Here is a 113322-nt window from a genome sequence, read left to right as displayed (position 1 = left end):
ATCGAGTGACCGGCCTGGGGAACTCCCGCATGCGTCCCGGCCGTTCCACACGCGAGCACGAACGCCTGGTTCTCGACCGCCCGCGCCTGAGCCAGCAGCGTCCAGTGCGCGCGCCGCCGCTCGGGCCAGCCCGCCGGGATCACCAGGGTCTCGGCGCCGGCGTCGACGAGTGAGCGGAAGAGTTCGGGGAAACGGAGGTCGTAACAGGTGGCCACGCCGAGCGTGGTCCCGGGCAGCCGGACCGTCACCAGGTCCCGCCCGGCACCCATCAACACGGCCTCGCCCTTGTCGAAACCGAAGCGATGAATCTTGCGGTAGGCGGCGGCCGGTTCACCGGACGGGGAGAAGATGAGAGAGGTGTTGTAGAGCGTCCCGTCGTCCGCGGCGGAGCCGCTGTCGGACGCTGCGCGCTCGGGGATGGAGCCGGCGTGCAGCCACACGCCCGCGTCGCTCGCCGCCTTGGCCATGACCTCGTACGTCGGCCCTTGGAGCGGCTCGGCCGCACGGCTGAACTCCTCGTAGGCGAAGGCACCGGTGGTCCACAGCTCGGGCAGGACCACGAGGTCGGCCCCGGCCTGCTCCCGCACCAGCGCGGCCGCCCGCTGCCGCCGGGAGTCGACCGATTCGTCCTCGTTCACGGCGATCTGGATCAGCGAGGCGCGCACACTACCACCGTCCTGGCATTCGAGTCGTCCACACAGGCCTACGATCGTCACACGAAAGCACTGCCGGGGTGCCTGCAGGCAGCGTAACTTAGCCTCCCAGACGCCCGCCGAAGTGCAGCCGCCGCCCGCTGGCACCGCCGCCGCAACCTGCCCGTGTACCGACCGCCGAGGGGTCCCGTTCCGTGAGTCTGCATCCCACCCTCCAGCCCTACGCCGACGCCTGGACCCACTCCATCGACGCGATATCCGAGATGGTCCAGTCGCTCGTGGAAGGCGAGTGGAACCGGCGGACCCCGTGCCCGGGCTGGTCGGTGCGGGACATCGTGTCCCATGTGATCGGCCTGGACTGCGAGATGCTCGGCGACCCGCGCCCGATCCACTCGCTCCCCCGTGACCTCTTCCACGTCACCACCGAGCACCAGCGGTACATGGAGATGCAGGTCGACGTCCGCCGCCACCACACGGCGCCGGAGATGACGGCCGAGCTGGAGTACACGATCATCCGCCGCAACCGCCAGCTGCGAGGCGAGTCCCGCGACCCCGGCACCAAGGTACGCGGCCCGCTGGGCTCGGAGATCACCCTGGAACAGGCCTACCGCGCCCGCGCATTCGACGTGTGGGTGCACGAGCAGGACCTGCGCACGGCCCTCGGCCGGCCGGGCAACCTGGATTCGCCGGGCGCGTACGTCGTGCGGGACGTGCTGCTGGAGGCGCTGCCCAGGGTCGTCGCGAAGGACGCGGACGCGCCGCGCAGCTCGGCGATCGTGTTCGACGTGCACGGCCCGGTGGAGTTCCTGCGCACGATCCGCGTCGACATCCAGGGCCGCGGCACCCTGGAAACCGCCCCGGCCCTCGGCCCCGCCGCCACTCTCACCCTCGACTGGGAGACCTACGTCCGCCTCGCCTGCGGCCGCGTCACGCCGGAGGCGGTGGCGGACCGGGTGAAGACGGAGGGCGACCAGGACGTGGCAGCGGCAATCCTGCGCAACTTCGCGGTGACGCCGTAGTCCTGCGCAGCCACCGGCACCAGGTGCTCATGCGGGAACGTGGACCGTCTCCACCCGGCTGGCCACCAGCCGCTCCCGCTCCCGCCGGGCCGCCCGCCCCCGCAACCGCAGGATCTGGGACACCCCCAGTGCCTGCAGCACGAACACGGCACTGAACGCCACGGCGTAGTCGTCCCCCGTGGCGTCCAGCAGCACCCCGACCGCGAGCAGCGTCGTCATCGAGGCGACGAATCCGCCCATGTTGGTGATGCCGGACGCCGTGCCCTGTCGCTCGGGCGGGTTGGCGGGCCGCGCGAAGTCGAAGCCGATCATGGAGGCCGGTCCGCAGGCACCCAGCACCGTGCACAGCGTGACCAGCAGCCACATGGGCGCGTGCTCGCCGGGATACAGCAGCGTCGTCGCCCACAGCAGCGCGGTCGTCCCGACCGTGCCCAGCGCCAGCGGCAGCCGCGCCGCGTGGTGCCGGGCGACGATCTGGCCGTAGACGAGGCCGACCGCCATGTTGGACAGCACGATCAGGGTGAGCAGCTCACCGGCCGTGGTGCGGCTGAGCCCCTGTGCCTGGACCAGGAACGGCAGGCCCCACAGCAGCAGGAACACCATCGCCGGGAACTGGGTGGTGAAGTGCACCCACAGCCCGAGGCGCGTGCCGGGCTCCCGCCAGGCCGCGGCGATCTGCCGGCGGACATAGGCCGCGCCCTGGTGCGGCGACGGCTCTGGCTCGTGCCCGTCGGGGTGGTCCTTCAGGAACAGCAGGGTCAGCACGAGGACCACGGCCCCGGCGAACGCGCTGCCCGCGAACGCCGGGGTCCAGCCGATGCCGTGCAGCAGCCGGGCGAGGACCAGGGTGGAGACCAGGTTGCCCGCCATGCCGATCAGCCCGGCGAGCTGCGCGACCAGCGGCCCGCGCCGGGCCGGGAACCAGCGGCTGCCGAGCCGCAGCACGCTGATGAAGGTCATCGCGTCACCGCAGCCCAGCAGGGCGCGGGAGGCGAGGGCGGTGCCGTAGGAGGGCGAGAAGGCGAAGCCCAGCTGCCCGGCGGTGAAGAGGACCGCCCCGATGCTCAGCACCTTCTTGGTGCCGAGCCGGTCGACCAGCAGGCCGACGGGTATCTGCATGCCGGCGTAGACCAGCAGCTGGAGGATGGAGAACGTCGACAGGGCGGAGGCGCTCACCTGGAAGCGGTCGGCCGCGTCGAGGCCGGCCACGCCCAGCGAGGTACGGAAGATGACGGCGACGAAGTAGACAGCCACGCCTATGGACCACATGGTGACGGCGCGCCGGCCACCCGGAGGATCACCCGGAAGAGTGGCGTTCCCGGACGGACTGCTCATCGCACCTCGCCCCGGGCGAGGTGCGAGAACCAGCTCACATGCCGGTGCACGACGTCGACGGCCGCCTCCGCGTCCCCGGCACGCAGCGCGTCCAGGATCTCCTCGTGCTCGGCGAGCGTCTTGGCGATCCGGTCGGGGTGGGAGTGCATGACGGCGACGCCCATCCGCAGCTGCCGGTCGCGCAGCTGGTCGTAGAGCCGGGACAGGATCGCGTTGCCGCCGCTGCGCACGATCTCGGCGTGGAAGCAGCGGTCGGTCACCGCGGCCGCGGCCAGGTCACCGGCGGCGGCCTGCGCCTTCTGCAGCTCCAGCAGCTCGGTCAGCCGCTCCAGCAGACCGGGCGGGGCGGGCACGGCCTTGCGGGCGGCGTGCTCCTCGACCAGCTGGCGGGTCTCCACCACGTCGGCGATCTCCTGCGCCGAGACGGGCAGCACCAGGGCACCCTTCTTCGGGTACAGCCGGATCAGGCCCTCGACCTCCAGCCGCAGCAGCGCCTCCCGCACGGGTGTGCGCGAGACCCCGACGGCCTCGGCCAGCTCACCCTCGGTGAGCAGGGTCCCGCCCTCGTAGCGACGGTCGAGGACGCCCTGTTTGACGTGGGCGTACACACGGTCGGCGGCGGGCGGCGGCTTGTCGTGCCGGCGTGCGGGCTGCTGTACGGCCGTCTTCATGCCCACAGGATAGATACAACACGTACGCATACGGCAGCGGCGTCCAGCATCCGGACGTGACACACATGGCCCTCAGCGACGGCACAACTTTCTGTGCTACTTACGTGTCTCACATGTGCGGCCCCCTTGCCCCCGCACCTCAACTCGGCCGCACTCCAGGGGCATTCACGACAATCGGGGTATTCCACTTTGATTACCGGCATTAAGGGCACACGCCGTACGCGTCTCCACAGAGCCGCCGCCGTCGCCGTCACCTCCGGCGCACTGCTGGCGACCGGTGCCCTCACCGCGGCGCCCGCTCAGGCCGTCACGACGCCCTCGATCGTGGCCAAGGGCGGCTACGTGATGAACGACGCGAACCACTCGACGCTGTTCAACAAGAACATGGACACGCCGCTCTCCACCGGCTCCACGACCAAGATCATGACCGCCAAGGTCGTGCTCGCGCAGCCGAACCTGAACCTCGACAAAAAGGTGGTGATCCAGAAGGCGTACAGCGACTACGTCGTCAAGAACAACGCCTCGCAGGCGCACCTGATCGTCGGCGACAAGGTCACCGTCCGCCAGCTGCTCTACGGCCTGATGCTGCCGTCCGGCTGCGACGCCGCCTACGCGCTCGCCGACACCTACGGCTCGGGCTCCACCCGTACCGCGCGCGTGAACAACTTCATCGGCAAGATGAACGCCGCCGCGAAGAGCCTGAACCTGAAGCACACCCACTTCGATTCCTTCGACGGCATCGGCAACGGCAACAACTACTCCTCGCCGCGCGACCTGACGCTGATCGCCAGCAGCGCGATGAAGAACGCGACGTTCCGCACGGTCGTCAAGACGAAGGCGTACACCGCCAGGACCGTCACCAAGTCGGGCGGCACCCGCACCATGCAGACGTGGACGAACACCAACACGCTGCTCTCCAGCTACAGCGGTGCCATCGGCGTGAAGACCGGCTCCGGCCCGGAGGCCCAGTACTGCCTGGTCTTCGCCGCGACCCGGAACGGCAGGACGCTCATCGGCACGGTCCTGGCCTCCAGCTCCAAGCCGCAGCGCGCGGCGGACGCCACGAAGCTCCTCAACTACGGCTTCGCCAGGCTGGGCTGACACCCACCAGGCACTGACGGGCCCGTCGCGCGAGCGGCGGGCCCGTTGTGCTGCCCGGATGCGCGATGAAACCAATGGTGCTAGTCTCATTGGCACCATGCTGCTGCGTCTGGACAAGACCGACACCCGCCCCCTGCACGAGCAGGTCGCGGCGGCGATCCGGCGGGCCGTCGCCGAGGGCGAGTGCCGCGCCGGCGACCGGCTGCCCTCGGCCCGCGATCTCTCCACGGCACTGGACATCAACGTCAACACCGTCCTGCGCGGCCTGCGCGAACTGCGCGACGAAGGCCTGCTGGAGTTCCGCCGGGGCCGGGGGATCACCGTGGCCGAGGGAGCCGACCGGCGGTCCGGACTGCAGATCAGGGTGCGGGAGCTGGTCGCGGAGGCATCCCGGCTCGGCTACAGCCGCACCGACCTCATCGAGATGATCCGGGGGGCGACGACATGACGGACGGGGACGGCGACATGACGGACGGAGACGGTCCCGAAGGCGGCCGGAGCCGCGCCACCCGCTGGGGGACCGCGGGGTGCGTGGCGGCCGTCGCCGCACTGCTCGCGGGCCTGCCCTGGGCCGCGCACGACCGGCTGCCCGACCGGCTGGCGACCCACTGGAGCGGCGGCAGCGCCCCCGACGGCTCGTCGCCGCTGTGGGCCGTCTCCCTGTTCCCGGCAGGCCTCTGGCTGCTGATCGCCCTGGGGGTGAGCGTGCGCCGGCGCCGCTCCCGGCCGGCCGTACGCCCCTGGCGGGCGATCGCACTGGCGCCCACGGCGACGTCGCTCGTCGGCGCGCAGGCGTCCCTCGTCCGCGCGAACCTCGACCGCGCCGACTGGCACGAGGCCCGGGAGCCGGCCCTGGACATCGTGCTGATCCTCGCGGGGATGGCGGTCGCAGGCGTGCTGGCCTGGCGATGGAGCACCCGGCCGGGCACCGCGTCGGCCCCCGGCACCCCCGGACTGAACCTGCCGGAGGGCGAGCGGCTGGTGTGGTTCTCCCGCGCGGCCAACCACTGGCTGCAACTGCTGGCCGCGCTGGCCGGCCTCGTCGCCGCCGGCGCCCTGGTGGCCCTGGCCGTCGGTCCGGCCGACCTCACCGCACTGTGGCCGGTGTGCGGATGCTGCTGCGTCGCCGCCCTCGCCTGCGCCGCGTTCTCCTCGGTCCAGGCGAAGGTGTCGGAAGCGGGCCTGGAGGTGTCGTTCGGACCGCTCGGCTGGCCCGTCCGCCGCTGGCCCCCGGCCGCCATCGAGTCCGCCCGGTCCGAACACCGGTTGCCGTCCCAGGTCGGCGGCTGGGGCTACCGCCTCAGCGGCCTCGGCACGACGGTGATGCTCCGCGCCGGCGACTGTCTCGTCATACGCCCCCGGGGCCGTCGTACGGACTTCGCGGTGAGCGTGGACGACGCGGAACGCGGCGCGGCCCTGCTGAACGCACTGCGACAGCGGACCTGAGCCGGGCATGGACATCCCGGGGATGCAGGGGAGCCAAGGGAGCGAGGACAGTTCGGGGACTTCGGGGACCGGGAGGACTCCTTCGGGGACTCGGGGGACTCCAGGGAGTCCGGGGGAGGGCGGCCGGGCGGTGCCCTGGGACACGGCGGCGCCGCTGGTCCGGGCCGCGCAGAACGGGGACGCCCTGGCGATGGACGAACTGCTCGCGCTGGTGACGCCGTACGTGACCCGGCTCTGCCGCCCGATCGCCCCGCACGACGTGGCCGACGCCGTACAGGAGTCCCTGCTGGCGGTCTTCAAGGGCCTGCGCACACTCCGCGATCCCCAGGCGTTCTACGGCTGGGTGCGGACGGCCACCGTGCGCGAAGCGGTACGGGTCGCCCGCCGCACCCCGGCCGAGGAACCGGCCGACCCCACCGACCTGGCCCGTCTCGGCGGACTGCGTGCGGACACCGACGGGGAGTTGCCGGCGGACGTGCGGGACGTACTGGCCCGGCTCCCCGTCCGGCACCGCGCGGTCCTGGTGCTGCGCGAACTGGAGGGCCTGGACGAGGCCACCGTCGCCGGTCTGCTCGGCATCCCGCAGGGCACCGTGAAGTCCCGGCTGAGCCGGGCTCGTTCCTCGTTCCGGAAGGCGTGGTCGCGATGAATTCCTCCGATCCGGTGCTGCGACTGCGAGTACTGGCCGCCGGGCTGCACGCCGGCCTGTATGCCGAGGAGCATCTGGCGCTGCCCTACGACCGGGTGTGGACGGTGGTCGCGGACCTGGAGGCGGAACTGCCCCACCTCGTGCCGTTCCTGCGCGAGTTCCGCGTGCCGCCCGGCGACGCCGACCGCAAACGGGCGCTGGCAGTGGGCCGTTCCGGACTGACGGAGTCCTTCGAGGTCCGGCTGTCTCCCGGCTGGTGCCTGATGCAGTCCCGCCTGATCGTCGGCGGCATGGCGGCCGTCCCCGAGGCGGGCGGCACCCGCTTCGCCGTCCTCGGCGCCACCCGCCCCACCGCCCTGCGTCCCGCACAGTGGATCTACGGCCGCCTGCTCGGCGAACGGCGCGGACGGGCGTTCACCCGCCGGGTCGCCGAGCGGGCGGTGCTCCGCTAGATCTCCTGGGCGAAGGGGGTGAATGGCGCGAAGGGGGCGAACATTTCGCGGATGGCCTCCGCGACCTGCTCCGGCCGCTCCTGCGGCAGATGGTGCCCGGCCCCCGGCACCAGCCGTATGCGCATCTCGTCGGCGTACGGTTCGGCACCCGCCAGCATCGACGGCACGACCACGTTGTCCCGCTCCCCGCCGAGCAGGAGCGTCGGCACGGTCAGCCGCTGCCGCCGCGCGGCACCCCGCACCAACGCCGGTATCTCGCGCAGGACGTACTGCCAGAACATCGACTGACCGGCGACGGCGCTCTGCGAGGTCGCAGCGGCGTACTCGGCGAGCTCCGCCTCCGTCCACGCGGTCGCCGGGTCGGCGACCTGGTGACGCAGCAGGAAGCGGGTGAAGCCGGGCCAGTGCCGCAGCACGGCCCGCCCGAGCACCGGGTACTCGACGAACGCGGTGAACCACAGCCGCCACAGGTTGGGCAGGACGGCGCGATGCCGGGGCCAGGGGTGCGACATGTTGAGCGCGACATACCCGGTGAACCGCTCGGGCGCGCGCAGGCACAGCCGGAACCCGAGGTACGCTCCCCAGTCGTGCCCGACCAGCCCGACCCGCTCCAGCCCGAGCACGTCGAGCAGCGCGAGGGCGTCGTCCGCCAGGCCGTCCATGTCGTAACCGCGCCGTGTGCTCTCCGACCAGCCGAAGCCGCGCAGGTCCGGGCAGAGCAGCCGGTACCCGTCGGGCAGGTGTCCGGCGACCTTGTGCCAGGCGTACCAGTGCTGGGGGAAGCCGTGCAGCATCAGCAGCGGGGTGCCGGTGCCGCCGTACTCGGCGAGGTGCAGTCGGGTGCCGCGGACGGTCGGCCAACGGTGCTCGGCACGCTCGTCGTTGGGCAGCGGTCGTTCGGTGTGCGGTGCCATCCGTGACCCCTCTCGGGCCGGTGCGGTCCCCCGTCGGGCCCGCGTCGCCGGGTCAGGAGTCGGCGTCAGCGCGAAAGGTTCCCTCCCTTCTGTTTCTTGTCATCTCTCGGCATCGCCCCGAGCAGCGAGCTGGTCGTAGGTCTTGAAGGTGTACGAGGCGTCGTACGACAGCAGGTTGCCTTCGGTGGCCGGCAGGCCGAGACGTCGGTTGAGGGGGCCGGTGAGGGGTCCGCAGCGTTCGGCCGCCGGGGCGGTGAAGGTGTCGTCGTAGGCCGAGAACTCGATCACCGGAGGGTCCTGGGAAACCCACTTGGAGGGGCCGGAGCGCTTCAGTTGGAAGTCGACGGGCTCGCCCGCGCCGATCGTGCAGCCGTGCGGCACCAGCGGGCCGAGGAGGCGGAAGCGGAGACTGAACTGCCCGGTGTAGAAGTCGGACCGGCCGCCGTACTCCGGCTGTATCGCCAGTGCCAGGACGGCCGCGCGATCGCCCGCCGGCGTGCCGGTCAGTCCCCCCGGTACGGCGGTGGGGGAGCTGTGCATCGCGCCCCACACCTGGCCCTTGCTGCCGTCCGGCATCGGTCCCTCGGCGTGTGTCATGGTGATCGGGGCGAGGCTCACCGTCGTCCTGCCGACCGTCAACCGCGGGGCGGCCGTGTGCACTTCGCATCTCCACCGGCTCGGGTCGACGCCGTCGGGCAGTGCCGGGCAGTCGCTGAAGTCGGTCGCGGAGGCGACGCTGACGCGAGGCGCCGCGTAGGCGACACCCGGTGCGCACACCGCCGCCGTACCGGCGAGGACGGCGGCACCCGCGAGGGCGGCGACACGGCGGGCGGAGGAGGAGGAGGGGGAGCGGGAGGCGACGGAGGAGGAGCGGGCGGAGGAAGGGTAACCAGGGTGGGCGGCAGCGGATTTCGTCATGTCACCAGCGTGCCGCCGTGGCCACTCCCCCACCATCGGTGATGTCCCCGAGACCACCCGGACCCATCCCTGATACGACGTCAGGGCCGGGCCGCCCGGGCCGGCCCGTCAGGAGCGGACCGTCAGGGCGCGCCTGTCCGGGCCGGACAGTCCGGGCCCAGGAGCCCCATCTCAGCGGAACCCAGGAATCCGCCGGAGCTCACCGATCTTCAGCGCTTTGCCCACCACCACATAGAAGAGACCGAGTGCGAGCGAGCCGGCGACGGTCCGCAGAGCGGCCCCCGACGTGCCGTCCCCCAGCACACCGGCGCAGCCCCGCGCCGCCGCCCAGCCCGCCGCCGCGGCAACGCCACCGGCGCACAGCAGCTTGGCGTAGGTGCCGCGCAGGGTGCCGTCGTCGAGCCGGCCGCCGGTGCGGCGGGCCAGCAGACGGGCGGTGAGGAGCAGTCCGGCGACGTAGGAGACGGTGTAGGCACCGGCCATGCCGGTGACCGCCCACCGCACCGGCAGCAGCAGATGGCAGGCGGTGGCGAGCGCGATGTTCACCACCTGGGTCCATACGGCCATGAAGAACGGCGTCCGGGTGTCCTCGAAGGCGTAGAAGCCGCGCAGCAGCAGGTACTGCGCGGAGAACGGGATCAGCCCGAGCCCGAAGGCCTGCAGCATGTGCCCCAGGGGCTGGGCGGTGGCGGCGTCGGCGGCGCCGTGGGCGAAGAGGAGGACGGCGATGTCCGGCCCGAGCGCGGTGAACAGGAAGGCGGCCGGGACGATCACGACCCCGCTGACCCGCAGCGCCCGCGACAGATCGGTACGCAGATCGGCGATCCGCCCCTCGGCGGCCGCCTTGCTCATGCGCGGCAGCAGCGCCGTGACCAGGGAGACGGTGACGATGGACTGGGGCAGCATCCAGATCGTCTGCGCGGTGCTGTACGCCGTGTAGCCGACGCCCGCTTTCGGTAGTTCAGTGTCGGCGGCAGTGGCGTAGTTGGTGACGACGGTGAGCCCGACCAGGTTGGTCAGCACGAACAGCAGCGTCCATTTGGCGGCGTGGACCCCGGAGCCGAGTCCCGCACCGCGCCAGTCGAAGCGCGGCCGGAAGCGGAAGCCCGCGGCGCGGGCGAAGGGGACGAGGGCGAGGGCCTGTACGGCGATTCCGAGGGTCGTACCGATACCGAGCCAACGGACCTGGGCGTCGGTGACGTCGGCGACGGAACGGGGGACGGTCATCATCCCCAGGTAGACCCCGAACATCGTCACGAGCACGACATTGTTGAGCACGGGCGTCCACATCATGGCGCCGAACTTCTCGCGGGCGTTCAGCACCTGGCCGAGGATGGCGAACAGGCCGTAGAAGAAGATCTGCGGAAGCAGGAACCGCGCGAAGACGACGGTCAGCCGGAACGCCTCGTGCTCCTTGGGCGTATCCCTTATGTACAGGCTCACGATCTCCGGTGCCGCCCACACGGCGAGCACCGTCCCGACGGCCAGCACGCTGACGACAAGGGTCACGAGCCGCTGCTCGTACGCCCGCCCGCCATCGGCCTGCGTGGCTCGGGCCCGCACCAGCTGCGGCACCAGCACGGCGTTCAGCGCACCGCCGATCAGCAGGGTGTAGAGGCTGGTCGGCACGGTGTTGGCGGTGTTGTACGTGGTGGCCAGCAGCCCCGTCCCGAGCGCGGCCCCCTGCAACACCTGCCGGATCAGCCCACTGGCCCGCGAGACGACGGTACCGCCGGCCATGAGCACAGAAGCCCGCCCGACGCCCGCTTCCGCCTTGGGCTTGGCATGCCGGGCTGCTGTGGTCTTCTCCCCCGTTACCATGCCGTAAATCTACGGCAGTTGGGATCACCTGCCGCGAGCAGGACGACCAACGAAACGGACCCATGCGGCGGGACTCAAGGCGAGTATCGGCCCGGCGGAGTTCTCGGAGCCACGGACGGCGACGGTGTGGCGGGGAACTGTCGGCCGGTCGTGGTCCAGAGGAGACTCCCGGGCGCATGACTCGAATAAGGTGCTGATGACTTTGCGCCCCCGCCCCGGAGGCCACCCTCCCTTCGTCGTTCCTACCGAGATGCCCAGCGCCACCATCCCACCGGCATAAACAGGAACGCCATGGAAGAGAATCAGCCCGGAGGACTTGTGACGCCGCCTGCCGAATACGGTCCGTCTGCCTGAGGCAGGGCCGACTGCTGGGGGCCGGGAGGAAATGCGCCTGTTGGTCCGGCCTCTCCGCCTGCACCTTCGGCGGGCTGGTCGTCGGCACCGACGGTCACCGCTTCGCCGTGCTCGTCCAGGTCGGTGAGGACAGACGCCCCGTCCCGGTGTCGGAGGTTTTCGGGAAACTTCACCCTCAATCGTGAACATCAACCTTGCAGGTGGCATATTCGAATTCCTCCGCTCTACGTTCCGCAGCGGAGGTGGTTCACATGAGCGAACCCAGCAAGCGACCCGACTCGTCCGAACGGCACGAGGCGATCGACATCAGCGACTTCGTGTACGCGGCGACCGGAGCCCGTGTGCGGAGGCTGACCATGCCGGACGGGAGTCACTGGTTCCCGGCGGTGGATGTGTGCAAGGAGCTCGGGCACACCAACTCTCGGCAAGCTCTCGCCGATCACGTGCCCGAAGGGCACCGAGAGATTCTCGAGACCGTAACTGGAGCTTACGGTCTCAGCATTCCCGCAGGCAGGGAGTGGCGCCGAGACCTGAATGTCATCTCTCTGCAGGGTCTCATCCTCCTCGTCAACGCCTGCACCAAAGCTGCCTGCGCTCCCTTCAAGCAGTGGGCTGCCGAGGTGGTCGAGACCGTGCAGCGAGAGGGTTCCTACTCTCTGCAAGAGGCCGAGGTGCAGCCCACCGAACCAGGTGCTCCGATCGCGTACGCCATGCCCGAGCAGGTCGCCGAGGCCATCGTCCGGCTGGAGGCGCACAATCTTCAGCTGGATGAGGAACTCGCAAACGGGCAACGCAAATCGATCGAGCTGCAGCAGGAGACACTGGCCCTGCAGCACGAATCATTGGTCATGCAGCGGGAAATGCTGGTCATGCAGCGGGAGATGCTGGCCACCCAAAAGGCCACCCTCGCCGTACAGCAGGCCATGGTCCGGGCCATGGAACGGATCGCGGACCGGCTCGATGCCTTGGCGCCGGGCGCCCGGACGACTGGTGAGCACGTCAAGGAGTTGCCCACCACGGCTTCCGTACTGGCCGACTGGCGGCAACGCCTCTCGGTGACGGAGGACGTGTGGACCGTGGCCGTAGTGATCGCACCCGTTCTCGTCGAGAAGGGCGAACTGCGCGAGCCGCTCGATTCGATCGCAGCCCGTACGGGGCTCTCGGTGCCCCGCGTCGACGAATGCCTGCGACTGCTCCGCAAGCACGCCTGCATCCGCTCCCGTGGCGGAGCCGAGGACGGGGCGCCGGTGTACGTGCTCCACCGGGTCTGAGAGCCGAGCGCAGCACAGAGGGGGCGGTCGCAAGACGAAGTTGCGGCCGCCCCCTCAGGGTTTGCAACGCTATCAGCGCCGGACCGTCACGCCCAGGTGATCAACCTCTTCGGCTGCTCCAGAACCGCCGCCACATCCGCCAGCACCTTCGAGCCCAGCTCACCGTCGACCAGGCGGTGGTCGAAGCTCAACGCCAGGGTGGTGACCTGACGCGGCTTGACCTTGCCCTTGTGCACCCACGGCTGGAGCTTGATCGCGCCGACCGCGAGAATCGCCGACTCACCGGGGTTGAGGATCGGCGTGCCGGTGTCGACGCCGAAGACGCCGACGTTGGTGATCGTCACCGTGCCGCCCTGCATGGCCGCGGGGGAGGTCTTGCCCTCCCGCGCCGTCGACACCAGCTCGCCGAGCGCAGCGGCCAGTTGCGGGAGAGTCTTCTCGTGCGCGTCCTTGATGTTCGGCACGATCAGGCCGCGCGGGGTGGCCGCCGCGATGCCCAGGTTGACGTAGTGCTTCTGCACGATCTCCTGGTTCGCCTCGTCCCAGGACGCGTTGATCCCCGGGTTGCGCTTGATGGCGACCAGCAGGGCCTTGGCGATGAGCAGGAGCGGATTGACCCGCAGGCCCTGCATCTCCTTGTCCTGCTTGAGCTCCTCGACCAGCTTCATCGTGCGGGTCACGTCGACCGTCACGAACTCCGTGACGTGCGGCGCCGTGAACGCCGAGCCGACCATCGCCGCCGCCGTGGCCTTGCGGACGCCCTTCACCGGGATGCGGGTCTCGCGCGTGCCGTCGTACGAGGCGACCGGCGCCGGCGTCACGGCGGGGGCCGGAGCGACCGGAGCCGCCACCGGCTCAGCCGCCTTCGGCGTGGCCGCCGCATGGACGTCCTCGCGCGTGATGACGCCGTCCGGGCCGGACGGGATGACCGTGTGCAGGTCGACGCCGAGGTCCTTGGCCAGCTTGCGCACCGGCGGCTTGGCCAGCGGGCGGGGCTTGTCGGTGACCGGCGCGTGGCCGTTCAGCTCGGACTGGATCGCCTGGGCCGGGGCCGGGACGGTGACCTCCGGGCCCTTGCGCGGGCGGCGCTTGGTGGAGGAGGTCGCCACGCCGTAGCCGACGAGGACCGGCTGGCGGCCCTCCGGCTTCGGCTCGTCCTCGGCCGGCGGGGCGGACTCGGCCGGCTGAGCGGGCTCGGCCTTGGGCTGTTCCGCCTGAGGTGCCGCCGCGCCACCCGCCACGTCCACCGCGATGATGGCCGTACCCACGTCCACCGTGGTGCCCTCGGGGAAGTGCAGGGAGCGGACCACGCCGTCGTAGGGGATGGGGAGTTCGACGGCCGCCTTGGCGGTCTCGACCTCGCACACCACCTGGCCGTCGGTGACCGTGTCACCCGGCTGGACGTACCACTTGAGGATCTCGGCCTCGGTGAGTCCCTCGCCGACGTCCGGCATCTTGAACTCGCGTACGGACGCTTCCGTCATCGTCGTCACGACCCTCTCCTCAGTACGCCAGCGAGCGGTCGACGGCGTCGAGCACGCGGTCCAGGTCCGGCAGGTACTCCTCCTCCAGGCGCGCCGGCGGGTACGGGGCGTGGTAGCCGCCGACCCGGAGCACGGGGGCTTCGAGGTGGTAGAAGCAGCGCTCGGTGATCCGGGCGGCGATCTCCGCGCCGGAGCCGAAGAACACCGGGGCCTCGTGGACCACGACCAGGCGACGGGTCTTCTCCACCGAGGCCTGGATGGCGTCGAAGTCGAGGGGGGAGACCGAGCGCAGGTCCAGGACCTCCAGGGACTTGCCCTCCTCGGCCGCCGCGGCGGCGACCTCCTGGCAGAGCTTCACCATCGGGCCGTAGGCGGCCAGGGTCAGATCGGTGCCCTCGCGGACGACCTGCGCCTTGTGCAGGGGCGCCGGGATCGCCTCGACGTCCACTTCTCCCTTGTCCCAGTAGCGGCGCTTGGGCTCGAAGTAGATCACCGGGTCGTCGCTCTGGATGGCCTGCTGCATCATCCAGTACGCGTCCGACGCGTTCGACGGAGACACGATCTTCAGGCCCGCCACGTGTGCGAACAGGGCCTCGGGGGACTCCGAGTGGTGCTCGACCGCGCCGATGCCGCCGCCGTAGGGGATGCGGACGACGACCGGCATCTTGACCTTGCCCAGCGAGCGCGCGTGCATCTTCGCGAGCTGGGTGACGATCTGGTCGTAGGCCGGGAAGACGAAGCCGTCGAACTGGATCTCCACCACCGGGCGGTAGCCGCGCAGGGCGAGGCCGATCGCGGTGCCGACGATGCCGGACTCGGCGAGGGGGGTGTCGATGACGCGGCTCTCGCCGAAGTCCTTCTGCAGTCCGTCCGTCACCCGGAACACGCCGCCGAGCTTGCCGACGTCCTCGCCCATGACCAGGACCTTGGGGTCGGTGTCCAGGGCGCGGCGCAGCGACTCGTTAATGGCCTTGGCCATCGCCATCTTCTCGGCCATCTCAGTGACCCCCTTCTGCGTCCGCGAACGACGCCTGGTAGGCGGCGAACTGGGCTCGCTCCTCGTCGACGAGCGCGTGCCCGTCCGCGTACACGTTCTCGAAGATGGCGAAGTGGTCCGGGTCGGGCATGGCGCGGACCGCTTCGCGCACTCGTTTGCCCAACGCCTCGGACTCGGCCTCCAGTTCCGCGAAGAATCCCTCGTCCGCGTGGTTTGCGGCTTCCAGGTACCGGCGAAGGCGCAGGATCGGGTCCTTCGCCTCCCAGGCCAGCCGCTCCTCGTCGCCCCGGTAACGGCTGGGGTCGTCGGAGGTGGTGTGGGCGCCCATGCGGTACGTGTACGCCTCGACCAGGGTGGGGCCCTCGCCCTCGCGGGCGCGCTCCAGCGCCCACTTGGTGACCGCCAGGCAGGCCAGCACGTCGTTGCCGTCCACGCGCACGCCCGGGAAACCGAAGCCCTGCGCCCGCTGGTACAGCGGCACGCGGCTCTGCTTCTCGGTCGGCTCGGAGATCGCCCACTGGTTGTTCTGGCAGAAGAACACCACGGGCGCGTTGTAGACCGCGGAGAAGGTGAACGATTCGGCGACGTCGCCCTGGCTGCTCGCGCCGTCGCCGAAGTAGGCGATCACCGCGCTGTCCGCGCCGTCCTTGGCGATGCCCATCGCGTAGCCGGTGGCGTGCAGCGTCTGGGAGCCGATGACGATCGTGTACAGGTGGAAGTTGTTGCCGTTGGGGTCCCAGCCGCCGTTGTTCACGCCGCGGAACATGCCGAGCAGGTTGGTCGGGTCGACGCCGCGGCACCAGGCGACGCCGTGCTCCCGGTAGGTCGGGAAGACATAGTCGTCGTCGCGCAGCGCCCGGCCGGAGCCGATCTGGGCGGCCTCCTGGCCCAGCAGCGAGGCCCACAGGCCGAGCTCGCCCTGGCGCTGCAGGGCGGTGGCCTCGGCGTCGAAGCGGCGGGTGAGCACCATGTCGCGGTACAGGCCGCGCAGGTCTTCGGGGGTGATGCCGGCGACGTAGGCGTCGTACTCGGCGTTCTTGACCCGCTTGCCCTCGGGCGTCAGCAGCTGTACGAGCTCCGGCTCGGTGTTCTTCGCGCGCGTGGCGCGCCCGGCGGTGCTGCGGGTGCCGGTCTTGGTGCCGGTGGTGCCGGCCTTGCCTGCGGCGCTGCGTCGCGGCTTGCGCGCGGCACTGCTGTCCACGGTCACGTGTGCTCCTCCGTCGTTCCGGCCCCCGGGGTTGCCGGTAGGCCAGTGCGGCTCACCTGTTTCGACCACCGGGCACGGGGTGGGTGCCACTCGGCCGGGAACAGGCGTGACAGGTGCCCCGGCGAGCGCCCTGCAACCATCACGTTACCCAGTGCTCCACATTTCTGTGAAACCCCACCTGACCTGCGATTTTGCTTGGATTTCCAAGTAAATCGGAGAAGCCTGGAAGCGCGCTGGTCACAGCCTTGCGAAAGGCCGGAGCAACGGCACGTTATCCCGCTGACCCAGCTCACGGGAAGAGTTTGCGTGTGAGACTGATTCTGCGAACGAACAGGGCGAAATCAGGGCATTTCTCCTCTACGACCATGAGGTCGGCCGGCGTGGCGTCCACGAGATGCTCTCCGGCGAGCCGGACATCGGGGGGTCCGCGAGCCCGGCACGGCGGCCCCGCGCCGGTGCGCATTCCGGCCATCCGGCCCGGCGCGGCGGTGCCGGAGGGGCGGCTGCCGGACGGCAGCGAAATCCTCGAACTGATCGGCGAAGCACTCGCCGGCTGCCGGATCGGCGAGCGTTTGCGTCTGACCGAGAAAACGATCAAGAATTAGTTTCCGGTCTGCTTTCCAAACTCAGGCGGAAGCGACGGAACTCTCTGATAGAGCCTGCTGCGTGACCGAAAGAGATCAACAGCGACTGCCTGTGACAAGCCCCAGCTCACGGCGGCTTTTCGTGCCCTAGCATCTGCGGCGTGCCGCGCTCTTGTGTACCACCCCCCGTACCCCACGCGCCCCCTCTCAGCGCTCTGCTCCGCCTGTACGCCGCCGGTACCGCCGTCACGTGTGAGCCCGTCGACCAGGGCCTGCTGAACCGCGGTTACCGGCTGTGCACCACCCGCGGCCGCTACTTCCTCAAGCACCACTTCGACCCCGACACCGCCGACCCGGCCGCCATCGAGCGCCGCAACCGCGCCACCCAGCGCCTCGCCGACCTCGGCGTCCCGGTCTCCGTGCCGCTCGCGCACCGCGAGGGCCGTACGGTCGCCGTCGTCGGCGGCCATGCCTACGCCCTGCACCCCTGGATCGACGGCAGGCACCGCCACGGCGGCCAGCTCACGCGCGGGGAGAGCGCCCGGCTCGGGGCGCTCCTGGGCGCCGTGCACGCCTGTCTGGAGCGTGTGATGCCACCCAAGGGGCGCACGCGTCCGGCCACGAGCCCCCACCCCGTGGAGAGCGCCGACCCGGACGACACCTTCGCCCTCATCGACGACCTGCTCGCCCAGGTGCACCGCCACCGCCCCGCCGACGCCTTCGACGAACTCGCCCGGCACCGCCTGCTGGAACGCCGTGCGCTGCTGGAGCAGCACGCGGACCGGCGCCCGCCGCCCGGCGGCTCGGTGGGCTGGGTGCACGGCGACTTCCACCCGTTCAACCTGCTCTACAAGGACGACGCCCCGGCGGCCATCGTCGACTGGGACCGGCTCGGCGTGCAGCCCCGCGCCGAGGAGGCCGTACGCGCCGCAGCGATCTTCTTCGTACGGCCCGCGGGCGCCCTGGACCTGCCCAAAGTGCGCGCCTACGCGCGCGCGTACCGGCGCGCGGCCGGCGCCACGCCCTCGGAGCTGGCGGCGGCCGTGCACCGGGTGTGGTGGGAGCGGCTGAACGACTTCTGGATGCTGCGCTGGCACTACGAACGCGGTGACACGCGCGCGGACTGCCAGTTCCCGGCCGTGTCGGCGCTCGCGGTGTGGTGGACCCGCGAGTACGACGCGGTGTGCGACGCGTTCGTGCGGTGACCGCCTGCGGCCACCGGCCGGGTCGTCCCGGCCCGACCGCACCCGTGGCCGGGTCGGCTCACGGTGACGCCGTCACGGGCGCGGTGGGTGTCCTTCAACCGGTGGGGTCGCCCGCGCCGCCGTCCGCGGTGTTCCCGGTGGAGGTGCCGCCGTCGGTGGTACCCGCGTCCGTGCCGCCGTCCGCGGTGTTCCCGGTGGTGGTGCCGCCGTCGGTGGTACCCGCGTCCGTGCCGCCGGTGTCGGTGCCCCCGATCGTGCCGCCGGTCGTGGGGTCGGTGGACTGCGACGGGGAGGTCTGCGGGTCCGACGGCTCGTCGGTGGGGTCCGTGGACTGCGACTGCGAAGGCTGCGGGTCCGACGGCGTGTAGCCGGAGCCGCCCGAGTCCGTGTCCGAGCCGTTGTCGGTGGTGGTGTCCGTGGGCTGGTCGGTGCTGTCGTCCGACGGGGTCGGGGAGTCCGAGTGCGTCTTCGCGGGCTTCGAGTGCGTCGTCGTCGGCTTGGTGTCCGTGCCGGTGTGGGTTCCGTGGCCCGCGCTCTTGAGCGCGATCGCGACGCCCGCCGCGATCGCGACGACCGCGAGGACGGCGAGGATCCACAGCTTGCCGCGGCCGCTGCCCTTGTTGCCGTGCCCCTCGAAGCCGCCGTCGTCGCCGCTGCCGTAGCCCTGGGGCAGGATCGGCTGCGGGATCTGCGCGGTCCCGGCACCGAACTCGCCCGGGTGCTGCATCGCGGTGGTGCCCGTGAAGCCGCCCGCCGGGGTGTGCCGGCCGTCGTGCGCCTCCACCGGGCCGGTGTTCCAGGTACCGGTGTGGCCGCCCGCCTCGTAGAGCATCTGCAGGCCGTACTGGACCAGGCCGCGCATCTCCTCGGCCGTCTGGAACCGGTCGTCCGGCTCCTTGGCGAGCGAGCGCATGACCAGGCCGTCCAGCTCCGGCGGGCAGCCGTCGGAGACCTCCGAGGGCGGGGTCGGGATGTCCTGGACGTGCTGGTAGACCACCGAGAGGGGGGTCTCGCCGGTGAACGGGGGCCGCAGCGCGAGGAGTTCGTACAGCAGGCAGCCGGTCGCGTACAGGTCGGAGCGGTGGTCCACGGCCTTGCCGAGCGCCTGCTCCGGGGAGAGGTACTGCGGCGTGCCCATGACCATGCCGGTCTGCGTCATCGTTGTCGAGGCGCCGTGCAGGGCGCGCGCGATGCCGAAGTCCATCACCTTGACGGCACCGCTGTTGGTGATGATCACGTTGGCGGGCTTGATGTCGCGGTGCACGATGCCGTGCTGGTGCGAGTAGGCAAGCGCTTCCAGCACCCCGGACACGATGATCAGGGCCTGCTCGGGGCCCGGCGCCTCGGCGTTCAGCAGCAGATCGCGGATGGTGCGGCCCTCGACCAGCTCCATGACGATGTACGGCACCGACTGGCCGCCGACCACGTCCTCGCCGGAGTCGTACACGGCGACGATCGCATGGTGGTTGAGACCGGCGACGGACTGCGCCTCACGCGTGAAACGGGCCTTGGAGACCGGGTCCTCGGCGAGATCGGCACGCAGCAGCTTGACCGCGACCGTACGGCCCAGACGGACGTCCTCGGCCGCGAACACCTCGGCCATGCCGCCCCGGCCGAGCCGGTGCGTCAGCCGGTACCGGCCGTCGCCGACGAGCCCGCCGTTGCCCCACATCTCCGGCGCGTCCGACATACCGCCGCCACTCGCCTCGGGGTCGGACGGGCCCTGGGCGCGCTGCGTCTGTGCCATCAGTCCTCGCCGTCGTTTCTGCCCGCGGTGCGCGCGGTGTTGTTACGGTCTCCGTCGGCCACGCTACAGCCTCCGCGCGAGCCGCCGGTTCGGAACCGGAACCCGGACCGGCCGGAGCCAGACCGGCCATGAAACCCGTAGCACGCGCTGTCGTGCAAATTCTGTGCACCCGTCGTACGCCCCCTGTAACGCTTGCGCGACGCTTCTTGCGCGTACGGTCACGGAACGGGCACCGCGCTTGACGTGTCAGTGCCCTGGGGCAGACTTGGCCGGGAATGACACATTCGATCAAGGCCCGTGCGATGAGCGAACGCGCCGGACGGCCAGTGGGGGACGCGGAGAGATGAGCCAGGACGGCGCACACGGGCGGTACGCGGGGCAGGCGCTGGCCGGCGGCCGCTACCAGCTGCGCGACTTGCTCGGCGAGGGCGGCATGGCCTCGGTGCACCTGGCGTACGACGCCGTACTCGACCGCCAGGTCGCGATCAAGACCCTTCACACGGAACTCGGCCGGGAACAGGCCTTCCGCGAGCGCTTCCGCCGCGAGGCCCAGGCCGTGGCCAAGCTCACGCACACCAATATCGTGTCGGTCTTCGACACCGGCGAGGACGATCTGGGTGGTCTGACGACGCCGTACATCGTCATGGAGTACGTCGAGGGCCGCCCGCTGGGCTCGGCCCTCGAGGAGGACATCCGGCAGTACGGCGCGATGCCCGCCGACAAGGCGCTGAAGGTCACCGCGGACGTGCTGGCGGCGCTGGAGATCAGCCACGAGATGGGACTGGTCCACCGCGACATCAAGCCGGGCAACGTGATGGTGACCAAGCGCGGCGTGGTCAAGGTGATGGACTTCGGCATCGCCCGCGCCATGCAGTCCGGTGTGACGTCGATGACGCAGACCGGCATGGTCGTCGGCACCCCGCAGTACCTCTCGCCCGAGCAGGCCCTCGGCCGCGGCGTGGACGCCCGCTCCGACCTGTACTCGGTCGGCATCATGCTGTTCCAGCTGGTCACCGGGCGGCTGCCGTTCGAGGCGGACTCGCCGCTGGCGATCGCCTACGCACATGTCCAGGAGGAGCCGGTGGCTCCTTCGTCGATCAACCGGTCCCTGCCGCCGGCCGTGGACGCCCTGGTCGCCCGCGCGCTGAAGAAGAATCCCAACGAGCGTTTCCCGACCGCCGAGGCCATGCGCGACGAGTGCCTGCGCGTCGCCGCCTCCTTCCAGGCGGCCGCGCCCAGCATCGTGCCGGGGGCCGCGCCGACGCAGAGCGGCGCGGGCGTCGGCTCCGCGGTGTTCCCGCCGGTCGACCAGACCGCCCAGCAGGCCCCCGGCCCGGTCCAGACGCCGTACACGGCAGGCCCGTACGGTGCGCCGCAGACGCCCGCCCCCTCCTACGGCTACCCGCAGCAGGGCGGCTATCAGACGCCGCCTGCGATGGGCTACGGCCCGCAGGCTCCGCAGGCCGCCCCGACCCCGCCGCCGTACACGATCTCCCCGCAGCCGTCCGCTCCGGGCTCCGGCACGGGCAAGAGCAACAAGCCGGTGATCATCGGCTCGGTCGCGGTGTCGCTCGTCGCGGTCATCGCCCTGGTGGTCGCCCTGGCGCTGAGCAACAAGGAAGACAAGACCGCGAAGGGCGGGGCCAGTTCCTCCGCGTCCAGCTCTCACAAGCCGGGCTATCGCGGGCCGGACACAAGCCGGGTGATCGACAAGGAGAAGTGCACGGAGCCCGAGGAGTCCGCCACCGACCCCTCCAAGGTGGAACTGCCCACCTTCCAGTACAAGGACATCGACTCGGTGAAGGCGTGCTTCCAGGCCGCGGGCTGGGTGTACAAGATCGAGCACCAGGACGACAACACATGGGGCGAGGGCACGGTCTTGTCCCAGTTCCCCGCCGAGGGCACGGACATCGACAAGAAGAATCCCGGCACCATCCAGCTGACCGTCTCGACGGGCAATCCCCCGCAGTGACCGGGTAGGTCCCTCGAAGACGCCAACGTCGATACACGCTCCGGCGATTCACCGGACGATCGAGGTGTGACGGGGCAACAGGACATGAAGGGACCGGCGATCGTTCGCCGGCCCCTTCGCGTGTACGGCTTTACAGGTACGGCCCGCCCGAACGGCCGCCGGTGCGGTGGTCGTCGCCGGCCTCGGGGCCGGTCATACCCGGCGGAAGCGCGCGGCGCATCTGTTCCAGCTGGGCCCGCGCGGCCATCTGCTGGGCGAACAGCGTCGTCTGGATCCCGTGGAAAAGGCCTTCCAGCCAGCCCACCAACTGCGCCTGAGCAATCCGCAGTTCCGCGTCGCTCGGGGTGACGTCGTCGGTGAACGGCAGGGAGAGCCGCTCGAGCTCCTCGACCAGCTCCGGCGCGAGGCCGTCCTCCAGCTCCTTCACCGAGCTGGCGTGGATCTCCTTCAGCCGCACCCGGCTCGCCTCGTCCAGAGGAGCCGCGCGCACCTCCTCCAGGAGCTGCTTGATCATGCTGCCGATCCGCATGACCTTGGCAGGCTGCTCGACCTGCTCCGTCAGCGGAGTCTCTCGGGAGTCGTCGTCCCCGTTGCCGCCGCCGAGCGCCATCCCGTCCTGGCCCACGACGAGGATCTGGGGATTCTCCGGCGACCGTTCGTTCCTCGGCATCTCCATGCCGCCATTCTCTCGCACCCGTACACCTCATCACCGTGGTGCCCCCTCATGGGGCTGATCCACCGTTTAGACCCAACGGAGCATTCTGAAATGCCCTGTTTGCCATTGAATGTGAGGCTTATTTCCGTCCGTTATTCATCGATCACGACATCCGGGCTACGGGAGGTCACCGACGTGACTCCATGGCTGCGCATCACCTTCCCCTGCGCACGGCTGCTGCTCGCCCTCGGGGCGGCCCTTCCCGCGTACGGCGCCGTCGCCCTGTACACCACGGCCGCCTACGCCGCCGAGCCCGCTCCCTCGGAGCACTCGGAGCACTCGGAGCGCCCGGGGCCCTCAGAGCCCTCGGTTCCTGGACACTCGGCGGGTACCGGGGCCGGTGCCCAGCGCCCTGACCGTCCGGACGGTCAGGACGGTCAGGACCGCCCGAAGCCGTCCGGTCACGATCACGGCCGCCAGGGCTTGCCCACCACCGGTCCCACCCTCATTCCCATACCCTCCGATTCCGCCTCCGCCTCGTACCGCCCGGCGGCCGTCGAGCCGACCCGTGCGGGCAGCCGCGCCGGGGAGGGCCGGATGCGGCCGGGCCGACCGGACGGGCCCGCGGCCGAGGTGGAGGGCGACGACGACCCCGTGCCCACCCGGACCCCGGACTCCGGCCGGCCGGAGGAGCCGGAGACCGCGGACCTCCCGGTCGCGACGCCGTCGGCCGCCCCTCATGACGCCGGCCTCGACCCCGCCAGGTCCCCGGCCCAGAACGCCGCCCGGCAGAACGAGAACAGCACCGAGCCGGTCCTGCAGATCCTCCCCCTGGGCAGCGGCCTGGTCCTGATCGGCCTCGGCCTGGCCCTGGCGTTCCTGGCCCTCAGACTCCGCAGAGGCTGAGGCAGCACAGGCGCACCGCAGCAGCACCCGGCCGGCGCGGGCAAGCGAAACCCGCCCCTCGCCGACCCGCCCCTCGCCGACCGCAGCACTGGGCTCCGTACCAGCACCCCGGCGTCATGGCGTCACCAGCAGCACCTTGCCGACATGGCCGCTCTCCTCCACCACCCGGTGCCCCTCAGCCGCCTCCGGCATCGCCAGCTCCCGGTCCACAACCGGCCGGACATGCCCCCCGGCAATCAACGGCCACACATGCTCCCGCACCGCAGCCACAATTGCCGCCTTCTCACTCAGCGGCCGCGCACGCAGCGAGGTCGCACTGATCGCGGCCCGCTTGCCGAGGAGCGCGCCGATGTTCAACTCGGCCTTGACCCCGCCCTGCAGACCGATGATCGCGAGGCGTCCGCTGACGGCGAGCGCCTGGACATTGCGGTCCAGGTACTTCGCCCCCATGTTGTCGAGGATCACATCGGCCCCCGCACCCCCGGTGGCCTGCTTGATCTCGGCGACGAAGTCCTGCTCGCGGTAGTTGATGAGGATGTCCGCGCCCAGCTCGGCACAGCGCTCCAGCTTCTCCTTCGTACCGGCCGTCACCGCGACCTTGGCCCCGACGGCCTTGGCGAGCTGGATGGCCATGGTCCCGATGCCGCTGGATCCCCCATGCACGAGCAGCGTCTCGCCGGGCCGCAGATGGGCGATCATGAACACGTTGGACCAGACCGTGCAGACCACCTCGGGCAGCGCGGCCGCCTGCTTGAGGTCGATGCCCTCGGGCACGGGCAGCAGCTGACCGGCCGGTACGACGACCTTCTCGGCGTAACCGCCGCCCGCGAGCAGCGCACACACCTCGTCGCCGACGGCCCAGCCGGACACACCGGGGCCGATCGCGGCGATCCTGCCGGAGCACTCCAGGCCCGGGTAGGGGGAGGCGCCGGGCGGCGGGTCGTAGAAGCCCTTCCGCTGCATGACGTCGGCGCGGTTGACGGCGCTGGCCACCACCTCGACCAGCACCTCGCCCTCGCCGGGCTCCGGGTCGGGGACCTCCGCCCACACCAGCGCCTCGGGACCACCAGGTTCAGGAATCGTGATCGCATGCATGTGCGTGACGCTACTCCCCACCCATGGCGTCCTGGGAGCAGACCCGCTCGCTCCCGGCGCCGGGGGTCGCACGGTTGATCGTGACGAGCCGGTCGATCAGCTGAAGGGGGCCGACGGCCGACTGGTCATAACCGGCTGTTTCACGTGAAACACACCCCGATTCCGGCCGCCGCCCAGGGCAGATCGATCAACTCCGCCTCCTCGCCCTGCCGGGCCCCGCCCGGCGTGACGACGGCCAGCGCGTCCGCCGCGGCGATGCCACGGAGCATCGCCGGACCGTTGTAGTGCAGCGGTACGGCAAGGTCACCACGCAGTACCACGGGGATGAGCCGGGTGTCGTACGGATGCCCCTGGACCGCCTCCCGGAGGGGCAGCGTGTACGGCTCGGGGGCCGGGTGGGCGGCGAGCGTGCGCAGCAGCGGCTCGGCGAGCGTGAGCAGGCCGGAGACGGCCGCGAGGGGGTTGCCGGGCAGACCGACGAGGTGCTGGTTGTCCCTGGTGCGGGCCAGCAGCATGGGGTGGCCGGGCCGCACCTTGACACCGTCGACGAGGAGTTCGGCGCCGATGCGTTCCAGGATGGGATGGACGTGGTCGACCGGGCCGCCCGCTGTTCCACCGGTGGTGACGATGAGGTCGGCGTCGGAGCCAGTGACGGCCCGGTGCAGGGCTTCGGCGTCGTCACCGAGCCGGCGCACCGCGACGACTTCGGCGCCGAGCGCGCGCAGCCAAGGCGGCAGCATGGGGCCGAGTGCGTCCCGGATCAGCCCGTCGTGCGGCAGGCCCTCGGTCAGCAATTCGTCGCCGAGCACAAGGACTTCGGCACGCGGACGCGGTACGGCGGTGACGGTGTCGTATCCGGCCGCCGCGGCCAGGCCCAGGACGGCAGGGGTGACCACGGTGCCGAGGGGCAGCAACTGGTCACCGCTGCGGCACTCCTGGGCACGCGGGCGGATGTCCTGGCCGTGCGCCATCTCCCGGGTCGCATGGAGCCGGCCCTGAGCGTCGATCCGGCCGTGCTCACTGCGCAGGACAGCCGTGGTGTCGGCCGGGATACGGGCACCGGTCGCGATGCGCACCGCGTCGCCGTCGGTGAGCGGCACGGGCTGTGCATGCCCGGCGAGCACTCCCTCGTCCCGTACGTCCCAGGGGCCGGGTCCGGCGACCGCCCAGCCGTCCATCGCGGAGGTGTCGAAGGAGGGCAGGTCGGTCAGCGCGTTGAGAGGGGCGGCCAGGGCGAGGCCGAGGGCGTCGGCGAGTGGCACGGTGACGGGGGCCGGGCGGACGCGGGCGCGGGCGGCGCGAGCGGCGATCTCGCGGGCCTGGGGCCAGGGGGTGGCCCGATGCCGCTCGCCGTGTGCGTCAGGCGCCGGGGCGGGCACCTGGCCCTGGCTCCCGTGGTCGTCCTTGGCTTCCCTCACCAGGGCCAGGGCCTCCTCGACATCGAGGTCGTCGCTGTACTCGGCGGACGCTCCGGCCCGCGTTCCGGGGGCGGTCATCAGGCGTCCGGGGCGCTCGGGCCCCCGCTGTCGCCTTGGTTGTTCTCCTCTTCCCAGCGCAGCGCGAGCGCCGTCGCCTTGCGTGCGGCCTCGGCGACGGCCTCGGGGCCTCCCTTGCCCTGGGCCGCGGCGTAACCGACGAGGAAGGTGGTCAGCGGGGCGGCGGGGCGGGCCACACCGTGCGCGGCGTCCCGGGCCAGGTCGAGCAGGACGCCGGTGTCGACGTCCAGGTCGATACCCAGTTCATCCTTGACTGCGGAAATCCATTCATCCAGCACGTGCCCATGCTCCCTGATGCGTGCTCTGGCGTCGGCGATGTCGTCCCAGGTGTCGCAGTCGAAGGACGCCAGCGGGTCCGGGACGCGGGTGAGGCGGAGGCCGCCGGTCAGCCGGCGCAGGGGCAGGCCGGTCAGGCCGTCCGGGCCGGCCGAGAGGGCGGCCAGCTCGCGGCGGAGCGCGGCGGTGCGGTAGGCGGCCACGAGCGGCTGATCGCGGCCGTCGGCGTCGGTCAGCAGCGCGCCGTCGGTTCCGGTGCCGCACAGGGCGGCCAGCAGGCGCCGCAGCGTGTCCTGCCGGAGAAAGGGCAGGTCGGCGGAGAGGACGACGGTGTGCCCGGCAGTGGTGAGCCGCAGGCCGGCCGCCAGCGCGGCGACCGGTCCGGCGCCGGGCGGCTCCTCGCGCGCCCAGCGCACCGGCCGCGCGGTGGGCCGTCGGTCGGCCACCACGACGGTCGTACGGGCGCCCGCGCAGGCTGTGAGGACGCGGTCGAGCAGCGCCCGGCCGCCGACCCGCAGCCCGGGTTTGTCGGCCCCGCCGAGCCGCCGGGCGGCGCCGCCGGCCAGCACGACGGCGTCGTACGGCACCGGCGTCCCGGGGGCGGCGAGGGCGTTGTCGGTCACCCCCCGAGTATGTCTTGAGGAGACCCTGCTTGTATCTGCCGCCCCCAGCTGCCCTCGTACCTTCCGCGGGGCCTGCCTCACGGGCCCCGCGTGCGTCACAGCGTGCGCAGAAGCACCGCCGGGTGTTCCACACAGTCCGCCACGTACCGCAGGAATCCGCCGGCTGTGCCGCCGTCGCACACCCGGTGGTCGAAGGTGAGCGAAAGCTGGACGACCTGGCGCACGGCCAGCTCCCCGTCGTGGACCCAGGGTTTGGGGACGATCCGGCCGACGCCGAGCATGGCCGCCTCGGGGTGGTTGATGATCGGCGTGGAGCCGTCGACGCCGAAGACCCCGTAGTTGTTCAGCGTGAAGGTGCCGCCGGTGAGTTCCCCGGGGGTCAGCTTTCCGTCGCGGGCCGCCTCGGTGAGCCGGGCGAACTCGGCGGTCAGCGACTCGGCGTCCCGCGCGTGGGCGTCCCGCACGACCGGTACGACGAGCCCGCGCTCGGTCTGTGCGGCGAACCCCAGATGGACATGGTCGAGCTGGACGACCTCGCGGGCCTCGGCGTCGACGTAGGAGTTCAGCTCCGGGAACCGGGCCAGCGCGGCCGTGCAGATGCGGGCGAGCAGCGCGAGCAGGGAGATCTTCGGCCCTCCCGCGGCGTTCATCGCGGCACGGGCACGCATGAGTTCGGTCGCGTCCGCGTCGACCCAGCAGGTGGCGTCCGGGATCTCCCGGCGGCTGCGGGAGAGCTTGTCGGCGACGGCCCCGCGCACGCCCTTGAGGGGGATGCGGATGCCTGCGGCGCGCGCGCCCGAAGCGGCGGCGGGTTCCGGCAGTGCCGCGGCGGGCCTGTGCGCCGTCGTGGTGGGCGCCTCGGCCGTACGGCTGCCCAGGACCGCCCTGGTCCGCAGGGCGTCCTCGACATCCGCGCGCAGGATCAGCCCGTCCGGGCCGGAGCCCGCCAGCTGCCGCAGGTCGACACCGCCCTCGCGGGCCAGCCGGCGCACCAGCGGGGAGATCACGGGCACCGGACCCTCGGCGTGGAGTGCACGCACGCGCACGTGGCCCGTCCCGTCGGGTCCCGTACCCGCGAAGGCCGCGGTTCCGTCCGGTCGCCCCGTCCGCGCGCGGTCCGCGCCGGTGCTGCCGTTCGCGGCGCCCGTCACCGACTGCGCCGGCCGTACCCTCCGGCGCCGGGCCGGTGTCTCCGAGGTGCCGTATCCGACCAGGACGTTGCCGGACCCCTGCGGCTCGGCGTCCGCGGCCGGTTCGCCCACGGCCACCGTCAGCAGCGGTGCGCCGACCGGAAGTTCGGTTCCCTCCTCGCCGAAGCGGGCGGTGACGACACCGCCGTAGGGGCAGGGCACCTCGACCATCGCCTTGGCCGTCTCGACCTCGACGACCGGCTGGTCGACGGCGACGACGTCGCCGACCTGGACCAGCCAGCGGACGATCTCCGCCTCGGTGAGTCCCTCACCGAGGTCGGGAAGCTTGAACTCCAGCACCTGTGCCATCAGCCCTCGGCCTCCCACTGCAGCCGGGCCACGGCGTCCAGGATGCGGTCGACGCCGGGCAGGTGGTGCCGCTCCAGCATGGGCGGCGGGTAGGGGATGTCGAAGCCGGCCACGCGCAGCACCGGCGCCTCCAGGTGGTGGAAGCAGCGCTCGGTGATCCGGGCCGCGATCTCGCCGCCCGGTCCGCCGAACCCGGTGGACTCGTGGACGACGACCGCACGCCCGGTGCGCCGCACGGCCGCGCAGACCGTCTCGTCGTCGAACGGCACCAGCGAGCGCAGGTCGACCACTTCCAGGTCCCAGCCCTCGGCCTGCGCGGCCTCGGCGGCCTCCAGGCAGACCGGCAGGGAGGGGCCGTAGGTGATGAGCGTGGCGCTGCTGCCGGGGCGGCGCACCACCGCGCGGCCGATGGGCTCGACGTCCGTGGGCTGCTCGGGGTTCCAGGTGTCCTTGGACCAGTACAGCCGCTTGGGCTCCAGGAAGACGACCGGGTCGTCGGAGGCGATGGCCTGGCGCAGCAGGCCGTAGGCGTCGGCGACGGTCGCGGGCGTGACCACGTGCAGGCCCGGGGTGGCCATGTAGTAGGCCTCGGAGGAGTCGCTGTGGTGCTCGACGCCGCCGATGCCGCCGCCGTAGGGGACGCGGACGGTGATCGGCAGGGGCATCCTGCCGCGGGTGCGGTTGCGCATCCGGGAGACATGGCTGATGAGCTGCTCGAACGCCGGGTAGGCGAACGCGTCGAACTGCATCTCCACCACCGGGCGCAGGCCGTACATGGCCATGCCGACGGCGGTGCCGAGGATGCCTGCCTCGGCGAGCGGGGTGTCGGTGCAGCGGTCCTCGCCGAACTCCTTGGCGAGGCCGTCGGTGACCCGGAAGACACCGCCGAGGGTGCCGACGTCCTCGCCCATGACGTGCACGGCCGGGTCGGCGGCCATCGCGTCGCGCATGGCGCGCGTGAGGGCCTGCGCCATGGTGGCGGGCTTGACGGCGACGGTCGTCATCGGGCACTGCCTTCCTGTGCGCCGTGCGGCTCCTGCTCGGCCTCCAGCTCGGCCCGGAGCAGGGCGCGCTGTTCGCGCAGCTGGGCGGTGGTCTCGGCGTAGACGTGGTCGAAGAGGTCCATGGGGTTCAGTTCGGGGTCGCGGTTCATGCGTTCGCGCAGGTCGGCGGCCATCGCCTCGGCGTCCTGCCGGGCGGCCTCCCTCCCGGCCTCGTCGAGCAGCCCGCGCGCGGTGAGCTCGGTTTCCAGCAGGTGGATCGGGTCGTGGGCGCGCCAGGCCTCGACCTCGGCGTCGCCGCGGTAGCGGGTGGCGTCGTCCGCGTTGGTGTGCGCGTCGATCCGGTACGTCACCGCCTCCACCAGGGTCGGTCCGCCGCCCGCGCGCGCGTGCCGTACCGCGTCGCTGAGGACCTCGTGCACGGCCACCGCGTCGTTGCCGTCGACCAGCCGGCCCGGCATGCCGTATCCGACGGCCTTGTGGGCCAGCGAAGGCGCGGCGGTCTGCTTGGCGAGCGGGACGGAGATGGCGAAGCCGTTGTTCTGCACGAGGAAGACGACCGGCGCCTGCCAGACGGCCGCGAAGTTCAGCGCCTCGTGGAAGTCGCCCTCGCTGGTGCCGCCGTCGCCGACCAGCGCGAGCGCCACCACGTCGTCGCCCTTGAGGCGGGCGGCGTGCGCAAGGCCGACGGCGTGCGGGAGCTGGGTGGCCAGCGGGGTGGAGAGGGGGGCCACGCGGTGGGTGCGGGGGTCGTAGCCGCTGTGCCAGTCGCCGCGCAGCAGGGTGAGGGCCTCGACGGGGTCCACGCCGCGGGCGACGACGGCGAGGGTGTCCCGGTAGCTGGGGAAGAGCCAGTCGCGCTCTTCGAGCGCCAGCGCGGCGGCGACCTCGCAGGCCTCCTGGCCGGTGCTGGAGGGGTAGACGGCGAGGCGGCCCTGCTTGGTGAGCGCGGTGGCCTGCGTGTTGTAGCGGCGGCCGCGCACCAGCTGGGCGTACAGCCGGCGCAGCAGGTCCGGGTCGGCCTTGGCGGCCGCCTCCGTGCCGAGGACGCGGTAGGGCTCGGCGTCGGGCAGCAGCGGCGCGGGGTCCATACGGGGCTGCCAGGCGGGCGGCGGCGAAGGCCGGTACGCGCCCCGCTGCTCCAGAACCGTCATGACGGCACCTCCTCGTGGGAGCGGCTACGGGAGGCGCGTCGGCTGTGAGGCGCCTCACCAACCGATTGTTCGGTCGTCGGCACATTTTGGCTACAGGCACCTCCAGGCTGTGGACAAACGGTTCTCCACAGCCTGCAATGAACGCAGGACGTCCACGGCGAGGGAGCGGGGGGCAATGGCAGCTGAACAAATGGCCGACGGACCGCAGAACGGCGCCCCGCTGCAGCCGCGGCCGCTGGACGCCATCGACCAGGACATCCTGAAGATCCTCCAGGCGGACGGCCGCGCCTCGATACGGTCCGTCGCCGAACGCGTCCACGTCTCACGCGCCAACGCCTATGCGCGGATCAACCGGCTCGTCGAGGACGGCGTCATCCGCGGGTTCAGCGCGCGTGTGGACCATGAGCGGGCGGGCCACGGAACGTCGGCGTACATCACGCTGAAGATCGTCCAGAACACCTGGCGAACGGTCCGCGAGCAGCTCAGACAGCTGCCCGGCGCCTCCCACATCGCCCTGGTGGGCGGCGACTTCGACGTACTGCTGCTGGTGCACACGCCGGACAACAGGGCGCTGCGCGAGCTGGTCCTCACCCGGCTCCAGGCGATCCCCGAGGTACTGAGCACCCGCACGCTGCTGGTGTTCGAGGAGGAGGACCTGGAGCCGGAGGCGTAAGGAGAAGGGGGCGCCGGAGGCGTGAGGGGAAAGGTGCGCCGGGAGCGTGACAGGAGGTGTGCGGGTCAGCTCTGTTTGAGGCCCGCGAAGACCAGCCGGACCACCGCGTCGGCCACCTCGCGGTCGCCGGCGCCCCGCGGGTCCGGCCGGTACCACTCCACGATCGAGTTGATCATTCCGAAGACCAGCCGGGTGGCCAGGCGGACCTCGATGTCGCCGCGTACGTCCCCGTCGGCCGCCGCGGCCTTCAGCAGTTCCGCGACCCGGTGGTCGAAGTCGCGCCGCCGCTCCAGCGCCCACCGCTCGGTCGCGGTGTTGCCGCGCACGCGCAGCAGCAGTGTCACGTACGGCAGCTCGCCTATGAGCACCTCGACCATGCGGCGCACGACGTGTTCCAGCCGGTCGACGGGCCGCCCCACGCACGCGTGCTCCTCGTCCAGGATGGCGAACAGGCCGTCGAGGGCACGGCTGACCGCCCGGCGCAGCAGCTCTTCCTTGCCGCTGACGTGGTGGTAGATCGACGACTTGGAGATGCCGGCCGCCTTGGACAGGTGCTCCATCGAGGTGCCGTCGTAGCCGCGCTCGTTGAAGACCCGCACGGCCACCGAGAGCAGCGTCTCGGGCGTGTACGTGTCCCGCCTGGCCGTGGTCATGAGGTGCCCTCCCGCTTGTCGTCGATGGCGTACGCGTGACGGTAGAGCGCGAGGGAGGGTGCGTAACGTCCGGAGGGGTCGCGCTCGTGCATCTCGTCCAGGACGTCGAAGGCGAACTCGCGGCCGAGCCTGCGGTCCCACTCGAAGGGGCCGAGCGGGTAGTTCACCCCGAGGCGCATGGCCGTGTCGACGTCCTCCTCGGTGGCCACGCCCTTGGCGACGGCGTCATGGGCGAGGTCGATGATCCGGGCGACCGTGCGCGCGACGATCATGCCGGGGACGTCGCCGATGACGCTGACGTCCTTGCCGAGGGCCTGGAAGAGGCCGGTGGCCTCGGCGAGGGTCCGGGGCGAGGTGTCGTGGCAGGCGGACAGTGCGACGCGGGTGGCCGTGCGGTAGTCCAGGGCGAGGTCGAAGTAGACGACGTCCCGGAACTCCACGCAGGTCTGTCCGTCGGCGAGGACCAGCTGGCCACCGCTCGGCAGCACCAGACGGGTGCCGTTGTCCTCGTCCTCCTCGCGGACCTGGATGCCCGCCTCGCGGATCAGCGCGAGCAGCTCGGCCGCGGGGCCGAGGCCGCCCTCGGCGACGACGTACGCGGGCGGCTGCTCCTTGTCGGCGGTGTGCGGCTCGGGCCGCTCGGCGCCTTCGGCGTGGTCGTACCAGCCGTGCCCGGTCTTGCGGCCGAGGCGGCCGGACTCCACCAGCCGTCGCTGGGCCAGGGACGGGGTGAAGCGCACGTCCTGGAAGAAGGACTGCCACACGGAGTGGGTCACGGATTCATTGACGTCCTGCCCGATCAGGTCGGTCAGCTCGAAGGCGCCCATCCGGAAGCCGCCGGACTCGCGCAGGACCGCGTCGATGGTGGCAGGGTCGGCGGCCTGGGCCTCGTAGACGGCGAAGGCCTCGGCGTAGAACGGCCGGGCGATCCGGTTGACGATGAACCCCGGGGTGTCGGCGCAGGCCACCGGGGTCTTGCCCCAGGCACGGGCGGTCTCGTACGCGCGTGTGGCCGACGTGACGTCGGTGGCGAACCCGGAGACGACCTCGACCAGGGGCATGAGCGGCGCCGGGTTGAAGAAGTGCAGGCCCACGAAGCGGCCGGGATGACGCAGGGCGCCGCCGATGGCCGTCACCGACAGCGAGGAGGTGTTGGTGGCGAGCAGACAGTCCTCGGCGACGATGTTCTCCAGCTCACCGAAGAGCTGCTGTTTGACGTCCAGCCGCTCCAGAACGGCCTCGACGACGAGCCCGCAGTCCGCCAGCTCCGCAAGGCTTTCCGCCGGATCGAGGCGGGCGCGGGCCGCGTCCCGGGCGGCGCCGGTGATTTTTCCCTTTTCCGCGAGCCTGTCGAGGCGGGCGCCGATCGCTGCGGCCGCGTCCCGGGCGCGCCCGGCGACGGCGTCGTACAGCCGCACGGGATGGCCGGCGACCAGCGCGACCTGGGCGATGCCCTGGCCCATGGTGCCGGTGCCGACGACGGCCACGGGGCTGCTGAGGTCGAGTGCTGTCATGTGCGCGATCCTCCCGCACGACGTTTTCCACAGATGCGGCGGACCCCCTTGTCCCGACCGATCGTTCGGTTACTCTAGCTCTGACCGTCCCATCCCGCTGCTCTTTCTGCCAGGCCGATGAACTCGACGAAGAGTTCTCCAGACGAGGAGTTGGTCCCGTATGGCCGCCGAACTGACCGTGCACGAGCTGATCGCCAAGCACCGGCCCACCCTGGACCAGGCGCTGGAAGCGATCCGTACGCGCGCGTACTGGTCCCCGCACCCGGAGCATCCCAAGGCCTACGGCGAGAACGGCAGCCTGGACGCGGCGGCGGGCAAGGCCGCCTTCGACGCCCTGCTGAACACCCGCCTCGACCTCGGCCAGCCCGGCACGGACGACTGGGTGGGCGGTGAGGTCTCGCCGTACGGCATCGAGCTGGGCGTGACCTACCCGCACGCGGACATCGACACTCTGCTGCCGGCGATGCAGGCCGGGCAGCGGGCCTGGCGGGACGCGGGCGCCGAACTGCGGGCCGCGGTCTGCGTGGAGATCCTCAAGCGGATCAGCGACCGGACGCACGAGTTCGCGCACGCGGTCATGCACACCAGCGGCCAGGCGTTCATGATGGCGTTCCAGGCGGGCGGCCCGCACGCCCAGGACCGCGGCCTGGAGGCGGTGGCGTACGCGTACGCGGAGCAGGTCCGCACGCCCGGGACCGCGGAGTGGAACAAGCCGCAGGGCAAGCGCGACCCGCTCGTCCTCAGCAAGCAGTTCACGCCGGTGCCGCGCGGCATCGGCCTGGTCATCGGCTGCAACACCTTCCCGACCTGGAACGGCTATCCGGGCCTGTTCGCCTCCCTGGCGACGGGCAACGCGGTCCTGGTCAAGCCGCACCCGCGCGCGGTGCTGCCGCTCGCGCTGACCGTGCAGGTGGCCCGGGACGTACTCGCCGCGGCCGGTTTCGACCCGAACCTGGTGGCGCTGGCCGCCGAGCGCCCCGGCGAGGGCATCGCCAAGACCCTCGCCACCCGCCCCGAGATCCGGATCATCGACTACACCGGGTCGACGTCCTTCGGCGACTGGCTGGAGGCCAACGCCCGCCAGGCGCAGGTCTACACCGAGAAGGCCGGCGTCAACACGGTGATCGTGCACTCCACGGACGACTACAAGGGCATGCTGTCCAACCTGGCGTTCTCGCTGTCCCTGTACAGCGGCCAGATGTGCACCACCCCGCAGAACCTGCTGATCCCCCGGGACGGCATCCGGACCGAGCAGGGCCCCAAGACCTTCGACGAGGTCAGCGCCGACATCGCCCGCGCGGTCGACGGCCTGCTCGGCGACGACACGCGCGCGAACGCGCTGCTGGGCGCCATCGTCAACCCCGACGTCAAGGCCCGCCTGGAAGCCGCCTCCGGCCTCGGTGAAGTCGCCCTGGCCTCCCGCGAGATCACCAACCCGGAGTTCCCGGACGCGGTGGTCCGCACCCCCGTTCTCGTCAAGCTGGACGGCGCCAAGCCGGACGACGAGGCCGCCTACATGAGCGAGTGCTTCGGCCCGGTCTCCTTCGCCGTCGCCGTCGACTCGGTGACCGATGCGGTGGAGCTGCTGCGCCGCACGGTCCGCGAGAAGGGCGCGATGACGGTCGGCGCCTACACCACCGACCCCGAGGTCGAGCAGGCCGTGGAAGAGGTGTGCCTGGAGGAGGCGGCCCAGCTGTCGCTCAACCTGACCGGCGGGGTGTACGTCAACCAGACGGCGGCGTTCTCCGACTTCCACGGCTCGGGCGGCAACCCGGCGGCGAACGCCGCGCTGTGCGACGGCGCGTTCGTGGCGAACCGGTTCCGGGTGGTCGAGGTGCGCCGGGAGGCCTAGGGAGCCGGGACCGCGCCCCCGGTGGCGCTCCAGTGGTACAGCGTCATCGCCACGCTGGTGGCGAGGTTGTAGCTGGAGACCTGGGGGCGCATCGGCAGCGCCAGCAGATGGTCGGCACGCGCGCGCAGCTCGGCCGACAGTCCGCTGCGCTCCGAGCCGAACGCCAGCACGGCGTCGTCGGGCAGCTTGCTGCCGCGGATGTCCTCGCCCTCCGGGTCGAGCGCGAACAGCGGCCCGGCCGGCAGCTCGTCGACGTCGAGGCGTTCCACGGCGGTCGCGAAGTGCAGGCCGGCGCCGCCGCGGACCACCGTGGGATGCCAGGGGTCGAGCGTGCCCGTGGTGACCACTCCGGTCGCCCCGAAACCTGCGGCCAGCCGGATCACGGCACCGGCGTTGCCCAGATTGCGGGGGTTGTCCAGGACCACGACCGGCGCGGTGCGCGGAGTGCGGGCCAGCGCACGCAGGTTGGCCTCGCGTGACGGCCGTACGGCGAGTGCGGCCACGCCGGTCGGGTGGGGCCGCGGGACAAGGGAGGCGTACGCCTGGGCCGGCACCTCCACGAGGAGCGCGTCCAGCGCGTCCCGCACGTCTTCGGCCAGCTCACCGGCGAGGGCGAGCGCGGCCCGCCGGTCGGTGGTGACCGCCACCGGGACCTGGGCCCCGAAGCGCAGCGCGTGCTTGAGGGCGTGGAAGCCGTCGAGCAGCACGGCGGCACCGGCGTGCTCGCGCCAGCGGATCAGCGGATCGGTCATGCGGTCAACCCTCCCCCACGCTCGGCTGCGGTCGCGCTGGGGGACTCCGATCGGCCTCGCGCGCTCCCCTCGGGCGCCTCTTCGGGTGTCTCCTGGGTCGTCTCTTCGGGCGTCTCTTCGGAGGAGCGGGGCGCGGGCACCGTACGGTCGCCACGCCGGACGATCCGCGCACGCGCGCCTGCCACCAGCGCGCCCAGCCGGCGCAGGAAAGACGTGGGAAGGAAGACCGCGTCGGCGGTGATCATCGCCAGCGAGAAGAACGGCAGCCCGAGGACGACCGCGATCACCGCGTGCTCGAGCATCATCACCACCAGCAGGACGTTCTTGACCCGACGGTTGAACAGGGTGAACGGGAAGGCGACCTGCACCATGACCGTGCCGTAGGCGGCGGCCATCATGATCGTGCCGCTGGAGGACATCAGATCGGCGAGTCGGGGCCAGGGCGAGAAGTAGTCCAGGTGGAGGGGGTAGTAGACGGCGGTGCCGTCCTGCCAGCGCGAGCCCTGGATCTTGTACCAGCCGGCCGTCGCGTAGATCAGACAGGCCTCCGCCATGATCACGAACAGGGCGCCGTTGTGCAGGACGTTGGCGATGACGTCCAGCAGCATCCGCGGCTCGGGGGACTTCGCCCAGCGGCCGACGGCCCACCACAGGCCGAGCACGGCCCAGGCCGTCCACAGCAGCGCCGGGATCAGCCGGCCGTTGTCGAACCGGCCGGTGAACGTCGCCAGGAGCAGCGCCAGGCCGAGCACCGCCCACAGCACCGGCCCCGTCCGGTCGGCGGAAACCCGCTCCCCACGCGCGCGTGCCGCCCCGGCCCGCGCCGCCCGCCGCGCGTCCAGGGACCACACCTGTCCACACCGTGTGAACACGAGATACAAGGCCATCAGGTGCAGCACGTTGTCGCCGCCGTCACCGACGAAGACGCTGCGGTTCTGCAGCGACAGCACACCCACCATGAACAGCACGGATGCCGTCCGGCTACGCCAGCCGAGCACCAGCGCCGCGCTGGCGAGGATCGCCAGCGCGTAGAAGCACTCGAACCACAGTTGCCCGTCGGACCACAGCAGAGCCGTGAAGGCGTGGTTGTCGGCGGTCAGCTCCTTGGCGAGGTTCCAGCCCCACGGCCCGGCCGGGCCGTACAGCTCCTGGCGGTGGGGGAACTCGCGCAGCAGGAACAGCAGCCAGGTCCCGGCGAACCCGATGCGTATCACCGCGCTCTGGTACGGCCCCAGGGCCGCCCCGGTGACGCGGGCGATCCCGCGCGAGAAGCTCAGCGAGAACCGGTTCACCGCACACCTCCGGCGGCCTCGTCGGCGGGCACCGTCCACCAGGGCACTATGCGGTAGACCGGTTTGTCGGACACCCGCTCACGGCTCCAGGCGGGCGGCTGCACGTTCGTGGTGCTGGAACGGACCTGCACCCGCTGGATGACGCCGTCCCGGCTGATCGGATCGGTCCGGTACAGGCGCATCACGACGATCCGGCGCACGTACTGCTCGGAGAGGGAACCGCGCATGCCGACGGGACGGTTGTCTGCGGTGTGCGTGGCGGCGAAGAAGTCCCAGGCACGGCGCAGCTCGTTCTGCTGGGTGTGGCTGGGCACCGGGTTGCCGTCGATGGCGGCGCCGTCCTGCGCGGACAGGTCGCTCCAGCCGGTGGTGCGCAGGCTGCCGTCCTTCATCCGCACCTCCGCCCGCACCTGGACGGCGACGTTCTGCTGCAGCGGGTTCGGAGCGAACAGTTTCCAGTTCTGCTCGAACTCCGGGTACACCCACTGTTCCACCGCCTTGCCGTGCTGCTTGGTGACCGTGTTCGCGGGGGCAAGGCTGAGAAAGACCATCAGCACATGCACACAGGCGGCGACACCGACCACCGCGAGCACCAGCGCCGCGACGACCTGATAGCGGGGGGAGAGGGCGGCCACGCCGGTACGGGAGGCAGGGGGCGGCGGCGTGGCAGCGGACGACTTGGCCGGCAGAACCGTGTGGTTCCCCCGAGAGCTTTGAGACCTTTGAGAAGGCAGGGCGGCTGCGACCTCTCGCCCTCCCCGCGCCGCCCGGGCCGACTGCGCGCTGTCCGCGTCGCGCGAGACGTCGTCCGCCGCCGCGCCCTCACGGGCCGGCGCACCCGCATCGTCCGGGGCACTGACGTCGGCCGGCGAGTCGGCGTCGGCCGGGGATTTCTCCGGGAGACGCGCCCCCGCCGGCCCGCTGGGCCCCGGTCGGGCCCCCGGGTCCTCGTCGTACGCGTCCATTCCGCCCCGTCCCCGTCTCGGATCAGTCGTTCGGCTCAGTGGCCCAGCTCCGTGATGCGGCGCGTGCCATGAACACCCCATGATTCACGTACGCCGCTCTCGGCGTCCACGGAACGGTACTCAGCCCCGGCCACCGGGCGCAGCCCCGGGTACGGGCCACCGGCCGTGGTCCTCGCCACCCGGTACCGCCCCACTGCCGGGCCGTACCCGCCCTGCCACTCCCTTGTCCACAGGCCGCCCTCCGAGTTTTCCACAGCGGTTGACACTCCACGGCGGCCCGGCACACCATTGATTTCGCACGGACCGAACGATCGGTCGGGAAGGTTCACCGTAGAGCCCGAGGTCAAAGGGGGACCGCATGGCCACAGCAGCCGCGCAGCGCACCGCCCGCACGACGGCGGACGGCGCACCGGACACCGTCGACATGGCGGCCTACCAGCACGCCTTCGACGCGGCCGTGGCCGCAGACGAACGCATCGAGCCCCGCGACTGGATGCCCGACGCCTACCGCGCCACGCTGGTCCGCCAGATCGCGCAGCACGCCCACTCCGAGATCATCGGCATGCAGCCGGAAGCCAACTGGATCACTCGCGCCCCCTCCCTGCGGCGCAAGGCGATCCTGATGGCCAAGGTCCAGGACGAAGCCGGCCACGGCCTGTATCTGTACAGCGCGGCCGAGACCCTCGGCACCAGCCGCGACGAGCTGCTCGACAAGCTGCACAACGGCCGCCAGAAGTACTCCTCCATCTTCAACTACCCGACGCTGACCTGGGCCGACGTCGGAGCGATCGGCTGGCTGGTGGACGGCGCCGCGATCACCAACCAGGTGCCGCTGTGCCGCTGCTCCTACGGCCCGTACGCCCGCGCGATGGTGCGGATCTGCAAGGAGGAGTCCTTCCACCAGCGCCAGGGCTACGAACTGCTGCTGGCCCTGAGCAAGGGCACCCCGGAACAGCACGCGATGGCACAGGACGCAGTCGACCGCTGGTGGTGGCCCTCGCTGATGATGTTCGGCCCGCCCGACGACGAGTCCCAGCACTCGGCGCAGTCGATGCAATGGAAGATCAAGCGCCACTCCAACGACGAGCTGCGCCAGCGCTTCGTGGACATCTGCGTCCCCCAGGCCGAGTCCCTGGGCCTCACCCTCCCCGACCCGGACCTGCGGTGGAACGAGGAACGCAGCCACTACGACTTCGGCCCGATCGACTGGACGGAGTTCTGGGAGGTCCTCAAGGGCAACGGTCCGTGCAACGAACAGCGGATCACCCAGCGCCGGCGCGCCCACGCCGAGGGCGCATGGGTGCGCGAAGCGGCCGCCGCCTACGCGGCCAGGCACACCGGCGGCACCAACGGCACCGGTGAGGCAGGACACGAGACAGGAGCGGAGCGAGCATGAGCACCACCGACTGGCCCCTGTGGGAGGTCTTCGTGCGCTCCCGGCGCGGCCTCTCCCACACCCACGCCGGCAGCCTGCACGCCCCCGACGCGGAGCTGGCCCTGCGCAACGCCCGCGATCTGTACACCCGCCGCGGCGAAGGCGTGTCGATCTGGGTCGTCCCGGCCGCCGCGATCACCGCGTCCTCACCGGACGAGAAGGACCCGTTCTTCGAACCGGCCGCCGACAAGCCCTACCGGCACCCCACCTTCTACGAGATCCCGGAAGGGGTGAAGCACCTGTGACCGCCACCGGACCCGCCACCGTCCCGGTGACCGCCGCCCTCGCCCTCGGCGACGACGCCCTCGTGCTCTCCCACCGGCTGGGGGAATGGGCCGGGCACGCCCCCGTCCTGGAGGAGGAGGTCGCCCTCGCCAACATCGCCCTCGACCTGCTCGGGCAGGCCCGAGTACTGCTGTCCCTGGCCGGCGACGAGGACGAACTCGCCTACCTTCGCGAGGAGCGCGCCTTCCGCAACCTCCAGCTGGTCGAGCAGCCGAACGGCGACTTCGCCCACACGATCGCCCGCCAGCTGTACTTCTCCACCTACCAGCAGCTGCTCTACACCGAACTCGCCTCGGCCGACGGCCCCTTCGCACCCCTCGCCGCCAAGGCGGTCAAGGAAGTCGCCTACCACCGCGACCACGCCGAGCAGTGGACGCTCCGCCTCGGTGACGGCACAGAGACCAGCCACGAGCGGATGCGTCGCGCCTGCGAGGCGCTGTGGAGGTTCACCGGTGAGATGTTCCAGCCGGTGGAGGGCCTCGACGCCGACTGGGCCGGCCTGGACGCACGCTGGCAGGAGTCCGTCACGGACGTCCTCACTCGGGCGACCCTCCCCCTCCCCGAGGGCCCGCGCACCGGTGCCTGGTCGGCCGGTGCCGGCCGGCAGGGCCTGCACACCGAGCCGTTCGGACGGATGCTCGCCGAGATGCAGCATCTGCACCGCAGTCACCCGGGGGCGTCATGGTGACCGCCACCCACCTGGAGACAGAGCTGCTGGAGCTGGCCGGCTCGGTGCCCGACCCCGAACTGCCGGTGCTCACACTCCAGGAACTGGGAGTGGTGCGTGCGGTGCGTCTCCACGGCAACGACACGGCCGAGGTCGATCTGACCCCCACCTACACCGGCTGCCCCGCCATCGAGGCGATGAGCGTGGACATCGAACGGGTACTGCGGGCCCACGGCATGCGCGAGGTCACGGTCCGCACGGTGCTCACACCGGCCTGGACGACCGACGACATCAGCCCCGAAGGACGGCGCAAACTCCAGGAGTTCGGCATCGCTCCTCCGCGCGTACGCAGCGACTCCGGCCCGGTTCCGCTGACCCTCGGCCCGACCCGCACGCACGCGGCCGAGGCCGAACCGGTCCGCTGTCCGCACTGCGGATCCGCCGACACCGAGCTGCTGAGCAGATTCTCCTCCACCGCGTGCAAGGCCCTGCGCCGCTGCCTTGCCTGCCGTGAACCGTTCGACCACTTCAAGGAGTTGTGATGGCGCGCTTCCACCCGCTCCCGGTGGCCGCGGTCGACCGGATCACCGACGACTCCGTCGCCCTGACCTTCACCGTCCCACCCGGTCTGCGCGAGGAGTACCGGCACACGGCCGGACAGCACCTGGCGCTGCGCCGACAGGTCGACGGCACCGAGATCCGGCGCACGTACTCGATCTGCTCCCCCGCCCCCGACCCGGCCGGCGCGGGCCCGGACAGCCTGAGAGTGGGCGTGCGGCTGGTGGAAGGAGGGGCGTTCTCCACCTACGCGCTGAAGGAGATCAACGTCGGCGACGAGCTGGAGGTGATGACCCCGGCCGGCCGCTTCACCCTGGACCCGGCGCCGGGGCTGTACGCCGCGGTCGTCGGCGGCAGCGGCATCACCCCGGTGCTGTCCATCGTCGCCACGCTGCTGGCACGCGAGCCGGCGTCCCGGTTCTGCCTGATACGCAGCGACCGCACGGCCGCCTCCACGATGTTCCTGGAGGAGGTCGCCGACCTGAAGGACCGCTACCCCGAGCGGCTTCAGCTGGTGACCGTGCTCTCCCGCGAGGAGCAGCAGGCGGGCCTGCCGTCCGGCAGGCTCGACCGGGAGCGGCTCACCGGGCTGCTGCCCGCGCTGCTGCCGGTCGGGGAGGTCGCGGGCTGGTTCCTGTGCGGGCCGTTCGGGCTGGTGCAGGGAGCGGAGAAGGCGCTGCGCGAGCTGGGCGTGGACCGGTCCCGTATCCACCAGGAGATCTTCCATGTGGACGCGGGCTCGCCGTCGGCCGCCACCGTCCGGACGCCCGCGCACAGCACCGTCACCGCCCGGCTCGACGGACGCGGTGGCACCTGGCCGGTGCAGGAGGGCGAGTCCCTGCTGGAGACGGTCCTGCGCAACCGCGCCGACGCCCCCTACGCCTGTAAGGGTGGGGTGTGCGGGACGTGCCGTGCCTTCCTGGTCTCCGGCGAGGTCCGCATGGACCGCAACTTCGCACTGGAAGCGGAAGAGACGGAAGCCGGATATGTACTGGCCTGCCAGTCGCATCCGCTGACGGAGCAGGTGGAGCTGGACTTCGACCGCTGAGGCCTGCACGGGGGCGGCCATGCGGGGAGCGTGGGGAGGGGTGGGGAGGGGGAGGGAGGGGCCCCAGGAAACACAGCGACTCCGCACCGTTCCCTTCTCCTAGAACCTGTTCTATCTTGACGCCCCGTCAGAAACCGCACCGTCGGAGGGACAGGCCGTGGACTTCACCTTCACCGAGGAGCAGCGGGCGGCGGCCGAGGCGGCGCGCGGGGTGTTCGCCGGCGTGGTGCCGGACGGGGTGCCCAGCCCGGCGCTCACCACGGGGGCCGTGGCCGAGGGCTTCGACCGGAAGCTGTGGTCCCGGCTGGCCGGGGCGGACCTGCTGAGTCTGCTGCTCGACGAGGCACACGGCGGTTCCGGTCTGGACGCGATCGCGCTGTGCCTGGTGCTGCGCGAGTCCGCCAAGGTCCTCGCCCGGGTGCCGCTGCTGGAGCACAGTGCGGCGGCGGCAGCCGTACAGAGCTACGGCACTGCGGAGTTGACGGAGCGCCTGCTGGCCCGGGCCGGGCGGGGCGAGCTGGTGCTGACCGTCGCGGCGAACGGCCGCAGTGGCCATGACTCGGCCGAACTGGCCGTCGGTGCACGGCGGGAGGGCTCGGCCTGGGTGCTGGACGGGGTGCAGACGGCGGTGCCGTGGGCGTACGACGCGGACCTCGTCGTCGTTCCGGCCCACGTGGAGGGCACGGCCGCCGACCGGACGGTCCTCGCGCTGGTACCGCGCGAGCGGGACGGAGTGGTCCTCGCCGAGCAGGTGTCCACCAGCGGGGAGCGGCTGGCCGAACTGCGGCTCGCATCGGTACGGGTCGAGGCGGGCGAGGTCATCGAGGCCGACGGCGCCTGGGAGTGGCTGCATGCGCTGCTCGCCACCGGCACCTGCGCGCTGGCGCTCGGTCTGGGCGAGCGGGTGCTGCGCATGACCGCCGAGTACACCGGCAAGCGGGAGCAGTTCGGGTATCCGATCGCGACCTTCCAGGCGGTGGCCGTGCAGGCCGCGGACCGGTACATCGATCTGCGTGCCATGGAGGCCACGCTCTGGCAGGCCGCCTGGCGGATCGCCTCGGGGGCACCGGGCGCGCTGCCCGCGGCCGGGGATGTCGCGGTGGCGAAGATCTGGGCGGCGGAGGGGGTACGCCGGGTGGTGCAGACGGCGCAGCATCTGCACGGCGGGTTCGGTGCCGACACCGACTGTCCGCTGCACCGCTATCACGCCTGGGCCAAGCACCTGGAGCTGGCGCTCGGCCCGGCGGCGGCGCACGAGGAGAGGCTCGGGGATCTGCTGGCCGCCCACCCGCTGGGCTGACCGCGCGGCCAAGCGCCACCGGGTCGAGCTGCAGCACGTGGCCGGACCGGCCGCAGGGGCGAGCCACAGGACGAAACCAGGCCGGACGCCGAAACACACCCCAGCACGAAGCCGGACAACCCACCACAAAACACGACAGCCCGAAACCGGGCCGGCCACCGGAACGGGACTGCAGCCCCAAACCGGGCCGGCCACCGGGACGAGCTACAGCACGAAGCCGGGCCGGCCGTCGTCGGTGATCACCGGGCGGCCCGCGGCCTGCCAGACCTGCATGCCGCCGTCGACGTTCACCGCGTCGATGCCCTGCTGGACCAGATACATGGTGACCTGGGCCGAGCGGCCGCCGGAGCGGCAGATGACGTGGACGCGGCCGTCCTGGGGGGCGGCGTCGGTCAGCTCGCCGTAGCGGGCGACGAACTCGCTGATGGGGATGTGCAGTGCTCCCTCGGCGTGGCCCGCCTGCCACTCGTCGTCCTCGCGGACGTCCAGCAGGAAGTCGCCGTCCTTGAGGTCCGTGATGTCGACCGTGGGCACACGAGCTGCGAAATTCATGTCTCCGACGCTACCCGAAGGTCCCGGAGGGGGCGGGAACCACGGTGCGGCTCAGCCCTGCTCCTGCAGGGCTGCCAGTTCCGCCTCCCGCTGGGCGATGTCGGCGTGCAGCCTGGCGGCGATCTCGTCGAGCAGTCCGTCGGGGTCGTCCGGGGCGAGCCGGAGCATGCCGGCGATCGCGCCCTCTTCCAGTTCGCGGGCGACGAGGGTGAGCAGCTCCTTGCGCTGGGCGAGCCATTCGAGACGGGCGTACAGCTCCTCGGCGGGGCTCGGGCGTCGCTCGGGCGGTACCGGGCCGGCGGCCCATTCCTCGGCCAGCTCTTTCAGCAGTGCCTCGTCACCTCGGGCGTAGGCGGCGTTGAGGCGGGTGAGGAATTCCTCACGCCGGCGGCGTTCCTCTTCCTCCTGTGCGAGGTCGGGGTGGGACTTGCGGGCCAGCTCGCGGTAGAGCTTGCGGGCCTCTTCGCTGGGCCGCACCCGCTGCGGGGGCCGTACGGCCTGGTCGGTCAGCATGGCGGCGGCTTCCGGGAAGAGGCCTTGGCCGTCCATCCAGCCGTGCAGCAGTTCCTCCACGCCGGGGATCGGCATCACCCGGGCGCGGGCCTCCTCGGCGCGGCGGATGTCCTCCGGGTCGCCGGTGCGGGCGGCCTTGGCCTCGGCGATCTCGGCGTCCAGCTCCTCGATGCGGGCGTAGAGCGGGCCGAGTCTCTGCTCGTGCAGCCGGGAGAAGTTCTCGATCTCGACACGGAACGTCTCGACGGCGATCTCGTACTCGATCAACGCCTGCTCGGCGGCCCGTACGGCCTGCTCGAGCCGTTCCTCGGGCCGCGGGGCCTGATCGGCTTCCGGGGTCGTCACGCGAACAGGGTAGGGGATGCGGAATCTCGCCGTAGGGGGTGCGGTCGGGATGCGGGTGGGTTGTGGGCGTTCGCTCCCTCAGGTTCTCGGGCTTCGCCATGCCCCGGGGAGGCCCCGTCGGGGCGGAGCCGCGTGCCGGCACGGGCCCCGTCCTCCTTCGGGGCGCTGCAGTCCCGCCCCGCCCGCTCCCGGCCAGGGCCCGCACCGGCCTCCCCCGCGCCCCTGGCCCCGCCTAAACGCCCAGCTCCGCCGCGATGCGCCCCTCCCGGATGCCCTTGACGAGTTCGGTGTGGTCCGCCTCCGTGCGGTCGGCGTAGGCGACGGCGAAGGCGGCTGTCGCCTCGTCCAGTTCCTCGTTCTTGCCGCAGTACCCGGCGATCAGCCGCGGGTCGGCGCTGTGGGAGTGGGCGCGGGCCAGCAGTGCGCCGGTCATGCGGCCGTAGTCGTCGATCTGGTCGGCGGCGAGGGCGGCGGGGTCGACGCTGCCCTTGCGGTTGCGGAACTGGCGCACCTGGAAGGGGCGCCCGTCGACGGTGGTCCAGCCGAGCAGGATGTCGCTGACGACCTGCATGCGCTTCTGCCCGAGGACCACCCGGCGGCCCTCGTGCTGCGCCGGCGGCGCCTCGAATCCGGCCGTGGCCAGGTGGGGGAGGAGCGCGGAGGGCCGGGCCTCCTTCACCTGGAGCACCAGCGGCTGCTCACGGTGGTCGAGGAGGAGCACGACGTAGGACCGGGTGCCGACGCTGCCGGTGCCGACGACCCGGAAGGCCACGTCGTGCACCGCGTGCCGGGCGAGCAGGGGGTGGCGGTCCTCGGAGAGGGTCGTCAGGTACTCCTCCAGGGACGCGGCGACGGCGTGGGCCTCGGCGTCGGGGATGCGGCGCAGGACCGGCGGTGCCTCCACGAACCGGCGTCCGCCGTCCGCCGCCGCCTCGGTCGACTTCGCCGCGAACCGGCCGCTGGTGTTGGCGCGGGCCTTCTCCGAGACGCGCTGCAGGGTGCCGAGCAGATCGTGGGCGTCGGTGTGGGAGACCAGTTCCTCGTCGGCGATGGCGTTCCACGCGTCGAGGACGGGCAGCTTGGCCAGCAGCCGCATGGTGCGGCGGTAGGCGCCGGCCGCGTCCCGCGCGGCGGCGTGGCAGGTGTCCTCGTCGGCGCCGGCTTCTCGTCCGGCGAGCACCAGGGAGGCCGCGAGCCGCTTCAGGTCCCATTCCCAGGGGCCGTGCACGGTCTCGTCGAAGTCGTTCAGGTCGATGACGAGGTCGCCGCGGGGGTCGCCGTACAGGCCGAAATTGGCCGCGTGCGCGTCTCCGCATATCTGGGTGCGGATCCTGGTCGTGGGCGTGCGGGCCAGGTCGTAGGCCATGAGTCCGGCCGAGCCGCGCAGGAAGGCGAACGGGGTGGCCGCCATCCGTCCGACGCGGATGGGGGTCAGTTCGGGGATGCGGCCGGCGTTGGACGCGGTGACCGCGCTCACCGCGTCGGGGCGGGAGGCGTCCAGGTCGAGCATGCGGTGCGCGGCGCGCGGCACGCTCGTCCGCAGCGCCTTGCCCTCTTCCTTGGGCGAGCCGTGCCGCGGCCACGGGGCGAATCCGCGTATCTGCGGCAGTCGGCGCATCTGCCCGTCCGCGACCATGTCCCCACCTGTTCCGGTCACTGCGACCGCCTCCCCCGTACGCCCTTCGGCACGAACATCAACTCGTGCAGACCGTACAGCCGGCGTCCGGAACGCGTCAGGCCCTGTGGACAGTGGTCCGCAGTACGGACGGGTGCGCGTCGGGTCGAGGACTGTCCGGCCGTACGTCGAGCCGCTCGGCCTCGTGGATGCTCCCGCGGTCGGGCCCGTTCACTAGTCTTGGTCGGTATCGGCCGACTGCGGGGTGTGTGTTGAGAGACTTGGTCCATGTCACACCGGATGTCAGGGACCGGCTGGTTGTCCGGTTCGGACCTGAGGTGCTCGCCTGGTGTGACGAGTTGCCCGCTCTCGTCGGCGAACTCACCGCTCGCTGGGGGCTGGATGTCGTGACGGCGGGTGGGGGAGGCACCTCACGGGTGTTCCGCTGTGTGAAGCGTGACACCGGTGCCTCCGTGTGGCTGAAACTTACGCCGGATCACACGATTGCGGGCGAGGAGGCCGAAGCCCTGCGGGCTTGGGTGGAAACGCCGTCCGTTGTCACTTTGCTGGCACAAGATCTCAGCCACGGGGCGCTGTTGCTCCAGAACGTGGAGCCGGGAGTGCCTGTGAAGCAGCTCCCCTGGGAGTTGTCCGACGCCGCGGCGTTGCTGAGGGAGCTTCGGGCCGCTGATGTCACGCCAGGAGAGCACTCGGTGCTGAAACCTCTGTCGCACCGGGTCGACTTCCTGTTCGGGCTGGCGGAGAGCATGCTGGCGGCAGCGGACAGGAGCGGTCTGTTCACCTCGGCTGCACTGGTCCGGGCTCGGGAGGCGGCCCTCGAACTTGCCGCCACCGGGCCCGTGGGCCTGGTGCACGGGGATCTGCACCCGGCCAACGCGTTGTCCGGTCCGGGCGCCCGCATGGTGGCGATCGATCCGAGGCCCGCGTGGGGCGACCCGGACTTCGACGCTGTGGACTGGGTACTCGATGGCGTCCTGGATCTCGACGTGCTGGAAGGAAGGATCGAGAAACTGGCGGAGATGGTTCCTGGCCAGTCTCCCGATCGGGTGAGGGGCTGGTGCCGGGCTCTGTCCCCCCTCATTGCGATACCCAGGATCTGCGCGCGACGGGAGGACGCGGAAACCGGGTTCCTCATCGCCCTGGCCGGCAGCTGACCGCCCCGTCGCCCTACTCTCCGAGCATTTCCTCGAGCAGTGCCATCCTGATGTGAACGGCGTTGGCTGCCTCTCTCCAGTAGCCGTTGTGCGGGGTGGTGTCGACGTCGGTCGCCAGTTCGTCCTGGCGGGGCAGGGAGTGCAGGACGAGCAGCTCGGGGCGGGCCGTGCGCTCCAGCAGCTCGCGGGTCACTCGGTAGGTGTCGGGGGTCGTCGGTTTGCCCTCCGTGGCAAGGTGGCGTCCGACCTCGTAGTCGGGCTGTACCACCGGTTCCAGGTAGACGACGTCCGCGCTGGGCAGTGCGGCGGCGAGGGACTCCACGCGCTCCACCGCGCAACCCGACGCCGTCACCTCGTCGATGAGCGCGGGGTCCGGCTGCATGTCGTCCGGGTGCACCAGGAGGATGCGGCACGCGTAGTGGCGCAGTCCCAGCAGCACCGATCGCATGGTGCGCATCCTCAGATCGCCGCTCAGGACCCAGGTGGTGCCGTCCATCCCGCCATGGTGCTCACGGACGGTGTACAGGTCGGCCATGGCCTGGGTGGGATGTTCGCCCCAGCCGTCTCCGGCGTTGATGACCGGGACTCCGGCATGCGCGGCGAACGTCTCGGCGGCTCCTGTCTGCGGGTGCCGGACCACTATGACGTCGCCGTAGCAGGAGAGCATGGTGGCGATGTCGCCCATCGACTCCTGGAAGTAGTCCCCCGCCCTGGTCGATGAGGGGTCGGCGAAGCCGGTCACACGCCCGCCCAGGCGGAGCATCGCGGACTCGTGCGAGAGGCGGGTACGCGTACTGTTCTGGTAGAAGGCGCTGACGAGGACGCGCCCGGGCAGGGAGCGCAGTGACTCCTCGCGGGGCCGTTTGGCGATGAGGCTCGTACGGTCGAACAACGCCTCCAGTTCGACCCTTCCGAACTGGCGCATGGAAAGCAGGTCGCTGCCTGCGCGGAATGGTGTGTGGTCCATGGTGATGCGTACCTTCCGTGGAGTGCCGTCCGCCGGGGGAGATCGTCCGCGGTCTTTGCGGCGGCGGAGCGGACACGCTGTGGTCAGGCCGGTTGGCGGACGAGCCGTAGCTCGACGGCCTCGGCGAAGGCTGCGGCCGCCTCCGGCCGGTGGCAGAAGAAGAGACAAGGGCTGGTCACATCGAGTTCGACGAGCTGGAGCCGCCCGTCGTCGGCTCTGATCAGATCGACCCTGGCGTACAGCTCGTCACGGCAGCCGGCGGCATCCATCACCGCGTCGGCGGCCTCGGCCAGTTCGGCGGTCACCGGGTACGGCTCGTGCGTGCCGCCGTATCCCTCGTGCACACGGATCTCTCCCGCGGGAGGCCGTTTCACCAGCGCGTGGCTCAGCCGGCCGTCGATGTGGACGACGGATATCTCGCCCTCGCCGCGGACATTGCTCAGGAACGGCTGCAGACACCATTCCCCGCTGCCCGGGGCGTCTCCGAACGAGGTGGCGGACACGGCCGACAGGAGGGTGACCCCGCGTCCGCCCAGGGCGGTCGCGGGTTTCACCACGGCGTCGGCCCAGCCGTGACGGCGGGCGACGGCCCGGGCGTGTCCGGGATCGTCGACGATCTCGGTGGGGATCACCGGAGCCCCTGCCGCCGCAAGATCCGCGAGATACCTCTTGTGATGGTTCGCGCGCACGGCGTCCAGGGAGTTCGCGATCGTGGTGACGGAGGCGACCCGCTCGTACCAGGCGAGGAACTCGGCTGATCTGTCCGGGTAGTCCCATGGCGAGACCACGACGACGAGGGGGAAGGCGCTCCAGTCGACCCTGGGGTCGTCCCATGCCACCGGGACCGGTTCGATGCCGCGCGACCGCAGAGCGGACAGGAGCGGCTGATCGTCCTCGCACAGTCCGGGCAGGCGGGTGCAGGTGACGCAGGCGACGGTACGGCTGCTGCGGGCTGTCACGGTGCGGCTCCTCACCAAGTCTCGTCCAGCAGTCGGGACATGCGGTCCAGCCCGTCCCTCAGTTGGTCGGTGGGAACGCCGAATCCGAGCCGGACGTGGCCGGGCATGCCGAAGCAGCGGCCAGGGATCAGCAGCACTCCGTGCTCACGCATCAGGCGGTCGCAGAACTGCTCGTCGTCGACGCCGCGGAGCCGCGGGAAGGCCACGACCCCGCCGTGCGGGCGTACCCAGTCCGCCTTCTCGTCGTGCTCGGCCATCCAGGAGTCGAGGACGGAGAGGTTCCTGCGCGCGAGTTCCATCTTCGGCACCAGCAGGGCGTCCGCGCCGCGCACGGCGTGCAGGGCCACCTGTTCGACCAGCGGTGACAGGGCGAGCGTGGTGTAGTCACGCATCACGACGAGCTCGTCGATGAGCGGTTCGGGGGCGAAGCACCAGCCGACCCTCAGTCCCGGCAGGCCCAGTCCCTTGGAGAAGGTGCCGAAGCTGATGGCGCGGTCGTACTCCATGGCGGGATTGGCCGGCAGGTGTCCGTCGTACCTCATGTCCGCGAAGACGGAGTCCCAGATGAGATGGGCGCCGTGAGCCCGGGCGATGTCGACGATGCGACGCTGGGCCTGCGCGTCGACACTGATCCCGGTCGGGTTGTGCGGAAAGTTGGCGATGACGGCCCGGGTCCTCGGGGTGACCAGGGAGGCCAGTGCGTCGAGGTCGGGGACGAAGCCGTCCTCGAACCGCAGGCGCCACGGTACGACGGTGCAGCCGATGGCCTCGGCGATGCCCACCAGGGTGTGGTAGGCGGGCTCGACGACCACGACCTCGTCGCCGGGCCGCAGCAGGGTGGTCAGCACCATGTACTGGGCCTCGCCGGAGCCGTGGGTCACCATGACCCTGCTCGGGTCACCGTCGCCCCACCGCTGCGCGATCGCGGAACGCAGTTCGGGAGCGCCGCAGGACCGGCTGTCGCGGAACGTCACCTCGGCGAGATGCCGGGACTCCAGGCCGGTCAGCTCGAACAGTTCGGCCATCGAGTAGGGTTCGACGCCGCTGGAGCTGATGTCGATCCTGGCGTCGAAGTAGGAGTCGCGCAACCAGTCCTCTAGTGGAGCGCGTCGGAGCTGCATGGGTGGTCCCTTCGGGTTGCGCGCCGTTCACGGGCGGGGCGTCGGAGTGTCGAGGAGCCCGGCGAAGCGCCCGACCGGACGCCGCGGGACGGGTGGAGGAGGAACGGGCGTGTCCAGGCCCTCGGCGGCCATGGCGCGCAGGACGCCGGTCAGCCGGTCGACGAAGCGGGCTACCTGCACGGCCTCCTGGCCGGAGTCGGGATGGATCACGTGGAGGCGGAGCCGCCCGGGCGAGGTCACGAACTCCACACTGAGTCCGAATTTCACCGTGGTCGGTGCCGGCGCGGGCAAGGGGTCGAGCCGGACCGCCCCGTGCTGGACCGTCACCTCCTCCTCCGAGCAGGTGACGATGACGTCGAAGAGCGGCCCGCGGGTGTCGGCGCCCATGTCCGCGGCTGCTCGCAGGACGTCCACATGGGGTGCGTCGGAGTGTTCGACCAGGTCGAGGAAGTGGTCCCAGACGTCCTGCACCGTCCGCCGCAGCGGAGCGCCGCGATGAACGGCCAGGCGCAGGACGAGGGGGTCCACCAGCATGCCGACGACCGACTCCCCGCCGGGGAACGCCCGCTTGGCGATGTTGGCTCCGACCGTCACCTCGCTTGCGGCGCACCACTCGGCGAGCGCCACGGCACAGGCGGCCAGTCCCAGCCCGTACAGGGTGACGCCCTCCGTGGCGGCGAGCCGGCTCAGGGCCTGGAAGCCGGCGCCGTCGATCACGGCGTGGGCCTCGCCGGCGGCCGTGGCCGAGGGGCCGGGCCCGGGGAGCCGCGGCCAGGGAGTGGTGGGTCGTGTCGCCGTCGCGATCCGCGCCCGCCGGGACACGGCGGAGGCCGCGTCGGGGCCGCGGCGCACGTCCTCCTCCCAGGCCACGAAGTCCTCGTACTGGGCCGGCTGGTCCGGAAGTCCGGTGGCCTCGCCGTCGAGCAGGGTGCAGAGCTCGTCCCTGAGCACTCCGATGGACCAGGCGTCCACGGCGATGTGGTGGCACGTCCACACCACGCTCGTCGTGCCGCCCGGCTCTTCGGCGATCAGACACCTGGCTGATCCCTTGTCCAGGTCGAAGGGGGTGCGATGCATCTCGGTGACGAGTTCCTGGACGGTACGGGCCGCTCGGTCGTCGTCACCGGTCAGCGCCAGGTACCGGACGGGGACCTCGTCGGGGCGCAGCGTCACGCGCTGAGGCGTGCCCTGCTCGTCGCTCCGGTAGGCGCCGCGCAGCACGCGGTGCCGGGTGAGCAGCGTACGGGCTGCCTGTGCGACGGCCGGTGTCTTGCGGCCGGTGACGCGCCAGCCGAAGGTGATGTTGTAGTGGGTCGCCGAGGGATCGAGCTGCCACAGGAACCAGAGCCGTTCCTGCATGGTCGAGAGTTGTTCCGCACGGGTGGTCATGGCGGTCGGCTAGCTCCTGGCTCCGGAGGGCGAGGGACTGGGAAGGCGGTCGCCGATGTACCGGGCGACCTCGTGTGCGGACCCGGAGCGCAGGAACACCGAGAGCGGGACGGGCACGCCGAATCGGGTGCGCAGTCTGGTGATCACGCGCATCGCGGCGAGCGAACTGCCGCCCTGCGCGATGAATCCCCGGCCGGCGTCGAGGTCCGTCGTACCCAGCACTTCCTGCCATGTGTGCAGGACCGCGGCGCACACCGGGTCCTGGGCCACGGCTGCGGCGGGCGGGGTCCGGGGCCCAGCCGTTTCGGCCGTCGTGGCAAGCCCGACGCGGTCGACCTTGCCGTTCACGGTGAGCGGGAAGGTGCCGACGCGCAGGAAACGCGCCGGTACGGCGTGCGCCGGCAGCTCGTTCCGGCAGTGGGCGCGCAGTTCGGCGGTCTGTTCCGGGGTGAGTTCGCCGTCCGGCGGAGCGGCGGGCGGGGTCCCGGTCGTCTTCACGAAGCCCACCAGCTGTGCGGTCTCTCCCCGGGTCGTCTTGACGACGACGGCCCGCTCGACCCAGCCGACCCGTTCCAGGACGACCTCGACGTGTCCCAGTTCGAGCCGGTATCCATGGATCTTGATCTGTGCGTCCTCGCGGCCGAGGAACTCCAGCGCTCCGTCCGGGCGCAGTCGCCCGCGGTCGCCGGTGAGGTACACCCGCAGCGGACCGGCGCCCTCGCCGGGCGAGATCTCCACGAAACGGTCGCGGGTGAGCTCGGGTGCCCCCAGATATCCGCGGGCCAAGGATCCGCTGATCGCGATCTCACCCGTGTCCCCGGCCGCCACGGGCCGCTGCTCCTCGTCGAGGATGTGGACGGCGCAGTGCGCCAGGGCAGTCCCCACCGGTACCGGTCGGTCCGGCGCCGTCACGGCTTCCTCGTCCACGGTGTGGACGGTGTTGGTCACGACGCTCTCGGTGGTGCCGTACACATGAAGCAGGGGAACGCCCCAGCTCAGCCACTGACCGACCAGCTCCCGGTCGAGCCGGTCGCTGCCGACGAGCACCCTGCGCAGGGCTCGCGGGGGCCGTCGTCCCTGCGCGACCAGGTGGCGCACCCATTCGTGCCAGTAGGCCGTCGCCAGTTCGACGGAGGTCACCCCGCGCCGTTCCATCAGTTCGCTCAGTTCTTCCGGGGCGAGGGGGTCGTCCGTCGGCGCGAAGGCGACCGTCGCTCCGGTGGCGAGGGCTGGGAAGATCTCCTCGATGACGACGTCGAATCCCAGGGCGGCCGCCTGGAGGACCACGTCGTCGCAGCGCAGGCCCACCTTGTCGGCGAACGCCGTACTGAAGGAGGAGAGTTCGCGGTAGCCCACGGCGACTCCCTTGGGCCGGCCGGTGGAGCCGGAGGTGTGGAAGACGTAGGCGAGGTCCTCGGGCTCGGGGGCGGGCATCGCGGACGGGTCCGGTGCGGCCGGCGCTTGCGGTCGCTCCCCCAGGAGGGAGAGGACGAGCTTGTGGCAGCCGGCGGGGACGAGTGCCTCCGTCGAGTGATCGCAGACGACCAGCTGCGCTTCCGCGCGTTCGACCACCTCGGCGAGCTGTCCCGGTGGCTGCCTGCGGTCCAGCGGGAGGAAGGCCGCACGGGCCCGCAGGGCGGCCACCGCCGCGGCGGCCAGGGTGAGCCCGGAGCCGAACAGGAACCCCACGCGGTGACCCGGGCGGACGCCGGCGGCCGCGAACCGGTCGGCCAGCTCGCGGGTGACCCGGTCGAGTCCGCCGTACGTCAGACGGACCGGTCCGCCGTCGAGCGCGAGGGCGTCTGGTCGCCGTAGGACCTGTTCGCCGAAGCGAGCGAGGATGTCCGGTGCTTCGTCAGGACGGTGCGCGCCCACAACCATGGTTGCTCCGTCTCCTTTTCTCCGTGCGTCCTCGGGTCAGTGCGTGACGTGGCTCAGCAGACTGCTGCGCGACTCGCGGGACCTGCGCAGGTCCCGGGTGATGCAGATGCGCTTCAGCCAGCGGTCCGTGCCGTCGTAGCGAGCGGTGAACGGTTTGCGTCCGTGCACGACCACGTGGTTGTCGATGAAGCAGTAGTCACCCGGTGTGAGCGTGACGTCCTGGAGCCGGGCGTCCAGCGCCCGGGTGAGGTTCGCGAGGGCTTCGGCGGCCCGGTCGTCCCCGTCGACCGCCGACCAGAAGTACCGGTCCGCGCGGATGTACGGCCGCTCGTGGTCTCCGTACAGCACGGCCACCGGCGTCGGCCGCTGCAGCATGGACTCGATCCGGGCGAAGTCGGCGCTGATCTCGGCGGAGTTGCTCGCGGGCAGATGGGACTCGTCGGGCTGGATGACGAAGCGCTCCTCGAAGAGGATCTTCACGTCCTCGGCGTCCAGGCCGAGGCCCGCCGCGTCCGCGACGGTGGTCGCCGCGCCGACGGGATTGCGCAGACAGGCCAGCATGACGAAGTCCGGGCGCAGCGGGTGGAAGGCGTCCTCGGTGTGCCATTCGATGAGGGCCTCGCTGGCCGAGCCGAGCTGCTTGTGCTCGTTGCCGCGGATGGGCAGCACATCGTGGATGACCCGTCCGTCCTGCTGGGTGGCCCAGCCGAACGCCTCGCCCAGGACGGCGGAGTACAGCACCATGCGGGTCTCGAAGACGGCGGTGCGCTCCGGGTCGCCCGTGCTGTTCCAGTGCTCCGGGGTCGGTCCGATGGCCGCGTCGTCGACGTCGTGGCCGCCGATGACACAGACGCCGTGCTCCTCGCGGCGGTACCGGTTGAGGAAGTGGTGGACGGAGGAGGGCAGTTCGGCGGCGATCGCAGCGGCGTCGACGAGGAACCCGGGGTCGACCGGGGAACCGTACCGGTCCAGTGAGCGACGGGCGAGTGCGTTGACGGCGGCCAGCTCGGCGGAGTCGAGAACGAGCTTGTGCATGAGTCCTCCAAAGCAGGGTGGGACGAACGAAGGAAATGGGTGGTGGGCGGACCGCTGCCCGGCTGTGCTGCGGGAGCCGGGAGGGAGGCGCCCCTAGCGGGCCGCGAGCCGCGGGAACCGGAACAGGGCGGGCAGTTGCAGGAGCGGAAGGGCGGCGAGTGCGATCAGGCACGTGTTCAGGCCCAGGAACTGGCCCAGCGCGCCTCCGGCCAGGGCGCCGAGGGGCGCGGCCCCCCAGGCCACCGTGCGGTAGGCGGCGGTGACGCGTCCCAGGAGGTGGGCGGGGACTTCCTGCTGCCGGTACGTGACGCTGGCCACGTTCCACAGGACGACGGCGGCCCCGTACACGGACAGACCGGCCGTCGCGAACGCGGGCGCACGCCCGGCCACGGGCAGCAGCAGCCCCACCACCACCAGCACACTGCTGAGCACGAGGACGAACCGTGTCGGCACGGCCCGCTGCAGCCGGGGAACGATCAGGGCGGCCCCCAGGCTTCCCACCGCGGAAACGGCGAGTACGACACCGAAGGCCCGGGACGACAGCCCCATCGGCCCGGGGCTGACGGCGTAGAGCGTGAACTGGGCGAACCAGCCGGTGTAGGCCGTCGCGCCGAGCGCTGTGCTCCACGTCAGGGTGCGAAGGGGGCGGTGACTCCACAGGAAGCCGAATCCCTCCCGGATTCCCGCCAGCACCCTGGGGTTCTCCGGCGGGGGGGTGCGCGGGCTCCGCAGCCGGCTCAGCAGCAGCAGAGCGACGGCGTAGACGGCTGCCGTGCCGACCGTCAGCCGGCCGAGGGTCAGCGCCGCCAGCAGGCCCGCCAGGGCCGGTCCCGCCAGGTGACTGCTCAGCGTTTCCACCGCCGAGAGCCGGGCGTTGGCCGAGCCGAGCCGGTCGGCCGGGACCAGGGACGGCAGTACCGTCTGCGCGGCCGTGTCGTAGCCGACTTCGCACACGCCGAGCAGGACGGCCACGACCACGAGTGCGCCGAGTCCCAGGCCGCCGGCCGCCAGTGCGGCCGCGACGGCCAGCAGGAGCAGGCAGCGCAGCGCGCTGGCGGTCACGAGCATCCGCCGACGGTCCCAGTAGTCGGCCAGCACGCCGGCGAACGGGGCGAAGAACGCCCAGGGCACGCTGCGGCAGAAGGCGACCAGCCCCACGGCGAACGGCGCTCTGGACGCCTGGAACGCCAGCAGGGGCAGGGCGACCGTCGACAAGCCGTCGCCGAGGAACGAGACCCCGAACGGCGCGACGATCCGCCATGTGCCCGGCACCGCGGCCTGCGGGTCCCGTACGGTCACTCCCGTGCGGGGCCCCGTCCGGGGCGAGTTGCTCATCCGCCCCAGCCCGTGTGATCGAGGGCGGCCGCCGAGACGCTCCGGTCGGCCGTCGGTCCGGTCGTGGGGTGAGAGCACCCCAGTCCCAGCGCCACGGCGGCCAGCACCGGAACCATCAGCAGCGAACGATACTTATTACGAAAGTTCATGACTTTCCCCGTTAAATTCGATCGGTTCGTGGCCTCGAAGGAACATTGACCGACCGTCTAGTCTCGGAGCCACAGTCTTTGATCTTCATGAAGCTGCACGTCAGGAATGTGAGGGCCACCTATGGGGGGAGCAAACGGGGGAAACGGGGCGTTCCCCTTCGACGGGTGGAGCGACAGCCATGCGGCCGTCTACCGCGCGGTACTGCACCGTGAGCGGTCCGACGTGGCACTGCTGGCGCGCGACACGGGTCTGAGCCGGGAGGAGAGCGACGCCCTTGTCGCGGACCTGCTGGCCATGCGGCTCCTGCGCGCCGACGAGGACGGCGAGGGCACGGTCGTCGCCGCGGACCCCCGGCTCGCGGCCGCACATGTGCTGGCACCGGCCGAGCTGGCGGTCCGGCAGCAGCAGCGCGAGGTCGACTCGTTCCGGGCCGGGCTGGCCGAGCTGACGGCCGCTTTCACGGACAACAGCCGTGACGACCAGGACAGTTGCTCGGTGCAGTGGATCCGGGACCTCGACATCGTGCTGTCGCACATCGCCGTGGCCGCCCGGGACTGCGAGCGGGAGGTACTCGCGGCTCAGCCGGGTGGGGCGCAGTCGGCCAACGTGCTCGACGAGGCCCTGCCCCGGGATCTGGAACTACTGCGCCGTGGCGTCCGGATGCGCATGCTGTACCAGCACACCACTCGCTTCGACCCGCCCACACAGCTGTACGTCGAGCAGGTCACACGCGTCGGCGCGGAGGTGCGCACGCTCTCCGAGTTCTTCGAGCGGATGATCATCTTTGATCGGAAGCTGTGCTTTGTGGCGGTACCCGACCGGCCGACGGAGGCCGTCGTCGTACGGCAGCCCGCGCTGGTCGAGTTCCTGTGCGGTGTCTTCGACCGGGTCTGGAGCGGCGCGGAGTCCTACAGCGGAACCGCGGACGGCTACCTCAATGCCCGCGCCCACTCCGAGGAGATCCACTCCCGGATCGTCGACATCCTCGCCGACGGCGTCAAGGACGAGGTCGCCGCCCGGCGCCTCGGCATGTCCGTCCGCACCCTGCGCAAGCACATCGCCGTGATCATGCAGGAGATGGGCGCGGAGAGCCGCTTCCAGCTGGGCTGGCTGATGGGCAGCCAGCGCCCGGCGGGCAGTGCACCGTCGTCCGGAAAGCCGTAGCGCGCCTCCGCGTGCGCCCGCCTCAGCCCAGCCTGAAGTCCTGATCACCGGCGATGGTCGGCACGTCCATCTGAGCCCGCTGCAGAGTCCCCGAGTAGTCCCAGTTCAGGGCCTGCCAGCGGGTGAACTGGTCGATCACCCACATACCCGACTGCCGAGAGCCGTTGCCGGAGCGGCCGTTCCCGCCGAACGGCAGGTGCGCCTCGGCCCCCGAGGTGGAGTTGTTGACGCTGACCATCCCGGCCCGTACCCCCCGGCGGAACCGGAAGGCGGCTGCCGCGTCGCTCGTGTAGATCGCGGCGGAGAGCCCGTAGCCGGGGGCGTTCGCCAGTTCCACGGCCTCGTCGAGGTGGTCGTACGGCATCACCCCCACCAGAGGACCGAACGTCTCTTCCTGGAAGACACGGTCGCCCGGACGGACGCCCTGAACGATGGTCGGGTGGTAGAAGAGGCCTGCGTCGGCGTCGCCCAGGAAGTTCCTGCGGGGCTGGGACGCCGTGATGCGGCCCAGGGCGGTCGAGCCGCGGGGGGTGTGATGCGGCTGGAGCCAGTCCAGGAATCCCTCGAAGCGCTCCGCGAACCTGGAATCGATCAGCGGGCCGTAGAGAACGTCCTGCGTGGGGTCGCCGATCGGGCAGTTCTCCACGGCCTCGGAGAACCGGCGCAGGAACTCGTCGTACACCGTCCGCTGGACGAGCACCGTACCGAGCGAGGTGCAGCGCTGCCCCGCGGTGCCGAAGCCCGAGAAGAGAGCTCCGCGGACGGCCAGGTCCAGGTCCGCGTCCTCGGCGACCACCAGGGGGTTCTTGCCGCCCAGCTCCAGGCAGGGACTCTGCAGGTACCGGCCGGCCAGCGCGCCGATCCGGCTGCCCACGGCGGTCGACCCGGTGAAGCCGATCTTGTCCAGGTCTCCTGCCTCCAGTGACCGTTCCAGACCGTGCCAGGTCTGCTCGCCGTCGGCGAAGACCAGGTTCAGCACCCCCTGGGGCACCCCCGCGTGTGTCATCAGGTCGAACAGGGCCGCCGAAGTGGCCGCGGCGTACTCCGCGGGCTTCCAGACCACCGTGTTGCCGCACAGCAGGGCGGGCACGATGTACCAGGCGGGCACAGCCACCGGGAAGTTGCCGGCGGTGATCACGGACACCACGCCGACGGGCTCGCGGAAGGTGAAGAGCTGCTTGTCGGCCATCTCGCTCGGGACCGTCTGGCCGTACAGCCGCCTCCCTTCACCGAGGAAGAAGTCGCAGGTGTCGACGATCTCCTGCACCTCGCCCAGGGCTTCCGCGTACGGCTTGCCGATCTCCCGGGTGACCAGGGCGGCGAGCTTCTCCTTGTTGGCCTCCACCAGCCGTCCCATGGCTGCCACCACCCTGCCGCGCACCGGCGACGGCACATCGGCCCACCGGCGCTGGGCGGCGCGGGCGGCCGAGCAGGCTTCGGCGAACGTCCTGGCCTGCGACAGGGCCACCTCGGCCACGGTCTCGTCCAGTCGCGCGGGATTGACCGACCGGTACAGGGTGGCTTCGGCCGTCTCGGGTTCCGCGGACGGCGCCCGCCCTGCGACCACCGACGACACCACCGGCGTCACACGCGTGGTCATGCGGCCGCCTCCTCTCGGTCCATGAGGTGCAGCACCCGGTCGAGCGCTCCGAGCACGAGATCCAGCTCCTCCGCACGGACGGCGAGCGACGGACGGACACGCACGCCCAAGGGGCCGGCGGGCAGCATCAGAACCCGCTCCTCCTCCCGCAGCCGGGTCAGCAGCACGTCACGCTGCTCACTGGTCGGCATGTCGAAGGCGCACAGCAGGCCCCGGCCCCGGGCCGCTGTCACCAGCCGGGGATGGCGGCGGGCGAGGTCTTCCAGCCCCGTGCGGAAGCGGTCGCCGAGCACCTTGGCGCGCGGGATCAGCCCGTCGCGCTCGATGACCTCCAGCAGGCGGCGCGACCTGACCATGTCGACGAGGTTGCCGCCCCAGGTGGAACTGATCCGGCTGCTCACCCGGAAGACGTTGCCGGGGACCTCGTCCACCCGGCGCCCAGCCATGATGCCGCCGACCTGAGCCTTCTTGGAGAAGGCCACGACGTCCGGGGCGAGTCCCAGCTGCTGGTACGCCCAGGGGCTTCCGGTCACACCGACGCCGGTCTGCACCTCGTCGAGGACGAAGAGGGCGTCGTGGTCGTGGCACATGCGTTGCATGGCCTGGAGGAAGGCGGGGCGCATGTGGTTGTCACCGCCCTCGCCCTGGATGGGCTCGGCGATGAAGCAGGCGATGTCGTGCGGATGGGCGCGGAAGGCGGCCTCGGCCTGGTCGAGCGCGCGGCGCTCCGCCTGTTCCAGATCCGCGAGGGACCGCGCGTCCAGGGGGTGGCGGATCGCGGGTACGTCGATCCGCGGCCAGTCGAAGACAGGGAAGCGGTCGGTCTTGTCCGGGTCCGTGTTCGTCAGGGACATGGTGTAGCCGCTGCGGCCGTGGAAGGCCCGGGTGAGGTGCATGGCCCTGGTGCCGAGGCCGGCCGCACGGCCACGCGCCTCGTTGTGCCGGCTCTTCCAGTCGAAGGCGCACTTGAGCGCGTTCTCCACGGCGAGGGCACCGCCCTCGACGAAGAACAGGTGCGGAAGGTCGGGGTCCCCCAGCACCCGCACGAAGGTCTCCACGAACTCCGCCAGGTGCGTGGTGTACATGTCGCAGTTGGCGGGTTTGTTCACCGCGACGGCCGCCAGCTGCGCCATGAAGTCCGCGTCCTCGACGATCTCCGGAGGATTGAGCCCCAGCGGACTGGAAGCGAAGAACGTGTACATGTCGAGGTAGCTCTCCCCCGAGCTCGCGTCGACCAGCCACGACCCACGGCTGCGCTCCAGGTCCAGGGGGAAGGGGAAGCCGTCGGTCAGCAGGTGGCGGCCGAGGGTGCGGTGCACGTTCTCCGGACGGACGGCAGCGCTCATGGGCGCACTGGTCTCCGTCAGCGAGGTGTCCAGCATCGATCGATCCTTTCGAGAAGTCTGGTCAGGGAGCGGGCGGACCGTCCGCGCACGTCCGGGGTCCGGACTGCACGAGCTCCTCCAACAGGCCGGCGAGCGAGGCGGCGTGACGCTGCTCGGTGAGCGAGTGGTGGGTGCCGGGAACCCACCGGGTGCGCACGGGGCGCCCCAGCAGCGCGGACCAGCCGAGGTCCTCGGGCACGTCACCCCACGCGCTCTCCTGCGCCGCGCGCAACAGGGTGACCGGCGCCTGACAGGCAGCCGGCGCGGGGCCGGTCTGCATGGCACGTACGTGCCATGCGTGGACCTCGGCATACGGCCGCAGGTCCGCCGCGGTGTAGGCGATCCCGGACTCCCGCGACAGCAGGCCGGCCACCGCCTCGAGGATCCGCTCCGGGTTGTCCTCCGTCCCGGGGATCCGGAGCGCCTCGGGATCGGCCCCGAAGAGCCCCGCGTACTCCTGGACCGCGGAGCGGGGCCGGGTGGCCAGAACATCCGGCGTCGCGCTGTCGAGCAGCACCACGGATCCGATGCGGTGGCCCGCGCGCTCGGCGATCCGGGCCATCTCCACGGCCACGACGCCCCCGAAGGACCAGCCGACGAGTGCGGCCCCCTCGACGAGCCCCGCCTCGGCCGCTTCTGCCAGGTACGACTCGGCCACCCGGCGCACACTGCACTCGTCCGGCGGTCCCGGTTCCGTCGCCTCGAACGCCGCGACCGGGTATCCGGGAGCAAGGTGCGGCAGCAGTCGGCGGAAGCCGCCGGCGCTGCCGCTCGACGGGTGGACGAAGAGCAGCGGCCGGCCCGTTGTCCCGCGCAGCCGGACCAGGGTGCGCCGGCTCCGCGTGAGCTGTTCAGCCGGCATGGGCGGTACGGATCAGAGCGGCGATGGACGCAACCGTCGGGCTGACGACGACCTGCTGCAGCGAGAGCGTCTCGTGGCCGCCGGCGCGCAGCCGGTTGACCAGTCGGGCCAGCAGCAGTGAGTGCCCGCCGGCGTTGAAGAACTCGTCGTCCGGCCGTGGCCAGCCCTGTCCGACGATCTCCCGCCAGGCCGTGGCGACGATCCGCTCGTACGTGTCGTACTCCTCCGGAACGGCCTCTTCGGACCGTTCGGCGCGCCCGAGCAGAGCCTTCCGGTCGACCTTGCCGTTCACCAGGGTGTCCAGCGCCGGCAGCACGGTGACCGAGGCGGGGATCATCGGGCGCGGCAGATGCCGCTGGAAGGCCGCGAGGACCAGGTGCGAGGAGGTGTTTCCGGTGACGAAAGCCCGCAGACAGGGGTCCCCGCGGTCGTCCAGTACCACTGCCGCCTCCCGTACGCCGTCGGCGGCAAGGGCCACCTGTTCGACCTCACCCAGGTCGATGCGCCAGCCGTTGAGCTTGACCTGGTGGTCCTGGCGGCCCGCCACCCGCAGCGCACCGCCCTCGTCGAGTACGCCCAGGTCACCCGTCCGGTACACCGGGAACGAGCGTTCGCCGAGATCGAGCCGCCCGAACGGGGACTCCCCCGGGGGAGCGGCGCGATAGCCTCCGACCCCGGGACCACCGATGGCCACCTCGCCCAGGATGCCGTGGGGCAGGGGCAGCCCCTGGCTGTCGACGACGGCGAGGCCGGCGCCGGCCACGGCCGTGCCCACGCTGATCGTCCGGCCCTCCGTCACCCGTCCCGCGGTGGCGGTGGCGGTCGTTTCGGTCGGTCCGTAGAGGTTCCAGATCTCCGCCTCGGGGAACAGCGCGCCGATACGGCGTACCAGGGACGGGTCGAGGGGTTCACCCCCGAGGAGGAACCGCCGGACCGACGGCAGGGGCTGAGGCTGTGCCGCCTCGAACGCGGTGAGCAGAGCGGAGGCGTAGCTCGGTACACAGTTCAGGCTGATCGGACGCTGCAGGGCGGCGAGTTCGGCCCGGACCGCCTCCAGGTCGAGTCGGTCGGCCGTCAGCAGGGTGATGCAGCCACCGCCGTACAGCACGCCGAGGGTCTGCTTCAGCGACGCGTCGAAGACGGGGCTGGACAGGACCGGGAGGACCGACTGCCGGGAAAGGAGCTCCTCGGCGCACCAGCGCAGGTAGTTGTCGAGGCTCGCACGGCTGATCTCCACGAGCTTCGGTACGCCGGTGGATCCGGAGGTCCGCAGCAGATAGGCGGGGTCCTGCGGCCGGACGGCGGCCGCCGGGGCGACGGCCTGCGCGGTCTGTGGGATGTCGGCCAGCGCCACGGCACGGCAGCCGTCGGGCCAGGTGATGTCGGGCGTACCACGGCCGGTCAGGACGACCGTGGCTCCGGCGAGCCGGACCGCGTCGGCCAGGCGGGCGGGGGGCTCGTGGGGCGAGAGCGGGAGGAAGACCGCACCCAGCCGGTGCACGGCGAGAAGCGCGGCCGGCAGATCGGGCTCGGCCTCGGCCAGGACGCCCACCACCGTGCCGGGGCGCACCTCGCCCAGGGCCGCCGCCACGGCGGACACCCGGTGTTCCAGCTGCCGGTAGGTGGCCCGCTGCGAGCCCTGGCGGCAGGCAAGGGCGTCGGGAGTGTCCCGCACGTGCCGCATGAACCGTTCGCCGAGCGGCTCGGCCGTGGTGTGCCGGGCCGAGGCCGCCATGCGCTCGGTCAGCTCTTCCCGGGCGCCCGCAGGAAGGAGCGCCAGCTGCGCGACGGGCGTCTGCGGTCTGGCGACCAGATCGGCCAGCAGCCCGCCCCAGGCGTTCAGCAGCGCGTCGAGCCGGCTGCGGGGCGCGGGACCGGTGGCGTCGATGTGCAGGGCGCCCCCGCTGCCGTCGTCCTCGCGCAGGGAACAGGTGAACCGGGCACCGAGCGGGTGCCGCCACGCGACCCGGTACCAGCCGGACGGCAGAGCGGGCTCGCCGGTGGTGTCGAAGACCAGTTCCGGCTGTGCGGTGCCGTGGGGCAGGGCGGGAACGCCGAGCATGGCACGGGCCTCGTCCAGCCGCACCAGCCACCGGCTCAGAGCCTCGGCGCCGCCCTGGCCGAGGTCGATGTCCTCGACGAGGGGGAACACCTGGGTCAGCGGGCCGCAGACCGTGTCCAGCCCCATGAGTTCCCGCGCGTCCGCGGCGACCGCGAACGCATGGCCGAGGGCCAGCCGGCGCAGCACGACGGCGAGCGCGAAACCGGCGAGGTCCGTGACGGAACATCCTGCCTCGGCGGCCGCTTTCGCCATCAGCTCGCCGGTGCGCCGGTCCAGCAGGTGGCGCGCGCCGGCGCCGTCCGCGGGAGCGTCGTCCGCGCTTCCGGGGACCACGTCGCACACCGTGGCACGGCCCGGCCCGTCCGGTTGCCGCAGGGCCCAGTACCGCTCCTCCTCCGCCAGCTCCCCCTTGCGGATCATGGCTCGGTGGGCCGTGGCGACGGCGAGGTAGTCGGGCCGGGCGAGGGCGGCGGCAGGCGCACCCTCAAGGGTGCTGGCAGCATCGGCCAACAGCATGCCGATCGACCGGGTGTCGGCGAAACCCGCGCCGCACGCGATACGGACTTCCGGCCCGTCCCAGCCGCCGGTGACGGTGATCCGCAGGGTCCCGCCGGTCAGTTCCCATCCGGAGCCGTCGGGCAATGCCTGCCGGTGCACCTTCTGACCGCGCTGCAGCGGCTGGGTCGCGCCGTCGACCCACTCGTGGTCTCCGGTCAGCGCCGGATTCGCGGACAGGGCCCGGTACAGGGCGTCGCGCAGGCCGGTCGTGCCGGCACCCGGTACCCGTACGTGGAGAAGCAGCTCCCGGTCCGCGCGGCCGAGGGCGGCCTGCTGAAAGGGACTGAGTTCGTGCAGCCGGGCCGGCTTGTCCTCGCCGGCCGGTGCGTGCGGGTTGCCCGTCTCGTTCGACATCTCAGTCCTTTCGCAGCGAGAGGTAGGATTCGGCGGTCTTGAGCAGGATGCGGCGCGGCCCGCTGAAGGGGCGGCGACCGTGGGCGGCGAGCATGTTGTCGACGACGAGGGTGTCGCCCACCTCCCAGTCGAACTGGACCGAGTTCCGCTCCACGACGTCGTTGACGATCGCTATGACCTCGGCATCGATCTCGGAACCGTCGCCCCAGAAGACGTTGTTGGGCCACAGCTGTTCGTCGGAGTCGTCCGGGGAGGTCGACAGCGCTTCGCGGATACCGCTGTCCATGCGGGAGATGTGGAATCCGTGGGCGTAGTTGAACCACACCTCTTCACCGGTGTACGGGTGGACGGCCGTGGCCGCGCGCTTCTCATAGGTGCGCAGGCGATCTGAGCCGATCCACTCGACACGGCGTCCCTCACGCGCGCACAGATCTTCGACCGCCTTGCGGTCGTCCGTCTCGTACGAGCGCTGCCAGGTCCGGTTGTATCCGTATCCCCGTACATACATCAGCCCGCGCTCGGTGAATTCTTTCCGGATCTCTTCCGGGATTTCCCGGAAGATTTTCCGGTTGTCCGCGATGGGGGTCTGGCCACGGTCCACCGGAGCGATGTCGCACTGAAAGAAGAGCAGCATCGGCCAGTCGTTGGAGTAGCAGAACTCGCTGTGCAGGCGGATATCCAGCTCCTCCGGATACTCGCTTGCCGTGTAGGTGTTCTGGTTCACACGGCTACGGATGGCAGCGCCGCCCTGGTAGTCGACAGGCCGGCCGCCGAACGCGTTCACGAGCGAATCGAAGTCCGGCCGGACCGGGGACCGGAACAACAGAGCGCCGTGTCGGTGCAGTTCGGCCCGGAGGTCCTCCCGGTTCTCCGAGATCCAAGCGATCAGGTCCGTGTCCGGCGCCGCCTCGACGACCAGGGGGAGCGCCTGCTCGTTGTAGGTCGTCCGACGGACCGGGGAAACCTCACCCACCGTGTCGGCCGACTGCGCCACAAGACTGGCGAACTTGTTCAGTGCCATAACTCTTCCTCCTTTCCAAGTGTTTTTTTACGGGCAAACAAAAGCAGTGTTCATCACGCCTCCGCGTGGGGTGTTGATGATCGTGGCTCCGGGGTCGGCGCTCTGCCGCACGAGAATTCCGGATCCCTTTCCGCCCATCACCAGCGGGCTGAACACCCCGGTGGTCGGAACGATGTCCGGCTCCTCCGATCCGGGCTGCCGGACCGGCTGCATGAACGTGTCCGGGCGATGGAATTCCTGTGCGATGTAATGGCCGTCGGCCAGCGCGTCCGCGACCGCGTCGTGCCACTCGGAGTCGGAGGTCTCCCGCCCGGCGACGACGCCGCGGGCACCGAACAGGTCGGCCGGCTTGAGCACGAAGCGAGCCCGTTCCTTCAGCAGAAGGTCCAGCAGACCCGTATGGCCGTCCTGCCATTCCACCCGCGTGTCCGCGACCTCACGGGTCCACGGCACGGTGCGCCGGACGAAGGCACGGTCCCCGCTGGACAGATGGGCCGCGTCCTCGCTGAGCCAGGCGAGCAGCTTCTTGTTCGTGTACACGCCGCCCGCCTCCGGCGCGAGGACGAGCGTGGTGTCACGGTGAACCGCCTCGCGCATCGCGGTGACGTCCAGCGGGTCCTCGTGCGCGTTGACGATGGTGAACATGCGCAGCGCCACATCGAGCGGGATCCCCTGGAACTCCAGCCCCGCCGGGCCGTGTTCCAGCTCGTCCGGTACGGCGAAGACGCACGGCATTCCATGGCGTGCGAAGTCGTTGACGACGTCCTCGAAGTACTCCTCGCCGCCGAACCCCGGGCCGCGCCGGTGGCCGAGAAGGGCCACTGTGGGCCGGGTGGCGCCCCGGGCGCGCGCGGCCGCGGCCACGACGTCCCGGCGGGGGCCGAAGTTGTCCATCGACGACATGCGCAGCGCCCGGGCGACTGGTGCGAACGTCGGCTCGCGCCAGTAGAAGCCGTCGATGGCCGACAGGTGCTCGATGCCCGCCACGGCGCTGTCGAGGTTGCACTCCACGAACCAGGGCCGCCCGCCGCTGACCACGATGTCCGGCCGCGCCATGGCGAAGGCCCAGCGATTCCACGACGGCCGGTCGGTGAGCACGCTGCACGGCGGCACCCGGTAGCCGAGCCGCTCCACGAGAGTGGGGAAGTCCGGCGCCCGCCGGTCGCCCACCGCGGCGATGAGCCGCACCAGGCGTCGCGTCGCGGCGACCATGCCGGCGGCCGCCCGCTGCGTGAGCAGCACGGGACGTAGCGGGACCGGCGCGGCCGGGTGCCGGTACATCCCTTCGGCGCCTTCGTCCGTCGCCCCCATGTGCCGGTCGAGGCGTGCGGCCCGCTCACAACTGTCCCGTCGTGCCGGTGCCGAGCCCAGCAGTGCCTCGTCGACGGTGCGCGCGACGTCTGTCGCGATGAAGTTCATCAAGTCCTCCATGAGTTGCCGTGCACGGCATGCGCGCCGGTCAGCCGGCGGGGTGCATCAAGACGTTGATCGACGCGCCGAGACCGGCGTTGACGACTCCTCCCGCGTCGTCCGGGGCGTGCCGGACCAGACAGCCCGCGGGCTTGCCGTCGAAGACGTTGAATCCGTAGACGGGCCGGACCGACACCTCCCGGCGCCGGGACGCGGAGCGCCGGTAGTGGCTCACGACCACCGAGTCCTGGCGCACGAACTCCTGCACCACGTGGCCGCCGCCCTGGAGCGCCTCGTCCACGCGCTTGCGCCACTCCCCGTCCGTCGCCTCACAGCCGATCACCACCCCGTGGCCGCCGTAGTCGGAGACCGGCTTGAGCACGAAGTCGTCCCGGCGGGACCGCAGCAGCAGGGGCAGCTGCCAAGTGCCGCCCCGGTAGCGGACCTCCTCGTCGGCGACCACCCGGGTCCACGGCAGATGACGGTCGACGAAGGCGCGTTCGTCATCGGTCATCCAGGGCCGCCCCTGTGACATCCATGCCAGAACCGTCTTGTTCTGCAGGAGGAACGCGGATTCGGGGGCGAGCAGCAGGGCACCGCGGCGCACCGCCTCGGCCACCGGGGCCAGATCGACGCCCAGGCGGTCCCAGTCGAGCTGCATGAAGTGACTCAGTACGACCGGGCGGCGTACTCCGCCGTCCGACGTGACCAACTGCTCCGGCTCGAGGAACTCGGCCGGCACGCCGACGGAGCGGAGGTGTTCCACCTCCAGATCGAAGAAGCGGGTGCCGGGGTAGTCGGGATCCCGCATGGTGCCCAGCAGTCCGACACCCCCCGCCTCGTCGCCGGCCTCGGCGAGCGCGCGGGCGAAGAGTTCATGACGCACCGCGAACGGGTCGGGCCCGTCGTACAGGGGTGAGTCGTCCGGGCCGCGGAACGCCGCGCGGTGGCAGTCGGTCATCATGCGGACGTGCGGCGGCCCCCCGATCGCTCCGCCGATGTTGCACTCCAGGATGCGCAGCCGGCCCTCGCTGAGGACGGCGTCCGTGCGGGACATGCAGGCCGCCCAGGCACGCTCGCGCGGGTCTGCGGTGAGCAGCCGGTGCCGTTCGCGTGGGACACCGAGCCGTTCCAACAGGTCGAAGGGGCCTGCCTCGTCCTCCCAGCAGGTGCGCTCCAGGAGCCGGACGAACCGTTGCACGACGGCGTAGTAACCGTCGTGCGCCGCACGGGGGACGACGACCGGGTGCAGAGCGAGATTGTCGTCGCTGACGTACGGAAGACCCCGCAGTGCTGCGGAGAGACGGTCGGCATGGCGTGCGGCGTCGAAGCCGGGGCCGGCCCACGGGGGCGGCGTCGGGTCAGCCATGAACGCTCCCGGCGGGCACGGGGACCTGGCCGTAGACCAGGTCCATGTAGCGTTCACCGCGGTCGGCGAAGAGCGTGAGCACCCGGGTTCCGGGCGGGAGCCCCGGGGCGATCGCACCGATGGCGCTGACCACCGCGCCCGAGGAGGCGCCGGCGAGGATGCCTTCGCTGCGCAGCAGCGCACGGCAGCCGGCCACGGCCTCGTCCTCGCCCACGTACACGACGTCGTCGGGACGGAACCGGGACGCCAGCTCCGGCGCCATGCTCGAACCGTGGCCCGGGAGGCGACGAGGTCCGGGAGCCCCGCCGAAGACGACGGATCCGCGCGCGTCGACCGCGACCGTGCGCAGCGCCGGCCATCGCTCTCGCAGACGACGGGCGAGCCCTTGCAGCGTGGCGGTCGTGCTCACCGCGGCGACCAGTACGTCGACGGTTCCGGTGACCTGTTCGAGGATCTCGTTCGCCGTGTGCCGGTAGTGGGCCTGCCAGCACAGGTCGTTCGCGTACTGATTGACCCAGACGGCCTTCGGGTCGCGTTCGACGATGTCGCGGACACGGGCGATCCGGGTTTCCAGATATCCGCCCATGCGATCCCGCTGCGAGACCATGTCGATCCGCGCACCGAGGTCGGAAAGGATTTTCAGGTTGACCGAGGAGACATTGGGGTCGAGCACACAGGTGACACTCAGGTCATAAAGGGGTGCGAGTGCCGAGAGAGCGATACCGAAGTTCCCGGAGGAGCTTTCCACCAGGTGGCTTCCCGGTTTCAGGGTGCCATCGGCCAGCCAGCTTTCAATGACATGGCGGGCCGCCCGGTCTTTCATGCTGCCCAGCGGATTCAGATATTCCAGCTTGGCGAGAACGTCGAAGGACTCCGCCGAGAAGAGCCGGCCGAGGCGCACCACCGGGGTGTTTCCGACCGCTTCGGCGATTGAGTTGTTGATCACGAGTTTTCCACCATCACCTGGGCAGCCGCATGCCGAGGCCCGACTTTCGCGCGACCGCCACGACCCGGTGAGCCAGGGCGACGTCCTGGACGGACATGCCGAAGGGGTTCACCACGGTCACGCCGTCCGCCGGCGGGATGCCCGGCCCGGTCGCGTCGAGGAGGTAGGAGCCCAGCTCGCCGTCCACCGCGCGCGAGCCGGGGCCGGCGGGCGGCTCCCCGGGACCGTGGAGCAGGCCGTCGCGGTACATGCGCCCCAGCAACCGCCGGGAGTCGGCCCGAACCAGGTTCCAGTCGTCCACCACGACCCGGGAGGCGCGCAGCACGACCTCGGGAAGCAGGTCGTCGAGGGAGACGTGGACCACGACGGCACCCTGGCTGAGCCAGTCGTACCGGATGTAGCCGTCCGTCACCGTCGTCACCGGGATGACCACGTCGGCGCCCTGGACGGCCGCGCGCGGATCGGCCTCGACCGTGATGCGGACCCCGTACCGGTCCGCGGCCTCCCGGTGGCGCTCGGCGAAGGCGGCGGCCGCCGCGGGGTCCCGGTCCTGCACCCGGACGCCTGTCAGGTCGGCGAGCCGGGGAAGCAGCAGCCTGAGGTGGGTGTCGGCCTGCACTCCGCAGCCGACGAGCGCGAGGTGCCGCACCGGGCGGACCGTGAAGGTCTCGATCGCGGCCGCGGAGACCGCCGCCGTACGCGTGGCGCTGATGAGTGCGGCGTCCATCATGGCGTAAGGGTGCGCGGTCTCCGGATCGAAGAGCAGCGTCAGACCGTCGGCGCGCGGAATTCCCCGGCCGGCATTTCCGAGGGACGCGTTGATTATCTTCGTTCCGACCGCTCGCGGGGAACCCTCGACCAGGCCCGGCATGTTCAGGCTGCGGGCACTGTGCCCATCCGATGTGACCCAGCCCAGATAGCCCTCGTCGGGGACGACCGTCTGCCCTCGCGCATGGGCCCGCAAGGTGTCCGCAGCGACCGCGACGGGGTCGATCTCATTCAGCGCCAGTGCCACGTCGGTCCGGGTCAGATAAAGAAGTTCGCCGGAATCCTGGTACGGCTCAGCAGCGCTTGGGCACACGTCCCTTTGCGCGACTTGCTCTGACATCAACTTGCCCCCTGGATTTCGCTCTCCATCTACGGGGACACTCTTTCCGTTGGCCCGGAGAACCGTCCATGCCTTCCAACGGGCACCAACGTGCAAGGCAAGAACATGAGCACCGGCGGGCCGGGGGGCACGCATGAGCCGGACAGGCGGGGCCAGGCTGTGCGATCCCTCACAAACCCGGACACAACGAGAAACGGGCCCCTGCGGTGACTTTCGTCACCAGCAGAGACCCGTTTCGTCGGTTTCTCTCTGTGCGCGAGGGGGGAGTTGAACCCCCACGCCCTTGCGGGCACTGGAACCTGAATCCAGCGCGTCTGCCTATTCCGCCACCCGCGCATTGGGTGTGTCTTCCGGTTCCGGCCCTTTCGGGCTGGCCCCTTCCGACACCCAGAACATTAGCACGTCGTACGGGGTGGGTTCACATCCCTTCCGGCCCACCACCCGGCGGCACCCCGCACCCGCCGCGCACGCCCGCGGCCCCCGCAGCCGCCCCGCGTCCAAGGCCCGCACCGTCCCCCACGTCTCAGGGAGACCTGCTTCACGTATCAACCTCGTACCGGTCCCGGGTATCTCCCCAGGAGGCGGGTCGGGTCCACAGCAGGGTGCGGGACACTGGTCTTCGCCCGCCTCTACGATCCATGGCAGCAGGAGTGCCCGCCGGGAGTTCGAAGGGGAGTCGCTGGGGGAACCGGCTGATTGCCGGACGCGTAGATACGATCAGTAAGCAGTACCGGCACAACCGGGCAAGGCAGCGCACACAGCAGGGCAAGGCAACGGCAGGGACGGAGGAGGTGCCCCATGGGAGTCCTGAAGAAGTTCGAGCAGCGTCTCGAAGGTCTGGTGAACGGCACCTTCGCCAAGGTCTTCAAGTCCGAGGTGCAGCCCGTGGAGATCGCCGGCGCGCTCCAGCGTGAGTGCGACAACAACGCCACGATCTGGAACCGCGACCGGACCGTCGTACCCAACGACTTCATCGTGGAGCTGAGCGCGCCGGACTACGAGCGCCTCAGCCCCTACTCCGGGCAGCTCGGCGACGAGCTGGCCGGCATGGTGCGCGACTACGCAAAGCAGCAGCGTTACACCTTCATGGGCCCCATCAAGGTCAACCTGGAGAAGGCCGACGACCTGGACACCGGCCTGTACCGGGTGCGCTCGCGCACCCTCGCCTCCTCCAGCAGCCAGCAGGCGGCCCCCGCGGCCCCGGCCCCCGGCCGCCCCGCGCAGGGTGCCCCGGGCGGCGGCTACGGCTACCCGCCGAGCGCGCCCGCCGGGGCGCCCCCGATGCCGTCCGCGCCCCCGCCCGGCGCCCGCCCCGGCGGCTACGGCTACCCCCAGCCCGCCACGCAGCGGCCCGCGGCCGCCCCGATGAGCGGCGGGCACACCCGCTACTGGATCGAGATCAACGGCACCCGCCACCAGATCTCCCGCGCGACGCTGGTGCTGGGCCGCAGCACCGACGCCGACGTGCGGATCGACGACCCCGGCGTCTCCCGCCGGCACTGCGAGATCCGGACCGGAACGCCCTCGACGATCCAGGATCTCGGCTCCACCAACGGCATCGTGGTGGACGGGCAGCACACCACCCGCGCTACGCTCCGCGACGGCTCGCGGATCGTCGTGGGCAGTACCACCGTTATCTATAGGCAAGCCGAAGGGTGAAGCGGGGGCAATGTCAGAGCTGACCCTCACGGTCATGCGGCTGGGTTTCCTGGCCGTACTGTGGCTGTTCGTGATCGTGGCCGTGCAGGTCATCCGGAGCGACCTGTTCGGTACGCGCGTCACCCAGCGCGGATCGCGTAGGGAGGCCGGTCGCCAGCAGCAGGCGCCCCGGCAGCAGGCCGCCGCGCCCCCGTCGCAGCGCGGCCAGCAGCGTGGCCAGCAGGGCGGCGGCCGACGCGGTCGCAACGCCCCCACCAAGCTGGTCGTGACGGAAGGCACACTGACCGGCACCACGGTCGCGCTGCAGGGCCAGACGATCACCCTGGGCCGGGCGCACGACTCCACGATCGTGCTGGACGACGACTACGCCTCCAGCCGCCATGCCAGGATCTATCCGGACCGCGACGGTCAGTGGATCGTCGAGGACCTGGGCTCCACCAACGGCACCTACCTGGACCGGTCCCGGCTGACGACTCCCACGCCGATCCCGCTGGGCGCGCCGATCCGCATCGGCAAGACCGTCATCGAGCTGCGGAAGTAGTACGACAATGAGCGAGCGGAGCGAGCACGCAGCGGCAGGCCGCACCCTGGTCTCCGGCGCGCTCCCGACCGGAGGGTGGGCAGTGTGGCTCGACACGACCGGCTGCATTCGGAGCCGACGGGCGAGGTGCGCATGAGTCTGTCACTGCGCTTTGCCGCCGGATCGCACGAAGGCATGATCCGCGGGCACAACGAGGACTCCGGTTACGCCGGTCCGCGGCTCCTCGCGATCGCCGACGGCATGGGCGGCCAGGCCGCCGGCGAGGTCGCCTCCTCCGAGGTGATCTCCACCCTGGTCACGCTCGACGACGACGTGCCCGGCTCCGACATCCTGACCTCCCTCGGCGCGGCCGTTCAGCACGCCAATGACCAGCTGCGCGCCATGGTCGCCGAGGACCCCCAGCTCGAAGGCATGGGGACGACCCTGACCGCGCTGCTGTGGACCGGGCAGCGGCTCGGTCTCGTGCACGTCGGTGACTCGCGGGCCTATCTGCTGCGTGACGGGGTCCTCACCCAGATCACCCAGGACCACACCTGGGTGCAGCGGCTCGTCGACGAGGGCCGGATCACCGAGGAGGAGGCGACCACGCATCCGCAGCGGTCCCTCCTCATGCGCGCCGTGGGCAGCAGCGACCATGTCGAGCCGGACCTGTCGATCCGCGAGGTCCGGGCCGGCGACCGCTATCTGATCTGCTCCGACGGGCTGTCCACCGTCGTCTCCCACCAGACGATCGAGGAGACCCTCGCCAGCTACCAGGGCCCGCAGGAGACCGTGCAGGAGCTGATCCAGCTCGCGCTGCGCGGCGGCGGCCCCGACAACATCACCGTCATCGTCGCCGACGTCCTCGACCTGGACACCGGTGACACCATGGCCGGGCAGCTGTCCGACCAGCCGGTGGTGGTCGGCGCGGTCGCCGAGAACCAGCACCACCTGCACGACAACGGCATCATGCAGACCCCGGCCGGCCGCGCCTCCCATCTGGGCCGGCAGCACCACGGGCACGGCGGCGGCGAGTTCGGCCCGCCCGGTTCCGGCGACACCACCGGGTACATCCCGGCGGGCGGTTTCGGCGACTACGCCGACGGTGACTTCACCAAGCCGCGCGGCGGGCGCAGGTGGCTGAAGAGATCCCTGTACAGCGCCCTGGCCCTCGCTGTCATCGGCGGCGGCCTCTACGGTGGCTACCGCTGGACGCAGACGCAGTACTACGTCGGCGCCAAGGGCGAGCACGTGGCCCTGTACCGGGGGATCAGCCAGGATCTGGCCTGGGTGTCGCTGTCGACGGTGGAGAAGGACCATCCGGAGATCGAACTCAAGTACCTGCCGCCGTACCAGCAGAAGCAGGTGAAGGCCACGATCGCCGCGGGCGGTCTGCAGCAGGCCCAGGCGAAGATCGAGGCACTGTCCGTGCAGGCCTCCGCGTGCAGGAAGAAGGCGGAGCACCAGGCCGCCGAGTCCGAGCGGAACGCGAAGACGGGCCAGGGCGAGGCCGGAGGCACCACGGGAACCACCCGTACCGCTTTCACGTCCAAGGCATCACCGACGCCGAACCCGTCGGCGACGAAGACGACGCCCCCGACCTCGCCGTCGAAGCCCCCGTCCACGTCCCCCACTCCGAATCCCGGCCCGAGCCTCTCCGAGGATGAGCAGAAGGTCGTCGATCAGTGCGGCAAGCAGTAGCCGAGCCGTGAGAGGCCCTGTCACACGATGAGCAGTACCACTAACTCGCCGACGCACCACACGTCCACGATCGGCGCCATCGGCGCTCCGAGCCGCCGCAACACCGAGCTGGCCCTGCTGGTCTTCGCCGTGGCCATCCCGGTGTTCGCCTACGCCAACGTGGGCCTGGCCATCAGCAGCAAGGTGCCCGCCGGGCTGCTGGAGTACGGCCTCGGACTGGGCCTGCTGGCCGGAGTCGCCCATCTCGGCGTCCGGAAGTTCGCGCCGTACGCCGACCCGCTGCTGCTGCCGCTGGCCACTCTGCTCAACGGGCTCGGGCTCGTCGTGATCTGGCGGCTGGACCAGTCGAAGCTGCTGCAGTCGCTGAAGGGCTACGCCCCGGCCGCGCCCCGCCAGCTGCTCTACACCGCGCTGGGCATCGCGCTGTTCACGGTCGTGCTGATCTTCCTCAAGGACCACCGCGTCCTGCAGCGCTACACCTACATCTCCATGGCCGGCGCTCTGGTCCTGCTCCTCCTGCCGCTGGTGCCGGGCCTCGGGGCCGACATCTACGGCGCCAAGATCTGGATCCGGGTCCCCGGCCTGGGCTCCCTCCAGCCCGGCGAGTTCGCGAAGATCGTCCTCGCCGTCTTCTTCGCCGGCTACCTGATGGTGAAGCGCGACGCCCTGGCCCTCGCCAGCCGCCGCTTCATGGGCCTGTACCTGCCGCGTGGCCGTGACCTCGGTCCGATCCTGGTCGTCTGGGCGCTCTCGATCCTGATCCTGGTCTTCGAGACCGACCTCGGCACGTCGCTGCTGTTCTTCGGCATGTTCGTGATCATGCTGTACGTCGCCACGGAGCGGACCAGCTGGATCATCTTCGGTCTGCTGATGTCCGCGGTCGGCGCCGTCGGTGTGGCCAGCTTCGAGACGCACATCCAGACGCGTGTGAACGCCTGGCTCAACCCGATGCGCGAGTTCAAGCTCAGCCGCCAGATCACCCACGACGGCATCCCCCACTCCGACCAGCTGCAGCAGTCCCTGTGGGCGTTCGGCTCCGGCGGCACCCTCGGCACCGGCTGGGGCCAGGGCCACTCGGACCTGATCAAGTTCGCCGCCAATTCCGACTTCGTCTTCGCGACCTTCGGCGAGGAACTGGGCCTGGCGGGCATCATGGCGATGCTGCTGATCTACGGCCTGATCGTGGAGCGCGGCCTGCGCACCGCCCTCGCCGCCCGCGACCCGTTCGGCAAGCTGCTCGCCGTAGGCCTGTCCGGCGCCTTCGCCCTGCAGGTGTTCGTGGTCGCCGGCGGTGTGATGGGCCTCATCCCGCTGACCGGTATGACGATGCCGTTCCTCGCCTACGGCGGTTCCTCCGTGCTGGCCAACTGGGCGCTGATCGGCATCCTGATCCGCATCAGCGACACGGCCCGCCGCCCTGCGCCCACCCCGGCCACGAACCCCGACGCCGAGATGACCCAGGTGGTTCGCCCCGGCGGCGCCGGCCCCGTCGAGTGATCCTGATCACCTACATCAAGATCGTTGCGCTGCGGGTCACCCACTAGAGTGACGGACGACCATCCCCGTCCCGTGACCACGGGACGGGACGACCGACACATTGGGGGATCTCATGCTTCGCATGGGTACGCGCGGCAAGCGCGTCGCGGTGGGCGCGGCCGCCGCACTCGGCGCCGCACTGTTCACGGTGACCAGCGCGACGAGCGCACAGGCCGCCGGGGCGTACGGGGGCAGCTGGACCACGGACAACGTCAAGATCCGCAAGGGACCGAGCACGGACATGCCGGTCGTGGACCACGCCTACAAGGGCGACGGCGCCTTCGTGAAGTGCTGGGTCCGGGGCGAGGGCGTCTACGGCGACAACATCTGGTGGTACGTGAAGGACAACAGCTCCAGCGCGAACGTCTGGGGCTACACCTCCGACTACTACTTCAACGTGGCCAGCGGCAACCCGCCCAAGTGCTGAACGGCCCCTCGGCGCATTCCTGACGGACGGCTTCCGGGACCGGCATCTGCCGGAACCGGAAGCCGTCCGTCGTTTTCCGGAACCCGTCGCGCCCGCGGCGCGTCTACTGATCAGTCGTTGTGGACGGCCCGCCCGGGACACACAGCGGCTGCCTCTAAACTGTGGGCGGCCAAGGATGAGCGCCAGGACCATCGGCACCGAGAGACTGAAGCAACAGGCGCACCTGTTAGCTTGTGGAAAGGCCGGATGTGAACAAGCCACTGCGCCGAATCGCGATCTTCTGCGGACTTCTCGTCCTCGCACTGTTGATCCGTGACAACTGGCTTCAGTACGTCCAGGCCGACAAACTGCGCGCCGATCCGGACAACCGCCGTGTGAACATCGAGCGGTACGCGCACCAGCGGGGCAACATCATCGTCAACGGCGACCCCATAACCGGCTCGGTCGAGACCAAGCACGGTGACTTCAAGTACAAGCGCACCTACAAGAACGGCCCCATGTGGGCCCCGGTCACCGGCTACTCCTCGCAGGCCTTCAACAGCAGCTTCCTGGAGGGTGTCGAGGACGGCATCCTCACCGGCAACGACGACCGGCTCTTCTTCCGCAAGACGCTGGACATGGTCACCGGCAAGCAGCAGCAGGGCGGCAACGTCGTCACCACGCTGAACGCGGCCGCACAGAAGGCGGCGTACGACGGGCTGTCCCGGCAGGGCGGCAAGGGCGCGGTCGTCGCCCTGGAGCCGTCCACCGGCAAGATCCTGGCGCTGGCCTCCTACCCGTCGTACGACCCCTCATCCTTCGCGGGCTACTCCGACAGCGACGCCAAGGCCTGGAACAAGCTCCAGAAGAAGAACAACCCGGCCGACCCGATGCTGAACCGGGCGCTGCGCGAGACCTACCCGCCGGGCTCCACCTTCAAGGTGGTCACCGCGGCGGCGGCGCTGGAGAACGGGCTGTACAAGTCGGACACCGAGCAGACGAAGTCGCCGCTGCCGTGGACCATGCCGGGCACCACGACCCCGCTGAAGAACGAGGGCAACATCCCCTGCAGGAACGCCTCCCTGCGCGAGGCGCTGCGCTGGTCCTGCAACTCGGTCTTCGGCAAGATCGGCTCCGACCTCGGCAACGACAAGATGCTGGAGGAGGCGAAGAAGTTCGGCTTCGACTCCGAGCAGTTCGTCCCGGTCCGCGCCTACGCGTCGGTCTTCTCCGACAACATGAACCCCTCGCAGACCGCGCTGTCCTCCATCGGCCAGTACAACACCGCCGCGACCCCGCTGCAGATGGCCATGGTCGCCTCGGCGGTCGCCAACGACGGCAAGCTGATGAAGCCGTACATGGTCGACACACTGCAGTCCTCCAACCTCGACCCGGTCGAGAAGACCGAGCCGAAGGAGATGAGCCGGCCGCTGTCGCCGGCCAACGCGCAGATCCTGCAGGACATGATGGAGACGGTCGTCAAGCAGGGCACCGGTACGAAGGCGCAGATCGACGGCGTCACCGTGGGCGGCAAGACCGGTACCGCTCAGCACGGTGTGGCGAACAGCGCCAACCCGTACGCGTGGTTCATCTCCTACGCCAAGCTGTCCGACGGCAGCTCGCCGGTCGCCGTGGCCGTGGTGGTCGAGGACGAGAGCGCCAACCGCGACGACATCTCCGGTGGCGGTCTGGCGGCTCCGATCGCGAAGAGCGTCATGCAGGCGGTCATCAGCTCCAAAAAGTGACGGCGCCGGCCCCGGAGAGTGACAACCGTCACGTCTCCTTCACATCGCCGCACGTTGCGATACCGGTCCTGTATCGGGTTGCGGGCTTGGCCAGGTCATACAAAGCGAGCCGGGTACGGTAGGCCCGGACGGCAGCCTCTGGCCGCACACGACACGTGGGCGGCCGAGACCGACGGAGAGGGCTGGTAGGGAACTATGGAAGAGCCGCGTCGCCTCGGCGGCCGGTACGAGCTGGGCCAGGTGCTCGGCCGTGGTGGCATGGCGGAGGTCTACCTCGCGCATGACACCCGGCTCGGTCGCACCGTGGCGGTGAAGACGCTGCGCGCGGACCTCGCGCGTGATCCGTCCTTCCAGGCCCGGTTCCGCCGGGAGGCCCAGTCGGCCGCCTCGCTCAACCATCCCGCGATCGTCGCGGTCTACGACACGGGCGAGGACTACATCGACGGGGTCTCGATCCCGTACATCGTCATGGAGTACGTAGACGGCTCCACGCTCCGTGAGCTGCTCCACTCCGGCCGCAAGCTCCTGCCCGAGCGTGCGATGGAAATGACCATCGGCATCCTCCAGGGCCTGGAGTACGCCCACCGCAACGGCATCGTCCACCGCGACATCAAGCCGGCCAACGTCATGCTGACCCGCAACGGCCAGGTCAAGGTGATGGACTTCGGTATCGCCCGCGCCATGGGCGACGCCGGCATGACCATGACCCAGACGGCGGCGGTCATCGGCACGGCCCAGTACCTGTCGCCGGAGCAGGCGAAGGGTGAGCAGGTCGACGCGAGGTCGGACCTGTACTCGACCGGCTGCCTGCTCTACGAGCTGCTGACGGTACGGCCCCCCTTCGTGGGCGACTCCCCGGTGGCGGTGGCCTACCAGCACGTCCGCGAGGAGCCCCAGCCCCCGTCGGTCTTCGACCCCGAGATCACCCCCGAGATGGACGCGATCGTCCTGAAGGCGCTGGTCAAGGACCCGAACTACCGCTACCAGTCGGCCGACGAGATGCGTGCCGACATCGAGGCCTGTCTGGACGGCCAGCCGGTCGCGGCGACGGCCGCGATGGGCGCGGTGGGCTACAGCGGCTACCCCGACGACCAGCCGACGACGGCCCTGCGCCCCGACGCCGGCGCGGGCGCCACCAGCATGCTCCCGCCGATGAACCCGGACGACGGCGGCTACGGCTACGACGACGGCTCCGGCCGCCGCGGCCGGCAGCAGAAGAAGTCCAACACCTCCACGATCCTCCTGGTGGTCGCGGGCATCCTCGTCCTGGTCGGCGCGATCCTGATCGGCAAGTGGGTGGCGACCAACCACAACACCGACGACGGCAGGGTGCCGGTGCCGGCCTTCATCGGCCAGCCGGAGAAAACGGCCCAGAAGATGGCCGCGAACGTCGACCTGAAGGTGTCGATCAGCAGGAAGCCCTGCGACGACCAGCCGAAGGGCAACGTCTGCGACCAGAACCCGAAGAACGGGAAGGTCGACAAGGGCACCACGATCGACCTCACCGTGTCGACCGGAGCACCCAAGGTGCAGGTACCGGACGTCCGCGGCATCCAGTTCACCGACGCCCAGTCCCAGCTCAAGGCGAAGGGCTTCAACGTCGAGCAGCGGACCCAGGAGTCGGACCGGGCCGCCGGCCTGGTCATCGAGCAGGACCCGCCGGGCGGCACGAGCAAGCAGAAGGGCACCACGATCACCCTCACGGTCGCCAAGCCCGTGGAGAAGGTCACCATTCCCGGCGACCTCGTCGGCAAGTCCTGCGACGACGCGAAGGCCGAGCTGCAGAACCTGGGCCTGACCGCCACCTGCACCGACACCCCCACTCCCAACCAGGACGACGACGGCAAGGTCCTCTCGACCAGCCCGCAGGCGAACCAGCAGGTGCCCAAGAACACGGCCGTCACGCTCAACGTCGGCAAGTTCCAGGGCGGCCAGCAGACACAGGGCCAGGTCCCGAACGTCACCGGCCGGACCCTGAAGGAAGCCCAGCAGATCCTGCAGCAGCAGGGCTACACACAGATCCAGGTCAACGGGTCCAAGGACGACAAGGCACGGGTCATCCAGCAGAACCCGCCGGCCGGAACCCAGGCCGATCCGAGCAACACCCCGATCGTCCTGAACACCCTGGACTTCGGGGGCGGCGGCGACAACGGCAACGGTGGGATCATCGCCGGCCCCAACGGCTGACCCATCCACCGACAGCGGGTCCGCCCGGGAACTCCGGTTCCCGGGCGGACCCGTCCTCGTCTGTCAGCCCCGCAACTCCGCCGGCGGCGTCCGCTTGCCGTCCACCTTCTCCACCCGGACCAGTTCGCCCCACACCACGTACCGGTACTCCGAGGTGTAGACCGGGGTGCAGGTCGTCAGGGTGATGTAGTGGCCCGGCTTCTTCTTGCCGGACTCCTTCGGGACCGGGGAGAGGACCTTGACGTTGTACTTCGAGGTCTCCGACAGGACCGAGTAGACCTTGTAGACGTACCAGTCGTCCCGTGTCTCGAAGACGATCGGGTCGCCCTTCTCGATCTTGTCGATGTTGTGGAACTTCGCGCCGTGGCCGTCGCGGTGGGCGGCGAGGGTGAAGTTGCCGGCCCTGCCGGTCATGGGGAGGGTCGCCTTGACCGGGTCCGTGTAGTAGCCGGCCACACCGTCGTTGAGGACGTCTGTGCCCGTGCCCTTCTCGACCAGGACCTCGCCGTTGTGCATCGACGGCACATGCAGGAAGCCGATGCCGTCCTTGGTGTCCAGCGCTCCCGGAGTGGAGTCCGTCGCGTGGGCCCAGTGTTGACGGACCTGGTCGGCCCGCTTGTCCGCCTTGCGATCCGCTATCACGTTCGTCCACCACAGGGAGTAGACGACGAAGAGAGCCAGCAACAGGCCTGCTGTGATGAGGAGTTCACCGAGGACGCTGACCGCCGTGGCGACACGGCCGGGACGCCGGCCGCGCGGGGCGGGATTCGGATCGGACGCGTCCGTGTGTTCTTCGGTGTCGTCGGCGGTCGCTGCCACAGTTCCTTGCCCTTACTCGCTTCGGCCCTACGATGCCCTACTCGATGAGCGCGTCCGGCTTGCCCTTGCTGCGCGGGCGTTCCTCGACCATCTTGCCCCAGACGATCAGCCGGTACTTGCTCGTGAACTCCGGCGTGCAGGTGGTGAGGGTGATGTAGCGGCCGGGTTCGGTGAAACCCGAGCCCCTCGGGACGGGGCTCAGGACGCTGGTGTTGGCCGGCGAGGTCACCGGCAGCATCGAGGTCACCTTGTACACGAAGTACGTGTCCTGTGTCTCGACAACGACCGCGTCGCCGGCCTTGAGCGTGTTGATGTACCGGAACGGCTCACCGTGCGTGTTGCGATGGGCGGCGAGTCCGAAGTTGCCGGTCCTGTCGCCGGGCATCGCCGTCTTCAGCGGGGGTTCGCCGTAGTGCCCGACCATGCCCTTGTCGAGCACCTTCGCTTTGCTGACGCCCTCCGCTATCGGCGCCACCACGTCCAGCTTGGGGATGTGCAGGATGGCGAAGCCCTGCCCCGGCGCGAAGACACCCGGGCTGCGCTTTCCGCTGGCCCAGTCGTCCTGGAGCTGATGCGCCTCGCTGCCCGCCTGCGCATGGGCGCGGATGTTGGTCCACCACAGCTGGTAGGTGACGAACAGCAGCATCAGCAGGCCGGTGGTGATGAACACCTCGCCGATCACCCGGCTCGCGACGACGGCCGGGCTCGGCTTGCGCAGCCGCGCCTGCCGCCGCGCCTCCACCCGGGACAGCGGCCTGCCGGACTCCCGCGTCTCGGCGGGCGCCGTCTCCCGGCCGCCGCCATGGCGCCCACCGCGGCGCTTGGCGGCCTTTCTGCGGGCCGCTCGCCCGCCGGCCGCGCCTTGAGTGGCGGAGGAGCCGGAAGGGGCGCCAGGGGCCGCAGAGGCGCGTATGGACCCGCTCGACGGGCCCGACGAGGGATCGGTGAGCCGCAGCGCCATCGTCTCGTCGTCCAGGGGCGGCCGGTAAGGCTGCCCCTGCGGTTCCCGCAACCGCTCCCCGTGCCGATCGTCGTACCGATCGCCGTGCTGATCCCCGTACGGCACCCCGTACGACTCCTGGTACGCCGCGCCCGCCGTGTCCCAGTCCCCAAGCGCACCGGAAGCCTCGTACGACTGATCCCCGTACGAGGCATCGGTCTCTGGCTCCGGGCGCAGCGCGGTCACGCCGTGGCCCTGCCCACCACCGGGGCCAGCCCCGTCGACCTCGCCACGGCACCCTGGTCGCCGCACTCCACCAGCCAGTTGGCCAGCATCCGGTGCCCGTGCTCGGTCAGCACCGACTCGGGGTGGAACTGCACGCCCTCGACCCTGAGTTCCCGGTGCCGCAGGCCCATGATGATGCCGTCGTGCGTGCGGGCGGTCACCTCCAGCTCGGCCGGGACCGTCCCCGGCTCGGCGGCCAGGGAGTGGTAGCGGGTCGCCGTGAAGGGGGAGGGCAGGCCCGAAAAGACGCCCTTGCCCTCGTGCTCCACCAGCGAGGTCTTGCCGTGCAGCAGCTCGGGCGCCCGGTCCACCACACCGCCGTACGCCACCTGCATCGACTGCATGCCGAGGCACACCCCGAAGACCGGCACTCCGGTCGAGGCACAGTGGCGGACCATGTCCACGCACACCCCTGCCTCCTCGGGCGTTCCCGGCCCGGGCGAGAGCAGCACCCCGTCGAAGCCGTCCTGGGCGTGCGCCGTCGACACCTCGTCGTTGCGCAGCACCTCGCACTCGGCACCCAGCTGGTACAGGTACTGGACGAGGTTGAAGACGAAGCTGTCGTAGTTGTCGACGACGAGAATCCGCGCACTCACTGGTTGTCCACCGTCACATCGTTGAAGGGCAGCAGCGGTTCGGCCCACGGGAAGACGTACTGGAAGAGGATGTAGATCACGGCCAGGACCAGTACGAGTGAGATCAGCGCCCTCACCCACACGTTCCCCGGCAGATGCCGCCAGATCCAGCCGTACATGCCGTTCCTTCCCTCTCCCCACGGCACCGGACGCACGCCGTACGCCACCAGACTAACGGCGCAGAGCCTTCGGTTCTCCTGCCTCCACGGACTGGGCGGAGTCCAGGTGCGCCCAGACGATCAGCCGGTGACTGTGCCCCCATTCGGGATCGCACGTGGTCAGCGTCAGATAGCGTCCCGGACGCGTGTACCCGGACTTACGTGGCACAGGGTCGATCACCTCAACGTCCGTCGGCACGGTTTTGTAGGGGCCTTTGTCGATCCGATACGTGAACCAGGTCGTCCCGTCGGTGAGCACGACGGCGTCCCCGGGCCGCAGCTTCGGGAAGTCCAGGAACGGGTCGCCGTAGGTCCGCCGGTGCCCGGCCACCGCGAAGTTGCCCACCTGGCCGAGCCGGGCGGTTCCCCGGTAGTGGGCGAGGCCCTTCGCCAGCACGTCCCGGCCGGTGCCCTCCAGGACCGGCTTGTTCCACGTGAAACCAAGCCGCGGGATGTACATGATCGCGAAAGCCTCGCCGTAGCGGTACGGCGCCGGTTTCGTCACGGCGACCGGCTGCCCGCTCCCCCTCGACCACTGCCGGTGCAGCTGATCGATCTGGTCGTTCATGGCGCCCTCGGCGCGCACACCCGTCCAGAACAGCACGTAGGCGACGAAGAGCACGATCAGGGCGCCGACGGTGATGCACAGCTCGCTGACGGTCCGGACGATCACGCGCACCGGCGCCTCCGCGACGGACGGCTGGCTACTGCACGGGCTTCGCGTAGTGCAGATCCACTGTGCCCGAGTAGCCCGGAAGAGTCACCGTTCCGTCGTCGGTGACTTTCCAGCCGAGGCCGTAGACATTGACGTACACCATGTAGGTCTGGATCGCCTTGCTCGCCGCGAGTGCCTGCTGCAGCCTGTCCGGGTCCCCGACCGCCGTGATCTTGTACGGCGGCGAGTAGACACGGCCCTGGAGAATCAGCGTGTTGCCGACGCAGCGCACCGCGCTGGTGGAGATCAGCCGCTGGTCCATGACCTTGATCCCCTGGGCACCGCCCTGCCAGAGCGCGTTCACCACGGCCTGCAGGTCCTGCTGGTGGATGACCAGGTAGTCGGGCTGTGGTTCGGGATAGCCGGGGAGCTTCGCCGTGGCGTTGGGCGGCGCGTCATTGAGCGTGACGGTGACGGCCCGGCCGGTGAGCCTCTGGGTGCCGGTGCTCTTCTCCAGTCCGCTCAGCCTGCGGTCCTGCGCCTTGGTGCTGCCGTCGTCGCTCTCGGCGAGCGACTCCACGCTCCCGCGCAGGGCCGCGTTGGACTCGTCCAGCTCCTTGTTCTTGCGGCTGCGCTGCTGGATGAGGTCCGACAGCTTCAGCAGGGAGCCGTCCTGCCGGATGTCCGTGCCCTTGGCCGTGTTGAAGCTGGTGAAGAAGATGAGCCCCGCGAGGGCGAACACGGCCGCGGTGAGGACCCGCACCGGGCGCAGACGCCGGACGCGGCCGGGGCCGGAGCCCGTTGCCCCCGTCCCGGGGGAGTCGGCAGAATTGCTCAACGTACCCTTATCTCCTTCGGCGCCACGGAAGCACTACGCTAACGGACGCGCCCGACCCAGTTACCTGCGCGGCCACGCAGCGCATCGACAGGAGAGACCCTCGTGCCGAAGTCACGTATCCGCAAGAAGGCCGACTACACGCCGCCGCCGGCGAAGCAGGCACAGGCCATCAAGCTCACCAGCGGCACCTGGGTCGCGCCAGTCATGCTGGCGATGTTCGTCATCGGCCTGGCCTGGATCGTCGTCTTCTACGTGACCGACGGCTCGCTGCCCATCGACTCGTGGGACAACTGGAACATCGTGGTCGGCTTCGGCTTCATCGCCGCCGGCTTCGGCGTCTCCACGCAGTGGAAGTAGTCCACTGAGTTATCCACAGGCTGTTCACCTGGGAAAAGCGCCCTGGGGAAAAAGAACGACCATCTGTGGATAACTCATCGGGCGTTGACGCCGGTGTGACTGGCCCAACGTTCCCGGTACACCTGTTCGCCCCCTGCCTGACCTGCGGAAACACATCCGGGTGACAGGGGGCGCAGTTGTGCCCGCACACCGTGCACAAGATTCGCCACAGCCTGTGGACAACGGTTCGGTATCAGGTGAGCTGTGCGGTCCTGACCAGTGTGAGAACCACCACGACGGCGAGTACGACGGCACACGTGCCGTACTGGACCAGCGTCCGCCTCTCGCGCGGGGCGTGGACCATGGCGTACCCGGTGACGACACCGGCGACCAGGCCGCCGATGTGGGCCTGCCAGGCGATGTTCATTCCCGGACTGAAGGTGATGACCATGTTGATCACCAGCAGGGCGATCAGCGGGCGCAGGTCGTAGTTGAGCCGGCGCATCAGCACGCCGGTCGCGCCGAAGAGGCCGAAGATCGCTCCGGAGGCGCCGAGGGAGGGCTGATTGGGTGCGGCGAGCAGATAGGTGAGGGCGCTGCCCGCGAGGCCCGAGACGAAGTAGAGGGCGAGATAGCGGGCGCGGCCCAGGGCCGCTTCCAGGGGGCCGCCGATCCACCACAGGCTGAGCATGTTGAAGAGGATGTGGGCGTAGCCGCCGTGCAGGAACATCGCGGTCAGCAGGCGGTAGTACTGCCCCTCGGCGATGCCCTGCACCCCGGTGAGCAGGGGGGTGTAGGCCTGCCCGATCAGTTCGAACCGGTCGGTGAAGCGGTCACCGAGGGAGGTCTGCACCAGGAACAGCGCGAGGTTGATCCCGATCAGGACCTTGGTGAGCAGCCGCGGGTCGGAGGTGAGCGTGCCGCCGGCGATCGTGCGCGGCTGGGCGGCGGTCGGCGGGTGTCCGGTGCCGCTGCCGGCGCGCACGCACTCGGGGCACTGGAAGCCGACCGAGGCGCTGATCATGCATTCGGGGCAGATGGGGCGCTCACAGCGGGTGCAGCGCACGCCGGTCTCGCGGTCCGGATGGCGGTAGCACAGGGGCACGCGGTGGGCGCCCTGTGTGCCGGCTGCGGCCTCGTCCATCTGTTCCCCTTGCTCGTCGTGGGACTGCCCCCGGCAATGCCCCGCCCCGCTCATCCTTGGTACGGACGAGCGGGGCGAATGGTTCCCTGCGGGATGTACCGGCCGGTCCCTGCGGGTCATGCCGGCCGAGGAGCCGGTGGGGCGCTCAGCCCTGTCGCTTCTCGACGACGACCGACTCGATGACGACGTCGTTGACCGGGCGGTCGTTGCGGCCGGTGGGCACACCGGCGATGGCGTCGACGACCTTCTGGCTGGCCTCGTCGGTGACCTCGCCGAAGATGGTGTGCTTGCGGTTCAGCCACGTCGTGGGGGAGACGGTGATGAAGAACTGCGAGCCGTTGGTGCCCGGGCCGGCGTTGGCCATGGCGAGCAGGTACGGCTTGTTGAAGGACAGGTCCGGGTGGAACTCGTCCCCGAACTTGTAGCCGGGGCCGCCGATGCCGCTGCCCAGCGGGTCGCCGCCCTGGATCATGAAGCCGCTGATGACGCGGTGGAAGATCGTGCCGTTGTAGAGCGGCTTCTTGCTCTTCTCACCCGTGCCGGGGTGCGTCCACTCGCGCTCGCCCTGGGCCAGCTCGACGAAGTTCTTGACCGTCTCGGGCGCGTGGTTCGGGAAAAGCTCGACCACGATGTCGCCGTGGTTGGTCTTCAGGGTGGCGTAAAGCTGCTCGGCCACGATCTGCCTTCCGTTGTCTTTCTGTGACACCCCGATCCTCGCACGGCCGGGCCCGTACGTCGTCCGAGGCCGCGAGTTCCGCCCGGAAGGCAGCGCCGGGCGGTGATTCGTGGCAGGGTCGAGACAGGCTCGGGTTGCCCGGGTATGGCCCGGATCGATCTGATGGAAGTGATTGGCACCCATATGCCCGCCCTCGCATGCCGCGTGGACCGTGGACAGGCATGATCCGTAAAAGGGTGGAAAGTCGAAATACCGTACGCCACCGAGGAGGAGGAACCCGTGACCCGCATCGACAGCGTGCGCGCCGCGACCGGCTCGGCAAAGGACAGCGTGCTGCACGCCGCGGAAGTGGTGGCGCCCTACGCCGACACGGCCAAGGAGCGTGCCGCGCTCTACGCGCATGAGGCACGCGTACGGCTGGCGCCCGTGGTGTCGCAGGCCGCCGAACAGGCCCGCGAACAGTACGACGCCCGGCTCGCCCCACGTCTGGAACAGGCCCGTGCGCATGTGCCGCCGAAGGTGGACCTGGCGGCGCACGAGGCCGCGCTGCGCGCCCGTAGGGCGGCCCGGCAGGCCGCCGAGTACTCGCGTCCGAAGATCGAGCAGGCCGTGGCCGCGACCGGTCCCGTCCGCGACGAGGCCGCGGCCCGCGGTGCCGCCGCCCTGGCCGCGCTGCGTGGCCAGGTCTCGGCGGAGGAGATCCAGAAGCTGGCCCGCAGGAAGGCTCGCCGGTCCAGGGCCGGCCGGGCCGTGAAGGTGCTGGCGGTGCTGACCACGCTGGCCGGTGGTGCCTTCGCGGCGTGGAAGTGGTGGGACAAGCAGGCCAACCCCGACTGGCTGGTGGAACCGCCCGCCGCGACGGAGGTGCCCGAGTCGGGCGGCCGGCTCAGCTCGGTGGACGGCAGCGGTGCCTCGGGGCTGGACCCGGAGGTGCAGGCGAAGCAGGCGGAGGATGACGCCGCGGACCGGGACGACCAGTAGCGCCCCAGTCCGGTTCAGTCCACCTGGTCCGGCCCGGTCCGGTCCGTGCGTGGTGCTCAGCAGCAGTCCGGGGCCCCTCCGGTCACCTCTCGGTGACCGGAGGGGCCTGGTCGTTTTCGCCGGATAGGCCGGTCACCCGCCTGACCCTCACACGAGGCCAGGACGAAGGGCCCGGCCGGTGTACCGGGTCACGGCGACTGCCGCTCGGGCGGGAGCCGGGCGAAGGCCGGGCGGGGCCCGGGCATGGGGTTCCCCGGGGGGATGCGCACCGGTTCGCTGGAGGGGGACGGCGACACAGGGGGTGGGCGCGATGGACGTCAATGGCGCGGGTGCACCGGTCGTGGCGGTCGTCGGGGTGGTCGGGACCCTGCTGTCGGCACTGCTCACCCAGCGCGCGGCCGAGCGCAGCCGGCAGCGTGAGCGGGAGCGCGCCGAGCGGGCGCGGGCGCGGGCCCGGGAGGACGAGGAGCGGCGCACCTGTTACGTCGCCCTCAACACCGCCTCCCGGCAGTATCTGGCCGCCCTCACCGACCAGCTGCACGCCCTGAGCCGCACGGAGGATCCGCGCGCGGTACGGCAACGCCTGACCGAGGCCCGGGATCTGCACCGGGACGTGTACGCGGAGGCCCAGATGCGGCTGCCCGACCCCGTACTCGTCCTGGCCGGCGAGGTCACCCACGCACTCGGCACGCTCTACGGCCGGCTCCGGCGCCTGGACGACGGCGTCCCCCGCCCGGGCGACTCGCTCGGCGCCGCCCAGGGGGAGATCGACGCGCTGTGGGAACGGCTGCGGGAGCTGCGGCGCGGGATGCGGGCGGATCTGGGGGCGTCGGGAGCGTCCCGGCCGAACCCGTCGCAGTCGGGCCCCTCCCGACTCGATCCGGGCACATCCCGGGCGGTTTCCGGGTGTTGATCGGGCGCCGCACGGAAAAGCTCGGTGATCGGGCGTCGTTGTGACGGAGATCTCGTCATCATGGAGACGGCGGCGGGCCGTTGATGCCCTCGGGACGGGAGGAGAGCCGGTGGGGGAAGAAGGAAGGCCGGTGGGGGAAGCAGAGGAGAGCGGTGGTGTTCAGGCGCTGCGGGCCTGGGCCGGTGAGGCCATCGGACGGGCGAAGGCGTTGCTGCCCGCGCCGGACACGGTCGTCAAGCCCTCCCGCGCCCATGACGACTCGATCGCCGAACTCGACGCGCTCTCCCGTCTGCTGGACCACGATCCACCGCTGCGCAGCTCGGTGAGCTTATGGCTCGGCGGTGCCCTGACCCTGCGGCACGCCGCCGGGGGCGGGACGCCCGAGGACCGGGAGCGGGCGCACGGTCTGCTGCGGGACGTACGGAACCCGGCGACGAGGACCGGAGCCGCGGCCTGTGCCGAGGACCGGCGGTGGGCCGCGCTGTTCCTGCTGACACATGCGATGCCGCTGCAGGAGATGCTGGGCGGGCTCGCGCCGGAGCCGGACGTGACCGCCATGTTCGACATGATCATGCGGGAGGGGCCGGGCTGGATGGCCTCCTTCGCGGCCGAGCTGCAGGAGCTGGTGACCGAGGCGGCCGAACTCCCCCTGCCACCACAGACCCTGAGTGAGCTGAGGCAGGTGCGCGACTTCTATGCCCGTCCCTCGGCCGACGGGATGGCCGGCCTGTTCGACAGCCTCATACCCGACGACGGTCATCCGCTCGCCGATCAGCTGCGGCAGATGATGGGGACCTGGCTGACGACGACCGGCGGCACGGACCCGGAGAGCGGCCCGGGTCCGAACGGCGGCTCGGGCACGGCGCCCGGTACCGGCCCGCGCACGAGTGACACGCACACCGCCCCGGCCCCCTCCGGCAAGGCCCCCGCCGACGACGGCACCCAGGCCGTGCCCCGTACCCCTGAGGACTTCCGTCGGCTCATCGCCGCGTGGCAGGCCGTCAACACCACGTCCGTGGACTTCCTGAAGCACACCGGCGGAGGCGACCCCGCCGCCCTCAACCAGCAGCTCGGGCGGCTGCGCGCCGCGCTGGACGGCCTGCCGGACGGCATGCCGGGCAAGGACGCTCTCGAAGGGCAGATGGCCATGCTGCTCAACCTGAGCGACGGCGCCGGCGGCACCCTTCAGGACCAGGAACTCGGTTTCGCGCACACCCGGACGGTCACGGACTACCTGCGGCGCCAGTCGGATCGTTCGGTCCCCATGGCAGACGGCTTCGCGGTCATGGCGGACGTGCTGAGCCTGATGACCGACGTCCGTACCGCCGGGCAGGCCGAGGACGTCGAGCGGCTCCGCGACCTGCTTCCCCGCGCCGAGGCCCTGGCCGGCACGGTCCCCGAGGACCACGACTTCCACGCCATGGCCCTCACCGCCCGCGCCATGGCCCGCCTGATGCTCGGCCGGTTCACCATGGACCGGGAGCTGCTCCTGAGCGGCGTCACGGACTTCGAGAACGCCGGCGCCGCGGCGAGGAACAGCGGCCTCCCGATCGGGCACGAGGAGCTGGACGCCTGGGTTCCCGACCTCGCGGCCATGCGTTCCTACCTCGCCGGCGACACGGCGAACGTCCCGGACGTGGACCTGCCCCCGCCGGACGCCCCCGCCGACGAGCTGCAGTCCGCCGCGTACCGCCTCGGCATGCGCTACAGCTGCACCGACGACCCGGCGGACCTCGCGGCCGTCATCACCACCCTGGAACGGCTCCGCGAGCACATCCGGCAGGGCCGGGCCCCGCGCGTCGCCGCCCAGTCCCTGTGGACGCTCGCCGAGTCCTACCGTGCCCGCTGGCACCGGGAGCAGAACGAGTCCGACGCGGACGCCGCCACCGACGCGGCGAACGAGGCCCTGGCCACCCTCGCCGCGGACGTCCTCCTCCAGCACGGTGCCGAACACCGCCTGGCGACCGCCCGCAACGGCGCCTCGCTCGGCGTACGGGCCGCCCTGTGGGCCGCCGCCCACGGGAGGGTGGACGACGCGGTGGCCGCCCTGGAGCTGGGCCGGGCGCTGGTGCTGCAGGCGGCGGCCACCTCGCGGGCCGTACCGGACCTGCTGGAGGAGCGCGGGCATCCCGGGCTCGCCGCCGCCTGGCGGGCGTCCGGCGCCTCGGAAACCGACGAGCTGCCCGCCGAGCTGCCCAGCACCCTGCGCCGTGAGGCCCTGGAGGCCCTCGGCTACCGGGAGCGGGGAGGCCTGCTCGGCACCCCCACCCTGCGCGAACTCGCGGACGGCGTCGGCGAGGCGGGCGCGGACGCGCTGATCTATCTGGTCCCCGGCGGTGACGGCGCCCCGGGCATGGTGCTGGCCGTGGGCCCCGAGATCGGCATCGGCGTGGGCGGCCTGCCCATGCTGACCGAAACGGAGAACGGGCCGCTGGAGCGGTACCTGGACGCGGCCCTGGCCCGCTCCCGGGCCCCCGGCGACGCACGGGTGGAAGCGGTCTGGGAGGAGGCCCTGTCCGACCTGTGCGACTGGGCGTACGAGGTGTTCGACCATGTGCTCGCCGGGTTGCGCGCACACCTGCCGGACGAGCCCGGCCGCCGTACGCCCCGGGTCGTCCTGGTCCCCTGCGGCCGGCTCGGGATCGTCCCGTGGCATGCGGCCCGCTTCCCCGCGGACGCGCCGTACGACTACCTCTGCCAGGCCCTGGTGATCAGCTACGCGGCCTCCGGCGGCCAGTTCCTGCGGACGGTCAGGCGGGCGCCGCGCCGCCCGGTCTCCGCCCCCGCCCTGGTGGCCGACCCGACCTTCGACCTGACCTTTGCCGAGCTGGAGGTCCTGGAGCTGCGCAACGCCTTCTATCCGGGGGCGCGGCTGTACGGCGGCTTCGCCTCCTTCCCGGACGGCTCCGTACCGGACGGGACCCCCGACCAGCTGCTGGCCCTGCTCGCCCAGGACCACTCGATGGTCCATCTGGTCACGCACGGCATGGCGGGGCTGCGACCGACGGAGTCGGCCCTGTACCTCGCTCCCCCCGACGGCGGCGAGGGGGACGGCCGGCTGACCGTGACCCGGCTGCTCGACCGGCCGCAGCCCGCTGAACAGGAGGACGGCCCGCTGATCGTCCTGAGCGCCTGCGAGACCGATCTGAGCACCCGCGACCACGACGAGGCCCTGACCCTCACGACGGCGTTCGTCTCGGGCGGCGCACGCGATGTCGTGGGGTCGCGGTGGCTGGCCGCGGACGGCGCGTCGGCGCTGCTGATGGCGGTCTTCCACCACCATCTGCGGGCCGGGCTCAGCCCCGTCGACGCACTGCGGGCCGCACAGCTGTGGATGCTCGACCCGGACCGGAAGGATCCAGGCGGGCTGAGCGACCAGCTGCGGCCGGACATCGGCCGGCCCGACCTCGGGCGGCCCGCGCTCTGGGCCGCGTTCATCCATCAGGGCCACCCCGGCCGGGGAGAGGAGACCGTATGAACCCGGGTGAGGACAGCGGGTCGAGGGTGCTCGGCCTCATCGACGAACACCTCGACAGCATCCGCGCCCAGCTGACCGACGAGCAGTACCAGCTCCTGCTCACCCGTCTGCGCGCGCTCGCCGACACCCTGCCGGAGGACTCCAGGGCCGTACGCCGGGCCTTCCAGGGCGTACGCCTGTGTCTGGTACCGCTGCCGTTCGACCATCCGGTGCGGCAGGCGCTGGACTCCGTCCGGCTGGTCGCCACGGCGGCTGCCGGACCCCCGGTCGTCCTGCGGACGCGGGATCTGCTGGCCCGGCTCACGGCCGTTCCGGCTCCGCCCCCGGACACCGCGGCCGTCGTCGCCGCCGTCGAGCGCAGGCTTCTCCAGGCCCCCGCCTTCTCGGCCGCCGAGCTCCGCGCCCGGTACGGCGCCGCGCCACCACCACCGGAACTGATCCGGCTGGTGGACCCGCAGTTCGGCGACTGCTACCCCGAGTTCCAGTTCCCTCCCGGCGGCGGAACGCCGTACGAGGTCGTGCTGGAGGTCAACCGGGTGCTGCTGGCCGACGCCGACCCCTGGGGCGCCGCGGACTGGTGGCTGAGCGACAACGCCTGGCTGGGCGGGCCGCCGGCCTCCCTGCTCGGTGTCCTGCCCGACCGCGAACTGGTGGATGCGGCCGTCGCGTTGGTGGAGGGGGACTGATGCACGAGGAAACCGTGTCGCCCTCCGTGTACCGCTTCCGGCCGCACTGGGAGGTGCTGCCCGCCGGTACGCAGCTGTGGCGGATGCACTCGTCCCGGTTCGCGGCCGAGGAGTTCAAGCCGTTCAGCCCCGACGACCGCAACCCCGGTCGTTTCCACGCCACGCCGGAGGATCCGTACCCCTGTCTGTACGCGGCGACGGACCCGGAGACCGCGCTCGCCGAGACCCTGCTGCGCTCGGTCCCCTTCCACCGGGAGACCGGTATGCGACTGGTTCCCTGGGCGTCGGTGCGGGGCAAGTCGCTGAACGTGGTGCGGACCCGGTGCGAGCTGAAGCTGGTCTCGCTGTGCTCCGGAGCGGCCCTGGCCGCCGTCTGTCAGGACAACCGCCTGCTGGAGAACGAGGGGGCGAAGCATTACGGCAGCACCCGGAACTGGGCACGGGAGCTCCGGGCCCAGGCGCCCGAAGCCATGGGGATGATCTGGGATTCGAAACGCAACCCGTCACAGCGGGCCCTGGTGCTCTTCGGGGACCGCCTCACGGACCACGCGGACGGACCGCTTGAGGCACTGCCGTACCGCAGCATCCCGGACCTCGGCTCCCCGGACGGCATCGGGGAGGCCAACCAGCTGCTGGCGCCCCTCCGCTCCGCGATCAAGGAGCCGCTGCACCGCTGAGGCCCGGCGTCCCGCCCGCCGCCCGCTTGTTCACGTGTCACACGGGGTGCCATCGTTGACGCCATGGCCCCACCGTCCCTTGACCATGCGTCAATTCTCGTGGAGTTACAGGCGGTTCGGCGGGCGGGACTGCTGAGGCTGCGCGGCCGTGAGCTGCCCGCCCTGGAGTCGGCCGCGGCCTCGCTGGCACCCGCGCGCACCCGCGAGGGTGCCGTGGAGGCGCTGCTCCGCCGCGCGGTGGAGCGGCTCGACGCGGGCACGCTGCGGACCGCCGCCGAGTACACCCTGGGCCTGGCCCAGGGCACCCGGGACTGGCCGGCGTCCTCCCGCCGGGCCCGCGCGGCCGAGGTGTACCGGGTGAGCGAGGAGCGCTTCCGCAAGCACCACGAGGTGATGGTGCTCGGGCAGGTGGCCGAGCACATCGTGGAACTGGTGGAGGGCGGCGGTGAGCCGGGCGAGGGCGACCGGGCGGGCGAGACCCACCGGAGCGTGGACGTCCTGGCGGGCGAGCGGACGGTACGCCTCACCCTGCACATCCACCCCGTCGACCTGCTGCGGGACGTGGACGTGGTGGTCTCCCCGGCCAACACCTACTTCGCGCTGCCCGAGCCGTACAAGTCCTCGGTCTCCGCCTCGCTGCGCCGGGCGGCCTCCGTGCGCGGGGTCACCGGCGACCTGCTGGACGACCCGGTCCACGACGAGCTGCGCACCTGGGCGGCCCGGCACGGCACGTCGGGGCGTCCGGTGGTGCCGGGCACGGTGGCGGCGACCGGTTCGGGTGCCATGGCCGCATACGGCGTACGGCGGATCTACCACGCGGCGGTGGCCGTACCCCGGGCCGGCACCAACGACTACGACGTGCTGCCCGCCGACATCACCCGCGCCACCTCGCGCGCGCTCGCGCTGCTGGCCGAGGAGCGCGACCGGCACACCCCGCCGCTGCGCTCGGTGTGCTTCCCGCTGCTCGGCTCCGGGCGCGGCGGGCTTCCGTACCGGGTGAGCGCGGCCGCGGTGTGGAGCGCCGTCGAGGCGGAGCTGGCGCGCGGGGCGCGCTGGGACGTGCACTTCGTGGTGCGGGACGCGGAGGCGGCGCGCGTCGTGGAGCGGGTCCCGTCCAGGATCCGCCCGGCGCGCGACCGGTCGGCGCCCGGCCGGTCCGTTTGACTGGAGGAGCGGGCCGCTCGGGCGGGGTACCGGGGGAGCCTCCCCCTAGGCGGCTCGCACGCGCCGGCCGGGTTCCGGCGGTGTCGACACCATGTCAATTCATGGAAACGGAAGGCCGGTTGGTGCCGATGTCCCATACCGTGGCCGCATGACCAGGGGGATGGTTGAGTGGGCGCACGGCTGCGCGGGTCGCACGGTGACCTGGCCCGCCCCGGATACGTACGTACTCGTCGACGGCGTCCTGCTGCGCATGGTTCCCGAGCCGCCCGGGCTGCCTCCGGGTACGGCCGTCACCGTGCGCCACGATCCGCAGCGGCGGCGGCTGGTGGCCCACGCCGACGGCACCGGGGCGGTGGCCGAATGAGCGTGCACGGCATCGAGTTCGGGGCCGGCTTCGAGGAACGGCAGCCCGTCGTCCTCCTCCTCGACACCTCCGCGTCCATGGGCCGCCCCGCGGAACACCCGCGGATCGACGAGCTGAACGACGCGTTGGCCCGCTGGTTCGGTGAGGTGCGCACACAGGAACGGCTGCGCACCCGGGTGGAGGTCTGTCTCATCACCTTCGACTCGGTGGTACGGGTCCACGACCCCGTCCAGGGCCGCCTGGTACCGGTCGAGGAAGCCGGCCCCGACCGGCTGTTCGTCCCGGTGCACAGCATGCACCCGCCCACCCTGCGCGCCGAGGGCCTGACCCGGCTGACGGACGCCGTGGAAACGGCTCTCGACCTGGCGCGCAGCCGCTACCGCACGCTGCAGCGGCAGCGGGTGCCGGTCCGGCGCCCCTTCCTGTGGGTGCTGACGGACGGCGCCCCGAGCGACGCCCAGGGCCGCCCCCTGGACGCAACGGCCCTGGCGGGTACGGCGGGGCGGGTGCGCCAGGGCGAGGAGAAGGGGGAGTGGGTCTTCCAGGTGATCGGGGTACGCGGCGCCGACCTGCCGATGCTGCGGGTCCTCGCACCGAAGGCCACGTCCCCGCTGGAGAACCTGGACTTCGGCCGGATCCTCGACCTGCTCTTCCAGAGCACGGACGGCAGCAGCCCGGACCAGGACGCGGACCTCATCCACCAGCAGGTGAACGACCGCGCCGCCCGGCTCGCGCGCATGGACAGGCTGGAGAGGGACCTGCTGTGATCGTCGCCGGCGCCTCCGTCCAGGGCACCGCCCATCTCGCCACCGGGCAGGGCTGCCAGGACGCGTTCAAGGCGGTGGAACTGGGCGACACGGCGGTGCTGGCGGTGTCCGACGGCGCGAGCAGCCGCGACCGCAGCGCACTGGGCGCCCACATAGCGGTCGACGCGGCCTGCCGCCTGCTGACGGAAGACATACCGGACGCGGAGGAAACGCCAAAGGCGTGGACGGCGTGGATCGCCGGGCGGGGGAAGCGGGTGGTCCAGGAGTACCTGAGAGCGGTGACCGGGGTGCTGGGCGCATCGGGTGCCGAGGATCCCGGCGCCCTGGCAGCCACCGTCGCCGCGGCGGCCGTACGTCCCCCCTGGGTGGCCTTCCTCTCGCTGGGCGACTGCTTCGGCACGCTTCTCACCCGCGACGACCGCTGCCACCTGGTCCTTCCCCCGCCCACCGGCCCAGCCCCCTTCCTCTCCTCCCCCGGCGCGGCGCTGCGCTTACGCAGCTTCGTCGTCTGGGAACCGGAACTCAGCGGGGTGGTCCTGGCCACCGACGGCTGCGCCGCGCTCACCCTCGACCATCCCTCCGTCCGCGAACTCCCGCCGCAGGCAGGGCCCTTGCCGGCTGAGCGCTTCTTCCTCGGCCTCGCCGCCACGCTCCGCGAGAACCACGGAGACGCCGAGCCCCTGCGACGCCGGCTCTCCGGACCGCAGGCCGGCCGGACCGGTGACGATCTGACCGTCCTGTGTGCGCTCGTGGAAGGGGGGTGACCGTGGGACTGACCGTGGTGTCCGGCACCGGACACACATGGCGGCTCACCGAGCAGATCGGCAGCGGCTCGGAGGGATTCGTGTACGGCGTCGACGACGCCCGGCCCCTCGTCGCGAAGCTCGTCCCGGACCCGCCCGACCCCGAGGCCTACCGGCGCCGCGTGGCCCGCCTGGTGCGCCAGCGCCGCGAACCGCGCACCGTCGGCCTGCTCTCCGGCACGCCCGTCCGGCTGGCCTGGCCGCTGGTCGCGGTGCACGCGGCCCACCGCACCGGGGCGGACCGCGTCGACGGATATGTGATGACCGACATGCGGCACGCCTACCAGCCGTTCAACCACCTCCTCACCCCCTCCGCCCGGCGGGCGTTCCTGCCCCGGGCGACCTGGGCGACCGCCCTGCGCGCCGCCCTCGCCCTCGCCCGGCTGCTGGGCGAACTGCACGCCGAGGGCTATGTGGTGGGCGACCTGAAGCCCGACAACCTCTGGGTCGACGACACCGGCCGGGTCGGTATGGCGGACGTCGACTCCTGGCAGTTCACGGACGGCCGCGAGGTGTTCCCGGGCCGGATGCGCACCCCCGGCTACACGGCCCCCGAGCGGATCGGCGCCCCCGCCGGCACGCCACCGGACACCGCGTCCGACGATTTCGCCCTGGCCGTGCTGGCCCACCAGCTCCTGATGGCCGGTCTGCACCCCTTCGCCGGCCACCCGGCGGACGGCGCCGACTATCTGTCGTACGACGACAACGTGCTGCACGGCCGCTGCCGGATCGTCGACCGTACGTCGGTGCTGCTGCCCCGCACCGCGCCGCCCGCCGACCTGCTGCCGAGACGGCTCGCGGAGCTGTTCCGCACGGCGTTCGGGAAGGCGCGCCGGCCGACGGCGGCCGAGTGGGCCCAGGCGCTCGCGGCCGAGCTGGCGCCGGGCCGGCTGAAGGTGTGCACGGTGAACGCCCGCCACCTCCACACCGTGGAACGGCCCTGGTGCCCGTGGTGCGACCTGGCCGAACGGGACGCCGAAAGCCACCCCGGCCCGCCGCGGGAGGACGTATGACCAGGGAGGACATGTGACCACCCACCTGTCCGTCGCCCGGACGCTGGACAGCTGCACGGTCCTCGGCCCCGGCACCCGCGCGGTCCTGTGGGTCCAGGGCTGCCCGCTGCGCTGCCGGGGCTGCGTGGCCGCCGAGACCCTGCCCTTCGAGGGCGGCACCAGCCGCACGGTCGCCGATCTCGCCGACTGGCTGTGCCGGCTGGACGGCATCGAGGGCGTCACGTTCTCCGGCGGTGAGCCGTTCAGCCAGGCCGGGGCGCTGGCCGCCCTGCTCGACGCCGTGCGGGAGCGGCGCCCGGACTTCGGCGCGATGGCGTACTCCGGCTTCCGCCACGAGGCACTGCGGCGCGGCGGCCCGGACCGGCTGGCTCTGCTGGAACGGCTGGACCTGCTGGTCGACGGGCCGTACCGCGCGGCACGGCACGGCAGCCTGCGCTGGCGCGGCTCGGACAACCAGCGGCTGATCCCGCTCACCGACCGGTACCTGCGGGCCCTGGCCGAGCCGGACACGACGGCCGGGATCGAACTGTCGGCGGACGCCGACGGATCCCTCTCCTGGGCCGGGGTGCCGCCCACCCCGGGATTCCGGGAGGGACTTGAGGAACGGCTCGCGGCGCGGGGGTTCGTGCTGCACACCGAGGCACGGAGGGGACGATGAGCGGATCACCGAAGTACAGCAGCGTCCGCGTCGGCGCGCTGTACGCCCAGCGGGAGGCGGCGGAGCGCCGGCGCCGGGCCGAGGAGCGCCGGGCCCGGGAGCGCCGGCGGGCCGCCGAGCGGGCCCGGCTGGCCCAGGAGGCGGCCGCCCGGCGGGAGCGCGCCCGCGCCGAGATCGCCCGCAAGGAAGCCGAGGCGGCGGCCCGGCGCACGGCCGAGCGCAGCGCCCGGGTGGCCCGTGCGCAGGCGGACCAGACCCGGGCCGACGAGCGCGGTCTCGAAGAGGTACGGGAGCTGATCGCCGAGGCCCAGCGGTCCGGGGACCGGTCGGGCATCGGGTCCCTGGAGCGGCAGCTGGCCGCGCTGCGGGAACGGGCCGCCCGTGGGGAGCAGCTCGGGAACGCGGTGGAGGAACTGCGCGGCCGGGCCGTGAGCCTGCGCCCGGCGGCCTCCGGGGGCCGTACGGACGACCGCGCCGCCGTCCTGGCCGGCCTGGAGCACCGGCTCGCCGCCGCCGGGCCGGACGGCGCCACCCTCGACGCGGACGGCCACCGCCGCTGCACCGATCTGCTCGGCCGGCTGCGCACGGCCACCGGACCGGGCCAGGAGGTCCGGTTCGAGGCCCTGCTCGGCACGGTCGAACACGCCCTCGCCCGGCATGCGGCGACGATCGCGGAGGCGCGGGAAGCAGCCGGGCGGCAGGCCCTCGCGGAACAGGAACGCGAGTCGGCCGAGGTGGCCGGGCGCGAGCGTGCCGAGGCGGCCGAGGCGGCTGTGGAGCTGGCCCTGGCGGAGGCCGCCGAGCGGCTCGGCGTCGTACGCCCGGCCGCTCAGGACGTGGTGGACACCGCCGTCGATCTCGGCGACCCGGACCTCGCCGGCGAGATCGGGGACGCCCTGCGTGCCGTCACCGACGCGCTGACCGCGCGCTCGGCGGCCGAGGCCCTGGAGGCGGTCGCCGGTCTGGAGGACCGGCTCCCCGACGCCGAGCGCCGGCTGGACGAACTGGAGCTGGCCTACCAGCGGCGCCGGGACCTGGTGGAGGCCCTCCGGGACGCCATGACCGGCGAGGGGTTCGCCTTCGAGGGCGGTGAGGACCGGGGCGGCAGCTTCCGGCTGCACTTCACGCGGCCGACCGGGGCGGCGTACGAGACCACGGTCGCCACCGAGGACGACGGCACGCCCGTCCTCGTCTACCACGTGGAGGGCGAGCCGGACGTGACGCTGCACGCCCCGCAGGACGAGCCGGTGTGCGACACCACCGAGGCGCTGCTGGAGCGCGTGCACGAGGCGCTGGGCGGCGACGACGGCTTCGTGGCGGGCGAGCTCACCTGGGACGGCAAACCGCCGGGCCGGCGTGCCGAGCCGCTGCCCCGCGAGGCCTCCTGGAGGTGGACGACCCCGTGAGCACGGCCGACTTCACCAAGGGGGAGGACGGTACGGGACCCGTCACCGCCGACGGCATGATGCCCCTGTGGGCGGTGTCCCTCGGCTGGGAGCTGCGGCGCGGCCGGCAGGTGATCCTCAACGGGCAGATCCGGGACCGCTGGTGGTTCGAGGACCGGCCCGTCTCCTTCCGGGAGCTGGTCGCCGGGGTGCTGGAAGTGCGCGGCGCCGATGTGGTGGGCTGGTGGGACCCGGTGGCCGGGCTCACCTTCCCGCTGCCGGGGCACGCGGAGCGCTTCGCCCGGCTGGAGGCGAACCGGCCGCGCACGGCCGGCGGAAACGGTGACCGAGGAGAGCCCCGCCCGTGGCAGGACCGGGGCGAGAACCGGCGTCAGAACCGGGGTGAGAACCGCGGTGAGGACCGGAGCGCGGACCGGGGCGCGGGCCCGGGCGAAGACCGGTCCCGCCCGCGCGCCCAGCGCGCCGCCGAACGCGACCGGGACCGGTCGGGCCTGCTCTCCCCCCGCGCGGCCGGCCCCCCGCGCGCCTTCGACGACGTGGTCGCCACCGTGCACCGGATCACCGCCTCCCCCGACACGGCCACGGCCTTCGTCTTCCAGGACGTCGACCACCACCTCCCGCCCGGCCAGCCGGAATCGAACGCCGGCTATCTGCGCCTGCGCGCGGCGATGACGGACGCCGTGACCCCCCGCTCGGCCCTGTCGGGCAGGCCGCCGCACGCCCGCAACGCCGTCCTGTGCGCGGTGGGCGACGTCGGCCGGCTGCCCGGCTGGTTCCACCTGGAGGACCCCCGGATCGCCACCCTGCACATCGGCCCACCGGATCCGAGCGAGCGCCGCCTGTGGCTGACCTGGCTGCGCGGCGACTTCAACGGCGCCCCGGACGCCGCACGCCACGACATCGAGGCCCTGGTCGGCGCGACCGACGGCATGTCCGGCTGGGACATCGACGCGCTCGCCCGGACCTCCTGGCTGCGCGACGCGCCCCTGCAGAAGCCGGACAAGCTCCTGGAACTGCACCGGCTCAACGTGAGCGTCGACCCGTGGACCCAGCTGGACCGGGAGACCGTCGCCCGCGCCGCCGGCGTCCTGGGCGCCCGGGTGGTCGGCCAGTCCAAGGCCGTCGACGCGGTGGCCGCCGCGCTGCAGGCGGCCTTCGTGGGCGTCGACTTCGGCGGCTCCGGTACGGCACGCCCCCGGGGCGCGTTCTTCTTCGTCGGCCCGACAGGCGTCGGCAAGACCGAACTCGCCAAGGCGGTCGCGGAGTTGATGTTCGGCGACCAGAGCGCGTACGCCCGCTTCGACATGAGCGAGTACCAGCAGGAACACGCGGCCGAGCGGCTCGCGGGCGCCCCGCCCGGCTACATCGGCCACGAACAGGGCGGCGAGCTGACCCGCCGGGTCCAGGAGCGGCCGTTCAGCGTGCTCCTCTTCGACGAGATCGAGAAGGCGCACCCGCGGGTACTGGACAAGTTCCTCCAGATCCTGGAGGACGGACGGCTCACCGACGGCCGCGGCCAGACCGCGTACTTCTCCCAGTGCCTGATCATCTTCACCTCCAACACGGGCGCGGAGGCGGTCCAGGGTCTGCTGTCCGAGGGCGGCGAAGAAGTGCCGTACTCCGCCCTGGAGGCGCACTTCACCCGGGCCGTGGAGGAGAAGTTCCGGGCGATCGGCCGCCCGGAGATCTACGGTCGCCTCAAGCCGGGCGTGGTCGTCTTCGACATGCTGCGCCGCGAGCACATCGTGAAGATCGCCGACCGGCTGCTGGGCCAGCTCACCGAGTCCGTCCGCGAACGCCACCAGGTCGAGCTGGTCCCCGACACGGGCAGCCTGCACCCCTGGATCACCGGGCGGATGAGCGACCCGGAACACCAGGCCTACGGCGGCCGCCAGATCCGCAACGAACTGGAGCGGCTGCGGGCGGCCGTGGTCGCACACTTCCTGGCGCACCGCCCCGCCCCGGGCAGCCGGATCCGGCTCGGCACCGCCACCGACGGCACCCCGTGGGTCAGGACCGAGGAAGGGAACGGCTGAACTCATGCTCGGCATCGACATCGGCCACCGCGTCGCCCGCGCCGGCCGGCCCGGCCCGCAGGGCCGCCCCACCGTGACGGTGGCGGACCTGGCCGGAACGGACGGAGTGGCCGACCCCGCCGCCGCACTGGCCGCGCTCCTCGACGGAGCCACGGGTGAGGAGGCGGTCCTCGCCCTGCCCGCAGCCGCCGGCCGCGAGGCCGAGGCCCGGCTCCGCCGCGCCGCCGAGGACGCCGGCCTCCGCGTCCACAGGATCGTCCCGGAACCGGTCGCGGTGGCCCTGCACTACGGCGCGATCGACGAGGGCGTGCACCGCACGGTCCTGGTGGTGAACCAGTCCGGGGCAACGGTGGAGCTGACGGTCCTGGCCGTCACCCCGGACCTGACGGTACGCGTCCTCACCACGCGCACCGAGGAGTTGGCGGACGACCACGCCCGTACGGCGACAGCCCGGGAACTGTCCGAGGCGACCCCGGACGCCGTACTCCTCTCCGGCGACCTGTACGCCACGCCGGCCCGCCGCGAGGACATCGAGAACCTCCCCGGGGCCCAGGGCGTGACGGTCCGCTGCACCACCCCCGAACTGGCCGTCGTGCACGGCCTCCTGCTGTTGGAGGACTTCGGCCTCCTCCGCATAGCCACGGGCCCGGCACCGACGAGGACCGACTTCCCTCCGCCGTTGGAGGACCCGGAACCGCAGTCCTGGCCCGCTCCCGTAGCGGATCCCGAACCAAAAGGCGCCCCGCAGGGGCGCGAGGCCGACACATGTGCGCCTCCGCCGCGTGGCCGCGAGGAGCCCCCACCGCCCCGCCGCGAACCACCCCCCGCAACCACCCCGCCCCTCCCCACACCCGAACCAGAACCAGAACCAGAACCGGAGCCGGAGCCGGAGCCACACCCCGGGACTCACCCGCACCCGGGCCCGTCCCCCACCCTCCGCTCCGTCCCGGTGACCCAGCTCCAGTACATCCGCCGGGACGACCACCTCCTCGTCCTGTGGGCCTGGCCCGACTCCGCCCTCACCGCTCGCGTCCGCTGGCGCCGTGAGGACGCGACCGCGGCCGGCGACGGCCCCCGCGACGGCGACATCCACTGCCGGCGCCGGGTCTACGAACACGACGGCGGCCTGGACCTGCCCGTCGGCCGGGGCGCGGTCACGCTCACCGTCGAGGCGCTGGTCCCCGACCCCGCCGTCGACACCGAGGGCGCGGCCTCGCTCCGTATCCCGGCCGAACCCCCCATCGTCGAGTACGAACCCTCCGTACGCCGCCGCCTCACCGGCGCCCGCGTTGCGACCGTCACCTTCACCGCCCGCACCGGCTGTGACCTGCCCGCCCTGCGGATCGTCCACGGCCTCGGCCGCTACCGGCCCACCAGCACGGCCGAGGGCACCGTCCTGCACGAGGTCCCCGCCCAGCGCCTGCCCGCCGGCACCCCCCTCACCGTGGAGTTCCCGCTCCCCGGCACCAAGGGCCCCTCCTGGCTCGTCTGCTTCCCGGCGGACGGCCCCGACTCCGGCCCCGGCCCCGACCAAGAACGCGACATCGACATCCGCCCCACGGCGCTGCACCGGCTGCGAGTGACCTGAATGGCCAGACGACTCACCTGCCCCTACTGCTACGAGACCTTCGCCCCGCGGGAGATCCGGTTCCGCTGCAACAGCCGGCTCAGCCGCACCCGCAAGCAGTGCCCGCGCCGCCGCGACCCGGTCCTCGACGAACGCTTCGGCAAGCGCCCCAGCCACGACGTGGGTCCGGACTTCGGCGCCGACGGCCGCAGGTCGACGGCGGTGTGCCCCGACTGCGACGGCGAGACGACGTACCGCATCTGCCCGGTCTGTCACGTCGAGCTGCCGGTGCAGTTCGGGATGGTGGAGAACCGGCTGATCGCGATGGTGGGCGCGCGGTCCTCCGGCAAGACGATCTACATGACCGTGCTGCTGCACGAGATGCGCAACCAGGTCGGCGAGGCCTACGGCGCCTCCCTGATGGGCCTGGACGACACCACCATGCGCCGCTACAGCTCGGAGTACGAGGACCGGCTCTACCGCGACCGGCAGATGTTCCCGCCCACGCAGACCGCGACGACCAACGCCAACCGGGTCGAACCGCTGGTGTTCCGGTTCGGGCTGCGCCGCAAGGGACTGTTCGGGGAGCGGCCGCAGCACACCGTGCTGTCGTTCTTCGACACGGCGGGCGAGGACTTCAACAGCCGGGAGAGCGTGGAGCTCAACACCCGTTACCTGACCAACGCGGACGGCATCATCCTGCTGCTCGACCCGCTGCAGATGCCGGGCGCCCGGGACAGCGCGGCACCCGGCACGGCACTGCCCCACGCGGACGGCATCGATCCGCCGATCAACGTGCTGAGCCGGGTGAGCAGCATGCTGCTGGCCGCGCAGGGCGGCAGGGCGGCGAAGGTCCACACCCCGATCGCGGTGGTCTTCTCCAAGATGGACGCGTTCTGGCATCTGATGGAGAACGGCAGCCCGCTGCGGTCGCACGCACCCGCGCGCGGCCGTTTCGACGTCGGCGACAGCCTCAGCGTCCACGAGGAGGTACGCCAGCTGCTCAAGGAGTGGGACGGCGTGCCCATCGACCAGTCCCTGGAGAACACCTTCGCCCGCTACCGCTACTTCGGAGTCTCCGCGCTGGGCAACAGCGCCACGCCCGAGTCCCGGGTCGCCGACACCGGCATCCAGCCCTACCGGGTCGCGGACCCGCTGCTGTGGCTGCTGAGCGAGTTCGGTTCGGTACCGAAGGCGGGCCGCGGATGACGAGGGGGACGAGGAGCTTCCAGCAGCTCTACTACACCTCCTGCGAGCACGGGCTCAGCGGTTCCTCCGGCTTCCAGTTCAACGCGGTGAGCGAGCGGGTCTCGGCGGAGACCCGGCACCGGGTGGAGGGCCTGGCCGGGTACGAACCACCCCGTGCCCTGGCCGAGTCGGACACCCCCGAGCTGCTGGCCCGCTGCCCGGTGAACCTCTGCCACACCCCGGACCGGGCGGGCGGCGCCACGACACTGTGCGTGCGCTACGTCGGCCGGGACTCGGCGCGCCGCTTCGGCAACTACTTCGCCCACGCCCTGTACACCGAGGGCGAGTTCACGCCGGACAGCGGCGGGCTGCTCGCGATCGAGCTGTGGGACTCCCCGCTGTGGACCGCACGGGTCGCCGATACGACCGAGCTTCCCGAGCTGCCCGCACCCCTGCCACGCGGCCCGCTGTCCCCCCGCGCGGCGCGCGCCTTCCTGCGCGCGCACCCGCACGCCGAGCAGCTGCCGGCCCTGCTGGCGGCGGTGTTCGCGGCGCTCGCGGAGGACGGCTCGGTGGTGGTGATCGACGAGACGACGGACCGGATCGCCCACTGGTTCGCGACCGTCTGCTATCTGCTGCCCCCCGCGCTGGCCCGCACCCTGTCCTTCGCCACCTACCTCTTCCGTCCCGCCCGCAGCCGGCTGCACCTGATCGGCACGGTGCCCGGGGCGCACCCCGACTTCGGCCCCGACGACGAGGAGTCGTACACCGTCTTCGACTTCTGCGCCGGCCGCTTCCCCGAGGTGGTGCCCACCCACCATCTGGTACGGCTGCTGACCCGGATCGGGGTCGGGTCCATCCGCTCGGTGTGGTCCTGGACGGCCGAGTACACGCACGGCCAGGAGCGGGCCCTGGGCGACTGGCACGCCCCGGTGGCGGCGGCCGCGGCGGCGGGCGGCATCGAGCTGACCGACGCCGACGTCCGCGCGGTGATCGACTGGCTGCCCGGCGCGGGTCATCTCGGGCCGCGCCGGGCGACGGTGGCGGCGGACATCCACCACAAGCACCGGGACCTGGACGACGAGCAGCTCGCGGCGCTGAGCGCGGCCGCCGAGGCGGGCGGCGACACGGTGCTGCACCAGGAGCTGGAGGGCAAGCTCCACCAGTCCCGGGTCCGCGCGTACATGAACTGCGTGGAGAACGCGCCCGGCCCGGTGCCGATCACGCATCCCGCCGAGCGGGAGCGGGCCACCGCCCTGTGGCAGCGGCTGCTCGGCGAGGCCGCCACCAGCCGTCAGCGGGTACGGCTGCTGCTGTGGGCGGTGGGCGCGCGGCTCGCCCCGCCGCCGGAGCTGCTCGCGGCCCAGAGCCTGGAACTGGGCCGCGCCCTGCTCGGCTCCTCCGGCGCGGGCCCCGGCCTGCGCGAGGATGCCGCCCGTCTCCTCCACACCCTTCCGGAGTTCAGGGCCGCCCTGTCGGCAGCGGTGCAGGAGGTGCTGGACGAGCGGGGCGGCGGTCAGGAGCAGTTGTTCGCCCAGTTCCCGGCCCGGTTGCTGGACGAGCGGGACCTCGACGGTCGGCCCCGCCTCCTGGAGCACTACTGGCGGGCACAGGCCGAGCGGGAGCCCGCCCGCACGGTCGACCTGCTGTTCAGGATCCTTCAGGTGCGCGGCCAGGCCTCGCCGGACGCGGAGCTGCTGCGGGGCCTGTGGCGGCAGCCGTCGCCTGCGTGGACGTACGAGGAGGCGACCGAGATCGCCCGCCGGCTGCCGTCGGACCGGCCGGTGGACGAGGCGGTCGGCGAGTGGTTCGACCGCGCGGTGAAACAGGAGGTCCGGGACGAGCAGGCACTGCGGGCCTGCCTGGTGCTGTGCGACACCCTCACCGCACCCGGCCGCTTCGCCTGGCTGCGGGCGGTCACCCAGGAGTGCGTGCGGACCACCCTCCGGCTGGACGCGGCCCTGCGCGAGGCCACCGAGGCCACCGCGCTCGCCCGCACGTTCAGGATCCCGCAGATCGACGCCTGGGCGGCGCCCCGCGCCCTGAAGCACCACCGGCTGCTCCCCGCCATGCTCCGGCTGCCCGCCGACCCGGGCCGGCTGCGCACGGAGATCGGCGAGTTCGGCTTCTCGCTCGCCGACGGCTATCTGCGCGCCGTACAGCGGGCCGCGGTGACCTCGGGACGTCTGGACGAGGTGCTGTTCAGCCATGTCACCGGGGTGATCGCGGTCAACGCCGAACGGGGCGTGCTGCCACAGGCACACGTGGAGATCGTCGACACGCTGCGCCTGCACACCGCCCACCACTGGCGGTCGGAGGACCTGGACCGCCTGGCCCGCGCGCTCCGCCCCTACGACGTGCGGCTCGCCGACGCCTATCAGGAGTGCGCCGAGAACCGTGTGGGCCGCATGAGGAAGTGGAGCCGCAAGCTCACCCCGCGGCGGTCCCCTGACGGCCCCCGACCGGAAAAGGGGTGAGCCGACGATGGACGACATCCTGCTCTTCGTCATCATCCCCGCGGCCTGCCTGGTCCTGCTCCTGCTCTACCTGCTCGTCGCCCCGGCGATCGCGGCACTGCGCGGGGCCGCCCTGGTCAGCGAACTTCTCTGGCGGTACTGCCAGTTGCTCAACGGCGTACTGCGCCTGCGCACCCCCGAGTTCGTGACCGTCCCGCCGTATCGCCCCGCCGACGAACTGGCCCACCGCAACTACTTCTTCGGCCCCGCCACCCGTGATCTCCGCCAACTGGTCACACAAGGACGGCGGTTGTACGTCCGTACGGTCACCGACGCCTACCGCCGGGTGACCGCCCGCCAGTTCACCGCCCCCTCCGTGCACCGGGCCGCCTCGGTCCCGTACGGCCTGACCCTCTACCTGGGCCTCGGCATCGGTGCCGGCGCCGCGGTACCGGTGCTGGGGGCGCTCCTCGGTGTGCAGGCGCTCGGCGTGGCCCTGCTGACGGGCGGCGCCCGGCTCACCGCCCTCACCCTGCGGGCCACCGACCGTGCGGTGATGGTCCTGCGCGGGCTGCCCCGGGGCATGCTGTGCCCGAGCTGCTTCGAACGCGTCCCCTATCCGGCGTACGACTGCCCCCGCGGGACCTGCCGGCGCCGGCACGCCGACATCCGCCCGGGCACCTTCGGTCTCTTCCGGCGCCGGTGCGCCTGCGGCGAGCGGATACCGACGCTGCTGATGCTGATGAGCAGGGACGCCCGGCTGAACGGCCACTGCGTGCACGAGCACTGCGGCAAGCCGATGAACCCGGACGCCGGGCACATGCCCGAGCTGGTCCTGCCGCTGGTCGGCGGCCGGGCCGCGGGCAAGACCCAGCTGATGGCGGCGATGGTGAAGTCGCTGGAGACGGCGGCGGAGAACGGCGGGCCGGCGATCCGGCTCGCGGACCCCGAGTCGAGTGCCAACCAGCGGGTGCTGAACGAGGTCCTGGAGATCCAGGGCCACACCCGCCCCACCCAGAAGACGCTGCCCCGAGCCCATTCGTTCGTGCTCGGCAGCGGCCGCGCGGAGCGGCTGGTGCACATTTTCGACACGGCCGGCGAGCGCTTCGTCAACCGCGAGGAGACCGACGCGCTGCGCTACATCCGCGAGGCCCGCACCTTCCTCTTCGTCCTCGACCCGATGGCCGTCGACGCGTTCTGGACCCGCCTCGACCCGGCGGCCCCGAAGGTGGACCGCACCCTGGCTTCGACGGTCGACCCGGAGGACGTCTTCGCGCGCTCGGTACAGACCGTACGCACCATGGGCACCCGCCTCGACAAGGCCCGCCTCGCCGTCGCCGTCAGCAAGAGGGACCTCCTGTCCGGCCGGCCCGCCCTGCTGCCCGACCGCCCGGACGACAGCGGCACGACCCGGGCGTGGCTGTGCGAGCGGCTGGGGCTGCGCAACCTGGTGAAGACGATGGACCTGGAGTTCGGCGAGGTCCGCTTCTTCTGCACGGCGGCGGTCGCGGACGGGGAGGGCCGGGTGGACCCCAGCATCCGGGCTTTGGTGGAGTGGTGCCTGCGCGAGTGATGCTGTTGGTCCGCTGATGTTCTCCAGGAACGGAGTTGCAATGTTCTTAGTGACCGGGGCAACCGGCAACGTGGGTCGCCAGGTGGTCGAGCTGCTGCTGGACGCCGGTGCGCGGGTCCGGGCGCTCAGCCGCCGGCCCGAGACCGCCGGACTGCCCGACGGCGTCGAGGTGGTCGCGGGTGACCTCCAGCGGCCGGAGTCGGCCGGCAGCGCCCTGGAGGGCGTGCAGGGACTGTTCCTCTTTCCGGCGCCCGGAGGCCTGGACGGGTTTCTGCGGGCGGCGAAGAAGGCAGGTGCCGAGCGGGTGGTGCTGCTGTCGGCCTCCGCGGTGGGCTCCGAGGAGGCGGGCCCGCTGGGGCGGGCGCACGCGGAGTGCGAGCGGGCCGTGCGGGCCTCGGGGCTGCCGTGGACCGTGCTGCGGCCGGGCGCCTTCATGGTGAACGATCTGCGCTGGGCCCCCGCCGTACGCGGTGACGGTGTCGTCCGCGCCCCCTTCGCGCGCGCGGTGACCAGCCCCATCGACGAGCGCGACATCGCCGCGGTCGCCACCCGCGCGCTGCTCGACGACGCGCACACCGGCGCGACCCTCGAACTGAGCGGGCCGCAGGCGCTGACGCCGGTCGAGCGGGTGCGGATCCTGGGCGAGGTCCTGGGGCGTGAGCTGCGCTTCGAGGAGCAGAGCCCCGAGCAGGCCCGGGCGGAGTGGACCAAGCACGCCCCGGCCGAGATCGTGGACGGCTCGCTCAGCCTCTACGCGTCCCTGGTGGACGCCGAGTCCCCGGTGCTGGACACCGTGGAGCGGGTGACGGGCCGGCCGCCGACGCGGTATGCGCAGTGGGCGGCCCGCCACGCCGCCGACTTCGTATGACGGGTCGCTGCACGGGAACCGGCCGGGGGCGGTGGCGCTCCCGGCCGGTGGTGCAGCGGACTTCGAGCGAGGTGCTCAGCGGGTCCCGGTCATGGTGATGCCGACCGTCTGCACGGTGCCGTTGTCGTAGTCGCGCACCGTCGTCCCGGCGGCGGAGAAGGAGGTGGCGCCGTAGGTGCCGTGGAGCGCGACGTAGGCGGTGCCGCTGGGGGTGCCCGGGATGGTGTGGCTGAACGCGTAGTCCAGCCCGTCGGTTGCGGTGGTCCGCCAGGTGCCGTGGCCGATGAACACCGGCTGCCCGTCGGGGCCGTTGTGCGCCCTCAGCTCCAGGGTGTGGTCCGGGTTGAAGGTGATGGAGCCGTCCTGGGGGCCGCGGTCCTCGGTGGTGACCACCGCCCAGGTGCCCACGGGTGAGACGGAGTACGTGGTGTCGGCCACCGCGGTCTGCGGAACGGCCACGGCGAGCGCCAGCGCGCCGGCGGCCGTACCCAGACCCAGAATCCTCGGCAATGTCCCTGCGGTCATCGTCTCTGACTCCTCGTCCTAGATGTTGGGTTGTCGGGTCCCATCAGCGCACGAGGAAGTTGGCCATCATCGCCATGTCCTCGTGCTCCAGGTTGTGGCAGTGCAGCATGTAGCGCCCGCGGTGGCCGTCGAAGCGGGCCAGGATCTCGACCACCTCGTACGGACGCACATCCACCGTGTCCTTCCAGCCGCGGTCCTTCGGCTCGGGTGGGCCGCCCGCTCGGGACACCACCTGGAAGTGCGCCAGGTGCAGATGGACGGGGTGGTGGAAGTCGCTGGTCAGCCGCCAGAGTTCGACGGTGCCCAGACGCGGTTCGGCCCAGACCCCGCCGGGGTCGAAGGGGCGGCCGTTGATGGTCCACATGCCGTCCGTGGCCAGCCGGAAGTCGAAGTGCCGGGTCGCCACGGACTGTGCGGTGGTCAGCGGCCGGAAGGACGACAGCCGGGTGGGGATCGTGCTGTCGTCGCGGGCCGGGCCGGTGACGCGGAAGCGCAGCACGTTCCGCATCGGCCCGTCGGCGAGGGCGTTGACGAGGGTGACCTCGGTCCCTGCGGAGCAGGCGGAGAAGTCGACCACCACGTCGAAGCGCTCGCCGGGGGTGAGGGTGAGTGTTTCCAGCGTCTGCGGACGGGCGAGCAGCCCTTGGTCGCTGCCGATCTGGACGAAGGGCAGCGAGCGGCCGTTCGAGGCGCGCAGGGCCAGCCGGTAGCGGCGGGCGTTGGAGCCGTTGAGCAGGCGCAGCCGGTAGCGGGTGGCGGTGACCTCCCGGTACGGCCACGGCCGGCCGTTGACCAGCTGCACATCGCCGAGCACCCCGTCCATGTACGCCGACTCGACGCCGGGGGTGTGGCTCAGGGTGGGGTCCGTCGACGGGTAGCGGAACGAGCCATCGGCGGCGAAGGACCGGTCGGCCAGCAGCAGCGGAAGCTCGCGCTCGCCCCTCGGCAGCGGCAGCGCGTCCTCCTCCTCGTCGTGCACCAGGAAGAACCCGGCGAGCCCGCGCCAGACCTGCGGACCGCTGAAGTCCATGCGGTGGTCGTGGTACCAGAGCGTCGCGGCGCGCTGCCGGAGCGGATAGGTGTAGGCGCGCGCTCCCGAGGAGGGGTGCAGCAGGTCCGTCGGATAGCCGTCCGAGGAGGGGGGAGTGACCCCGCCGTGCAGATGCGTGGAGGTCGGGCGGGGAAGGGCGTTGTCGATCCGCAGCCGGACCGGGCGCCCGGAGCGGCCACGGAAGGTCGGGCCGGGGAAGGACCCGCCGTAGGACCAGACGGGGGTGCGCACTCCGGGCAGGATCTCCAGCTCGGCGGGGCGCTGCGTCACCCGGTACACGTCGTACCCGGCGTCGGGGCCGGCCTTGGCCCGCGGCAGTGGTGACGCCTCGTCGGGAAGGGTCAGCGGCACGGTGAACGGCCGCGGCAGCGGGAGTTCGCTGCGCAGCTGCGCCCCCGTCGTCCCGTCGTCCGTCCCGCAGCCGGTGAGACCGCCCACGGCCGCCGCGGCGGCCCCGCCCGCCGCCAGTCCGAGGAGGCCGCGGCGGGAGAACCGCGCGGTCACCGCCGGCCCTCCCGGAGCGACTTGAGCTCCCGCACCGGGCGGGTGAGGGTGAAGGCCCAGACCGCCAGCATGGCGGCACCGCCGGTGATCGCGACGCCGAGCGGGATGTGCACGGCGAGCGCCCGCTGGTAGCCGGCCAGCTGCTCCAGGACCACCAGCAGGATCAGAACGGCCCCGAGGACGGCCGGCCAGACCCGCGCGGCCCGGGCCCGCCAGGCCACTGTGGCCAGCACGGTCGCCGCCACGAGCATGAAGGTGAGGACGCGCGCGTTGAGTTCGTGGACGGACAGCAGTCCGACGTCGCCGTTGACGAACTGGCCGGCGAGCACGGCCTGGATCACGGTGTCGACGGTGAAGGCGAGGGACACGGCACGGAGCGGGATGACCACCCGGTGGGCCCAGCGGGCCGGCGGGCGGTCGTCCCGGTTGCCCGCCTCGGGCGGGGCGGTGGACGTCTGCGGCATGGTTCGCGTCCGTGGTGCCCGGGTCAGTGGCCGCCGCTGACCCGGAAGAGGTTCAGCGGGTAGTTGAGGCCACCGGTGACGGGGATGGTGGTGCCGTTGATCCACTCCGCGGTGGGCTGGGTGAGCAGGGTCACCGCACCGGCGATGTCCTGCGGGGTGCCCAGGCGACCGGCCGGGGTGGCCCGGGCCAGCGCCTCGCGGGCCGGCTGCGGCACCGCCGCGCTCGCCTGGGTCTGCACGAAGCCCAGCGCGAGGCCGTTGATGGTGACGCCCGGGCCGCCGAGCTCGTCGGCGGCGTAGCGGACATATGCCTCCAGAGCGGCCTTGGTCACTCCGTGGGCGGCCAGTCCGGGCGCGGTCGGGCCCCAGGAGGAGCCACTGGAGATGACCACCAGGCGGCCGAATCCGCGCTCCCGCATCGGGGGCACGAAGGCGGTGGCGAGGTGGTGCAGCAGGACGACGTCGGCGCGGACCTTGGCGCCGAGCGCGTCCGGGTCCAGCTGGGGCAGCGGCTTGCGCGGGTAGGAGGCGCAGGCATTGCTGACCACGACGTCGAGCTGCGGCACCGTTTCGCTCACCGCGGAGACCAGGGCCTGCGGGCACGCCGGGTCGTCCAGGTCCGCCTGGAGGACGGTGGCCTTGACGCCCTTGGCCTCGCAGGCCTGGGCGACGGACGTGGCCTCGTCCAGCGAGCTGCGGTAGGTGAGCACCACATCGGCGCCCTGGTCGGCGAGCGCGAGGGAGGTGGCCGCCCCGATCCCGCGGCTTCCCCCCGTCACCAGTGCGACCTTGCCCTCAAGCGGCCTCGTTGCGGTTCCCGTGTCCGTCATCGCTGCCAGCACCTCATTCACGCATTGCCGTCGTCGGTCGCGTACTTATCACCAGTCATTTAACGACCAGGAAGATAACTACGCGTCGCTAGACTAGACCCATGACGGACCCCCAGCAACCGGCCGACCGGATCGAAGCGATCATGAGACAGGTGGCCCAGGTCTCGCCGGTCGCGGACCTCACCTCCAAGGAGCTGTGCATGCGCCTGCAGCGCGTCGCGCACCATCTGGAGACACACCTGCGGCGAGAGCTCTCCGCCTTCGGCATCGAGCCGTGGGAGCTGGAACTGCTGGCCTCGCTGCGGCGCTCCGGGCCGCCGTACCAGGTCACGGCGGGTGTGCTGCAGGACAGCATGCAGCTCACCACGGGAGCGGTCACCAAGCGTGTGGCCGCGCTGGAGCGAAAGGGCTGGGTACGCCGGGAGGTCGTTCCCGAGGACCGCCGCCAGGTCCTGGTCTGTCTGACGCCCGAGGGCGAGAAGCGGGCGCTGGATGTCTTCCTGACCAAGACCAGGACCGAGTCGCAGGCCCTGGCCTCGCTCGACGGGGACACCCAGCGCCGCCTCAACCGTGACCTCAAGACACTCCTCCTCGCCCTGGAGGGGCCCGCGCCCGGGAGCGGGAGCGGGAGGCGCTGAGCTCAGTCCTTGATCTCGCAGATCGGGGCGCCGGAGGTGAGGGAGGCGCCGACCTCGGCGGTCAGGCCCTTGATGGTGCCCGCCTTGTGGGCGTTGA

102 protein-coding genes and 1 tRNA gene (1 of these 103 only partly in view) are annotated in these 113322 nt (G+C 71.5%); 48 read left to right on the top strand and 55 right to left on the bottom strand.

The genetic code is table 11. The features are described 5' to 3' along the window. Nucleotides 1-665, bottom strand: the 5' portion of a protein-coding gene (locus tag ACZ41I_RS32740; RefSeq protein WP_468515755.1) for a carbon-nitrogen family hydrolase. The gene continues 154 nt to the left of window position 1, outside the view; 665 of the gene's 819 nt are visible here — the first part of the coding sequence; its start codon is at nucleotides 663-665; its stop codon lies beyond the left edge, outside the window. Nucleotides 666-847: 182 nt separating this feature from the next. Between ACZ41I_RS32740 and ACZ41I_RS32735 the strand changes: the two genes are divergently transcribed. Next, a complete protein-coding gene (locus ACZ41I_RS32735; RefSeq protein ID WP_468515754.1) occupies nucleotides 848-1672 on the top strand; it encodes a maleylpyruvate isomerase family mycothiol-dependent enzyme in 825 nt (274 codons plus the stop codon). Between the two features lie 27 nt (nucleotides 1673-1699). On the opposite strand, the gene ACZ41I_RS32730 is transcribed toward ACZ41I_RS32735, so the two are convergent. Together ACZ41I_RS32730 and ACZ41I_RS32725 are read right to left on the bottom strand one after the other, a co-directional pair. Further along, nucleotides 1700-3007: an MFS transporter gene (locus ACZ41I_RS32730; protein ID WP_363219252.1), complete on the bottom strand. Its 1308-nt coding sequence runs from the start codon at nucleotides 3005-3007 to the stop codon at nucleotides 1700-1702. Further along, the gene (locus ACZ41I_RS32725) at nucleotides 3004-3678 is read right to left on the bottom strand and encodes a GntR family transcriptional regulator (protein ID WP_363219251.1); all 675 of its coding nucleotides are present in this window, start codon (nucleotides 3676-3678) and stop codon (nucleotides 3004-3006) included. The genes ACZ41I_RS32730 and ACZ41I_RS32725 overlap by 4 nt, the downstream gene beginning before the upstream one ends. Nucleotides 3679-3867: 189 nt before the next feature. Between ACZ41I_RS32725 and ACZ41I_RS32720 the strand changes: the two genes are divergently transcribed. The 5 genes from ACZ41I_RS32720 to ACZ41I_RS32700 all read left to right on the top strand — a co-directional run bounded on the left by ACZ41I_RS32720 (nucleotide 3868) and on the right by ACZ41I_RS32700 (nucleotide 7326). After that, entirely contained in the window at nucleotides 3868-4779 is a 912-nt protein-coding gene (locus tag ACZ41I_RS32720; RefSeq protein WP_399766517.1) for a D-alanyl-D-alanine carboxypeptidase family protein, read from the top strand. Nucleotides 4780-4876: 97 nt separating this feature from the next. After that, complete coding sequence (locus ACZ41I_RS32715; protein WP_363215855.1) at nucleotides 4877-5227, top strand: GntR family transcriptional regulator; 351 nt, start codon at nucleotides 4877-4879, stop codon at nucleotides 5225-5227. Further along, on the top strand, nucleotides 5224-6225 hold the full coding sequence (locus ACZ41I_RS32710) for a DUF1648 domain-containing protein (protein WP_468515753.1): 1002 nt from the start codon (nucleotides 5224-5226) through the stop codon (nucleotides 6223-6225). Before ACZ41I_RS32715 ends, ACZ41I_RS32710 begins: the two co-directional genes overlap by 4 nt. A gap of 130 nt (nucleotides 6226-6355) precedes the next feature. Further along, nucleotides 6356-6874 (top strand): RNA polymerase sigma factor, encoded by a 519-nt coding sequence (locus tag ACZ41I_RS32705; protein ID WP_399766524.1) that lies wholly within the window; start codon nucleotides 6356-6358, stop codon nucleotides 6872-6874. Next, nucleotides 6871-7326 carry a hypothetical protein gene (locus ACZ41I_RS32700; RefSeq protein WP_468321026.1) on the top strand — a complete coding sequence of 152 codons (456 nt, stop codon included), beginning with the start codon at nucleotides 6871-6873 and terminating at the stop codon, nucleotides 7324-7326. The genes ACZ41I_RS32705 and ACZ41I_RS32700 overlap by 4 nt, the downstream gene beginning before the upstream one ends. Here the strand turns inward: ACZ41I_RS32700 and ACZ41I_RS32695 are convergent. From ACZ41I_RS32695 to murJ, 3 genes are all read right to left on the bottom strand, one after another. Then, the gene (locus tag ACZ41I_RS32695) at nucleotides 7323-8240 is read right to left on the bottom strand and encodes an alpha/beta fold hydrolase (protein WP_468515752.1); all 918 of its coding nucleotides are present in this window, start codon (nucleotides 8238-8240) and stop codon (nucleotides 7323-7325) included. The genes ACZ41I_RS32700 and ACZ41I_RS32695 overlap by 4 nt on opposite strands. A 99-nt stretch (nucleotides 8241-8339) precedes the next feature. Continuing rightward, nucleotides 8340-9158, bottom strand: a complete 819-nt coding sequence (locus ACZ41I_RS32690; RefSeq protein ID WP_399766531.1) for a hypothetical protein — start codon at nucleotides 9156-9158, stop codon at nucleotides 8340-8342. 171 nt (nucleotides 9159-9329) lie between these two features. Continuing rightward, the gene (murJ, locus tag ACZ41I_RS32685; protein WP_399766534.1) at nucleotides 9330-10979 is read right to left on the bottom strand and encodes a murein biosynthesis integral membrane protein MurJ; all 1650 of its coding nucleotides are present in this window, start codon (nucleotides 10977-10979) and stop codon (nucleotides 9330-9332) included. A 605-nt stretch (nucleotides 10980-11584) separates the two neighbouring features. Between murJ and ACZ41I_RS32680 the strand changes: the two genes are divergently transcribed. Beyond that, nucleotides 11585-12604, top strand: a complete 1020-nt coding sequence (locus tag ACZ41I_RS32680; RefSeq protein WP_468515751.1) for a BRO-N domain-containing protein — start codon at nucleotides 11585-11587, stop codon at nucleotides 12602-12604. 86 nt (nucleotides 12605-12690) lie between these two features. On the opposite strand, the gene ACZ41I_RS32675 is transcribed toward ACZ41I_RS32680, so the two are convergent. The 3 genes from ACZ41I_RS32675 to pdhA (ACZ41I_RS32665) are packed head-to-tail and all read right to left on the bottom strand — an operon-like array spanning nucleotide 12691 to nucleotide 16292. Beyond that, nucleotides 12691-14097: a dihydrolipoamide acetyltransferase family protein gene (locus ACZ41I_RS32675; RefSeq protein WP_468515750.1), complete on the bottom strand. Its 1407-nt coding sequence runs from the start codon at nucleotides 14095-14097 to the stop codon at nucleotides 12691-12693. A 10-nt stretch (nucleotides 14098-14107) separates the two neighbouring features. Beyond that, the gene (locus tag ACZ41I_RS32670) at nucleotides 14108-15085 is read right to left on the bottom strand and encodes an alpha-ketoacid dehydrogenase subunit beta (RefSeq protein ID WP_399766544.1); all 978 of its coding nucleotides are present in this window, start codon (nucleotides 15083-15085) and stop codon (nucleotides 14108-14110) included. A gap of 1 nt (nucleotide 15086) precedes the next feature. Continuing rightward, entirely contained in the window at nucleotides 15087-16292 is a 1206-nt protein-coding gene (pdhA, locus tag ACZ41I_RS32665; protein ID WP_399766547.1) for a pyruvate dehydrogenase (acetyl-transferring) E1 component subunit alpha, read from the bottom strand. A 455-nt stretch (nucleotides 16293-16747) separates the two neighbouring features. Here pdhA (ACZ41I_RS32665) and ACZ41I_RS32660 point away from each other — a divergent pair, with 455 nt between their 5' ends. After that, a complete protein-coding gene (locus ACZ41I_RS32660) occupies nucleotides 16748-16897 on the top strand; it encodes a hypothetical protein (RefSeq protein ID WP_399766550.1) in 150 nt (49 codons plus the stop codon). A gap of 140 nt (nucleotides 16898-17037) precedes the next feature. Next, nucleotides 17038-18081, top strand: a complete 1044-nt coding sequence (locus ACZ41I_RS32655) for a phosphotransferase (RefSeq protein ID WP_363215839.1) — start codon at nucleotides 17038-17040, stop codon at nucleotides 18079-18081. A gap of 94 nt (nucleotides 18082-18175) precedes the next feature. Here the strand turns inward: ACZ41I_RS32655 and ACZ41I_RS32650 are convergent, their stop codons facing one another. After that, nucleotides 18176-19828: a protein kinase domain-containing protein gene (locus ACZ41I_RS32650; RefSeq protein ID WP_399766553.1), complete on the bottom strand. Its 1653-nt coding sequence runs from the start codon at nucleotides 19826-19828 to the stop codon at nucleotides 18176-18178. Nucleotides 19829-20171: 343 nt separating this feature from the next. Here ACZ41I_RS32650 and ACZ41I_RS32645 point away from each other — a divergent pair, with 343 nt between their 5' ends. After that, nucleotides 20172-21800 carry a protein kinase domain-containing protein gene (locus ACZ41I_RS32645; protein ID WP_363215836.1) on the top strand — a complete coding sequence of 543 codons (1629 nt, stop codon included), beginning with the start codon at nucleotides 20172-20174 and terminating at the stop codon, nucleotides 21798-21800. A 130-nt stretch (nucleotides 21801-21930) separates the two neighbouring features. Here ACZ41I_RS32645 and ACZ41I_RS32640 read toward each other — a convergent pair whose 3' ends face one another. Next, a complete protein-coding gene (locus ACZ41I_RS32640) occupies nucleotides 21931-22476 on the bottom strand; it encodes a bacterial proteasome activator family protein (protein WP_363215835.1) in 546 nt (181 codons plus the stop codon). A gap of 174 nt (nucleotides 22477-22650) precedes the next feature. Here ACZ41I_RS32640 and ACZ41I_RS32635 point away from each other — a divergent pair, with 174 nt between their 5' ends. Next, the gene (locus tag ACZ41I_RS32635) at nucleotides 22651-23361 is read left to right on the top strand and encodes a hypothetical protein (protein WP_468515749.1); all 711 of its coding nucleotides are present in this window, start codon (nucleotides 22651-22653) and stop codon (nucleotides 23359-23361) included. 114 nt (nucleotides 23362-23475) lie between these two features. On the opposite strand, the gene ACZ41I_RS32630 is transcribed toward ACZ41I_RS32635, so the two are convergent. The 6 genes from ACZ41I_RS32630 to pdhA (ACZ41I_RS32605) all read right to left on the bottom strand — a co-directional run bounded on the left by ACZ41I_RS32630 (nucleotide 23476) and on the right by pdhA (ACZ41I_RS32605) (nucleotide 30505). Continuing rightward, the gene (locus tag ACZ41I_RS32630; protein WP_399766562.1) at nucleotides 23476-24456 is read right to left on the bottom strand and encodes an NAD(P)H-quinone oxidoreductase; all 981 of its coding nucleotides are present in this window, start codon (nucleotides 24454-24456) and stop codon (nucleotides 23476-23478) included. A gap of 140 nt (nucleotides 24457-24596) precedes the next feature. After that, entirely contained in the window at nucleotides 24597-25952 is a 1356-nt protein-coding gene (locus ACZ41I_RS32625) for a molybdopterin molybdotransferase MoeA (protein ID WP_363215832.1), read from the bottom strand. Then, entirely contained in the window at nucleotides 25952-26851 is a 900-nt protein-coding gene (locus tag ACZ41I_RS32620) for an NTP transferase domain-containing protein (protein WP_399766568.1), read from the bottom strand. Before ACZ41I_RS32620 ends, ACZ41I_RS32625 begins: the two co-directional genes overlap by 1 nt. A gap of 95 nt (nucleotides 26852-26946) precedes the next feature. After that, nucleotides 26947-28350 (bottom strand): dihydrolipoamide acetyltransferase family protein, encoded by a 1404-nt coding sequence (locus ACZ41I_RS32615; protein WP_468321050.1) that lies wholly within the window; start codon nucleotides 28348-28350, stop codon nucleotides 26947-26949. Beyond that, complete coding sequence (locus tag ACZ41I_RS32610) at nucleotides 28350-29354, bottom strand: alpha-ketoacid dehydrogenase subunit beta (RefSeq protein WP_399766574.1); 1005 nt, start codon at nucleotides 29352-29354, stop codon at nucleotides 28350-28352. Before ACZ41I_RS32610 ends, ACZ41I_RS32615 begins: the two co-directional genes overlap by 1 nt. Then, nucleotides 29351-30505, bottom strand: a complete 1155-nt coding sequence (pdhA, locus tag ACZ41I_RS32605; RefSeq protein WP_468515748.1) for a pyruvate dehydrogenase (acetyl-transferring) E1 component subunit alpha — start codon at nucleotides 30503-30505, stop codon at nucleotides 29351-29353. The genes ACZ41I_RS32610 and pdhA (ACZ41I_RS32605) overlap by 4 nt, the downstream gene beginning before the upstream one ends. 190 nt (nucleotides 30506-30695) lie before the next feature. Here pdhA (ACZ41I_RS32605) and ACZ41I_RS32600 point away from each other — a divergent pair, with 190 nt between their 5' ends. After that, nucleotides 30696-31178, top strand: a complete 483-nt coding sequence (locus ACZ41I_RS32600) for an Lrp/AsnC family transcriptional regulator (RefSeq protein WP_399767237.1) — start codon at nucleotides 30696-30698, stop codon at nucleotides 31176-31178. Between the two features lie 65 nt (nucleotides 31179-31243). Here ACZ41I_RS32600 and ACZ41I_RS32595 read toward each other — a convergent pair whose 3' ends face one another. Then, nucleotides 31244-31831, bottom strand: coding sequence for a TetR/AcrR family transcriptional regulator (locus ACZ41I_RS32595; RefSeq protein ID WP_468321054.1), 588 nt, complete (start codon nucleotides 31829-31831; stop codon nucleotides 31244-31246). Beyond that, entirely contained in the window at nucleotides 31828-33345 is a 1518-nt protein-coding gene (locus ACZ41I_RS32590; RefSeq protein WP_468515747.1) for a 3-hydroxyacyl-CoA dehydrogenase, read from the bottom strand. The genes ACZ41I_RS32595 and ACZ41I_RS32590 overlap by 4 nt, the downstream gene beginning before the upstream one ends. 160 nt (nucleotides 33346-33505) lie before the next feature. Between ACZ41I_RS32590 and paaN the strand changes: the two genes are divergently transcribed. After that, nucleotides 33506-35197, top strand: a complete 1692-nt coding sequence (paaN, locus tag ACZ41I_RS32585; protein ID WP_399766587.1) for a phenylacetic acid degradation protein PaaN — start codon at nucleotides 33506-33508, stop codon at nucleotides 35195-35197. Here paaN and ACZ41I_RS32580 read toward each other — a convergent pair. The 3 genes from ACZ41I_RS32580 to ACZ41I_RS32570 are packed head-to-tail and all read right to left on the bottom strand — an operon-like array spanning nucleotide 35194 to nucleotide 38206. After that, the gene (locus ACZ41I_RS32580; protein WP_363215820.1) at nucleotides 35194-35949 is read right to left on the bottom strand and encodes a TrmH family RNA methyltransferase; all 756 of its coding nucleotides are present in this window, start codon (nucleotides 35947-35949) and stop codon (nucleotides 35194-35196) included. The two genes, paaN and ACZ41I_RS32580, sit on opposite strands and share 4 nt — an antisense overlap. Further along, nucleotides 35946-37241 carry an HTTM domain-containing protein gene (locus tag ACZ41I_RS32575; RefSeq protein ID WP_399766591.1) on the bottom strand — a complete coding sequence of 432 codons (1296 nt, stop codon included), beginning with the start codon at nucleotides 37239-37241 and terminating at the stop codon, nucleotides 35946-35948. Before ACZ41I_RS32575 ends, ACZ41I_RS32580 begins: the two co-directional genes overlap by 4 nt. Then, nucleotides 37238-38206 carry a DUF5819 family protein gene (locus tag ACZ41I_RS32570; RefSeq protein WP_468515746.1) on the bottom strand — a complete coding sequence of 323 codons (969 nt, stop codon included), beginning with the start codon at nucleotides 38204-38206 and terminating at the stop codon, nucleotides 37238-37240. The genes ACZ41I_RS32575 and ACZ41I_RS32570 overlap by 4 nt, the downstream gene beginning before the upstream one ends. A 358-nt stretch (nucleotides 38207-38564) precedes the next feature. Here ACZ41I_RS32570 and paaA point away from each other — a divergent pair, with 358 nt between their 5' ends. The 6 genes from paaA to ACZ41I_RS32540 all read left to right on the top strand — a co-directional run bounded on the left by paaA (nucleotide 38565) and on the right by ACZ41I_RS32540 (nucleotide 43499). Further along, on the top strand, nucleotides 38565-39602 hold the full coding sequence (gene paaA / locus ACZ41I_RS32565) for a 1,2-phenylacetyl-CoA epoxidase subunit PaaA (protein ID WP_468515745.1): 1038 nt from the start codon (nucleotides 38565-38567) through the stop codon (nucleotides 39600-39602). After that, a complete protein-coding gene (gene paaB, locus ACZ41I_RS32560) occupies nucleotides 39599-39886 on the top strand; it encodes a 1,2-phenylacetyl-CoA epoxidase subunit PaaB (RefSeq protein ID WP_014673816.1) in 288 nt (95 codons plus the stop codon). The genes paaA and paaB overlap by 4 nt, the downstream gene beginning before the upstream one ends. Next, complete coding sequence (gene paaC / locus ACZ41I_RS32555; protein ID WP_468321067.1) at nucleotides 39883-40614, top strand: 1,2-phenylacetyl-CoA epoxidase subunit PaaC; 732 nt, start codon at nucleotides 39883-39885, stop codon at nucleotides 40612-40614. Before paaB ends, paaC begins: the two co-directional genes overlap by 4 nt. Continuing rightward, entirely contained in the window at nucleotides 40608-41135 is a 528-nt protein-coding gene (gene paaD / locus ACZ41I_RS32550; RefSeq protein ID WP_363215815.1) for a 1,2-phenylacetyl-CoA epoxidase subunit PaaD, read from the top strand. The genes paaC and paaD overlap by 7 nt, the downstream gene beginning before the upstream one ends. Next, complete coding sequence (locus tag ACZ41I_RS32545; RefSeq protein ID WP_399766607.1) at nucleotides 41135-42199, top strand: 2Fe-2S iron-sulfur cluster-binding protein; 1065 nt, start codon at nucleotides 41135-41137, stop codon at nucleotides 42197-42199. Before paaD ends, ACZ41I_RS32545 begins: the two co-directional genes overlap by 1 nt. Before the next feature lie 157 nt (nucleotides 42200-42356). After that, nucleotides 42357-43499 (top strand): acyl-CoA dehydrogenase family protein, encoded by a 1143-nt coding sequence (locus ACZ41I_RS32540; RefSeq protein WP_468515744.1) that lies wholly within the window; start codon nucleotides 42357-42359, stop codon nucleotides 43497-43499. 204 nt (nucleotides 43500-43703) lie between these two features. Here the strand turns inward: ACZ41I_RS32540 and ACZ41I_RS32535 are convergent, their stop codons facing one another. The 3 genes from ACZ41I_RS32535 to ACZ41I_RS32525 all read right to left on the bottom strand — a co-directional run bounded on the left by ACZ41I_RS32535 (nucleotide 43704) and on the right by ACZ41I_RS32525 (nucleotide 46545). Continuing rightward, the gene (locus ACZ41I_RS32535; RefSeq protein WP_363215858.1) at nucleotides 43704-44033 is read right to left on the bottom strand and encodes a rhodanese-like domain-containing protein; all 330 of its coding nucleotides are present in this window, start codon (nucleotides 44031-44033) and stop codon (nucleotides 43704-43706) included. 69 nt (nucleotides 44034-44102) lie between these two features. Then, nucleotides 44103-44909 carry a hypothetical protein gene (locus tag ACZ41I_RS32530; RefSeq protein WP_363215811.1) on the bottom strand — a complete coding sequence of 269 codons (807 nt, stop codon included), beginning with the start codon at nucleotides 44907-44909 and terminating at the stop codon, nucleotides 44103-44105. A gap of 232 nt (nucleotides 44910-45141) precedes the next feature. Then, nucleotides 45142-46545, bottom strand: coding sequence for a DUF2252 domain-containing protein (locus ACZ41I_RS32525; protein WP_363215857.1), 1404 nt, complete (start codon nucleotides 46543-46545; stop codon nucleotides 45142-45144). A 260-nt stretch (nucleotides 46546-46805) separates the two neighbouring features. Between ACZ41I_RS32525 and ACZ41I_RS32520 the strand changes: the two genes are divergently transcribed. Continuing rightward, nucleotides 46806-47699 (top strand): aminoglycoside phosphotransferase family protein, encoded by an 894-nt coding sequence (locus tag ACZ41I_RS32520; RefSeq protein ID WP_468515743.1) that lies wholly within the window; start codon nucleotides 46806-46808, stop codon nucleotides 47697-47699. A 13-nt stretch (nucleotides 47700-47712) separates the two neighbouring features. Here the strand turns inward: ACZ41I_RS32520 and ACZ41I_RS32515 are convergent, their stop codons facing one another. From ACZ41I_RS32515 to ACZ41I_RS32480, 8 genes are all read right to left on the bottom strand, one after another. Beyond that, nucleotides 47713-48666: an aspartate/ornithine carbamoyltransferase family protein gene (locus tag ACZ41I_RS32515; protein ID WP_468515742.1), complete on the bottom strand. Its 954-nt coding sequence runs from the start codon at nucleotides 48664-48666 to the stop codon at nucleotides 47713-47715. A gap of 83 nt (nucleotides 48667-48749) precedes the next feature. Further along, nucleotides 48750-49625: an ATP-grasp domain-containing protein gene (locus ACZ41I_RS32510; protein ID WP_468515741.1), complete on the bottom strand. Its 876-nt coding sequence runs from the start codon at nucleotides 49623-49625 to the stop codon at nucleotides 48750-48752. A gap of 11 nt (nucleotides 49626-49636) precedes the next feature. After that, on the bottom strand, nucleotides 49637-50746 hold the full coding sequence (vioD, locus tag ACZ41I_RS32505; protein WP_468515740.1) for a capreomycidine synthase: 1110 nt from the start codon (nucleotides 50744-50746) through the stop codon (nucleotides 49637-49639). Between the two features lie 27 nt (nucleotides 50747-50773). Next, nucleotides 50774-52135: a condensation domain-containing protein gene (locus ACZ41I_RS32500; RefSeq protein ID WP_468515739.1), complete on the bottom strand. Its 1362-nt coding sequence runs from the start codon at nucleotides 52133-52135 to the stop codon at nucleotides 50774-50776. A gap of 9 nt (nucleotides 52136-52144) precedes the next feature. Further along, nucleotides 52145-54016, bottom strand: coding sequence for an amino acid adenylation domain-containing protein (locus ACZ41I_RS32495; RefSeq protein WP_468515738.1), 1872 nt, complete (start codon nucleotides 54014-54016; stop codon nucleotides 52145-52147). A gap of 36 nt (nucleotides 54017-54052) precedes the next feature. Next, on the bottom strand, nucleotides 54053-55051 hold the full coding sequence (gene gntD / locus ACZ41I_RS32490) for a guanitoxin biosynthesis L-enduracididine beta-hydroxylase GntD (protein WP_468515737.1): 999 nt from the start codon (nucleotides 55049-55051) through the stop codon (nucleotides 54053-54055). A gap of 93 nt (nucleotides 55052-55144) precedes the next feature. Beyond that, nucleotides 55145-56386 (bottom strand): MFS transporter, encoded by a 1242-nt coding sequence (locus tag ACZ41I_RS32485; protein WP_468515736.1) that lies wholly within the window; start codon nucleotides 56384-56386, stop codon nucleotides 55145-55147. Further along, complete coding sequence (locus tag ACZ41I_RS32480) at nucleotides 56383-56535, bottom strand: hypothetical protein (protein ID WP_363215802.1); 153 nt, start codon at nucleotides 56533-56535, stop codon at nucleotides 56383-56385. Before ACZ41I_RS32480 ends, ACZ41I_RS32485 begins: the two co-directional genes overlap by 4 nt. 121 nt (nucleotides 56536-56656) lie before the next feature. On the opposite strand from ACZ41I_RS32480, the gene ACZ41I_RS32475 reads away from it, so the two are divergent. Continuing rightward, nucleotides 56657-57700, top strand: coding sequence for a LuxR family transcriptional regulator (locus ACZ41I_RS32475; RefSeq protein ID WP_363215801.1), 1044 nt, complete (start codon nucleotides 56657-56659; stop codon nucleotides 57698-57700). 22 nt (nucleotides 57701-57722) lie between these two features. On the opposite strand, the gene ACZ41I_RS32470 is transcribed toward ACZ41I_RS32475, so the two are convergent. The 10 genes from ACZ41I_RS32470 to ACZ41I_RS32425 form a co-directional block, all read right to left on the bottom strand. After that, nucleotides 57723-59300 (bottom strand): aldehyde dehydrogenase family protein, encoded by a 1578-nt coding sequence (locus ACZ41I_RS32470; protein ID WP_468515735.1) that lies wholly within the window; start codon nucleotides 59298-59300, stop codon nucleotides 57723-57725. Continuing rightward, nucleotides 59297-60682, bottom strand: coding sequence for an L-lysine 6-transaminase (gene lat, locus ACZ41I_RS32465; protein ID WP_468515734.1), 1386 nt, complete (start codon nucleotides 60680-60682; stop codon nucleotides 59297-59299). The genes ACZ41I_RS32470 and lat overlap by 4 nt, the downstream gene beginning before the upstream one ends. 25 nt (nucleotides 60683-60707) lie before the next feature. Beyond that, nucleotides 60708-61547, bottom strand: coding sequence for a thioesterase domain-containing protein (locus ACZ41I_RS32460; protein ID WP_468515733.1), 840 nt, complete (start codon nucleotides 61545-61547; stop codon nucleotides 60708-60710). Then, nucleotides 61537-64521 carry an AMP-binding protein gene (locus ACZ41I_RS32455; RefSeq protein ID WP_468515732.1) on the bottom strand — a complete coding sequence of 995 codons (2985 nt, stop codon included), beginning with the start codon at nucleotides 64519-64521 and terminating at the stop codon, nucleotides 61537-61539. The genes ACZ41I_RS32460 and ACZ41I_RS32455 overlap by 11 nt, the downstream gene beginning before the upstream one ends. A 1-nt stretch (nucleotide 64522) precedes the next feature. Continuing rightward, nucleotides 64523-65542 (bottom strand): TauD/TfdA family dioxygenase, encoded by a 1020-nt coding sequence (locus tag ACZ41I_RS32450; protein WP_399766651.1) that lies wholly within the window; start codon nucleotides 65540-65542, stop codon nucleotides 64523-64525. A gap of 27 nt (nucleotides 65543-65569) precedes the next feature. Beyond that, nucleotides 65570-66961, bottom strand: coding sequence for a hypothetical protein (locus ACZ41I_RS32445; protein WP_468321104.1), 1392 nt, complete (start codon nucleotides 66959-66961; stop codon nucleotides 65570-65572). Between the two features lie 40 nt (nucleotides 66962-67001). Then, nucleotides 67002-68321 carry a hypothetical protein gene (locus ACZ41I_RS32440; RefSeq protein ID WP_468515731.1) on the bottom strand — a complete coding sequence of 440 codons (1320 nt, stop codon included), beginning with the start codon at nucleotides 68319-68321 and terminating at the stop codon, nucleotides 67002-67004. After that, on the bottom strand, nucleotides 68314-69267 hold the full coding sequence (sbnA, locus tag ACZ41I_RS32435) for a 2,3-diaminopropionate biosynthesis protein SbnA (protein WP_399766658.1): 954 nt from the start codon (nucleotides 69265-69267) through the stop codon (nucleotides 68314-68316). Before sbnA ends, ACZ41I_RS32440 begins: the two co-directional genes overlap by 8 nt. A gap of 13 nt (nucleotides 69268-69280) precedes the next feature. Beyond that, nucleotides 69281-70282 carry an ornithine cyclodeaminase gene (locus ACZ41I_RS32430; protein ID WP_363215790.1) on the bottom strand — a complete coding sequence of 334 codons (1002 nt, stop codon included), beginning with the start codon at nucleotides 70280-70282 and terminating at the stop codon, nucleotides 69281-69283. A gap of 345 nt (nucleotides 70283-70627) precedes the next feature. After that, a tRNA-Leu gene (locus ACZ41I_RS32425) sits at nucleotides 70628-70711 on the bottom strand. Between the two features lie 462 nt (nucleotides 70712-71173). Here ACZ41I_RS32425 and ACZ41I_RS32420 point away from each other — a divergent pair. The 7 genes from ACZ41I_RS32420 (at nucleotide 71174) to pknB (ending at nucleotide 80129) form a co-directional block, all read left to right on the top strand. Next, nucleotides 71174-72034 carry an FhaA domain-containing protein gene (locus ACZ41I_RS32420; protein WP_399766664.1) on the top strand — a complete coding sequence of 287 codons (861 nt, stop codon included), beginning with the start codon at nucleotides 71174-71176 and terminating at the stop codon, nucleotides 72032-72034. A gap of 10 nt (nucleotides 72035-72044) precedes the next feature. After that, complete coding sequence (locus tag ACZ41I_RS32415) at nucleotides 72045-72575, top strand: FHA domain-containing protein FhaB/FipA (protein ID WP_399766667.1); 531 nt, start codon at nucleotides 72045-72047, stop codon at nucleotides 72573-72575. Nucleotides 72576-72707: 132 nt separating this feature from the next. Next, the gene (locus tag ACZ41I_RS32410; RefSeq protein WP_399766670.1) at nucleotides 72708-74255 is read left to right on the top strand and encodes a Stp1/IreP family PP2C-type Ser/Thr phosphatase; all 1548 of its coding nucleotides are present in this window, start codon (nucleotides 72708-72710) and stop codon (nucleotides 74253-74255) included. Nucleotides 74256-74282: 27 nt separating this feature from the next. Then, on the top strand, nucleotides 74283-75752 hold the full coding sequence (locus ACZ41I_RS32405) for an FtsW/RodA/SpoVE family cell cycle protein (RefSeq protein ID WP_468515730.1): 1470 nt from the start codon (nucleotides 74283-74285) through the stop codon (nucleotides 75750-75752). 121 nt (nucleotides 75753-75873) lie between these two features. Next, nucleotides 75874-76218, top strand: a complete 345-nt coding sequence (locus tag ACZ41I_RS32400) for an SH3 domain-containing protein (protein WP_363217665.1) — start codon at nucleotides 75874-75876, stop codon at nucleotides 76216-76218. Between the two features lie 248 nt (nucleotides 76219-76466). Next, a complete protein-coding gene (locus tag ACZ41I_RS32395) occupies nucleotides 76467-77942 on the top strand; it encodes a peptidoglycan D,D-transpeptidase FtsI family protein (protein ID WP_363217666.1) in 1476 nt (491 codons plus the stop codon). A 195-nt stretch (nucleotides 77943-78137) separates the two neighbouring features. Further along, on the top strand, nucleotides 78138-80129 hold the full coding sequence (gene pknB / locus ACZ41I_RS32390; protein WP_468515729.1) for a Stk1 family PASTA domain-containing Ser/Thr kinase: 1992 nt from the start codon (nucleotides 78138-78140) through the stop codon (nucleotides 80127-80129). Between the two features lie 63 nt (nucleotides 80130-80192). Here the strand turns inward: pknB and ACZ41I_RS32385 are convergent, their stop codons facing one another. Genes ACZ41I_RS32385 through ACZ41I_RS32360 form a run of 6 tightly spaced genes read right to left on the bottom strand, consistent with a single transcriptional unit; the run spans nucleotide 80193 to nucleotide 84459 of the window. Beyond that, nucleotides 80193-80948: a class E sortase gene (locus ACZ41I_RS32385; protein WP_399766678.1), complete on the bottom strand. Its 756-nt coding sequence runs from the start codon at nucleotides 80946-80948 to the stop codon at nucleotides 80193-80195. Nucleotides 80949-80985: 37 nt separating this feature from the next. Then, entirely contained in the window at nucleotides 80986-82134 is a 1149-nt protein-coding gene (locus tag ACZ41I_RS32380) for a class E sortase (protein ID WP_468515728.1), read from the bottom strand. Further along, nucleotides 82131-82769 carry an aminodeoxychorismate/anthranilate synthase component II gene (locus tag ACZ41I_RS32375; protein ID WP_363217670.1) on the bottom strand — a complete coding sequence of 213 codons (639 nt, stop codon included), beginning with the start codon at nucleotides 82767-82769 and terminating at the stop codon, nucleotides 82131-82133. The genes ACZ41I_RS32380 and ACZ41I_RS32375 overlap by 4 nt, the downstream gene beginning before the upstream one ends. Beyond that, nucleotides 82766-82927 (bottom strand): hypothetical protein, encoded by a 162-nt coding sequence (locus ACZ41I_RS32370; protein WP_208614037.1) that lies wholly within the window; start codon nucleotides 82925-82927, stop codon nucleotides 82766-82768. The genes ACZ41I_RS32375 and ACZ41I_RS32370 overlap by 4 nt, the downstream gene beginning before the upstream one ends. A gap of 52 nt (nucleotides 82928-82979) precedes the next feature. Next, nucleotides 82980-83645 carry a class E sortase gene (locus ACZ41I_RS32365; RefSeq protein ID WP_468515727.1) on the bottom strand — a complete coding sequence of 222 codons (666 nt, stop codon included), beginning with the start codon at nucleotides 83643-83645 and terminating at the stop codon, nucleotides 82980-82982. Nucleotides 83646-83670: 25 nt separating this feature from the next. Then, nucleotides 83671-84459, bottom strand: a complete 789-nt coding sequence (locus tag ACZ41I_RS32360; RefSeq protein ID WP_399766690.1) for a DUF881 domain-containing protein — start codon at nucleotides 84457-84459, stop codon at nucleotides 83671-83673. 102 nt (nucleotides 84460-84561) lie between these two features. Between ACZ41I_RS32360 and crgA the strand changes: the two genes are divergently transcribed. After that, nucleotides 84562-84816 (top strand): cell division protein CrgA, encoded by a 255-nt coding sequence (gene crgA / locus ACZ41I_RS32355; protein WP_363217673.1) that lies wholly within the window; start codon nucleotides 84562-84564, stop codon nucleotides 84814-84816. Between the two features lie 232 nt (nucleotides 84817-85048). Here crgA and ACZ41I_RS32350 read toward each other — a convergent pair whose 3' ends face one another. Both ACZ41I_RS32350 and ACZ41I_RS32345 read right to left on the bottom strand, forming a co-directional pair. After that, nucleotides 85049-85939 (bottom strand): rhomboid family intramembrane serine protease, encoded by an 891-nt coding sequence (locus tag ACZ41I_RS32350; protein WP_399766694.1) that lies wholly within the window; start codon nucleotides 85937-85939, stop codon nucleotides 85049-85051. Between the two features lie 145 nt (nucleotides 85940-86084). Beyond that, nucleotides 86085-86615, bottom strand: coding sequence for a peptidylprolyl isomerase (locus ACZ41I_RS32345; protein ID WP_399766697.1), 531 nt, complete (start codon nucleotides 86613-86615; stop codon nucleotides 86085-86087). A gap of 279 nt (nucleotides 86616-86894) precedes the next feature. Here ACZ41I_RS32345 and ACZ41I_RS32340 point away from each other — a divergent pair, with 279 nt between their 5' ends. From ACZ41I_RS32340 to ACZ41I_RS32255, 18 genes are all read left to right on the top strand, one after another. Continuing rightward, nucleotides 86895-87596, top strand: coding sequence for a DUF5324 family protein (locus ACZ41I_RS32340; protein WP_399766698.1), 702 nt, complete (start codon nucleotides 86895-86897; stop codon nucleotides 87594-87596). A gap of 310 nt (nucleotides 87597-87906) precedes the next feature. Continuing rightward, entirely contained in the window at nucleotides 87907-88509 is a 603-nt protein-coding gene (locus ACZ41I_RS32335) for a hypothetical protein (RefSeq protein ID WP_468515726.1), read from the top strand. Between the two features lie 130 nt (nucleotides 88510-88639). Next, nucleotides 88640-91987: a CHAT domain-containing protein gene (locus ACZ41I_RS32330; RefSeq protein WP_468515725.1), complete on the top strand. Its 3348-nt coding sequence runs from the start codon at nucleotides 88640-88642 to the stop codon at nucleotides 91985-91987. Continuing rightward, nucleotides 91984-92673 (top strand): hypothetical protein, encoded by a 690-nt coding sequence (locus ACZ41I_RS32325; protein ID WP_468515724.1) that lies wholly within the window; start codon nucleotides 91984-91986, stop codon nucleotides 92671-92673. Before ACZ41I_RS32330 ends, ACZ41I_RS32325 begins: the two co-directional genes overlap by 4 nt. Continuing rightward, nucleotides 92673-93350, top strand: a complete 678-nt coding sequence (locus ACZ41I_RS32320; RefSeq protein ID WP_468321144.1) for an RES family NAD+ phosphorylase — start codon at nucleotides 92673-92675, stop codon at nucleotides 93348-93350. The genes ACZ41I_RS32325 and ACZ41I_RS32320 overlap by 1 nt, the downstream gene beginning before the upstream one ends. 63 nt (nucleotides 93351-93413) lie before the next feature. Further along, a complete protein-coding gene (locus tag ACZ41I_RS32315; protein ID WP_399766711.1) occupies nucleotides 93414-94514 on the top strand; it encodes a macro domain-containing protein in 1101 nt (366 codons plus the stop codon). Nucleotides 94515-94662: 148 nt separating this feature from the next. Next, entirely contained in the window at nucleotides 94663-94878 is a 216-nt protein-coding gene (locus tag ACZ41I_RS32310; protein ID WP_363217682.1) for a hypothetical protein, read from the top strand. Beyond that, nucleotides 94875-95645, top strand: a complete 771-nt coding sequence (locus tag ACZ41I_RS32305; protein ID WP_468515723.1) for a vWA domain-containing protein — start codon at nucleotides 94875-94877, stop codon at nucleotides 95643-95645. The genes ACZ41I_RS32310 and ACZ41I_RS32305 overlap by 4 nt, the downstream gene beginning before the upstream one ends. After that, nucleotides 95642-96409: a protein phosphatase 2C domain-containing protein gene (locus tag ACZ41I_RS32300; RefSeq protein WP_399766715.1), complete on the top strand. Its 768-nt coding sequence runs from the start codon at nucleotides 95642-95644 to the stop codon at nucleotides 96407-96409. The genes ACZ41I_RS32305 and ACZ41I_RS32300 overlap by 4 nt, the downstream gene beginning before the upstream one ends. A gap of 2 nt (nucleotides 96410-96411) precedes the next feature. Next, nucleotides 96412-97461 carry a protein kinase domain-containing protein gene (locus ACZ41I_RS32295; protein ID WP_468515722.1) on the top strand — a complete coding sequence of 350 codons (1050 nt, stop codon included), beginning with the start codon at nucleotides 96412-96414 and terminating at the stop codon, nucleotides 97459-97461. Nucleotides 97462-97474: 13 nt separating this feature from the next. After that, nucleotides 97475-98119: a 4Fe-4S single cluster domain-containing protein gene (locus ACZ41I_RS32290; RefSeq protein ID WP_468515721.1), complete on the top strand. Its 645-nt coding sequence runs from the start codon at nucleotides 97475-97477 to the stop codon at nucleotides 98117-98119. Then, nucleotides 98116-99525 carry a hypothetical protein gene (locus tag ACZ41I_RS32285; protein ID WP_468515720.1) on the top strand — a complete coding sequence of 470 codons (1410 nt, stop codon included), beginning with the start codon at nucleotides 98116-98118 and terminating at the stop codon, nucleotides 99523-99525. Before ACZ41I_RS32290 ends, ACZ41I_RS32285 begins: the two co-directional genes overlap by 4 nt. Then, nucleotides 99522-101561: an AAA family ATPase gene (locus ACZ41I_RS32280; RefSeq protein WP_468515719.1), complete on the top strand. Its 2040-nt coding sequence runs from the start codon at nucleotides 99522-99524 to the stop codon at nucleotides 101559-101561. The genes ACZ41I_RS32285 and ACZ41I_RS32280 overlap by 4 nt, the downstream gene beginning before the upstream one ends. 4 nt (nucleotides 101562-101565) lie before the next feature. Continuing rightward, nucleotides 101566-103149, top strand: a complete 1584-nt coding sequence (locus ACZ41I_RS32275) for an Hsp70 family protein (RefSeq protein ID WP_468515718.1) — start codon at nucleotides 101566-101568, stop codon at nucleotides 103147-103149. Continuing rightward, the gene (locus tag ACZ41I_RS32270) at nucleotides 103150-104337 is read left to right on the top strand and encodes a TRAFAC clade GTPase domain-containing protein (protein WP_399766730.1); all 1188 of its coding nucleotides are present in this window, start codon (nucleotides 103150-103152) and stop codon (nucleotides 104335-104337) included. Further along, complete coding sequence (locus ACZ41I_RS32265) at nucleotides 104334-106793, top strand: GTPase-associated protein 1-related protein (protein ID WP_468515717.1); 2460 nt, start codon at nucleotides 104334-104336, stop codon at nucleotides 106791-106793. The genes ACZ41I_RS32270 and ACZ41I_RS32265 overlap by 4 nt, the downstream gene beginning before the upstream one ends. Before the next feature lie 7 nt (nucleotides 106794-106800). Then, nucleotides 106801-108345 carry a TRAFAC clade GTPase domain-containing protein gene (locus ACZ41I_RS32260; protein WP_468515716.1) on the top strand — a complete coding sequence of 515 codons (1545 nt, stop codon included), beginning with the start codon at nucleotides 106801-106803 and terminating at the stop codon, nucleotides 108343-108345. Nucleotides 108346-108385: 40 nt separating this feature from the next. Then, nucleotides 108386-109213, top strand: coding sequence for an SDR family oxidoreductase (locus tag ACZ41I_RS32255; RefSeq protein WP_468515715.1), 828 nt, complete (start codon nucleotides 108386-108388; stop codon nucleotides 109211-109213). A 75-nt stretch (nucleotides 109214-109288) separates the two neighbouring features. On the opposite strand, the gene ACZ41I_RS32250 is transcribed toward ACZ41I_RS32255, so the two are convergent. Genes ACZ41I_RS32250 through ACZ41I_RS32235 form a run of 4 tightly spaced genes read right to left on the bottom strand, consistent with a single transcriptional unit; the run spans nucleotide 109289 to nucleotide 112587 of the window. After that, nucleotides 109289-109738, bottom strand: coding sequence for a hypothetical protein (locus ACZ41I_RS32250; RefSeq protein WP_468515714.1), 450 nt, complete (start codon nucleotides 109736-109738; stop codon nucleotides 109289-109291). Between the two features lie 43 nt (nucleotides 109739-109781). Then, nucleotides 109782-111293 (bottom strand): multicopper oxidase family protein, encoded by a 1512-nt coding sequence (locus ACZ41I_RS32245; protein WP_468515713.1) that lies wholly within the window; start codon nucleotides 111291-111293, stop codon nucleotides 109782-109784. Continuing rightward, complete coding sequence (locus tag ACZ41I_RS32240; protein ID WP_363217695.1) at nucleotides 111290-111757, bottom strand: hypothetical protein; 468 nt, start codon at nucleotides 111755-111757, stop codon at nucleotides 111290-111292. Before ACZ41I_RS32240 ends, ACZ41I_RS32245 begins: the two co-directional genes overlap by 4 nt. 23 nt (nucleotides 111758-111780) lie before the next feature. Further along, nucleotides 111781-112587, bottom strand: a complete 807-nt coding sequence (locus ACZ41I_RS32235; RefSeq protein WP_363217696.1) for an SDR family oxidoreductase — start codon at nucleotides 112585-112587, stop codon at nucleotides 111781-111783. A gap of 101 nt (nucleotides 112588-112688) precedes the next feature. On the opposite strand from ACZ41I_RS32235, the gene ACZ41I_RS32230 reads away from it, so the two are divergent. Continuing rightward, on the top strand, nucleotides 112689-113225 hold the full coding sequence (locus tag ACZ41I_RS32230; RefSeq protein WP_363217697.1) for a MarR family winged helix-turn-helix transcriptional regulator: 537 nt from the start codon (nucleotides 112689-112691) through the stop codon (nucleotides 113223-113225). Nucleotides 113226-113322: the final 97 nt, after the last annotated feature.

The sequence above is a fragment of the Streptomyces sp. NPDC030799 genome, assembly GCF_055572255.1.
Note: the sequence above shows the minus strand (reverse complement) of the source record. Positions and strands in the feature narration are given on the sequence as shown.

Bases quoted from the DNA above. Each gene is read 5' to 3' on its own strand.
- ACZ41I_RS32730 (WP_363219252.1), bottom strand. From the start codon at position 3,007: ATGAGCAGTCCGTCCGGGAACGCCACTCTTCCGGGTGATCCTCCGGGT.
- ACZ41I_RS32725 (WP_363219251.1), bottom strand. From the start codon at position 3,678: ATGAAGACGGCCGTACAGCAGCCCGCACGCCGGCACGACAAGCCGCCG.
- ACZ41I_RS32715 (WP_363215855.1), top strand. From the start codon at position 4,877: ATGCTGCTGCGTCTGGACAAGACCGACACCCGCCCCCTGCACGAGCAG.
- ACZ41I_RS32710 (WP_468515753.1), top strand. From the start codon at position 5,224: ATGACGGACGGGGACGGCGACATGACGGACGGAGACGGTCCCGAAGGC.
- ACZ41I_RS32700 (WP_468321026.1), top strand. From the start codon at position 6,871: ATGAATTCCTCCGATCCGGTGCTGCGACTGCGAGTACTGGCCGCCGGG.
- ACZ41I_RS32695 (WP_468515752.1), bottom strand. From the start codon at position 8,240: ATGGCACCGCACACCGAACGACCGCTGCCCAACGACGAGCGTGCCGAG.
- ACZ41I_RS32690 (WP_399766531.1), bottom strand. From the start codon at position 9,158: ATGACGAAATCCGCTGCCGCCCACCCTGGTTACCCTTCCTCCGCCCGC.
- murJ (WP_399766534.1), bottom strand. From the start codon at position 10,979: ATGGTAACGGGGGAGAAGACCACAGCAGCCCGGCATGCCAAGCCCAAG.
- ACZ41I_RS32680 (WP_468515751.1), top strand. From the start codon at position 11,585: ATGAGCGAACCCAGCAAGCGACCCGACTCGTCCGAACGGCACGAGGCG.
- ACZ41I_RS32670 (WP_399766544.1), bottom strand. From the start codon at position 15,085: ATGGCCGAGAAGATGGCGATGGCCAAGGCCATTAACGAGTCGCTGCGC.
- ACZ41I_RS32650 (WP_399766553.1), bottom strand. From the start codon at position 19,828: ATGGCACAGACGCAGCGCGCCCAGGGCCCGTCCGACCCCGAGGCGAGT.
- ACZ41I_RS32645 (WP_363215836.1), top strand. From the start codon at position 20,172: ATGAGCCAGGACGGCGCACACGGGCGGTACGCGGGGCAGGCGCTGGCC.
- ACZ41I_RS32640 (WP_363215835.1), bottom strand. From the start codon at position 22,476: ATGGAGATGCCGAGGAACGAACGGTCGCCGGAGAATCCCCAGATCCTC.
- ACZ41I_RS32630 (WP_399766562.1), bottom strand. From the start codon at position 24,456: ATGCATGCGATCACGATTCCTGAACCTGGTGGTCCCGAGGCGCTGGTG.
- ACZ41I_RS32625 (WP_363215832.1), bottom strand. From the start codon at position 25,952: ATGACCGCCCCCGGAACGCGGGCCGGAGCGTCCGCCGAGTACAGCGAC.
- ACZ41I_RS32615 (WP_468321050.1), bottom strand. From the start codon at position 28,350: ATGGCACAGGTGCTGGAGTTCAAGCTTCCCGACCTCGGTGAGGGACTC.
- ACZ41I_RS32610 (WP_399766574.1), bottom strand. From the start codon at position 29,354: ATGACGACCGTCGCCGTCAAGCCCGCCACCATGGCGCAGGCCCTCACG.
- pdhA (WP_468515748.1), bottom strand. From the start codon at position 30,505: ATGACGGTTCTGGAGCAGCGGGGCGCGTACCGGCCTTCGCCGCCGCCC.
- ACZ41I_RS32600 (WP_399767237.1), top strand. From the start codon at position 30,696: ATGGCCGACGGACCGCAGAACGGCGCCCCGCTGCAGCCGCGGCCGCTG.
- ACZ41I_RS32595 (WP_468321054.1), bottom strand. From the start codon at position 31,831: ATGACCACGGCCAGGCGGGACACGTACACGCCCGAGACGCTGCTCTCG.
- ACZ41I_RS32590 (WP_468515747.1), bottom strand. From the start codon at position 33,345: ATGACAGCACTCGACCTCAGCAGCCCCGTGGCCGTCGTCGGCACCGGC.
- paaN (WP_399766587.1), top strand. From the start codon at position 33,506: ATGGCCGCCGAACTGACCGTGCACGAGCTGATCGCCAAGCACCGGCCC.
- ACZ41I_RS32580 (WP_363215820.1), bottom strand. From the start codon at position 35,949: ATGACCGATCCGCTGATCCGCTGGCGCGAGCACGCCGGTGCCGCCGTG.
- ACZ41I_RS32570 (WP_468515746.1), bottom strand. From the start codon at position 38,206: ATGGACGCGTACGACGAGGACCCGGGGGCCCGACCGGGGCCCAGCGGG.
- paaA (WP_468515745.1), top strand. From the start codon at position 38,565: ATGGCCACAGCAGCCGCGCAGCGCACCGCCCGCACGACGGCGGACGGC.
- paaB (WP_014673816.1), top strand. From the start codon at position 39,599: ATGAGCACCACCGACTGGCCCCTGTGGGAGGTCTTCGTGCGCTCCCGG.
- paaD (WP_363215815.1), top strand. From the start codon at position 40,608: ATGGTGACCGCCACCCACCTGGAGACAGAGCTGCTGGAGCTGGCCGGC.
- ACZ41I_RS32545 (WP_399766607.1), top strand. From the start codon at position 41,135: ATGGCGCGCTTCCACCCGCTCCCGGTGGCCGCGGTCGACCGGATCACC.
- ACZ41I_RS32525 (WP_363215857.1), bottom strand. From the start codon at position 46,545: ATGGTCGCGGACGGGCAGATGCGCCGACTGCCGCAGATACGCGGATTC.
- ACZ41I_RS32515 (WP_468515742.1), bottom strand. From the start codon at position 48,666: ATGGACCACACACCATTCCGCGCAGGCAGCGACCTGCTTTCCATGCGC.
- vioD (WP_468515740.1), bottom strand. From the start codon at position 50,746: ATGCAGCTCCGACGCGCTCCACTAGAGGACTGGTTGCGCGACTCCTAC.
- ACZ41I_RS32500 (WP_468515739.1), bottom strand. From the start codon at position 52,135: ATGACCACCCGTGCGGAACAACTCTCGACCATGCAGGAACGGCTCTGG.
- ACZ41I_RS32495 (WP_468515738.1), bottom strand. From the start codon at position 54,016: ATGGTTGTGGGCGCGCACCGTCCTGACGAAGCACCGGACATCCTCGCT.
- gntD (WP_468515737.1), bottom strand. From the start codon at position 55,051: ATGCACAAGCTCGTTCTCGACTCCGCCGAGCTGGCCGCCGTCAACGCA.
- ACZ41I_RS32485 (WP_468515736.1), bottom strand. From the start codon at position 56,386: ATGAGCAACTCGCCCCGGACGGGGCCCCGCACGGGAGTGACCGTACGG.
- ACZ41I_RS32480 (WP_363215802.1), bottom strand. From the start codon at position 56,535: ATGAACTTTCGTAATAAGTATCGTTCGCTGCTGATGGTTCCGGTGCTG.
- ACZ41I_RS32475 (WP_363215801.1), top strand. From the start codon at position 56,657: ATGGGGGGAGCAAACGGGGGAAACGGGGCGTTCCCCTTCGACGGGTGG.
- ACZ41I_RS32470 (WP_468515735.1), bottom strand. From the start codon at position 59,300: ATGACCACGCGTGTGACGCCGGTGGTGTCGTCGGTGGTCGCAGGGCGG.
- lat (WP_468515734.1), bottom strand. From the start codon at position 60,682: ATGCTGGACACCTCGCTGACGGAGACCAGTGCGCCCATGAGCGCTGCC.
- ACZ41I_RS32460 (WP_468515733.1), bottom strand. From the start codon at position 61,547: ATGCCGGCTGAACAGCTCACGCGGAGCCGGCGCACCCTGGTCCGGCTG.
- ACZ41I_RS32455 (WP_468515732.1), bottom strand. From the start codon at position 64,521: ATGTCGAACGAGACGGGCAACCCGCACGCACCGGCCGGCGAGGACAAG.
- ACZ41I_RS32450 (WP_399766651.1), bottom strand. From the start codon at position 65,542: ATGGCACTGAACAAGTTCGCCAGTCTTGTGGCGCAGTCGGCCGACACG.
- ACZ41I_RS32445 (WP_468321104.1), bottom strand. From the start codon at position 66,961: ATGAACTTCATCGCGACAGACGTCGCGCGCACCGTCGACGAGGCACTG.
- ACZ41I_RS32440 (WP_468515731.1), bottom strand. From the start codon at position 68,321: ATGGCTGACCCGACGCCGCCCCCGTGGGCCGGCCCCGGCTTCGACGCC.
- ACZ41I_RS32420 (WP_399766664.1), top strand. From the start codon at position 71,174: ATGGGAGTCCTGAAGAAGTTCGAGCAGCGTCTCGAAGGTCTGGTGAAC.
- ACZ41I_RS32415 (WP_399766667.1), top strand. From the start codon at position 72,045: ATGTCAGAGCTGACCCTCACGGTCATGCGGCTGGGTTTCCTGGCCGTA.
- ACZ41I_RS32410 (WP_399766670.1), top strand. From the start codon at position 72,708: ATGAGTCTGTCACTGCGCTTTGCCGCCGGATCGCACGAAGGCATGATC.
- ACZ41I_RS32405 (WP_468515730.1), top strand. From the start codon at position 74,283: ATGAGCAGTACCACTAACTCGCCGACGCACCACACGTCCACGATCGGC.
- ACZ41I_RS32400 (WP_363217665.1), top strand. From the start codon at position 75,874: ATGGGTACGCGCGGCAAGCGCGTCGCGGTGGGCGCGGCCGCCGCACTC.
- pknB (WP_468515729.1), top strand. From the start codon at position 78,138: ATGGAAGAGCCGCGTCGCCTCGGCGGCCGGTACGAGCTGGGCCAGGTG.
- ACZ41I_RS32370 (WP_208614037.1), bottom strand. From the start codon at position 82,927: ATGTACGGCTGGATCTGGCGGCATCTGCCGGGGAACGTGTGGGTGAGG.
- ACZ41I_RS32350 (WP_399766694.1), bottom strand. From the start codon at position 85,939: ATGGACGAGGCCGCAGCCGGCACACAGGGCGCCCACCGCGTGCCCCTG.
- ACZ41I_RS32335 (WP_468515726.1), top strand. From the start codon at position 87,907: ATGGACGTCAATGGCGCGGGTGCACCGGTCGTGGCGGTCGTCGGGGTG.
- ACZ41I_RS32325 (WP_468515724.1), top strand. From the start codon at position 91,984: ATGAACCCGGGTGAGGACAGCGGGTCGAGGGTGCTCGGCCTCATCGAC.
- ACZ41I_RS32320 (WP_468321144.1), top strand. From the start codon at position 92,673: ATGCACGAGGAAACCGTGTCGCCCTCCGTGTACCGCTTCCGGCCGCAC.
- ACZ41I_RS32315 (WP_399766711.1), top strand. From the start codon at position 93,414: ATGGCCCCACCGTCCCTTGACCATGCGTCAATTCTCGTGGAGTTACAG.
- ACZ41I_RS32310 (WP_363217682.1), top strand. From the start codon at position 94,663: ATGACCAGGGGGATGGTTGAGTGGGCGCACGGCTGCGCGGGTCGCACG.
- ACZ41I_RS32305 (WP_468515723.1), top strand. From the start codon at position 94,875: ATGAGCGTGCACGGCATCGAGTTCGGGGCCGGCTTCGAGGAACGGCAG.
- ACZ41I_RS32285 (WP_468515720.1), top strand. From the start codon at position 98,116: ATGAGCGGATCACCGAAGTACAGCAGCGTCCGCGTCGGCGCGCTGTAC.
- ACZ41I_RS32275 (WP_468515718.1), top strand. From the start codon at position 101,566: ATGCTCGGCATCGACATCGGCCACCGCGTCGCCCGCGCCGGCCGGCCC.
- ACZ41I_RS32270 (WP_399766730.1), top strand. From the start codon at position 103,150: ATGGCCAGACGACTCACCTGCCCCTACTGCTACGAGACCTTCGCCCCG.
- ACZ41I_RS32265 (WP_468515717.1), top strand. From the start codon at position 104,334: ATGACGAGGGGGACGAGGAGCTTCCAGCAGCTCTACTACACCTCCTGC.
- ACZ41I_RS32260 (WP_468515716.1), top strand. From the start codon at position 106,801: ATGGACGACATCCTGCTCTTCGTCATCATCCCCGCGGCCTGCCTGGTC.
- ACZ41I_RS32255 (WP_468515715.1), top strand. From the start codon at position 108,386: ATGTTCTTAGTGACCGGGGCAACCGGCAACGTGGGTCGCCAGGTGGTC.
- ACZ41I_RS32250 (WP_468515714.1), bottom strand. From the start codon at position 109,738: ATGACCGCAGGGACATTGCCGAGGATTCTGGGTCTGGGTACGGCCGCC.
- ACZ41I_RS32240 (WP_363217695.1), bottom strand. From the start codon at position 111,757: ATGCCGCAGACGTCCACCGCCCCGCCCGAGGCGGGCAACCGGGACGAC.
- ACZ41I_RS32235 (WP_363217696.1), bottom strand. From the start codon at position 112,587: ATGACGGACACGGGAACCGCAACGAGGCCGCTTGAGGGCAAGGTCGCA.
- ACZ41I_RS32230 (WP_363217697.1), top strand. From the start codon at position 112,689: ATGACGGACCCCCAGCAACCGGCCGACCGGATCGAAGCGATCATGAGA.